The sequence below is a fragment of the Micromonospora sp. DT81.3 genome (assembly GCF_049847225.1).
Taxonomy (GTDB): Bacteria; Actinomycetota; Actinomycetes; order Actinomycetales; family Microbacteriaceae; genus Microbacterium.
Map to the genome: position 1 here is coordinate 1 of NZ_JBNCNY010000002.1, position 113,082 is coordinate 113,082.

General features: G+C 69.3%; 112 protein-coding genes and 2 pseudogenes (1 of these 114 only partly in view). 29 read left to right on the forward strand and 85 right to left on the reverse strand.

What is annotated here, in order from left to right:
* The 13 genes from ACPW96_RS04170 to ACPW96_RS04230 form a co-directional block, all read right to left on the reverse strand.
* On the reverse strand, positions 1-308 hold a 308-nt coding region (locus ACPW96_RS04170), incomplete at its 3' end, for an IS110 family transposase (RefSeq protein ID WP_425882143.1).
* 162 nt (positions 309-470) lie between these two features.
* A complete protein-coding gene (locus ACPW96_RS04175) occupies positions 471-824 on the reverse strand; it encodes an RNA polymerase-binding protein RbpA (protein ID WP_425818056.1) in 354 nt (117 codons plus the stop codon).
* Complete coding sequence (gene secG / locus ACPW96_RS04180; RefSeq protein WP_425882144.1) at positions 824-1,072, reverse strand: preprotein translocase subunit SecG; 249 nt, start codon at positions 1,070-1,072, stop codon at positions 824-826. Before secG ends, ACPW96_RS04175 begins: the two co-directional genes overlap by 1 nt.
* 149 nt (positions 1,073-1,221) lie before the next feature.
* Positions 1,222-2,037 (reverse strand): triose-phosphate isomerase, encoded by an 816-nt coding sequence (tpiA, locus tag ACPW96_RS04185; RefSeq protein WP_425818052.1) that lies wholly within the window; start codon positions 2,035-2,037, stop codon positions 1,222-1,224.
* Positions 2,025-3,242: a phosphoglycerate kinase gene (locus tag ACPW96_RS04190; RefSeq protein WP_425882145.1), complete on the reverse strand. Its 1,218-nt coding sequence runs from the start codon at positions 3,240-3,242 to the stop codon at positions 2,025-2,027. Before ACPW96_RS04190 ends, tpiA begins: the two co-directional genes overlap by 13 nt.
* Positions 3,243-3,251: 9 nt before the next feature.
* Positions 3,252-4,262 carry a type I glyceraldehyde-3-phosphate dehydrogenase gene (gap, locus tag ACPW96_RS04195; RefSeq protein WP_425818047.1) on the reverse strand — a complete coding sequence of 337 codons (1,011 nt, stop codon included), beginning with the start codon at positions 4,260-4,262 and terminating at the stop codon, positions 3,252-3,254.
* Positions 4,263-4,363: 101 nt separating this feature from the next.
* Positions 4,364-4,990 (reverse strand): superoxide dismutase, encoded by a 627-nt coding sequence (locus tag ACPW96_RS04200; protein ID WP_425818045.1) that lies wholly within the window; start codon positions 4,988-4,990, stop codon positions 4,364-4,366.
* Positions 4,991-5,141: 151 nt separating this feature from the next.
* The gene (whiA, locus tag ACPW96_RS04205; protein WP_425818043.1) at positions 5,142-6,122 is read right to left on the reverse strand and encodes a DNA-binding protein WhiA; all 981 of its coding nucleotides are present in this window, start codon (positions 6,120-6,122) and stop codon (positions 5,142-5,144) included.
* Between the two features lie 114 nt (positions 6,123-6,236).
* Complete coding sequence (gene rapZ, locus ACPW96_RS04210) at positions 6,237-7,118, reverse strand: RNase adapter RapZ (RefSeq protein WP_425818041.1); 882 nt, start codon at positions 7,116-7,118, stop codon at positions 6,237-6,239.
* A 54-nt stretch (positions 7,119-7,172) separates the two neighbouring features.
* Positions 7,173-9,086 carry an excinuclease ABC subunit UvrC gene (uvrC, locus tag ACPW96_RS04215; protein ID WP_425882146.1) on the reverse strand — a complete coding sequence of 638 codons (1,914 nt, stop codon included), beginning with the start codon at positions 9,084-9,086 and terminating at the stop codon, positions 7,173-7,175.
* A gap of 2 nt (positions 9,087-9,088) precedes the next feature.
* Entirely contained in the window at positions 9,089-11,977 is a 2,889-nt protein-coding gene (uvrA, locus tag ACPW96_RS04220) for an excinuclease ABC subunit UvrA (RefSeq protein ID WP_425818037.1), read from the reverse strand.
* Positions 11,978-12,115: 138 nt separating this feature from the next.
* Positions 12,116-14,512, reverse strand: a complete 2,397-nt coding sequence (locus ACPW96_RS04225; protein ID WP_425882147.1) for a 5'-nucleotidase C-terminal domain-containing protein — start codon at positions 14,510-14,512, stop codon at positions 12,116-12,118.
* Between the two features lie 128 nt (positions 14,513-14,640).
* Positions 14,641-15,096, reverse strand: coding sequence for a MarR family winged helix-turn-helix transcriptional regulator (locus tag ACPW96_RS04230; protein ID WP_425818619.1), 456 nt, complete (start codon positions 15,094-15,096; stop codon positions 14,641-14,643).
* A gap of 45 nt (positions 15,097-15,141) precedes the next feature.
* Here ACPW96_RS04230 and ACPW96_RS04235 point away from each other — a divergent pair, with 45 nt between their 5' ends.
* On the forward strand, positions 15,142-15,381 hold the full coding sequence (locus tag ACPW96_RS04235; protein WP_425818033.1) for a hypothetical protein: 240 nt from the start codon (positions 15,142-15,144) through the stop codon (positions 15,379-15,381).
* 18 nt (positions 15,382-15,399) lie between these two features.
* Here ACPW96_RS04235 and uvrB read toward each other — a convergent pair whose 3' ends face one another.
* The 3 genes from uvrB to coaE form a co-directional block, all read right to left on the reverse strand.
* Positions 15,400-17,481: an excinuclease ABC subunit UvrB gene (gene uvrB, locus ACPW96_RS04240; RefSeq protein ID WP_425818031.1), complete on the reverse strand. Its 2,082-nt coding sequence runs from the start codon at positions 17,479-17,481 to the stop codon at positions 15,400-15,402.
* A gap of 64 nt (positions 17,482-17,545) precedes the next feature.
* The gene (locus ACPW96_RS04245; RefSeq protein ID WP_425882148.1) at positions 17,546-18,199 is read right to left on the reverse strand and encodes a hypothetical protein; all 654 of its coding nucleotides are present in this window, start codon (positions 18,197-18,199) and stop codon (positions 17,546-17,548) included.
* Positions 18,200-18,254: 55 nt separating this feature from the next.
* Positions 18,255-18,863: a dephospho-CoA kinase gene (coaE, locus tag ACPW96_RS04250; protein WP_425882149.1), complete on the reverse strand. Its 609-nt coding sequence runs from the start codon at positions 18,861-18,863 to the stop codon at positions 18,255-18,257.
* Positions 18,864-19,043: 180 nt separating this feature from the next.
* Here coaE and ACPW96_RS04255 point away from each other — a divergent pair, with 180 nt between their 5' ends.
* From ACPW96_RS04255 to ACPW96_RS04265, 3 genes are read left to right on the forward strand one after another with little or no spacing between them, the layout of a single operon-like run.
* Positions 19,044-19,187 (forward strand): hypothetical protein, encoded by a 144-nt coding sequence (locus tag ACPW96_RS04255; protein WP_425818025.1) that lies wholly within the window; start codon positions 19,044-19,046, stop codon positions 19,185-19,187.
* A complete protein-coding gene (locus ACPW96_RS04260; protein ID WP_425882150.1) occupies positions 19,184-19,444 on the forward strand; it encodes a hypothetical protein in 261 nt (86 codons plus the stop codon). The genes ACPW96_RS04255 and ACPW96_RS04260 overlap by 4 nt, the downstream gene beginning before the upstream one ends.
* Positions 19,445-19,453: 9 nt before the next feature.
* Positions 19,454-20,323 carry a response regulator transcription factor gene (locus ACPW96_RS04265; protein WP_425818021.1) on the forward strand — a complete coding sequence of 290 codons (870 nt, stop codon included), beginning with the start codon at positions 19,454-19,456 and terminating at the stop codon, positions 20,321-20,323.
* Between the two features lie 7 nt (positions 20,324-20,330).
* On the opposite strand, the gene ACPW96_RS04270 is transcribed toward ACPW96_RS04265, so the two are convergent.
* The 6 genes from ACPW96_RS04270 to rpsA form a co-directional block, all read right to left on the reverse strand.
* The gene (locus ACPW96_RS04270) at positions 20,331-21,488 is read right to left on the reverse strand and encodes a hypothetical protein (RefSeq protein ID WP_425818019.1); all 1,158 of its coding nucleotides are present in this window, start codon (positions 21,486-21,488) and stop codon (positions 20,331-20,333) included.
* Positions 21,488-23,143, reverse strand: a complete 1,656-nt coding sequence (locus ACPW96_RS04275) for a sensor histidine kinase (RefSeq protein WP_425882151.1) — start codon at positions 23,141-23,143, stop codon at positions 21,488-21,490. Before ACPW96_RS04275 ends, ACPW96_RS04270 begins: the two co-directional genes overlap by 1 nt.
* Before the next feature lie 26 nt (positions 23,144-23,169).
* Entirely contained in the window at positions 23,170-23,940 is a 771-nt protein-coding gene (locus ACPW96_RS04280) for a hypothetical protein (protein ID WP_425882152.1), read from the reverse strand.
* Between the two features lie 75 nt (positions 23,941-24,015).
* Entirely contained in the window at positions 24,016-24,564 is a 549-nt protein-coding gene (locus ACPW96_RS04285; protein ID WP_425882153.1) for a hypothetical protein, read from the reverse strand.
* 101 nt (positions 24,565-24,665) lie between these two features.
* Positions 24,666-25,580, reverse strand: coding sequence for an NAD-dependent epimerase/dehydratase family protein (locus tag ACPW96_RS04290; protein ID WP_425882154.1), 915 nt, complete (start codon positions 25,578-25,580; stop codon positions 24,666-24,668).
* A gap of 168 nt (positions 25,581-25,748) precedes the next feature.
* Positions 25,749-27,215 carry a 30S ribosomal protein S1 gene (gene rpsA, locus ACPW96_RS04295; RefSeq protein ID WP_425882155.1) on the reverse strand — a complete coding sequence of 489 codons (1,467 nt, stop codon included), beginning with the start codon at positions 27,213-27,215 and terminating at the stop codon, positions 25,749-25,751.
* 376 nt (positions 27,216-27,591) lie between these two features.
* Between rpsA and ACPW96_RS04300 the strand changes: the two genes are divergently transcribed.
* Positions 27,592-27,897, forward strand: coding sequence for an NIPSNAP family protein (locus tag ACPW96_RS04300; RefSeq protein ID WP_425882156.1), 306 nt, complete (start codon positions 27,592-27,594; stop codon positions 27,895-27,897).
* A gap of 486 nt (positions 27,898-28,383) precedes the next feature.
* On the opposite strand, the gene ACPW96_RS04305 is transcribed toward ACPW96_RS04300, so the two are convergent.
* The 3 genes and pseudogenes from ACPW96_RS04305 to ACPW96_RS04315 all read right to left on the reverse strand — a co-directional run bounded on the left by ACPW96_RS04305 (position 28,384) and on the right by ACPW96_RS04315 (position 29,651).
* Positions 28,384-28,863, reverse strand: a complete 480-nt coding sequence (locus ACPW96_RS04305; RefSeq protein ID WP_425882157.1) for a hypothetical protein — start codon at positions 28,861-28,863, stop codon at positions 28,384-28,386.
* Positions 28,821-29,360: pseudogene (locus tag ACPW96_RS04310) on the reverse strand (DUF222 domain-containing protein); the annotation flags it as partial. The pseudogene ACPW96_RS04310 and the gene ACPW96_RS04305, both read right to left, overlap by 43 nt.
* Before the next feature lie 18 nt (positions 29,361-29,378).
* Positions 29,379-29,651: a hypothetical protein gene (locus ACPW96_RS04315; protein ID WP_425882158.1), complete on the reverse strand. Its 273-nt coding sequence runs from the start codon at positions 29,649-29,651 to the stop codon at positions 29,379-29,381.
* Positions 29,652-29,848: 197 nt separating this feature from the next.
* Here ACPW96_RS04315 and ACPW96_RS04320 point away from each other — a divergent pair, with 197 nt between their 5' ends.
* Positions 29,849-30,070, forward strand: coding sequence for a DUF2945 domain-containing protein (locus ACPW96_RS04320; protein ID WP_425818001.1), 222 nt, complete (start codon positions 29,849-29,851; stop codon positions 30,068-30,070).
* Positions 30,071-30,113: 43 nt separating this feature from the next.
* Here the strand turns inward: ACPW96_RS04320 and ACPW96_RS04325 are convergent, their stop codons facing one another.
* Genes ACPW96_RS04325 through mmuM form a run of 3 tightly spaced genes read right to left on the reverse strand, consistent with a single transcriptional unit; the run spans position 30,114 to position 32,082 of the window.
* Positions 30,114-30,479: a TraR/DksA family transcriptional regulator gene (locus ACPW96_RS04325; protein WP_425882159.1), complete on the reverse strand. Its 366-nt coding sequence runs from the start codon at positions 30,477-30,479 to the stop codon at positions 30,114-30,116.
* Between the two features lie 7 nt (positions 30,480-30,486).
* Positions 30,487-31,131, reverse strand: coding sequence for an NAD(P)H-binding protein (locus ACPW96_RS04330; protein ID WP_425882160.1), 645 nt, complete (start codon positions 31,129-31,131; stop codon positions 30,487-30,489).
* 36 nt (positions 31,132-31,167) lie between these two features.
* Positions 31,168-32,082: a homocysteine S-methyltransferase gene (gene mmuM / locus ACPW96_RS04335; protein ID WP_425817995.1), complete on the reverse strand. Its 915-nt coding sequence runs from the start codon at positions 32,080-32,082 to the stop codon at positions 31,168-31,170.
* Between the two features lie 90 nt (positions 32,083-32,172).
* Here mmuM and ACPW96_RS04340 point away from each other — a divergent pair, with 90 nt between their 5' ends.
* Positions 32,173-32,583: a VOC family protein gene (locus tag ACPW96_RS04340; protein WP_425817993.1), complete on the forward strand. Its 411-nt coding sequence runs from the start codon at positions 32,173-32,175 to the stop codon at positions 32,581-32,583.
* A gap of 12 nt (positions 32,584-32,595) precedes the next feature.
* Here the strand turns inward: ACPW96_RS04340 and ACPW96_RS04345 are convergent, their stop codons facing one another.
* From ACPW96_RS04345 to ACPW96_RS04355, 3 genes and pseudogenes are all read right to left on the reverse strand, one after another.
* Entirely contained in the window at positions 32,596-33,696 is a 1,101-nt protein-coding gene (locus tag ACPW96_RS04345) for an NAD(P)-binding domain-containing protein (RefSeq protein ID WP_425817991.1), read from the reverse strand.
* Positions 33,697-33,736: 40 nt separating this feature from the next.
* Complete coding sequence (locus ACPW96_RS04350) at positions 33,737-34,045, reverse strand: YchJ family protein (protein ID WP_425882583.1); 309 nt, start codon at positions 34,043-34,045, stop codon at positions 33,737-33,739.
* Between the two features lie 6 nt (positions 34,046-34,051).
* A pseudogene (locus tag ACPW96_RS04355) lies at positions 34,052-34,147 on the reverse strand (SEC-C metal-binding domain-containing protein); the annotation flags it as partial.
* A 32-nt stretch (positions 34,148-34,179) separates the two neighbouring features.
* Between ACPW96_RS04355 and ACPW96_RS04360 the strand changes: the two are divergent.
* Together ACPW96_RS04360 and ACPW96_RS04365 are read left to right on the forward strand one after the other, a co-directional pair.
* Entirely contained in the window at positions 34,180-34,959 is a 780-nt protein-coding gene (locus ACPW96_RS04360) for an SDR family NAD(P)-dependent oxidoreductase (RefSeq protein WP_425882161.1), read from the forward strand.
* A gap of 57 nt (positions 34,960-35,016) precedes the next feature.
* The gene (locus tag ACPW96_RS04365; RefSeq protein ID WP_425882162.1) at positions 35,017-35,619 is read left to right on the forward strand and encodes a dihydrofolate reductase family protein; all 603 of its coding nucleotides are present in this window, start codon (positions 35,017-35,019) and stop codon (positions 35,617-35,619) included.
* Between the two features lie 51 nt (positions 35,620-35,670).
* Here ACPW96_RS04365 and ACPW96_RS04370 read toward each other — a convergent pair whose 3' ends face one another.
* Positions 35,671-35,970 carry a putative quinol monooxygenase gene (locus ACPW96_RS04370; protein ID WP_425882163.1) on the reverse strand — a complete coding sequence of 100 codons (300 nt, stop codon included), beginning with the start codon at positions 35,968-35,970 and terminating at the stop codon, positions 35,671-35,673.
* 215 nt (positions 35,971-36,185) lie between these two features.
* Between ACPW96_RS04370 and ACPW96_RS04375 the strand changes: the two genes are divergently transcribed.
* Both ACPW96_RS04375 and ACPW96_RS04380 read left to right on the forward strand, forming a co-directional pair.
* Entirely contained in the window at positions 36,186-36,542 is a 357-nt protein-coding gene (locus tag ACPW96_RS04375; protein ID WP_425882164.1) for a hypothetical protein, read from the forward strand.
* Between the two features lie 57 nt (positions 36,543-36,599).
* Complete coding sequence (locus ACPW96_RS04380; RefSeq protein WP_425882165.1) at positions 36,600-37,520, forward strand: 5'-3' exonuclease; 921 nt, start codon at positions 36,600-36,602, stop codon at positions 37,518-37,520.
* 48 nt (positions 37,521-37,568) lie between these two features.
* On the opposite strand, the gene ACPW96_RS04385 is transcribed toward ACPW96_RS04380, so the two are convergent.
* From ACPW96_RS04385 to trpD, 5 genes are all read right to left on the reverse strand, one after another.
* Positions 37,569-38,891, reverse strand: coding sequence for a CynX/NimT family MFS transporter (locus tag ACPW96_RS04385; RefSeq protein ID WP_425817979.1), 1,323 nt, complete (start codon positions 38,889-38,891; stop codon positions 37,569-37,571).
* 9 nt (positions 38,892-38,900) lie between these two features.
* On the reverse strand, positions 38,901-39,428 hold the full coding sequence (locus ACPW96_RS04390; RefSeq protein WP_425882166.1) for a ClbS/DfsB family four-helix bundle protein: 528 nt from the start codon (positions 39,426-39,428) through the stop codon (positions 38,901-38,903).
* A complete protein-coding gene (locus ACPW96_RS04395; protein ID WP_425882167.1) occupies positions 39,425-40,429 on the reverse strand; it encodes a PHP domain-containing protein in 1,005 nt (334 codons plus the stop codon). Before ACPW96_RS04395 ends, ACPW96_RS04390 begins: the two co-directional genes overlap by 4 nt.
* A gap of 8 nt (positions 40,430-40,437) precedes the next feature.
* On the reverse strand, positions 40,438-40,950 hold the full coding sequence (locus ACPW96_RS04400) for an aromatic ring-opening dioxygenase LigA (protein ID WP_425882168.1): 513 nt from the start codon (positions 40,948-40,950) through the stop codon (positions 40,438-40,440).
* 80 nt (positions 40,951-41,030) lie between these two features.
* A complete protein-coding gene (gene trpD, locus ACPW96_RS04405) occupies positions 41,031-42,095 on the reverse strand; it encodes an anthranilate phosphoribosyltransferase (RefSeq protein WP_425817971.1) in 1,065 nt (354 codons plus the stop codon).
* Between the two features lie 177 nt (positions 42,096-42,272).
* Here trpD and ACPW96_RS04410 point away from each other — a divergent pair, with 177 nt between their 5' ends.
* From ACPW96_RS04410 to ACPW96_RS04430, 5 genes are all read left to right on the forward strand, one after another.
* Positions 42,273-42,911 (forward strand): cytochrome c oxidase subunit 3, encoded by a 639-nt coding sequence (locus ACPW96_RS04410; protein ID WP_425817969.1) that lies wholly within the window; start codon positions 42,273-42,275, stop codon positions 42,909-42,911.
* Positions 42,912-42,932: 21 nt separating this feature from the next.
* Entirely contained in the window at positions 42,933-43,736 is an 804-nt protein-coding gene (locus tag ACPW96_RS04415; protein WP_425817966.1) for a c-type cytochrome, read from the forward strand.
* Positions 43,737-43,776: 40 nt separating this feature from the next.
* Positions 43,777-44,835 carry a Rieske 2Fe-2S domain-containing protein gene (locus ACPW96_RS04420; protein WP_425817964.1) on the forward strand — a complete coding sequence of 353 codons (1,059 nt, stop codon included), beginning with the start codon at positions 43,777-43,779 and terminating at the stop codon, positions 44,833-44,835.
* Positions 44,832-46,652: a cytochrome b gene (locus ACPW96_RS04425; protein ID WP_425817962.1), complete on the forward strand. Its 1,821-nt coding sequence runs from the start codon at positions 44,832-44,834 to the stop codon at positions 46,650-46,652. The genes ACPW96_RS04420 and ACPW96_RS04425 overlap by 4 nt, the downstream gene beginning before the upstream one ends.
* 137 nt (positions 46,653-46,789) lie before the next feature.
* The gene (locus tag ACPW96_RS04430) at positions 46,790-47,311 is read left to right on the forward strand and encodes a rhodanese-like domain-containing protein (protein WP_425882169.1); all 522 of its coding nucleotides are present in this window, start codon (positions 46,790-46,792) and stop codon (positions 47,309-47,311) included.
* On the opposite strand, the gene ACPW96_RS04435 is transcribed toward ACPW96_RS04430, so the two are convergent.
* The 6 genes from ACPW96_RS04435 to ACPW96_RS04460 form a co-directional block, all read right to left on the reverse strand.
* The gene (locus ACPW96_RS04435) at positions 47,308-48,207 is read right to left on the reverse strand and encodes a PP2C family protein-serine/threonine phosphatase (protein WP_425882584.1); all 900 of its coding nucleotides are present in this window, start codon (positions 48,205-48,207) and stop codon (positions 47,308-47,310) included. The genes ACPW96_RS04430 and ACPW96_RS04435 overlap by 4 nt on opposite strands.
* A complete protein-coding gene (locus ACPW96_RS04440; RefSeq protein WP_425817958.1) occupies positions 48,120-48,554 on the reverse strand; it encodes a cytochrome c oxidase subunit 4 in 435 nt (144 codons plus the stop codon). Before ACPW96_RS04440 ends, ACPW96_RS04435 begins: the two co-directional genes overlap by 88 nt.
* A gap of 1 nt (position 48,555) precedes the next feature.
* A complete protein-coding gene (gene ctaD, locus ACPW96_RS04445; protein WP_425882585.1) occupies positions 48,556-50,268 on the reverse strand; it encodes a cytochrome c oxidase subunit I in 1,713 nt (570 codons plus the stop codon).
* Between the two features lie 53 nt (positions 50,269-50,321).
* Positions 50,322-51,224, reverse strand: coding sequence for a cytochrome c oxidase subunit II (gene coxB, locus ACPW96_RS04450; protein WP_425817954.1), 903 nt, complete (start codon positions 51,222-51,224; stop codon positions 50,322-50,324).
* A 156-nt stretch (positions 51,225-51,380) separates the two neighbouring features.
* Complete coding sequence (erpA, locus tag ACPW96_RS04455; protein WP_425817952.1) at positions 51,381-51,746, reverse strand: iron-sulfur cluster insertion protein ErpA; 366 nt, start codon at positions 51,744-51,746, stop codon at positions 51,381-51,383.
* Between the two features lie 73 nt (positions 51,747-51,819).
* A complete protein-coding gene (locus tag ACPW96_RS04460) occupies positions 51,820-53,238 on the reverse strand; it encodes a dipeptidase (protein ID WP_425882170.1) in 1,419 nt (472 codons plus the stop codon).
* Positions 53,239-53,285: 47 nt separating this feature from the next.
* Between ACPW96_RS04460 and ACPW96_RS04465 the strand changes: the two genes are divergently transcribed.
* Positions 53,286-53,852: a DUF3043 domain-containing protein gene (locus ACPW96_RS04465; RefSeq protein ID WP_425882171.1), complete on the forward strand. Its 567-nt coding sequence runs from the start codon at positions 53,286-53,288 to the stop codon at positions 53,850-53,852.
* A 206-nt stretch (positions 53,853-54,058) separates the two neighbouring features.
* Here the strand turns inward: ACPW96_RS04465 and ACPW96_RS04470 are convergent, their stop codons facing one another.
* From ACPW96_RS04470 to ACPW96_RS04500, 7 genes are all read right to left on the reverse strand, one after another.
* Positions 54,059-55,093, reverse strand: a complete 1,035-nt coding sequence (locus ACPW96_RS04470) for a quinone-dependent dihydroorotate dehydrogenase (protein ID WP_425882172.1) — start codon at positions 55,091-55,093, stop codon at positions 54,059-54,061.
* A 237-nt stretch (positions 55,094-55,330) separates the two neighbouring features.
* A complete protein-coding gene (gene nrdR, locus ACPW96_RS04475) occupies positions 55,331-55,780 on the reverse strand; it encodes a transcriptional regulator NrdR (RefSeq protein WP_425817944.1) in 450 nt (149 codons plus the stop codon).
* 90 nt (positions 55,781-55,870) lie between these two features.
* Positions 55,871-57,175 (reverse strand): histidinol dehydrogenase, encoded by a 1,305-nt coding sequence (gene hisD / locus ACPW96_RS04480; RefSeq protein ID WP_425817942.1) that lies wholly within the window; start codon positions 57,173-57,175, stop codon positions 55,871-55,873.
* A gap of 1 nt (position 57,176) precedes the next feature.
* The gene (locus tag ACPW96_RS04485) at positions 57,177-58,286 is read right to left on the reverse strand and encodes a hypothetical protein (protein ID WP_425882173.1); all 1,110 of its coding nucleotides are present in this window, start codon (positions 58,284-58,286) and stop codon (positions 57,177-57,179) included.
* A 67-nt stretch (positions 58,287-58,353) separates the two neighbouring features.
* On the reverse strand, positions 58,354-61,866 hold the full coding sequence (gene dnaE / locus ACPW96_RS04490; protein WP_425882174.1) for a DNA polymerase III subunit alpha: 3,513 nt from the start codon (positions 61,864-61,866) through the stop codon (positions 58,354-58,356).
* 185 nt (positions 61,867-62,051) lie between these two features.
* Complete coding sequence (locus tag ACPW96_RS04495; RefSeq protein WP_425882175.1) at positions 62,052-63,176, reverse strand: hypothetical protein; 1,125 nt, start codon at positions 63,174-63,176, stop codon at positions 62,052-62,054.
* On the reverse strand, positions 63,151-63,756 hold the full coding sequence (locus ACPW96_RS04500) for an RNA polymerase sigma factor (RefSeq protein ID WP_425817934.1): 606 nt from the start codon (positions 63,754-63,756) through the stop codon (positions 63,151-63,153). Before ACPW96_RS04500 ends, ACPW96_RS04495 begins: the two co-directional genes overlap by 26 nt.
* A 95-nt stretch (positions 63,757-63,851) precedes the next feature.
* Between ACPW96_RS04500 and ACPW96_RS04505 the strand changes: the two genes are divergently transcribed.
* A complete protein-coding gene (locus tag ACPW96_RS04505) occupies positions 63,852-64,331 on the forward strand; it encodes an NUDIX hydrolase (RefSeq protein WP_425817932.1) in 480 nt (159 codons plus the stop codon).
* Between the two features lie 4 nt (positions 64,332-64,335).
* Here ACPW96_RS04505 and ACPW96_RS04510 read toward each other — a convergent pair whose 3' ends face one another.
* The 20 genes from ACPW96_RS04510 to ACPW96_RS04605 all read right to left on the reverse strand — a co-directional run bounded on the left by ACPW96_RS04510 (position 64,336) and on the right by ACPW96_RS04605 (position 83,797).
* On the reverse strand, positions 64,336-64,908 hold the full coding sequence (locus ACPW96_RS04510) for a GNAT family N-acetyltransferase (RefSeq protein WP_425882176.1): 573 nt from the start codon (positions 64,906-64,908) through the stop codon (positions 64,336-64,338).
* Between the two features lie 65 nt (positions 64,909-64,973).
* On the reverse strand, positions 64,974-65,933 hold the full coding sequence (locus tag ACPW96_RS04515; protein ID WP_425882177.1) for an RluA family pseudouridine synthase: 960 nt from the start codon (positions 65,931-65,933) through the stop codon (positions 64,974-64,976).
* Positions 65,896-66,483: a signal peptidase II gene (lspA, locus tag ACPW96_RS04520; RefSeq protein WP_425882178.1), complete on the reverse strand. Its 588-nt coding sequence runs from the start codon at positions 66,481-66,483 to the stop codon at positions 65,896-65,898. The genes ACPW96_RS04515 and lspA overlap by 38 nt, the downstream gene beginning before the upstream one ends.
* Before the next feature lie 9 nt (positions 66,484-66,492).
* A complete protein-coding gene (locus ACPW96_RS04525) occupies positions 66,493-67,086 on the reverse strand; it encodes a DivIVA domain-containing protein (protein ID WP_425817924.1) in 594 nt (197 codons plus the stop codon).
* 111 nt (positions 67,087-67,197) lie between these two features.
* Complete coding sequence (locus ACPW96_RS04530; protein ID WP_425817922.1) at positions 67,198-67,491, reverse strand: YggT family protein; 294 nt, start codon at positions 67,489-67,491, stop codon at positions 67,198-67,200.
* A 9-nt stretch (positions 67,492-67,500) separates the two neighbouring features.
* Positions 67,501-67,992: a cell division protein SepF gene (locus ACPW96_RS04535; protein WP_425882179.1), complete on the reverse strand. Its 492-nt coding sequence runs from the start codon at positions 67,990-67,992 to the stop codon at positions 67,501-67,503.
* 5 nt (positions 67,993-67,997) lie between these two features.
* Positions 67,998-68,723: a YggS family pyridoxal phosphate-dependent enzyme gene (locus tag ACPW96_RS04540; protein ID WP_425817920.1), complete on the reverse strand. Its 726-nt coding sequence runs from the start codon at positions 68,721-68,723 to the stop codon at positions 67,998-68,000.
* An 8-nt stretch (positions 68,724-68,731) separates the two neighbouring features.
* On the reverse strand, positions 68,732-69,889 hold the full coding sequence (gene ftsZ / locus ACPW96_RS04545) for a cell division protein FtsZ (protein WP_425817918.1): 1,158 nt from the start codon (positions 69,887-69,889) through the stop codon (positions 68,732-68,734).
* A 171-nt stretch (positions 69,890-70,060) separates the two neighbouring features.
* Complete coding sequence (locus ACPW96_RS04550) at positions 70,061-71,287, reverse strand: FtsQ-type POTRA domain-containing protein (protein WP_425882180.1); 1,227 nt, start codon at positions 71,285-71,287, stop codon at positions 70,061-70,063.
* A 2-nt stretch (positions 71,288-71,289) separates the two neighbouring features.
* On the reverse strand, positions 71,290-72,723 hold the full coding sequence (gene murC, locus ACPW96_RS04555) for a UDP-N-acetylmuramate--L-alanine ligase (RefSeq protein WP_425882181.1): 1,434 nt from the start codon (positions 72,721-72,723) through the stop codon (positions 71,290-71,292).
* Between the two features lie 154 nt (positions 72,724-72,877).
* Positions 72,878-73,951 carry a UDP-N-acetylglucosamine--N-acetylmuramyl-(pentapeptide) pyrophosphoryl-undecaprenol N-acetylglucosamine transferase gene (locus ACPW96_RS04560; RefSeq protein ID WP_425817912.1) on the reverse strand — a complete coding sequence of 358 codons (1,074 nt, stop codon included), beginning with the start codon at positions 73,949-73,951 and terminating at the stop codon, positions 72,878-72,880.
* Positions 73,948-75,282 carry a putative lipid II flippase FtsW gene (gene ftsW / locus ACPW96_RS04565; RefSeq protein ID WP_425882182.1) on the reverse strand — a complete coding sequence of 445 codons (1,335 nt, stop codon included), beginning with the start codon at positions 75,280-75,282 and terminating at the stop codon, positions 73,948-73,950. The genes ACPW96_RS04560 and ftsW overlap by 4 nt, the downstream gene beginning before the upstream one ends.
* A complete protein-coding gene (gene murD / locus ACPW96_RS04570; protein ID WP_425817908.1) occupies positions 75,194-76,786 on the reverse strand; it encodes a UDP-N-acetylmuramoyl-L-alanine--D-glutamate ligase in 1,593 nt (530 codons plus the stop codon). The genes ftsW and murD overlap by 89 nt, the downstream gene beginning before the upstream one ends.
* Complete coding sequence (gene mraY / locus ACPW96_RS04575; protein WP_425817906.1) at positions 76,783-77,892, reverse strand: phospho-N-acetylmuramoyl-pentapeptide-transferase; 1,110 nt, start codon at positions 77,890-77,892, stop codon at positions 76,783-76,785. Before mraY ends, murD begins: the two co-directional genes overlap by 4 nt.
* Positions 77,889-79,301 (reverse strand): UDP-N-acetylmuramoyl-tripeptide--D-alanyl-D-alanine ligase, encoded by a 1,413-nt coding sequence (locus ACPW96_RS04580; RefSeq protein ID WP_425882183.1) that lies wholly within the window; start codon positions 79,299-79,301, stop codon positions 77,889-77,891. Before ACPW96_RS04580 ends, mraY begins: the two co-directional genes overlap by 4 nt.
* 40 nt (positions 79,302-79,341) lie before the next feature.
* A complete protein-coding gene (locus tag ACPW96_RS04585) occupies positions 79,342-81,132 on the reverse strand; it encodes a peptidoglycan D,D-transpeptidase FtsI family protein (RefSeq protein WP_425882184.1) in 1,791 nt (596 codons plus the stop codon).
* A 4-nt stretch (positions 81,133-81,136) separates the two neighbouring features.
* Entirely contained in the window at positions 81,137-81,727 is a 591-nt protein-coding gene (locus ACPW96_RS04590; RefSeq protein ID WP_425882185.1) for a hypothetical protein, read from the reverse strand.
* On the reverse strand, positions 81,724-82,677 hold the full coding sequence (gene rsmH / locus ACPW96_RS04595; RefSeq protein ID WP_425882186.1) for a 16S rRNA (cytosine(1402)-N(4))-methyltransferase RsmH: 954 nt from the start codon (positions 82,675-82,677) through the stop codon (positions 81,724-81,726). Before rsmH ends, ACPW96_RS04590 begins: the two co-directional genes overlap by 4 nt.
* A 103-nt stretch (positions 82,678-82,780) precedes the next feature.
* Positions 82,781-83,212 carry a division/cell wall cluster transcriptional repressor MraZ gene (gene mraZ, locus ACPW96_RS04600; protein WP_425817896.1) on the reverse strand — a complete coding sequence of 144 codons (432 nt, stop codon included), beginning with the start codon at positions 83,210-83,212 and terminating at the stop codon, positions 82,781-82,783.
* A gap of 207 nt (positions 83,213-83,419) precedes the next feature.
* Positions 83,420-83,797 (reverse strand): DUF3040 domain-containing protein, encoded by a 378-nt coding sequence (locus ACPW96_RS04605; RefSeq protein WP_425817894.1) that lies wholly within the window; start codon positions 83,795-83,797, stop codon positions 83,420-83,422.
* Positions 83,798-83,862: 65 nt separating this feature from the next.
* Between ACPW96_RS04605 and ACPW96_RS04610 the strand changes: the two genes are divergently transcribed.
* Entirely contained in the window at positions 83,863-84,957 is a 1,095-nt protein-coding gene (locus ACPW96_RS04610) for a polyprenyl synthetase family protein (RefSeq protein ID WP_425882187.1), read from the forward strand.
* A gap of 15 nt (positions 84,958-84,972) precedes the next feature.
* Here the strand turns inward: ACPW96_RS04610 and ACPW96_RS04615 are convergent, their stop codons facing one another.
* A complete protein-coding gene (locus ACPW96_RS04615; RefSeq protein WP_425817890.1) occupies positions 84,973-85,323 on the reverse strand; it encodes an Rv2175c family DNA-binding protein in 351 nt (116 codons plus the stop codon).
* A gap of 235 nt (positions 85,324-85,558) precedes the next feature.
* Between ACPW96_RS04615 and ACPW96_RS04620 the strand changes: the two genes are divergently transcribed.
* Together ACPW96_RS04620 and pknB are read left to right on the forward strand one after the other, a co-directional pair.
* Positions 85,559-86,788, forward strand: coding sequence for a LysM peptidoglycan-binding domain-containing protein (locus ACPW96_RS04620; RefSeq protein WP_425882188.1), 1,230 nt, complete (start codon positions 85,559-85,561; stop codon positions 86,786-86,788).
* Between the two features lie 70 nt (positions 86,789-86,858).
* Positions 86,859-88,802, forward strand: coding sequence for a Stk1 family PASTA domain-containing Ser/Thr kinase (pknB, locus tag ACPW96_RS04625; protein ID WP_425817886.1), 1,944 nt, complete (start codon positions 86,859-86,861; stop codon positions 88,800-88,802).
* 13 nt (positions 88,803-88,815) lie between these two features.
* On the opposite strand, the gene ACPW96_RS04630 is transcribed toward pknB, so the two are convergent.
* The 3 genes from ACPW96_RS04630 to ACPW96_RS04640 form a co-directional block, all read right to left on the reverse strand.
* The gene (locus tag ACPW96_RS04630; RefSeq protein WP_425817884.1) at positions 88,816-90,165 is read right to left on the reverse strand and encodes a class II 3-deoxy-7-phosphoheptulonate synthase; all 1,350 of its coding nucleotides are present in this window, start codon (positions 90,163-90,165) and stop codon (positions 88,816-88,818) included.
* An 82-nt stretch (positions 90,166-90,247) separates the two neighbouring features.
* Positions 90,248-90,994 (reverse strand): lysophospholipid acyltransferase family protein, encoded by a 747-nt coding sequence (locus tag ACPW96_RS04635; protein WP_425882189.1) that lies wholly within the window; start codon positions 90,992-90,994, stop codon positions 90,248-90,250.
* A 17-nt stretch (positions 90,995-91,011) separates the two neighbouring features.
* On the reverse strand, positions 91,012-91,947 hold the full coding sequence (locus ACPW96_RS04640) for an ROK family glucokinase (RefSeq protein WP_425817880.1): 936 nt from the start codon (positions 91,945-91,947) through the stop codon (positions 91,012-91,014).
* 150 nt (positions 91,948-92,097) lie between these two features.
* On the opposite strand from ACPW96_RS04640, the gene ACPW96_RS04645 reads away from it, so the two are divergent.
* On the forward strand, positions 92,098-93,924 hold the full coding sequence (locus ACPW96_RS04645; RefSeq protein ID WP_425882190.1) for an AMP-dependent synthetase/ligase: 1,827 nt from the start codon (positions 92,098-92,100) through the stop codon (positions 93,922-93,924).
* A gap of 603 nt (positions 93,925-94,527) precedes the next feature.
* Here ACPW96_RS04645 and def read toward each other — a convergent pair.
* From def to ACPW96_RS04660, 3 genes are all read right to left on the reverse strand, one after another.
* Positions 94,528-95,019, reverse strand: coding sequence for a peptide deformylase (def, locus tag ACPW96_RS04650; protein ID WP_425817876.1), 492 nt, complete (start codon positions 95,017-95,019; stop codon positions 94,528-94,530).
* 3 nt (positions 95,020-95,022) lie between these two features.
* Positions 95,023-96,618: an AAA family ATPase gene (locus tag ACPW96_RS04655; RefSeq protein ID WP_425882191.1), complete on the reverse strand. Its 1,596-nt coding sequence runs from the start codon at positions 96,616-96,618 to the stop codon at positions 95,023-95,025.
* Between the two features lie 77 nt (positions 96,619-96,695).
* A complete protein-coding gene (locus ACPW96_RS04660; RefSeq protein ID WP_425882192.1) occupies positions 96,696-100,103 on the reverse strand; it encodes a pyruvate carboxylase in 3,408 nt (1,135 codons plus the stop codon).
* A gap of 94 nt (positions 100,104-100,197) precedes the next feature.
* Here ACPW96_RS04660 and ACPW96_RS04665 point away from each other — a divergent pair, with 94 nt between their 5' ends.
* On the forward strand, positions 100,198-101,031 hold the full coding sequence (locus tag ACPW96_RS04665) for a ParA family protein (RefSeq protein WP_425817870.1): 834 nt from the start codon (positions 100,198-100,200) through the stop codon (positions 101,029-101,031).
* Here ACPW96_RS04665 and ACPW96_RS04670 read toward each other — a convergent pair.
* The 3 genes from ACPW96_RS04670 to ACPW96_RS04680 form a co-directional block, all read right to left on the reverse strand.
* Positions 101,028-101,501 (reverse strand): MerR family transcriptional regulator, encoded by a 474-nt coding sequence (locus ACPW96_RS04670; RefSeq protein ID WP_425882586.1) that lies wholly within the window; start codon positions 101,499-101,501, stop codon positions 101,028-101,030. The two genes, ACPW96_RS04665 and ACPW96_RS04670, sit on opposite strands and share 4 nt — an antisense overlap.
* Before the next feature lie 190 nt (positions 101,502-101,691).
* The gene (locus tag ACPW96_RS04675; RefSeq protein WP_425882193.1) at positions 101,692-102,324 is read right to left on the reverse strand and encodes a MerR family transcriptional regulator; all 633 of its coding nucleotides are present in this window, start codon (positions 102,322-102,324) and stop codon (positions 101,692-101,694) included.
* 59 nt (positions 102,325-102,383) lie between these two features.
* The gene (locus ACPW96_RS04680) at positions 102,384-102,773 is read right to left on the reverse strand and encodes an FHA domain-containing protein (protein WP_425882587.1); all 390 of its coding nucleotides are present in this window, start codon (positions 102,771-102,773) and stop codon (positions 102,384-102,386) included.
* Positions 102,774-103,059: 286 nt separating this feature from the next.
* Here ACPW96_RS04680 and ACPW96_RS04685 point away from each other — a divergent pair, with 286 nt between their 5' ends.
* A complete protein-coding gene (locus tag ACPW96_RS04685) occupies positions 103,060-103,407 on the forward strand; it encodes a hypothetical protein (protein WP_425817864.1) in 348 nt (115 codons plus the stop codon).
* A gap of 142 nt (positions 103,408-103,549) precedes the next feature.
* Here ACPW96_RS04685 and ACPW96_RS04690 read toward each other — a convergent pair whose 3' ends face one another.
* Positions 103,550-103,966 carry a hypothetical protein gene (locus ACPW96_RS04690; protein ID WP_425882194.1) on the reverse strand — a complete coding sequence of 139 codons (417 nt, stop codon included), beginning with the start codon at positions 103,964-103,966 and terminating at the stop codon, positions 103,550-103,552.
* A 172-nt stretch (positions 103,967-104,138) separates the two neighbouring features.
* Here ACPW96_RS04690 and ACPW96_RS04695 point away from each other — a divergent pair, with 172 nt between their 5' ends.
* Together ACPW96_RS04695 and lpdA are read left to right on the forward strand one after the other, a co-directional pair.
* Positions 104,139-104,882: a copper resistance protein CopC gene (locus ACPW96_RS04695; RefSeq protein WP_425882195.1), complete on the forward strand. Its 744-nt coding sequence runs from the start codon at positions 104,139-104,141 to the stop codon at positions 104,880-104,882.
* Positions 104,883-104,891: 9 nt separating this feature from the next.
* Positions 104,892-106,289, forward strand: coding sequence for a dihydrolipoyl dehydrogenase (lpdA, locus tag ACPW96_RS04700; RefSeq protein WP_425882196.1), 1,398 nt, complete (start codon positions 104,892-104,894; stop codon positions 106,287-106,289).
* Between the two features lie 260 nt (positions 106,290-106,549).
* Here lpdA and ACPW96_RS04705 read toward each other — a convergent pair whose 3' ends face one another.
* The 3 genes from ACPW96_RS04705 to ACPW96_RS04715 are packed head-to-tail and all read right to left on the reverse strand — an operon-like array spanning position 106,550 to position 107,907.
* Positions 106,550-107,047: a PaaI family thioesterase gene (locus ACPW96_RS04705; RefSeq protein WP_425882197.1), complete on the reverse strand. Its 498-nt coding sequence runs from the start codon at positions 107,045-107,047 to the stop codon at positions 106,550-106,552.
* An 18-nt stretch (positions 107,048-107,065) separates the two neighbouring features.
* Positions 107,066-107,674 carry a CYTH domain-containing protein gene (locus ACPW96_RS04710; RefSeq protein WP_425882198.1) on the reverse strand — a complete coding sequence of 203 codons (609 nt, stop codon included), beginning with the start codon at positions 107,672-107,674 and terminating at the stop codon, positions 107,066-107,068.
* A gap of 14 nt (positions 107,675-107,688) precedes the next feature.
* Positions 107,689-107,907, reverse strand: coding sequence for a response regulator (locus ACPW96_RS04715; RefSeq protein WP_425817852.1), 219 nt, complete (start codon positions 107,905-107,907; stop codon positions 107,689-107,691).
* Positions 107,908-107,991: 84 nt separating this feature from the next.
* Between ACPW96_RS04715 and glgP the strand changes: the two genes are divergently transcribed.
* Genes glgP through ACPW96_RS04730 form a run of 3 tightly spaced genes read left to right on the forward strand, consistent with a single transcriptional unit; the run spans position 107,992 to position 112,095 of the window.
* On the forward strand, positions 107,992-110,556 hold the full coding sequence (glgP, locus tag ACPW96_RS04720; protein WP_425882199.1) for an alpha-glucan family phosphorylase: 2,565 nt from the start codon (positions 107,992-107,994) through the stop codon (positions 110,554-110,556).
* Positions 110,553-111,284, forward strand: a complete 732-nt coding sequence (locus ACPW96_RS04725) for a glutamine amidotransferase (RefSeq protein WP_425882200.1) — start codon at positions 110,553-110,555, stop codon at positions 111,282-111,284. The genes glgP and ACPW96_RS04725 overlap by 4 nt, the downstream gene beginning before the upstream one ends.
* 34 nt (positions 111,285-111,318) lie before the next feature.
* Positions 111,319-112,095 (forward strand): isocitrate lyase/PEP mutase family protein, encoded by a 777-nt coding sequence (locus tag ACPW96_RS04730; protein ID WP_425882201.1) that lies wholly within the window; start codon positions 111,319-111,321, stop codon positions 112,093-112,095.
* On the opposite strand, the gene ACPW96_RS04735 is transcribed toward ACPW96_RS04730, so the two are convergent.
* On the reverse strand, positions 112,088-113,082 hold the 3' portion of the coding sequence (locus ACPW96_RS04735) for a YhjD/YihY/BrkB family envelope integrity protein (protein WP_425882202.1). 43 nt of this gene lie beyond the right edge of the window; the window shows 995 of its 1,038 coding nt (coding positions 44-1,038); its start codon lies off the right edge, out of view; its stop codon occupies positions 112,088-112,090. The genes ACPW96_RS04730 and ACPW96_RS04735 overlap by 8 nt on opposite strands.

The following is a 113,082-nucleotide window of genomic DNA, read 5'->3' on the forward strand; positions in this document are numbered from 1 at the left end:
GCCAGATGCACCGCGTCCTTCGCGTCGGTCTTCACCCGATCCCCGGATGGGCGCTGCAGTTTCGATGGCGCCGCCACCACACACCGCACCCCCGCGCCGGTGAGGGCGCGATACAACCCGAACCCGGTCGGCCCGGCCTCGTAGGCGACCGCGACCGGACCCGGCAATGTCCGCACCCAGTCGAGGGTTCGGTGATACCCCGGTGGCAGCTTCTTCTGGAACAGCTCGCCTGTCGCTCCATCGATCGCCGCTGCCGCAACGGATCGGGCGTGCACATCCAGCCCAACACTCGTACGCTCAGTGAACACGGGGCCTCCCACAACTGTCGGATAGGCCGGGCGGACCACCTCCACCCGGTAACCCACGAGTTTTGTGAGCGAGGCCCCGTCCCGCGACCCCCTCACCCGAAGAGGGCCACTACATACCGTCTAGCCCTTCGACAGGCTCAGGGACCGGTCTGCGGGCGCGGCTCAGAGACCGCGGCGTTCGCGCAGCTGGCTCAACGCGTCGTCGAGGAGCGTCTCGGCTTCCTCTTCGGTGCGCCGCTCCTTCACATACGCGAGGTGCGTCTTGTAGGGCTCGGTCTTCGCGAGAGCCGGAGGGTTCTCCTTGTCGCGACCGGCCGGCAGTCCCGACTGCGGGCAGTCGATGATGTCGGGGATCTCTTCCTCCGGCACGTTCGCCGAGAAGTGCCGCACGGTCTCGTTGCCGAGGGCATCCCAGTACGAGATCGCGATGCGATCCGCGTGGAAGCCGTGGTCCTGCTCGCCCATCGGGCCCGCTCCCACACGGGTGCCGCGGATCGCGTTGCCGCCACTGGCCATCAGAGTGCCGAGAACTTCGTGATGAGGCCGAGGGCGACGATGGAGATGAACCACGCCAGCGCCAGCACGATCGTGAATCGGTTGAGGTTGCGCTCCGCCAGGCCCGACGATCCGAGGGCCGACGTCATCCCGCCGCCGAACATGTCTGAGAGCCCGCCACCGCGGCCCTTGTGCAGGAGTATCAGCAGGGTCAGCAGCAGGCTGGTGATGCCCAGCAGCACCTGCAGAACGAACTCGAGAATCAGCACGGAACAGTTCCTACTTTCGGGGACCGCTTTCGCGGGGGCCGGGGGGCGCGGCTGCCCAGAGCCACACAAACGTCAAGTATACGACGGAAGCGACGGGGCCGCAGGCGCTCGATCAGCGAGCCGGAGCAGCGCTGACGAGCGCCTGCCGCTCAGACGCCGACGTGCTTCTGATAGCGGATGATGGCGGCGAACTCGTCGACGAGGATGCTGGCGCCACCCACGAGGGCGCCATCGACATCCGGCTCGCGCATGAAGCTGGCGATGTTCGACGACTTCACCGAGCCACCGTAGAGCACACGGGTCTTCGCCGCGGCATCCTCCCCCAGCTTCTCGGCCACGACAGCGCGCAGCTTCGAGCAGACCTCCTGCGCCTGGTCAGGGGTCGCCGCCTGGCCCGATCCGATCGCCCACACGGGTTCGTAGGCGACGACGATGTCGGCGCCCGCCGCCACGCCATCGAGCGCGACCTGCAGCTGGCCGACCGGCACGGCGCTCGCACCGAAACGCTCGAGGTCCTCGCTCGTCTCGCCGACGCAGATGACCGGAACGAGGCCGTGCTTCAGCGCCGCCTTCGTCTTCGCCGCCACGACGTCGTCGGTCTCGTCGTGGTACTGGCGGCGCTCCGAGTGCCCGATGATCACGTAACGGCAGTCCAGCTTCTTCAGGAACTGGCCCGAGATCTCACCGGTGTAGGCGCCGGAGTCGTGCACCGAGAGATCCTGCGCGCCGAGGGCGAAGGGGATCTTGTCGGCGTCGACGAGCGTCTGCACGCTGCGGAGGTCGGTGAAGGGCGGGAAGACCGCGACCTCGACGCTGCCGTTCTCGTGCTTCGCGTCCTTCAGCGCCCAGTGCAGCTTCTGCGTGAACGCGACCGCCTGCAGGTGGTCGAGGTTCATCTTCCAGTTGCCGGCGAGGAGCGGCGTGCGCCCTCCGCCGGGTGTGCCGCCATCGTTCACTGCGACCATCCGAGGACCTCCAGTCCGGGGAGCTTCTTGCCCTCGAGGAATTCCAGGCTGGCTCCGCCGCCCGTCGAGATGTGACCGAACTGGTCGTCTGAGAATCCGAGCTGCCGGACGGCCGCGGCGGAGTCGCCGCCGCCGACCACGCTGAGGCCGTCCACCTCGGTGAGCGCCTGGGCGACCGTCTTGGTGCCGGCAGCGAACGGTGCGAGCTCGAACACGCCCATCGGGCCGTTCCAGAACACCGTGCGGCTGTCGCGGATGACTTCGGCGAACCGCGCAGCCGTGTCGGGACCGATGTCGAGGCCCAGCCCGGATGCGCCGAAAGGCGTCTCCTCGATGGCGTCCGCCGGCGTCACGACGTGCTCCGCATCCGCGCCGAACTTCGACGCGACCACCACGTCCGTGGGAAGTACGAGCTCCACCCCGGATTCCTTGGCCCTGCGGACGTACTCGCGCACCGTGTCGAGCTGGTCTGCCTCGAGCAGGCTCGAGCCGACCTTGTGCCCCTCTGCGGCGAGGAAGGTGAACAGCATCCCGCCCCCGACCAGCAGCCGGTCGACACGAGGCAGCAGGTGCGAGATGACGCCCAGCTTGTCGCTCACCTTCGACCCGCCGAGCACGACCGTGTACGGCCGCTCCGGGTTCTCGGTGAGGCGATCAAGCACGTCGAGCTCTGCCGCGATCAGCAGACCGCCCGCCGACGGCAGCAGCTCGGCGAGGTCGTAGACGCTGGCCTGCTTGCGGTGCACGACGCCGAACCCGTCGGACACCATGGCATCGCCGAGGTCGGCCAGCTGCTCGGCGAACGCGCGGCGCTCCCCGTCATCCTTCGCCGTCTCCCCCGCGTTGAACCGCAGGTTCTCGAGAACCGTGACGTCACCGTCCTCGAGCGCCGCCACGGCCTCGTGGGCGGATTCATCCACCGTGTCGAGGGCGAAGGCGACCGGCTTGCCGAGCAGCTCCGAGAGCCGCTGGGCGACGGGCGCGAGGCTGTACTTCGCATCCGGCGCCCCGTCGGGGCGGCCGAGGTGCGAGCACACGATCACGCGGGCACCCTGGTTGATGAGGGCGTTGAGCGTAGGCAGCGACGCCCGCACGCGGCCATCGTCCGTGATCACGCCGTCCTTCAGGGGGACGTTGAGATCACAGCGGACGAGAACTCGCTTGCCGGCGAGCGAACCCAGTGAATCGAGGGTGCGCAAAGGCATGGATGCGACCTAGAGACGCTCGGCGACGTACTCGGTCAGGTCGACGAGGCGGTTCGAGTAGCCCCACTCGTTGTCGTACCACCCGGAGACCTTGACCAGGTTGCCGCTGACGTTGGTCAGCTCCGAGTCGAAGATCGAGGAGTGGGGGTTGAGCTGGATGTCGCTCGAGACGATCGGGTCCTCGGTGTACTGCAGGTAGCCGGCGAGGCGTCCCTCGGTGGCGGCGGCCTTGTAGGCGGCATTGACCTGCTCGACCGTGAGGCCCTCGGTGGGCGTGACGATCGTGAGGTCGACGATGGAGCCGGTGGGAACAGGCACACGATACGAGGAGCCGCTCAGCTTGCCGTTGAGCTCGGGCAGCACGTGCCCGATCGCCTTGGCGGCACCCGTCGACGCGGGAACGATGTTGATGGCGGCGGCGCGGGCGCGACGCAGATCGGAGTGCGGGCCGTCCTGCAGGTTCTGGTCAGCGGTGTACGCGTGCGCCGTCATCATGAAGCCGCGCTCGATGCCGAAGGCGTCGTTGAAGACCTGCGCGAGCGGCGCGAGGCAGTTCGTGGTGCACGAGGCGTTCGAGATGATGACGTGGTTCTCGGGGTCGTACGTCTCCTCGTTCACGCCCATGACGATCGTCGCGTCGTCGCCCGTGGCCGGTGCCGAGATGAGCACCTTCTTTGCGCCGCCGGCGATGTGCTTCTTGGCGTCCTCAGCCTTGGTGAACCGGCCGGTCGACTCGATGACGATGTCGACGCCGAGCTCGCCCCAGGGCAGGTTGGCGGGGTCGCGCTCCTCGAAGACGCGGATGCGCTTGTCTCCCACCGTGATCGAGTCGCCATCGTAGGAGACGTCCTGCGCCAGCGGACCGCCGACGGAGTCGTACTTGAGCAGGTGAGCCAGCGACTTGTTGTCGGTGAGGTCGTTCACCGCCACGATCTCGAGGTCCGCACCCTGCGCGAGAGCCGCGCGAAGGTAGTTTCGTCCGATGCGGCCGAAGCCGTTGATTCCGATCTTGACAGACACGGATGTCTCCTGTTTCGTCGTGCGCGAAGCGCGGTTGTTGCGATTTCAGACGGTGGACAACGGCGTCCCGGGCGGATGTCCACCCGGGACGGCCGCACTCGCTATGACAGTACCAGCAGCCCCGAGCCCTGCTCCCGGGCCACGGAGAAGCGCTGCTGAACGTTCTCCCAGTTGGCGATGTTCCAGAAGGCCTTGACGTAGTCGGCGCGCACGTTCTTGTAGTCCAGGTAGTACGCGTGCTCCCAGACGTCGAGCAGAAGAAGGGGCACGGTGCCGGGTGCGTGCTGCGACTGCTGGTCGAAGAACTGCTGGATGATCAGGTTCTCACCGATCGAGTCCCAGAACAGGCCCGCCCAGCCGGAGCCCTGCACGCCGAGGGCGGCGGCCGTGAAGTGCGCCGCGAACGCGTCGAACGAGCCGAAGTGGTCGTCGATGGCCGACTGCAGCTCGCCGGTCGGCTTGTCGCCGCCGTCCGGCGACAGGTTGGTCCAGAAGATCGAGTGGTTGACGTGCCCGCCGAGGTTGAACGCGAGGTCCTTCTCGAGCTTGTTGACGTTGGCGAAGTTGCCGGTGGAGCGGGCCTCGGCCAGCTGCTCGAGCGCCGTGTTGGCGCCCGTCACATACGTCTGGTGGTGCTTGTCGTGGTGCAGCTGCATGATCGTGCCGCTGATGTGCGGCTCGAGCGCCGCGTAGTCGTAGGGGAGCTCCGGGAGCGTGTAACTGGCCATTGTCGCTTCTTCCTATCCGCGCCGGGGTGGGCGCTTGTCGGGGGGCTCGGCACCGCGGAAACGCGGGCGAGCGGACTCCCTCATCCTAGTGAGCGACAAGGCGCGGGACAGGGGGTTGCTTCCCCGGATGACGGTGCTCAACTTCCCTGCGTCAGGCGTCTTCGAGTCCGGCCGGCACGGCGGCATCGGTCCCGGGGATGCCCTCCTGCTCGGCGCGCTTGTCGGCCATCGCCAGCAGCCGGCGGATGCGTCCTGCGACGGCGTCCTTGGTCAGCGGCGGATCGGCGTGGTGCCCGAGCTCGTCGAGGCTCGAATCCCGGTGTGCGAGGCGAAGCGCCCCCGCCTCCGCGAGGTGCTCCGGCACCTCGTCGCCGAGGATCTCGAGCGCGCGCTCGACGCGTGCGCACGCGGCTACCGCCGCCTGAGCCGAGCGGCGGAGGTTCGCGTCATCGAAGTTCACCAGGCGGTTGACTCCCGCACGCACCTCGCGGCGCTGACGCAGCTGGTCCCACTCCGTCGCGGTGCGCTCGGCGCCCATGGCGGACAGCATCGCGCGGATCGCCTCGCCGTCGCGCACGACCACCCGGGGCACGCCGCGTACCTCGCGGGCCTTGGCAGACACCCCGATCCGGTGCGCGGCGCCGACCAGGGCCATCGCGGCCTCGGGCGCCGGGCAGGTGATCTCGAGCGCCGCGGAGCGGCCGGGTTCGCTCAGGCTGCCGCTGGCGAGGAACGCACCGCGCCAGATGGCCGCCAGGTCGGGCCGCGAGCCGGTCGTCAGCTTGTTGGGCAGGCCGCGAACGGGTCGGCGGCGGGCGTCGAGCAGGCCGGTCTGCCTGGCGAGCGTCTCACCGCCTTCGATGACACGGACGGCGTAGTGGCTGCCGTTCCGGGCGCCGGAGCCCTGCACGTGCACGATCTCGGGGCGCACCCCGTAGATCTCGACGAGGTCGCGGGCGACGCGACGCGCCAGCGGCTCGGTGTCGACCTCGGCCTCGACCGCCACGCGTCCGGCGATGGAGTGCAGGCCTCCGGAGAACCGGAGGATGGAGGTCAGCTCGGCCACGCGCACCGTCGCCCTGGCGTCGCGGACGGCGATCAGTTCGCCCTTCACGTCGGCGGTCAGTGCCACGGGACTCCTTCTGCTCGGGGGGAAGCGTTCCTGCTCAGGCAAGTCGTGCGCCGCGTCGGGGCACGATGCGGCTTCCGAGCGACGCAAACGCCCAGCCTACCGCTGACTCCGCTCCTACTCGCGTCCCAGATCTCGATGTTTGACGCGCACGGCGAGCCCGGGGATCGCTCGCAGCCTGCCGGCGAGCTCGATCGAGGTCGCCACGGAGCGGTGCTTGCCGCCCGTGCAGCCGATGGCCACGGTCGAATGGCGCTTGTTCTCGCGCTGGTAGCCCGCGATGACGGGCGTGAGCGAAGCGGCGTACGCGTCGATGAACTCCGAGGCACCCTCCTGGGCGAGCACGTACTCACGCACGGCCTCGTCCTCTCCGTTCAGCGCGCGCAGGTCCTCGTTCCAGAACGGATTCGGCAGGAATCGCATATCGGCGACCATGTCGGCATCCGGCGGCAGCCCGTACTTGAACCCGAAGCTCATCACCGTGAGGATGTGCCGCGCGGCCCCTTCGGCCGAGAAGAGCTCGGCCACCTGGGTCGCCAGCTGGTGGATGTTGTGACCGGACGTGTCGATGATCACATCGGCGCTCTCGCGCACCGACGCCAGGCGTTCGCGTTCGAGGCGGATGCCGTCGAGGATCGTGCCGTCGCCCTGAAGCGGATGCGGGCGGCGCACCGCCTCGAAGCGGCGCACGAGCACCGCATCCGAGGCGTCGAGGAACACCAGCCGCAGGTGGCTCCCGTCTCGCAGGCTTCGCATCACCTCGGGGAGCTGGGTGAAGAGATCCCCGCCTCGTACGTCGACGACGGCGGCCACCCGCGGGAGCGCTCCGCCGACTCGGTCGGCGAGGTCGAGCAGGGGTCGCAGCATCTGCGGCGGGAGGTTGTCGACGACGTACCACTCGAGGTCCTCGAGGGCGTTGGCCACGGTCGATCGACCGGCCCCCGACATGCCCGTGACGATCAGCACTTCTCCCATACCGTCACGTGTCGCGTCCGACATCGCTTCCCCCGTCCGCCCCTCCCAGCCTACCGAGCCGAGAAGGAGCGAGCCGGCCTACGGTGTCGCGAGGTGCGAGTGGATGGACGCCGCGAGCTTGGGACCGACGCCCGGCAGCTGCGCGATCTCCTCAGGCGTCGCCGCCTTCAGCGCGGTGACCGAGCCGAAGTGGCGGAGCAGCGCCTTGATGCGGGCCTCGCCCAACCCCGGGATCTCGGTGAGGACGCTCGTGATGTCCCGCTTGCGGCGGCGGCGCTGGTGCGAGATCGCGAAGCGGTGCGCCTCGTCGCGCAGTCTTTGCAGCAGGTAGAGCGCCTCACTCGTGCGGGGCAGGATGACGGGGTACTCGTCCCCCGGCATCCACACCTCCTCCAGGCGCTTGGCGATGCCGCAGAGGGCGATCTCGTCGTGCCCGGTATCGGCGAGGGCGCGCGCGGCGGCCTCGACCTGCGGACGACCGCCGTCGACGACGAGCAGCTGCGGCGGGTAGGCGAAGCGCGGACGCTTGCGGGTTGTCGCGACGGGCTCGTCGCCGGTGACGTCGGGAACCGGCTCCTCGGCCTCCTCCGGACGGTCGAGGTAGGCGAGGCGGCGGGTCAGCACCTGGTGGATCGAGTCCGTGTCATCCGTCGTCTCGGGGATCGAGAACGACCGGTACTGGTCCTTGCGGGGCAGTCCGTCCTCGAACACCACCATGGACGCCACGACGTTCGTCCCACCGAGATGGGAGACGTCGTAGCACTCGATGCGCAGCGGCGCCTCGGCGAGGCCGAGCGCCTCCTGCAGGTCGGTGAGGGCCTGCGTGCGGGCGACGTAGTCGCTGGTGCGCCGCGTCTTGTGCAGCATCAGCGCCTGCTGCGCGTTGAGGGTGGCCGTGCGCATGAGCTCGGCCTTCTGCCCTCGCTGCGCAACCTGGATCGTGACGGGCCGCTCCCGCCGCAGCCGGAGCCATTCCTCGAGCTCGGTGGCGTCGTCCGGCAGGGCCGGCACCAGCACGCGCCGCGGGATGTCGGTGGCCGCCGCGTCACCGTAGGCGCGCTGCAGCACTTGGTCGACCAGGTCGCCGCCCTCGATGTCGAGCTCCTTGTCGATGGTCGTCGCGCGTACACCGCGCACCCGGCCGCCGCGGATCACGAAGTGCTGCACCGCCGCCGAGAGCTCGTCTTCTGCGATGCCGAACAGATCGGCGTCGACATCCTCCCCCAGCACGAGTGCGCTCCGGGAGAGCACCGCGTCGATCGCCACCAGCCGGTCGCGGTACACGGCAGCGGATTCGTAGTCCATCGCCGCGGCGGCCGCCCGCATCTTGGCGGTCAGGTCCTTCTTGAACCGCTCATCGCCTCCGGACATGAAGGCGACGAAGTCGTCGACGATCGCCCGGTGCTCCTCGATCGTGGCGCGCCCGGAGCATGGCCCGCCGCAGCGCCCGATCTGACCGGGAAAGCAGGGGCGTCCCGTCTGCATCGCCTTCTTGTAGCTCGAGTCGCTGCACGTGCGGATCGGGAAGACCTTGATCATCTGATCGATGGTGTCGTGCACCGCCCAGACCTTCGGGTAGGGGCCGAAGTACTTGGCTCCGGGGATGCGGCGGTTGCGGGTCACGATGACGCGAGGGGCCTCATCGGCGAGCGTGATGGCCATGAAGGGGTACGACTTGTCGTCGCGGTAGCGGACGTTGAACGGCGGATCGAACTCCTTGATCCACATGTACTCGAGCTGCAGCGAGTCGACGTCGCTGGCGACGACGGTCCACTCGACCGATGCCGCGGTCGTCACCATGCGGCGGGTGCGCTCGTGCAGTGTGTGCGGCGGTGCGAAGTAGTTCGACAGGCGAGCGCGCAGGTTCTTCGCCTTGCCGACGTAGAGCACACGACCTGCCGCGTCACGGAAGCGGTAGACGCCGGGATTGGTGGGGATCTCGCCTGCTTTGGGGCGGTAGGACAGCTGTGACAGGCGCTCGGTGGTGACCACGCTCAGCCGGCCTTGCGGCGCGGAGCGGGTGCGTCGAGCACCTCCGCGAGGAACTCGCCGGTGAAGCTTCCCTCGGCCTGAGCCACCTTCTCCGGGGTGCCGGTCGCGATGATCTCGCCGCCGCCGGAGCCGCCCTCGGGCCCGAGGTCGATGATCCAGTCCGATGACTTGATCACGTCGAGGTTGTGCTCGATGACGATGACCGTGTTCCCCTTGTCGACGAGACCATTCAGCACCTCGAGCAGCTTGCGAACGTCCTCGAAGTGCAGACCGGTGGTCGGCTCGTCGAGCACGTAGATGCTGCGCCCGTTGCTCCGGCGCTGCAGCTCGGTCGCGAGCTTGACGCGTTGCGCCTCACCGCCGGAGAGCGTCGTCGCGGACTGTCCGAGTCGCACGTAGCCGAGGCCGACGTCGACGAGGGTGCGCAGGAAGCGGTGGATCGCCTGGATCGGCTCGAAGAACTCCGCCGCCTCGGCGATCGGCATCTCGAGGACTTCGGCGATGTTCTTGCCCTTGTAGTGCACAGCGAGGGTGTCCCGGTTGTACCGCTTGCCGTGGCACACCTCGCAGTCGACGTAGACGTCGGGCAGGAAGTTCATCTCGATCTTGATCGTGCCGTCGCCCGAGCAGGCCTCGCACCGGCCGCCCTTGACGTTGAAGCTGAAGCGGCCGGGCTGGTAGCCCCGCACCTTCGCCTCGGGCGTCTCGCTGAAGAGCGTGCGGATGCGGTCGAAGACCCCCGTGTAGGTGGCCGGGTTCGACCGTGGCGTTCGGCCGATCGGAGCCTGGTCGACGTGCACGACCTTGTCGAGGTTGTCGAGTCCGGTGACCCGCGTGTGCTTGCCTGCGACGCGCCGTGCGCCGTTGAGCCTGGTGGCGAGAACCTCGTACAGGATGCCGTTGACAAGCGTCGACTTGCCCGAGCCGCTGACGCCCGTGACCGCCGTGAGCACGCCGAGCGGGAAGTCGGCGGTGACGTTCTTGAGGTTGTTCTCGCGCGCGCCGACGACGGAGATCATCCGCGACCGGTCGATGCGGCGGCGCTTCTTCGGGGTCGGGATCTCGCGGCGGCCGGAGAGGTAGTCGCCGGTCAGGGACTTCGGCTCGGCGATCAGCGCCTCATACGGACCGGAGTGCACCACCGCGCCGCCGTTCACGCCCGCGCCGGGGCCGATGTCGACGACCCAGTCCGCCGCGTGGATCGTCTCTTCGTCGTGCTCCACCACGATCAGCGTGTTCCCGAGGTCGCGGAGGGTGACGAGCGTCTCGATCAGCCGGCGGTTGTCGCGCTGATGCAGACCGATCGACGGCTCGTCGAGCACGTAGAGCACGCCGGTGAGTCCGGAGCCGATCTGGGTCGCCAGGCGGATGCGCTGCGCCTCACCGCCGGAGAGCGTCGCCGCGTGGCGGCTGAGGCTCAGGTAGTTGAGCCCGACCTGGATGAGGAAGTCGAGCCGTACGCGGATCTCGCGCAGGACCTGCGCCGCGATCGTAGCCTCGCGATCGGTCAGCTGCAGCTGCGCGAAGTAGTTGCGCGCTTCGCCGAGGCTGAGTCTGGATGCCTCGGCGATGGAGTGCCCGTGCACCATCACCGCGAGCACCTCGGGCTTGAGGCGGTCGCCGTTGCACACGGGACACGGCACCTCACGCAGGTAGTCCGACCAGCGCACGCGCTGCGTGTCGGTCTCGGCCTGCAGGTACTGCCGCTCGATATAGGGGACGACGCCTTCGAAGCCCGAGGCGTAGCGCATCTCGCGCCCGTAGCGGTTCTTCCAGCGCACGGTGACCTTGTAGTCCTCGCCCCGCAGCACCGCGTCCTGGACCTCCTCGCGCAGGTCCCTCCACGGTGTGTCGAGCGAGAAGTCGAGGTCGCGCGCGAGGCCCTCGAGCAGTCGCTCGTAGTACTGGAAGAGACCCTTGCCCTGGGTGGTCCATGGGATCAGCACGCCCTCGCGGATGGAGAGAGCGTCGTCGCCGAGCATGAGGTCGACGTCCACCGACATCCGTGTGCCCAGACCCGAGCACGCGGGGCATGCCCCGAAGGGGGCGTTGAACGAAAACGTGCGTGGCTCGATCTCGGTGAGCTGCAGCGGGTGGCCGTTCGGGCATGCCAGCTTCTCCGAGAAGCTCTGCCAGGCGGCATCCCCTTCCTCATCGACGAAATTCACCTGCATGACTCCCCCGGCCAGCCCGAGGGCGGTCTCGACGGAGTCCGTGACGCGACTGAGGATGTCGTCGCTGGCCACCAGGCGGTCGACCACGACCGCGATGTCGTGCTTGTAGCTCTTCTTCAGCACCGGCGGTTCGGCGAGCTGGATGAGCTCGCCGTCCACGATCGCCCGGGAATAGCCCTTCGCACCGAGCTCGCGGAAGAGGTCGACGAACTCGCCCTTCTTCTGGCTGACGATGGGCGCCACGATCTGGTACCGCGTGCGCGTCGGCAGCTCCATCAGCTGGTCGGCGATCTGCTGGACGGTCTGCCGCTGAATGATCTCGCCGCACTCCGGGCAGTGCGGCACGCCGATGCGCGCCCAGAGCAGGCGCATGTAGTCGTAGATCTCCGTGATCGTGCCGACGGTCGATCGCGGATTGCGGTTCGTCGACTTCTGATCGATGGACACGGCAGGGCTGAGGCCCTCGATGAAATCCACATCCGGCCGATCCACCTGGCCGAGGAACTGCCGGGCGTAGGCGCTGAGCGATTCCACGTAGCGGCGCTGGCCCTCGGCGAAGATCGTGTCGAACGCAAGGCTCGACTTTCCGGAACCGCTCAGACCGGTGAAGACCACCAGCGAATCACGGGGGATGTCGATGTCGACGTTCTTCAGATTGTGGACGCGGGCACCGCGAACACTGAGTTTTCCGGAGCTGGCGACGGGGACGATGGGCACCCATCAAGTGTAGGCGGGGCCTCCGACATCGAGCCCGGGAAGCGTTCGCGGAGGGCGAAGGTCCCGCATGAGGGGACGACGGATGCCGCGGGGCCTCTGCCCCGCGGCATCCGTTCGCCGTCCTCGCTCAGCCGCGCGTCACCATACGACCAGCGGCACCCTCGGTGCCTGCGACCCCTTCACGAGGTCGCTGCCCTCGTACTCGGCCCACAGCAGGTGCAGCCCCCGGTTGAGCGTCGGCAGCGTGATCGTGACCCGCCCGTTGTCGGCCTCGGTCAGGGTCACCGTCGCGATCTCCTTCCAGCGGTCATGGATCGTGACGACACCCGTCGGCACCGCATCGCTTTCTGCGGCGACCCGCACGGTGTACTCCACGGCGGTCCCCTTCTTGGCGACCACCTTGCTCGGCCAGGCCAGCGTGTACGAGTCCGCCTTCTCGAATACCTCGATCGGCACGATGATCGAGGTGCCGGTGGCCGCGCCCGTGAGCAGGAGCTGAGCAGGGCCCGCCGGGACGTCCGCGGGCAGCTGCACCGAGACGGACGTCGTGCCGTAGTTGTCGTACAGCTCGGTTCCGATCGTGTTGTCGAGCGGGAACGCTCCGAGCACCTCATCGCCCAGCGAAACGACGACTTCCGTGTCCTTGACGTCGGTCGGGTTCGTCATCGTCCAGGACCTGACAACGAAGTCCACCGTCGATCCGGGCGCGTACGCGGCGGGTGCGGCATCCGGGAAGGCGACCTCCACGGCGTGCTGCTCGTAGTCGACGGGGAGCGGCGTCGTCGAGGCGAAGGTGTCCAGGTAGTCCACCATCGCGGCGAGGTCGACCTTGCCCGTGTCGCGCTTGCCCGCTCCGGCGACGAACCCGCCGAAGTTGTCACCGCCGCTGGCGAGGAACGAGTTCACGGTCACCGAGTAGGTCCCGCCGAGGTCGATCGGCTGATCGTTGAGCCACATCCCCGTCACGGTGCCCTGCGGCGCCTGGTAGGGGGTGAGTGACTCATCCACCGCGGGCGTCGCCGGGTTGTCGATCGGGACCTCGGTCACGATCTCCTGCGTGTACGTGTACTCGAAGCCCTCCGATACCCCGAGACGAAGGAACGGACGCGTCGGCACCACGTTGAACGCGTCGCGCTGCCACTGCTGCTCGAGCGCGGTCTTGATCTGCTCGCCCGTGAGCTGCATGTTCACCAGCGTGTTGGCGAACGGCTGCACCAGGGCTGCGTCCTCGTACGTGACGGTGCGCGGGAACGCTCCGTTGCCCGGATCGCTGCCGACCATGTCGGCTCGCATCCCGCCGGGGTTCATGAACGCGATCTCGGCGGCACCGGATTCCGGCTGTTCGGTCGCCCACTGATGAACCTCCGCGACGAGGTTCCCGAGAGTCGACTCTCCTCCGCGGTAGTCGGTCAGCCCATCGCCGAGCCTTGCGCGGTTGAAGGCACCGCCGATCTCGCCGAGGGGAACCGCGCCGAGCACGTCCCCGTCGGTCTCCGCCTTCTTCACGAGCGCCGCGACGGCTGGGTCGGCCGGGTAGGCCGGGGTGGTGACGAGCGGGAGGAGCGCCTGCGACTTCGCCGACACGTCTCCGCTGGCGCCGTCGACGGTGTAGACGAGCTGGTTGAGGTTCGTCCCGTACTGGCCGGCTGAGACGACCGGGCGGTCCGTGACGGCGCGACTCTCATCGACCCACGCCTGAACAGGGAAGGAGCAGTTGTAGGCGAGGTGAGTGTGGCCCGACACGATCGCGTCGACGTCCGGCGAAACGTTGTTGATGATGCCGGCCCAGGTGCCGGAGTCGTCCATCGTGGTGCAGTCCGTCGACGGAGCCCCTTCGTGCACGAGCATCACGACGAGGTCGGCTCCTTCGGCGACGAGCGCGGCGGCCTCCGTGTTGACGGACTCGACGATGGGGTCGACCCGGATGTCGGCGATCCCGGCGGGGCTGACGAGTGCGGGAAGCTCTTCGGTCACAGCGCCGACGAAGCCGACCTGGACGTCGCCGAACTCTTTGATCCAGGTGGCGGGCACCGCGTCGTCACCGGTCGCGCGCACCTTGAGGTTCGCGGCGATGTACTGCCACTGCGCGCCGCCGTAGGGGTTGCTCACCGGGTCATACGGTGCCATCACGCGGTCGACGAGGTCGGAGTAGCCCTGGTCGAGCTCGTGGTTTCCGACCGCTGACACCTCGAGGCCTGCAGCGTTGAGTGCGTCGATCGTCGGCTTGTCCTGCTGGATGAACGAATCGAAGGTCGAGGCCCCGATGAGGTCGCCCGCCGCCGCGAAGACCGTGTTCGGGTTTGCGGCGCGCAGCTGCTGCACGGCGCCGGCGAGCACTGCTGCGCCTGCCTGCGCTCCGTCAGCGGCGAGCCGGCCGTGGAAGTCATTGGTGGCGAGGATCTGCACCTCGGTCGGCGCAGCATAGGCGGGGGCGGCGGCGAGTGTGCTCGCGCCGAGCGCCGCGATCGTGACGGCTGTCAGGGCGGCGAACCGCCGTCGGGTGGGCGTGTGGCCGGGATATGACCGAGCTCGCATGTGTGGGTTCCTCTTCGTGACCGGCGGGTTGGGGTCGCGGCATGCCGGTTGGAACCGACTCACCGTTTCCGAGCCTAGGAACTTCCTGAGAATTCGCAAGCATTCCCGGCAAGCAGTTCACGCAATCGTCAGGAAATGGATGAGGCGGCGTGCGTTCGGGTGCGTCCGCCGGAGAACGGAGCAAGCCCGTCGCGAAGCGCCGAGAGCTCCGCCACGTCCATCCCGGTGCGCGCCATGATCTGGCGCGGCACCTCGAGTGCTCGGGTGCGCAGCGCGCGCCCTTCCTCCGTGAGGGCGATGTCGAGGACGCGCTCGTCGTCGGCGCGACGTGATCGCACCACGCGGCCCTGGGCCTCGAGCCTCTTGACGAGGGGTGACAGCGTGGCGGGCTCCATCGCCAGCTCATCCGCCAGCTCGCCCAGCGACCGCGGGGACTGCTCCCACAGTGCGAGCATCACGAGATACTGCGGGTGCGTCAGGCCGAGCGGCTCGAGGACCGGCCGGTAGAGCGACACGACGTTGCGTGCCGCGGTGACGAGCGCGAAGCAGAGCTGATTCTCCAGCGCCAGGAGGTCGTCCGTCATCATGACCGCATCCTATCGCGCACAAATGTTTAGTACACTAAGCATATGACCAAGGACGAGAAGCAGCCGTTGCGCACACGGGTTCGGGCGGCGGGCGGCTGGTACCTGTGGGCCAACGCGAAGCTCATCCGCATGGCGGGTCCTGCCGCGGTGGGTCCCTATGAGACCACGCCCCCGCCCACCGTGGCCGAGCGGGCCGAACGATCCTGTCCCCTCTGCGGGGCGCGCATGACGGAGCACACCTTCGACCGCTCGGGTCCGAAACCCCTCATGCACTGCCCCTGAGCAGTCACCGCCCAGGGGTCAGGCGTGCCCGGCCTTCTCCATCTGCCGCAGGTCGCGTTTCATGTCCTGGACCTCGTCCCGAAGCCGGGCTGCGAGCTCGAACTTCAATTCCGCCGCGGCCGCGAGCATCTGCCCGCTGAGGTCGGCGATCGTCGCCTCCAGCTGGTCGGCCCCTTCGGCCGCGATACCGGTGCGCCGGAGCCCGGGTGTCGGGGACTTGCCCTTGCCCGACTTCAGCTTCGCCGAGGTGCGCTTCGACAGCATCTCGGCCGTGTCGGCGCCCTCACGCGCGAGCACCTCGGTGATGTCGGCGATGCGCTTGCGGAGCGGCGTCGGATCGATCCCGTTCTCGAGGTTGTACGCGATCTGCTTGTCGCGGCGCCGATCGGTCTCCTCGATCGCCGCCTTCATCGAGTCGGTCACCTTGTCGGCGTACATGTGCACTTCACCGGACACGTTTCGCGCGGCGCGGCCGATCGTCTGGATCAGCGACGTTCCGCTCCGGAGGAAGCCCTCCTTGTCGGCATCCAGGATGGACACGAGCGACACCTCCGGCAGGTCGAGGCCTTCTCGGAGGAGGTTGATGCCGACGAGCACGTCGTAGACACCGGCGCGCAGCTCGGTCAGCAGCTCGACGCGCCGAAGGGTGTCGACATCCGAGTGCAGATACCGCACCCGCACGCCGTGCTCACCCAGGAAGTCGGTGAGCTCCTCCGCCATCTTCTTGGTGAGCGTCGTCACGAGCACCCGCTCGTCCTGCGCTGCGCGCTTGCGGATCTCCTCGAGGAGGTCGTCGATCTGGCCCTTCGACGGCTTGACCACGATCTGAGGATCGACGAGGCCGGTCGGTCGGATGATCTGCTCGACCACCCCGTCGGCGATGCCCATCTCGTAGCGGCCGGGCGTTGCCGACAGGTAGACGGTCTGGCCGACGCGGTTCTTGAACTCGTCCCACCGCAGCGGCCGATTGTCCATCGCACTCGGGAGCCGGAAGCCGTGCTCCACCAGGGTGCGCTTGCGCGAGGCATCCCCCTCGTACATCGCCCCGATCTGCGGCACCGTCGCGTGGGACTCGTCGATGACCACCAGGAAGTCGTCGGGGAAGAAGTCGAGCAGGCAGTGCGGCGCCTCGCCCGGCAGGCGCCCGTCGATGTGCCGTGAGTAGTTCTCGATGCCGGAGCAGAACCCGAGCTGCTGCATCATCTCGAGGTCGAAGGAGGTGCGCATGCGCAGCCGCTGGGCCTCGAGCAGCTTGCCCTGGCTCTCGAGCTCCTTGAGACGCTGCTCGAGCTCGGTCTCGATCGTGCCGATGGCGCGCTGCATCTTGTCGGTGCCCGCGACGTAGTGCGACGCCGGGAAGATCGGCACGGAATCCATGCGCTGGACGACGTCTCCGGTGAGGGGATGCAGCATGTAGAGCGCCTCGATCTCGTCGCCGAAGAGCTCTATGCGGATCGCGTACTCCTCGTAGACCGGGATGATCTCGATGGTGTCGCCCCGGACGCGGAAATTGCCGCGCGAGAAGTCGACGTCGTTGCGGTTGTACTGCATCGAGATGAACCGCCGGATGAGCGCGTCGCGGTCGTACTGCTCCCCCACCTGCAGCGCGACCATCGCCCGCAGGTACTCCTCCGGGGCACCGAGGCCGTAGATGCACGAGACGGTCGAGACCACGACGACGTCGCGCCGGCTCAGCAGCGAGTTGGTCGTCGAGTGCCGCAGGCGCTCGACCTCGGCGTTGACCGAGGAGTCCTTCTCGATGAAGGTGTCGGTCTGCGGAACGTAGGCCTCGGGCTGGTAATAGTCGTAGTAGGACACGAAGTACTCGACGGCGTTGTGGGGCATCAGTTCGCGGAACTCGTTCGCCAGCTGGGCCGCCAGGGTCTTGTTGTGCGCGAGCACGAGCGTCGGGCGCTGGACCTGCTCGATCAGCCACGCCGTCGTGGCGGACTTTCCGGTTCCGGTCGCGCCGAGCAGGACGACATCCGTCTCCCCGGCGTTGATGCGCTGCGCGAGGTCGGCGATCGCCTGGGGCTGATCCCCGCTCGGGACGTATTCGCTGACGACCTCGAACGGCCGGACGCTGCGCGTAGTCTGCATGATTCCAGCCTAGGCGGGGCCTCCGACACGCGGGCCGGGGTTCGCCCGGGGCGCACGGCGGGGACTATCCGAAGCCGCCGCCGCCGTCGAACCCGCCGCCGAAGCCACCTCCGAAGTCGAATCCGCCGCCCCCCAAGCCGCCGCTGTCCATACCGCCGCCGCCGTCGATCCCGCCGCCGCCGCCGTCGAAGCCGCCGCCCACGCCGCCACCGCCGTCCACACCGCCGCCCGCCATGTCGCCGACCCAGTCGGGTTCGCCGGCGAGTCCGAGCGAACCGGCGCCGACGGTGAAGTACGAGGTCACGGCCGAGCTGAGGAGGAAGTTATACGCCACCAGCGCCATCAGGCCGTTCTGAGTCAAGAACTCGGGGGCTGCGAGCTGGGTCGTGGTCCTCGCCGGCTCGCGCTCCTGCTCCGTTCCGGATGCCGACTCGGCCGACTGCGCCCGCCGCTCTTCCGCGCGGCGCACCAGGCGCGCCAGCAGCTCCGGCTCCGCCGCCTGCTTCTGCTCCTCCTCGGACATGAAGGGCCGCAGCTGTTCGAACATCTCCTGCCGGCGGGCGAGCGGAACGTCCCGGAACGCCGACTCGTGAGCCCGCTCTATGACCGAGGGGGGAAGCGTGTTGAGCAGGTAGAGGTAGCGAGACATCCGCTCTTCATCGGACAGCGCCTCGTACGGCGCCTTCTTCCTGCGCCGGAACCGGTCGAAAACGCCCACGTCGCACCTCCGTCGTCCCTGCCCAGGATACCGGCCCTTCCGACATCCGACCAGGTCAGCCCGAGCGCCCCGGCCGCAGACGCTCCCACAGCTCATCCACCTGCTGCGCGGTGCTCTCGAGGGTTCCGGTGGTGTCGATGACGACGTCCGCGATCTCCAGGCGCTTCTCGTCCGGCACCTGCGAGGCGATGCGCGCGCGGGCGGATGCCGAGTCCATCCCGCGCTCTTGGACGAGCCGCGCCTGCCGCACGTCGGCGGACGCGTGCGCCACGACGATCAGATCCCACCGGTCATCGACCCGCGCTTCGACCAGAAGCGGCACGTCGTACACGACGACCGCGTCCGCATCCTTCGCGAGCGCCTCGTCGAAGCGGCGCTGGGACTCCCGGCGGACGGCGGGGTGCACGATGGCATTCAGCCGGCGCAGCGCGTCCGGGTCGCCGAAGACCATGGCGCCGAGGGCGGCGCGATCGAGCGAACCATCGCCCGCGATGAGCGTCGGCCCGAACTCCGCGGCGATCGCATCGAGCACGAACGACCCCGGTCGCTGCACATCACGGACGATGGCGTCGGCGTCGACGACCACCGCGCCGTGCTCTGCGAGCCGTCGCGCGATGGTCGATTTTCCGGACGCGATGCCGCCGGTGAGTGCGATGAGGGGCATGCACCGAGCATGCCACGGGCAAAGGCAAAGGAGCCCCTGAGGATCGCCTGAGCGGCGGTTGAGCGATGACTGAGCACACGCACGTATCGTGTGATCGCCGCGCCCTCACCCGTGGGGCGGTCGCCCAGCCGTGCCGGATCCCCCGGATCCCGTGCGCGGAACAACAGAAGGACACCAGAGATGCGCAACCTGCGTCCCGTCGCCGCCGACGCCCTCTGGATCGTCTCGCTGCAGATCGCGTTCGCCGCGGTCAGGGCCGTCGACTGGTGGGAAGACGGCCCCGCGTGCGCACGCGGGCGGCACCCAGCAGGGGATCGTCCGTGACGGGCGTCGACAAGGAATCCTCCGGCGCGCGGGGCCGCATGCCCGGGCGCGATGTGTGGATGCCGGCGGCGCAGCGGGGCGGTCGGGGGACCGCCCCGCTGCGCGTGGGGACGCCGGCGGTGGTGTTGCCGCGGTTCACCGGGTTCCCCGGTCGCCGGGGCATCGGCGCCGTCGGCAGAGCGGCCGTCGTGGGAGGAGCGTTCCTGGGGGTGGGCTCCTCCCCGGCGGCCGCGTCACCTGCGGTGTCGGGCGGATAGGACGCGGGTATGCCGGGGGAAGCATTCAAGAGGGTCTTCCGCGATATCATCGCGGATGTCTCTGTAGCTCCGATCGGAGTGCTGGATGATCCGGGAGGTCCATCCATGCAGTACCCGCGTGTGGCCGTGATCATCGAGGACGAGCCCGACATCCGCTCGCTCCTGGCGGACGTGCTGGAGCAGGCGGGTTTCGTGGTGCACACCGCCGGTTCCGGACTCGACGGCATCGAACTGGTCCGCCGGCACGATCCCATCGTCACGACCCTCGACGTCAGCATGCCGGGGATGGACGGATTCGAGACGGCCAAGCGCATCCGCGCCTTCAGCCACACGTACCTCATCATGCTCACCGCGCGTGCGGACGAGATCGACACGCTGCAGGGCCTGCAATCCGGCGCCGACGACTACGTCACCAAGCCCTTCCGACCGCGGGAGCTGCGTGCGCGCATCGAAGCCATGCTCCGCCGGCCGCGGGCGATGGATGTCTCCGGTGCGGAGAACGGAGCGGCCTCCGCGCCGGCGGCCTCCCCCGCATCGGCTGAGCCGGCCGCGGCGGGATGGCTCGAGCATCGCGGTCTGCGTCTGCACCCGGGGCGGCGCCTGGTCACCGTGGACGGAGGGGATGTCGAGCTGACGCGCAGCGAGTTCGACATCGTGGGAGACCTCCTGGACGCTCGCGGGCGGGTCGTCAGCAAGGCCGAACTCGCGCTTCTGCTGCGGGGCGACCGCGGCACCGGTTCCGGCTTCGTCAGCGAACACGACGCGCGGGCGATCGAGGTGCATGTCGCGAACCTCAGGCGCAAGCTCGGCGAGTCACCGGCCCGCCCGCGCTGGATCGAGACGGTGCGCGGCGTCGGCTATCGGCTCACGGCAGGCTGAGCCGAGCTCACCCGGCCACGATCACGCCGGCGTCGTCGCTGTCGGATGCGCGGGCGGAGGCATCTCTCGCCGCGTCGACCAGCTTTCCCGGGTCGTACCCCACCGTGTCGGTCAGCGCGACGCCCACCCCGAGCACCGGGACGACGCTCGTGCCCAGTGCCGCAAGGGCCTCGGACATTCCGGCACTCACCCGCGTCGCCATGCGGCGGGCATCCGCCTGGGACGTCGGGTGCACGCCGATCGCCACGCCCCCTTCGCCGTCATCGCCGACGAACGCGCTCGTCGGCGCGAAGCGCACGGCGGACGCGCGCCAGGCCCGCTGCACCTGCTGGGCCTCGGCCGAGCCGAACGCCGTCGAGAGTTGGGCGAGGTCGTCCAGCCGGGTCGAGATGACGCCCATCAGCTCCCCGTTGCGCCGGGCGTGCGCGGTGCGATCGGCGAGCACCCGCTGGAACGCGTCGGACAGCAGCACCCCATCGCGCGCCATGCCCAGTACCGTCGTCTGGGGGCGCCCCGGCAGCTGGGCCTTTCCGGCGCGCAGCACCGACGTCGTCACGACGGCCACGATGGTGAGCGTCACGGTGAGCAGGCTCGTGACGATCGTGTTGAACCAGCGCTCGAACAGCCAGCTCTCCGGTCCGAAGGCGATGAAGACGAAAGAGCGGACGATGTAATACGCCGCTTGGAGTCCTAGCACGAGTGCGAGACCGGCGGCGTTGCGGTTGCGCCCCATCTCCCCCGTGACCGTCTCCACCGTCCCCGCCACGGCGAAGGCCGCTATCCCCACGAACATCACGATCGCCCCGGCCCAATCGCCGCCATCCGGACCGTCGATCACGACGGCGATCGAGGCCGCGAGCGACGCGGCGCCCACCACCAGCGACGGCACCATCATCGGCCGCTCGTTGAACCGCCGGGATCCGAGCCAGAGCAGTCCCGTGCCGGCGACGAACGATCCATTTCCGACCGCGACCGCCCACCAGGTGCGGGGAGACACCCCCCACACCAGGTACGCGACGGTCGTCAGCATCCCGGCGAGGAAGGCGAGCGCCCAGACACGGCCCGCGCCCTCGTCCTTGCGCAGCAGCGTCTCGATCACGAAGACCGCTCCCGCCACCATCAGCACCAGGGCGGTCATCACGGATACGGTGAACGGCTGCAGCATCAGGCTTCTCCTCCTGGTGCGCGTCTCGGCAGACGCGCGATGAATGTCGAACCGTCCCCCGGTGTGCTCTGCACGGTGATCTCGCCCCCGTGCGACCGCACGATGTCGCGACTGATACTCAGCCCGAGCCCGCTCCCGTACGTCGAGGTGTTGCGCACGGCATCGGAGCGGAAGAACCGCTCGAAGAGGCGCGGCACCTCCTCCGGCGAGATGCCAGGGCCGTCGTCGCGCACCGCGAGCCAGGCGTGGTCGACATCGCTCGTGACTCCGACGGCGACGCTGCCGCCATCGCGGCCGTACTTGACGGCGTTCGAGAGCAGGTTGTCGACCACCTGGCGCACCCGGTGCGGATCGATGTACGCGGTCGTCGGCTCGATTCCGGAGGCGTCGATCGCGATGCGCCGCTCGGCGGCACGCGGGGCGGCCGCTTCGACGGCGGCACGCACGACCGCGTCCAGCGACTCCTCGCTCTGGTGCACCGACAGCTCCACGCCGGCGCGGGGGTCGGCAGAGGCGGTCAGGATGTCGGCCACGATGTCGAGCAGGCGGGTCGCGTTGCGTTCGGCGATTCCGAGCTGCCTCCGCGCCGACGGGGAGAGGTCCTCGCCGTCCAGCACGAGTTCGATGTAGCCGAGGATCGAGGTCAGCGGCGTGCGCAGCTCGTGGGACACCGAGGCGACGAGGTCATCCCGCGCCCGGAGCGCGGTCACCTCCGCAGTGACGTCGCGTGAGACGACCAGGCCCCCGACATCCTTCCCCTCCGCGTCGTGCAGCCGCCGGGAGGTGATGCCCAGGGCGCGGCGGCGCTCGCCGGGAGCGCCGTACCAGACCAGCTCGCTCTCGAACGCCTCTCCCCTGCGTGCGCGGGCGAGCGGCTCGCTCTGCGGATCGATGGGCGAGATGCCGTCCGAGGAGTACACCGCCCGGCGTGACGACGCCGCGGTCTGTCCTCGCGGCGCGGCCGCCTGTTGAAGGCGGGCGTGAGCTTCGTTGGTCACCGAGAGCGATCCGTCGGCAGCGATGCGGATGACGCCGAAGTCCACGGCATCCAGCACCTCGGTCACGGCGTCCTCCTGGCGCTGCACCCGCTCCACCGTGCGGGCGAGCAGACGCGCCTGCTTGTCGAGGAGCGAGCGCTGGGCCGTGGCGCGCCGCGAGCTGAGGTAGGCCGTGGTCGAGACCGCGACGATGGTCAGCGGAATCAGGAACGCAGCGGGACCGAACGCCTCATCCGGGTCGGTGCCCACGATGATCCAGTAGATGGCGCTGATGGAGACGCTCCCGAAGGCAAGGCCGGGAAGCCCGAAGGAGCCGGCGAGCCAGGTGGCAGGGAACACCCAGAGGAGCGCGAACCCCGATGTCGGACTCGCCTCGCGGAGGATGATGATCGCAATGATGTCGGCGATCGGCAGCAGCGCACCCCAGAGGGGCGAAAACCTGTTCCACGGCACCGCGAGGGCCAGGCCCGAGATCAGGAAGACGAGCACCAGCCCCGCCAGAAGCAGACCGAGGTCGGCGGGCGGGCCCGTCAGCAGGACCAGCAGCGCGGCGACGAGCACCACGGCGCCCAGCAGAAGCTGGTTCAGCGCGTTAGAGCGCTCCAGCGTGCGGTCGCCGCGGGGCCCGGTGCGCCACCGCGTCGAATCCGCCGCCATGAGGGCGACGCTATCGCGGGGTGCGGCTAGAAGCCGTCGAACCCGCCGAAGTCCATTCCGCCGGCGTCGAAGCCACCGCCATCGAATCCGCCACCGTCGAATCCGCCGCCGTCGAAGCCACCTCCGTCGGCGCTGCCGGCGTCCGCGCTGCCCGCGTCGGCTCCCGCGTCACCCGACGCGTCGGCGCCCGCATCGCCGGAACCGTCTGCCCCGGCATCCGCGGAGCCGTCTTCATAGCCCTGGTCGTACATCGACGGGCCCATGAACGAGCTCACGATCGCCGAGCCGATCACGTAACCCGCGACCGTGCCGAGCAGCGAACCGCCCACCATCGAGCCGAAGCCCGGGCCGGATCGGCCGGTGCCCTGGGTGTTACCCAGGGTGCGCTCCATGAAGCCCGGGTTCATATACTCCGCGCGGGTCGCCGCGCGGGCGAGCGCCTGAGGATCGGTGCTGCGCGGCTGCTCGAACGGGGAGAGCCCGGTCGAGAGATCGGCGAGCACCTGCTGCCGCTGCTGCTCCGTGAGCCTGCCGAAGGCCTCGGCGTGCACCTGCTCGATCGTCTCCGGCGGAGCCGTGCGGAGCAGATAGCGGTAGCGCTCGATCGCCAGCTCGTCCTCGGTGCGGGGGGTGCCGCCGCCCTCAGCCGGCGCGCCCGCCGGCGGTCCCGCCGGCGGTGGCGTCATGCCTGGGCGACCCGTGCTGACAGGAGCGGCGTAGGGGTCCTGCCCGTACTGCGGCACGGGCGGCTGCTGCCGCGGCTGCTCGGTTCCGAACAGGCGATCCAGGAAACCCATGACGTCCTCCGTACTCTCGTGGGCTCACCAGGGTAGGGGCGCTGCCTTCGAGGATGCTGGAAATGACGCACACTTCTAACCGCGCAGTGCGAGCGCCTCGGCGCACCACCGGGCGTAGACATCCCACGGGTCCTCGATCCCGCCCCCGAGCACGGCGATGTGCGCGCGGATCGCGTCCGAGAGGCGGAACCATTCCGTCGTCCCGAAGCGCTCTGCGGCGAACTGCACGTGCCGACGGTGCTCGAGCCGCCTGTCCCCGCGCTCGAGGGCGAGAAGATCGTTGTGCCAGATCGCCGCGAACCGCTGCCGAGGGTTGGCGGTCGTGCCGATCTTCACCCGATCGGCGTATCGCAGATAGTACACGACGTCCACTCGGGGCAGCGGAAGTTCAGCGTCGACGACCTCTCCGTAGCGCCACTCGCACACGGCGCACACCCACCCGGACGGGTACCGTCGTCCGAGGGTCGAGCCGCACAGCCGGCACGCTGCGGGCAGCACGTCCACGACGCCGTACTCCCGCTCGGCCCAGTCGCCGGCAACCGCGAGGTGCCGCTCGCAGAGCGGAACCGGGGCGTCGGCCGGCACGGGTCCGGCGCAGTTCCCCACCGAGCATGCCTGCGCCATGCGACCGTCCCTTCACTCGAGCAGTCCGGCCGCTGCGATCGGTCTCGCCGGAACCCGGCGCTTTCGTCGCATGGTACGCGTGGCCTCCCCCAATCGGGGAGTCAACTCGCGGCGACACCTTCCCGCATCGATGGATAGCGCGGCCGCCAGCCCAGGCGAGTGGCAGCGCGCTCGTTGGAGACGCGCATCGAAATGCCGCCGAAGAGGGATGCCGCGTAGGGTGCCGCCGTCCCCAGGAGCCACCGCGGAACGATGAGCGGTGCGGGAGCGCCCTTCGCGGCCGCCACCTGCTCGATCAGGTCCCGGAACGTCGCCGGAGTGTCATCGACGATGTTGTAGACGGAGCCCGGGTCGCCCCGCTCGAGCGCCGCGAGGGTCGCGGTCGCGGCATCCGCATGGTGGACGAACGGAATCTCGCCGCCGTCTCGGACGACCGGCAGCATGCGGCGTCGCAGCATCCCCGCCATCTGATCGATGTCGGCGCCGTAGAACAGGCCATAGCGCAGGGCGATGCCGTGGATGCCCTGCGCGGTCGTCACCTGCTTCTCTGTCGACAGCATCGCCGCGAGGTGCTCGTCGAACGCGTTGCCATATGGAACGGCGAAGGGGTCGTCCTCGGTCAGCGGCCGCGTCCCGTGATCGCGATAGCCATAGCCGAAAACGATCGACTGGGTCACGAAGCGTGTCGCCCCCGTCGCGCGAGCGGCATCGAGCAGGTGCGCGGTGCCGTCGATGCGCAGGGCGTTCGTGGCCCGCATATCACCGTGACTCGTCGGCGGCTTCTTCAGCGCGGTCATCTCATGGATGACGGCATCGAAGCTCTCCCCGTCGACCGAGTCGAGCAGCGCTCGTCTGTCCATGACGTCGACGAGCAGTGGCGTCGCACCGAGCCGGCGCACCCGCTCGGCGCCGCCCTCGGATCGGCCGATGCCGACGACTTCGTGGCCCGCCCCGACGAGCTCTCGCACGAGCGGGCCGCCGAACGTACCTGTTGCGCCCGCCAGGAGTACCCGCATCTCGAATCCCCCAGACCCCTCCACTTGCCCTTGCAGCCGATGTTACGAGTCCGTGGCGCATCGCGCACCGGGTTTCGTACGAACCCGAGAGGGTTGTGTACGCACGCGAAAGGGCCGCCACCCGGAGGTGACGGCCCTTTGGTTCAGCGGGTGCTGCGGGAGTGGACGCTACGCGTTTCCGCCCGAGAGCTTCTCGCGGAGCGCGGCCAGAGCCTCGTCATCCGCGAGCGTGCCGGCGCCGTTCGAGTCGCTCGAGAAGGACGAGCCCGCAGAGCTGGACTCGACCGGGGCGAACCCGGCTGCCTCGGCCTCGAGGGTCTTGGCGACAGCAGCCTTGTGCTGCTCCCAGCGACCCTGGGCAGCGGCGTACTCCTGCTCCCACTGCTCGCGCTCGGCGTCGGAGCCTTCCTTCCACGCCTGAGTCTCGACGTCGAAGCCCTCGGGGTACTTGTACTCGCCGTTCTCGTCGTACTCGGTGACCATGCCGTACAGGGCCGGGTCGAACTCGGTGCCGTTGGGGTCGACCGACTCGTTCGCCTGCTTGAGCGAGAGCGAGATGCGGCGACGCTCGAGGTCGATGTCGATGACCTTGACGAACACCTCTTCGCCGACCGACACGACCTGCTCGGCGAGCTCGACGTGCTTGCCGGAGAGCTCCGAGATGTGCACGAGGCCCTCGATGCCGTCCGCAACGCGGACGAACGCGCCGAACGGGACGAGCTTCGTGACCTTGCCCGGGGTGACCTGCCCGATGGCGTGGGTGCGGGCGAAGACCTGCCACGGGTCCTCCTGCGTCGCCTTGAGCGAGAGCGACACGCGCTCACGATCGAGGTCGACCTCGAGGATCTCGACGGTGACTTCCTGACCGACCTCGACGACCTCTGAGGCGTGCTCGATGTGCTTCCACGAGAGCTCGGAGACGTGCACGAGGCCGTCCACGCCGCCCAGGTCGACGAACGCACCGAAGTTGACGATCGAGGACACGACACCCTTGCGGACCTGACCCTTGTGCAGGTTGTTCAGGAACGTGGTGCGCGACTCCGACTGCGTCTGCTCGAGCAGCGCGCGACGGCTGAGGACGACGTTGTTGCGGTTCTTGTCGAGCTCGAGGATCTTGGCCTCGATCTCCTGGCCGAGGTACGGCGTGAGGTCGCGGACGCGGCGCAGCTCGATGAGCGAGGCCGGGAGGAAGCCGCGGAGACCGATGTCGACGATGAGGCCGCCCTTGACGACCTCGATGACCGAACCGGTGACGACTCCGTCGTTCTCCTTGATCTTCTCCACGTCGCCCCATGCGCGCTCGTACTGTGCGCGCTTCTTCGACAGGATCAGACGGCCTTCCTTGTCCTCCTTCTGGAGAACGAGGGCCTCGACGGCGTCGCCGACCTTGACGACCTCATTGGGGTCGACGTCGTGCTTGATGGAGAGCTCGCGCGAGGGGATGACGCCCTCGGTCTTGTACCCGACGTCGAGGAGGACCTCGTCGCGGTCGATCTTCACGACGGTTCCTTCGATGAGGTCGCCGTCGTTGAAGAACTTGAGGGTCAGTTCGACCGCAGCCAGGAAGTCCTCAGCAGATCCGATGTCATTGATGGCGACCTGCTTGGTGGCCGGGGCGGTCGTGGCGATAGTCATGTAGTGGGTTGTCCTTGTTGGGTTGGATATCGGGCCACGGTCGGCGCCCGCACGCCAGGGCGAACGGATGCTTCGAACCGAAGCGAGTGGATTTGGATTGCGAGTGTCGCGGGCGCACGGCAATGAAGCCATACGCATGACACTTCAGGGTATCAGAACGCGTCGGTGGGCCGCATTATGCCCGAGCCGCATTACGGCTCGGATAGAGTCATGCCCGCGATGGATGAGGGGTCGCCGGGACCCGCTTGTCGGAGCCATGGGCGGCGTTCTCGTTCTCGATCTGCACGAGGATGACGTTGCCGCCTAGGTCGCGAGCGCGGGTTCCGGCTCCAGATCGCATTCCCGCACACCCACTGACATCAGAATCGAGCAACCCGTGATCACGGTGCACCTCCGGTATGAGATCGATGCCGACAAGCTGAGCGACTTCGAGGAGTACGGCAGGCTGTGGATCCGTCTCGTGAACCGCCTGGGCGGCCAGCACCACGGGTACTTCCTGCCCAGCGAAGGTGACAGCGACGAGGCGTTCGCGCTGTTCACGTTCCCGTCGCTCGCGGAGTACGAGCAGTACCGCCTGCGCGCCGCAACCGACCCCGAGTGCATGGAGGCGTATCGCTTCGCCGCCGAGACACGCTGCATCCGTCGCTACGAGCGTCGTTTCGTCTCTCCTCTCTTCGAGTGAGTTCGTCTCTCTTCGACTGAGTTCGTCTCTCCTCTCTTCGAGTGAATTCATCTCTCCTCTCGTCGAGTGAGTTCGTCTCTCCTCTCTTCGAGTGAGTTCGTCTCTCCTCTCTTCGAGTGAATTCATCTCTCCTCTCGTCGAGTGAATTCGTCTCTCCTCTCGTCGAGTGAGGTCGTCTCTCGTCGAGTGAGTTCAACCGACCGCGCGCCGTGGACGTAGGAACTCGCGCTTGACTTCAAGGAGGCTCCAGCTTGAGGCCTCGAGCCTTCCCGCGTGGGATCTGGAGCTCTCGCCCCCTCGAAGCCTGAGCTGATTCGCCCTCGACACCAACGGAGCTCGCCCAGGGAGACGGGGCGATTCCCTTGATCGACGTCTAGAACGGCGGTGGGTCGCTGCTCGCAGTGAAGCGGAGGACGGGTTCCGGGGTGTCGGTGTAGGTGCGTCCTGTGGGACTGGTCCATTCCAGGACCCCGCCGGAGCGTTGTTTCACGGTCCACGGGGTGGCGTGCTTGAGCGTGTGATGTCGCTTGCAGAGGTGGGCGAGGTTGGCGTCGGAGGTTGCGCCGCCGTGGGCGGCGTCGTGGGTGTGATCCAGGTCGCACCGGTGGGCGGCATCCGGCATCCGGGAAACCGGCAGTGCTCATCGCGCACGCGGAGCAGCCGTTTCAGGTCTTCCCCGGGCCGGTAGCGGTCAACGGCGAGGACGGCCCCGGTGACCGGGTGTGTCATGACGCGTTCCCATCCGGGACATCCGCCCGCCAGGCTTCGCGCCGTCTCCGGATCGATCGGACCCGACCCGGCTAGCACAGCCGGCTCTGACCCGTGGCCGGTGAGGGCGAGCACCGGGACCGTGACCTGAACTCTCGCTCGGATCGCGCCGAGGTCGATTCCGGCATCCGGGTCATCGACCGACGGAGTGCCGGTCAGCAGCATGTCGGCGAGGATGTCCGCTCGAAGCTGATCCATGGTGCGCACATCCGCTGCGTGCCCCCCTCGTCCGCTCGGACGGATCCATCCGAGCCAACCGGACGATCCGATGCTTCGAGCGGAGTGTCCGCCCCGGCTGTTGACGTTCGTGCCTCTTTGACCGTCTGGGCTTGTTGGGTGATCCGGTCGAAGATCCCGTGGATCAGCACGGATGGCTGAAGCAGGATCAGTTCTCCCATTCCGTCGGGCAGGTCGCTCATCCGAACGGTTCGTTCGGCGCGGGCGTCGGCGTGCCGCGCTTCGAGGGTGCGCGGCTGAGCCCGGTTGGCGAGCAGCTTCGCGATCGGACCGAGCCGGCCGGGGGTTCCCACGTATGCCCGCCGCAGCACCTCGTCCTCGAAACCGGCGCTCGCATCCGCGTCGTCGATGCCGAACCCTGCCTGCACGATCACCGATACGTGGGCTCGGGAGATCCGCCCTTCCCCCCATGCGGTCAACGTCTGAGGGAAGCTCTCCACCAGCAGGGTTGCGTCGTTGAGCTGTCGCTGGACGGATCAGTCGCTCGTGCGTACGGCAGCGGCCAACTCGGCCGCAATCGAGCGCAGGGGCATCTCACGATCTCTCGACGCAAGCGACGTGACGCGGGACATCTGCTCCGCACCGAGGGCCGCGGCCGCGGCGAGCGCACGCGTCTCGAAGGCCTGGAACGCCGCGATCCCGGCTCGGGCGTCGACGATCGTCCTGACCAGGGTTTCGAGGATCGCGGCTTCCGCCGCTTCCAGCGAAACCGGGTCGGGAGGCGGGCCGGGGTTGTCATTCGAAGACATGTTCTGATCTTGGCATCGGGTTCCGACATTTGCAGGCGCTTCGTTTCGCTTCGTCTCGCTTGGCTCCGCAGCGACCCGGGGCCGCCGGTGCGCCACCACCGCCCGACCGCTACCCGCCCGATGGAGCGCGCGTCAAGCCGCTTCCGCCCGTTGGCACGCGCGGGGATCATCGGAGCGACAGATGATCAGGAGGAACGATGGCGAAATCCGCAAAGCTCGCGAAGGGTGATCGTGTGAGCTGGAACACCTCTCAGGGCCGCACCCGGGGCGAGATCACGGCCGTGCGCACGAAGGACTTCGAGTTCGCAGGGCAGCACTTCACGGCATCCGAGGACGATCCCGCCTACATCATCCGATCGGAGAAGAGCGGCAGCGAAGCGGCGCACAAGCGGTCAGCGCTGCGCAAGCTCTCCAAGTAACGGGCACCCGGCAACGGGCCAGCACAACTCCGCACCGGCCCGGCTACCGCCGCTCGACCACCTCGGCGCATGCCACGCACGTCCTCGTCATCGGCCGTGCCCGCAGTCGGGCCTCCGGGATATCCCGACCGCATTCGGCGCAGCGGCCGTAGGTTCCCGACTGCTGGCGAAGCAGGGCCGCATCGATCTCGGCGAGTTCGTGCTCGGTGTCGGCTCGGAGCGCCTCCAGCATCGCCCATTCGCCGGACAGCGTCGATCCTTCCGGGTCGTGCTCGTCGTCGGCCGTCCCGTCGCCCCGCGCGCTCAGCAGATCGCGTCCGTCCTCCGAGTTGCGAAGCAACGTGCGCTCCGCAGCCTCACGGCGCTCACGCAGAAGCGCTGCGAACCCGCTCAGAGTCGCATCGTCCACCCGGCGGTCACCTCTCCAGCGCCTCGGCGATGGGCACCTCCCCCTTGTTGAATCGGATCGTACGACCCACCGACGACGGAGAGGCCAACGCCGCGGCGACGACGGCCGCGACATCCGCCCTGCTCACCGCGCCCGATTCGCTGGCGTCCGGGTCGATGAGACCGGTCGGGTCGTGCAGCGTCAAGGCGCTGGGGGCGACGATCGTCCAGTCGAGGCCACTCGCGCGCAGCTGCTCGTCGGCGGCCGCCTTGGCTTCGGCATACGCGTAGAAGCCGTTCCCCTCGGGCACGCCATGATCCAACCGCGCGCCGAAGTACGACACCATCACGTACCGGCGCACCCCCGCAGCGAGCGCGGCATCCATCGAGCGGATCGCGGCATCCCGATCGACGGCGTAGGTGCGCGCCGCCGTTCCGCCTCCGGCACCCGCAGACCACACGATCGCGTCGTGACCGTCGAAGAGCGCGGCCATGCCCGAGACATCGAGCGACTCGACGTCCGCGACCAGGGGCACAGCTCCCGTCGCGGCGACCTCGTCCGAGTGCTCGGGATTGCGGATGACGCTCGTCACGTCGTCGCCGCGCGCGACCAGCAGCGGCGCGAGCAGGAGCGCCACCTTGCCGTGGCCGCCGATGATGAGGATGCGTGACATGGGAATCCCTTCGCTCGCCTCCACGCTACGCGCCGATCAGCGCCGCGGGGCGGCGGAGACGGCATGCGCCACCTCGGAGATCTGATCCGGGCCTACCCGGCAGCATCCGCCGACGAGGCGGGCGCCGCCGACCACCCACTCCCCCGCCGACTGCGAGATGCGGCCGGCTTCGCCCGACCAGCGGCGCTCGTCCGCGTTCCAGCGTTCACCGCTGTTGGGGTAGGCGACGCCGGGCTTGCCCGTGCCCGCACGGAGCAGGGCGAGGGCGCCTCCGACCTCGGATACGTCGCAGCAGTTGACGCCGACGGCGATGACCTCAGGAGTGGCCCCGGCGATGGCCGCGGCTTCCGCCAGCGACTCGCCCGAGCGCAGCGCGCCGTCGGCGACCGTCACGCTGATCCACGCGGGGACCCCGATCCCCTCGAGCTCGAGGCAGACGGCCTCCAGCTCGGCGAGCGATGGAAGCGTCTCGACCGCCAGGGCATCGGGCGCGGCGGCGGCGAGGGCCCGGATGCGGGGGCGATGCCACAGGCGCAGCTGGTCGACATCCAGTCCGTAGTCGCCGGTGTACTCGCTGCCGTCCGCCAGCGAGGCCCCGTACGGCCCGACGGATGCCGCGACCCAGGCCTCATCGGCGGAGAGGCCGGCCTCCTCCCGCGCCTCGCGCGCGAGCCGCACGCTCGAGGCCAGCAGGGCGTCCACCGCAGCGCTGCCGAGTCCTTCTGCGGCGAGCGCCTCGTAGCTCACCTGGTACGAAGACGTGATGGCGACCCTGGCGCCGGCGGCGAAGTACTCGACGTGCGCCCGGCGGAGCTCCGTCGGCGCTTCCAGCAGCAGACGAGCCGACCACAGCGACGACGACAGGTCATGGCCCTGTGCCTCGAGCAGCGTGCCGAGACCCCCGTCGAGCACGATCGGGCCGGCCGCGAGGGCATCGGTGAAGGCTGTCACGCCGTCAGTCTAGGCAGGGGACGGATGCCCCCGCCGAGCACCCGCGGTGTCGGTGGCCAGCGGCAGAATCGGGCACAGAAGGGAGCTTCCATGCTCAGAGGACTCACGACCATCACCTACTCCGCCGACGACGTCGAGGCCGCAGCCGACTGGTATCAGAAGGTGCTCGGCATCGAGCCGTACTTCCGGAAGGAGTTCGGGGGCGCGACGGCCTACGTGGAGTTCCGCATCGGCGACTACTCGCACGAGCTCGGCCTCCTCGACCGGCGCTACGTCGGGCCCACACCCAGCGAGCAGGGCGGGACGGTCGCCTACTGGGCGGTCGACGATGTACACGCCGCCTACGAGCGCCTGCTCGAGTTGGGCGCCACCCCGCACGTGCCGGTCACGGAACAGGGCCCGGGATTCGTCACCGGATCGGTCTACGATCCCTTCGGAAACGTGCTCGGGGTGATGTTCAACCAGCACTACCTCGACGTCCTGAGTGAGCGGACGAGCTGACGCGGCCACCGCTCAGGCCGCGACCGCCTGCCGCTCCGCCACGATGGCGGCGACCGCGGCCCGTCCCGCGCGATTCGCCCCGATCGTCGACTGTGACGGGCCGTAGCCGATCAGGTGCAGCCGAGGCTCGTCGATCGCCATGGTCCCGTCGACGCGGATGCCACCCGCCGGGGTGCGCAGTCCGAGCGGGGCCAGGTGGTCGAGGGCGGGGCGGAATCCCGTCGCCCACAGGATCACGTCGGCCGCCAGGAACGAGCCGTCCGGCATCCGCACGCCGTCGGGCTCGATGGCGGTGAACATCGGATGCCGCACCAGCACGCCCCGCTCCTGGGCTGCCCGCGCCCATGGGGTCCAGTGCATGCCGGTCACCGAGATCACGCTGCCCGGCGGCAGGCCCTGGCGCACCCGCTCCTCGACGCCTGCGAGCGCTGCGATCCGCGCCGGGATGTCGAAGTCCTCCTCGACCCACTGCGGCTCTCGTCGCGTCATCCAGAGAGTCTCCGCCACCCGGGAGATCTCATCGAGGAGCTGCAGCGCGGAAACGCCGGCGCCCACGATGATCACCCGCTTGCCCGCGAACTCCTCGGCCGACACGTAGTCGGCCGTGTGGAGCTGCCGACCCTGGAACAGGTCCCGGCCCGGGTAGTGGGGCCAGAACGGGCGGGACCACGTGCCGGTGGCATTGACGACGTGCCGAGCGGACCATGCCCCGTTCTCCGTCTCGATCCGCAGACGCTCTCCGTCCCCGGTGCGTCGCACCGCGCGCACCTTCACGGGCCGCCGGACCGCGAGATCGAACCGCCGCTCGTACTCGTCGAAGTACGACGGAAGGATGTCGCGGCTCGGGGCGCGCGGATCCGCGGGCGGCACCTCGAAGCCCGGCAGCTCGTGGATGCCGTTCACCGTGCCCATCCGCAGCGATTCCCAGCGGTGCTGCCACGCTCCGCCGGGCGTGGCGTCGGCGTCGAGCACCACGAAAGTCCCTGAACCGACCGCCCGGTCCACCGGTGTGAAGCCGCGCCGCCGCAGGTGGTACGCCGCGGAGAGGCCCGCCTGCCCCGCACCGATGACGACGACGTCGACATCACGCGGGACTGCGGGAGATTCATCCACGTGAATGAGAACCGCCCGCACCCCTCGCGCATTCCGCCGGTCAGTCCTCGGCGTCGAGGTAGAACCAGCGCCCCGCTCGCCTGGCGAAGCGGCTGCGCTCCTGCTGCACGCCCTGGCCCTCGGGGTCGCGGTAGTGCGCCCGGAACTCCACGACCGCCCGATCGCCGTCATCCACGACGTCCACCATCTCCAGCCCCGTCCATCGGATGCCCGGGTGCAGCTCCACCGTGTCCGGCCGAGTGGATCCGTGCCAGGTGTCCCAAAGGTAGACGGCATCGCCGACCACGAAGGCCGAGTAGCGGGCGCGCATCAGCCGCTCCGCGCTCGGGGCCGGCGCACCGGCGTGCAGGGTGCGACAGCACGCGCCGAAGGCATCCCCGCTGCCACACGGGCATCGCGCCGAGGAGGAGACGGCTGGGAAGGTCCCGCGAGCGGCCTGACCGAACGACATGACCCGATTCTGCCGCGCCTAGGGTGAAAACCATGACCATGACCTATCGCGGCACGACCGCCCTCATCACCGGCGCGAGCTCCGGCCTCGGCGTGGAGTTCGCCACCCGCTTCGCCGAGCGCGGCGCGGATGTGGTGCTGGTCGCGCGCCGCGAGGACCGTCTGCGGCAGCTGGCGATGGCGCTCGAGCGCGACCACAAGGTCGGCGCCACTGTCGTCCCTCTCGACCTCACGACACCGGATGCGGTGCAGGCCGTGCGCGCTGCACTGGCCGGCCGCGGCATCCACACCCTCATCAACAACGCGGGATTCGGCATGCGCGGGGCGTTCGTGAACGAGGATCCGGCGCGCGTCGAGTCACTGCTGCAGCTGAATGTGCTGGCGCTGACGCGGCTCACTCGCGAGTTCCTTCCCGATCTCATCCGCAGGGGGGAAGGCGCGCTGGTCAACATCGCCAGCACTGCGGCCTACCAGCCGCTGCCCAACATGGCGATCTACGGCGCCTCGAAGGCCTACGTCCTGAGCTTCACCGAGGCCATCGCGTACGAGACGCGTGAATCCGGCCTCAGCGTGCTGGCCCTCAGTCCGGGCGCGACGAGCACCGAGTTCTTCGAGGTCGTCGGCTCGGAGGACGCCGCCGTCGGGAGATTCCAGAGTTCCGAACAGGTCGTGGCAACAGCCCTGAAGGCGCTCGACCGCTCGCACACCCCGCCCAGCATCGTGTCGGGCGTGAGGAACGGAATCCTCGCGAAGGCGGCGGGCATCGTGCCCCGTCGCCTCAGCCTCGCCGCAACGGGCCGGCTCCTCACCTGATCGCGACACCCCGCGCATCCTCTGGCGCACGGCATCGCTCGGCATGAAAATGGAGCAATGACGGTCACGTGCGACCTGTCGCTGTCGATGGACGGCTATTCGACCGGCTACGACCAGCGGGCCGAGGCCCCGTTCGGCGATGGCGTCGGCGAGGTGCTGCATGAGTGGATGTTCGAGCACGGCCGAGAGAGCGCCGACGAAGTCGCCGCGATCCTCGACGCCGGCGCATACATCATGGGCCGCAACATGTTCGGTCCGGTCCGCGGTGAATGGAAGGGCGACTGGCGCGGGTGGTGGGGGGACGAACCGCCGTATCACGCGCCCGTCTACGTCCTGACGCACTTCGCCCGGGAACCTCTCGAGATGGAGGGCGGGACGATATTCCACTTCATCACGGATGGGCCGGAGAAGGCGATGGATGCCGCACGAGCGGCCGCCGGTGAGCGCAGCGTCGCGATCGCCGGCGGCGCCTCCACCATCAACGAGTTCCTGCGGGCCGGGCTGATCGACGAGCTCCGCCTGCATTTCGCGCCTCTCGTGGTCGGCCTCGGCGGTCACGGCATCGTGCGGCTCTTCGACGGCGTCGAGCGGTCGAAGTGGGTCGTCGCATCCGCCCGTTCCACGCCCCACGTGAGCCACGTCACCTACCGTCGCCGCTAGCGGCCGATGGCCCGCCCACCCTTCCGGCTTCCGCTCACCGTCGGCGCGCCGCTATCTCAGCGGCGACCCCACCACGTCGAATCGCGTTCCTCCCATCTCGCCCGAGAGAAGTGGCATCGCCTCCGCGATCGCCGCCTTCACCTCGGAGAGCTCCAGCGAGGCTCGATGCGCCTCGGCCGATCGCCACAGTTCCGCGACGAACACCGTGTCGGGCTGTTCGTCGTTTACGCCGACCTCGTAGAGCAGGCATCCGATCTCGGCCATGGCGGGGTTGCGGCGCGTGAGGATGGCGACGACCTCGTCGCGCTTGCCGGGGAGCGTGCCGAGGTGGCCGATGTTCGCGAACGTCATGCGGGAAGTGTGGCACGACCCCCCGACAAGGCTCGCGCGTGGGTCGGCTACCCTGAGGACGATGGATATCGACGACCCGAAGCGCCCCTCGTCCACCCGCATCCTGGTCTGGGTGCTCGCGGGAGGGGTGGGCATCTATCTTCTGGCGTCGGGCATCATCGGGATCGTCTCGGGAAACTGACCCGCACCCCTGACCACCGCCGTAGGCTTTCGCCATGCCGGGGCCACGAGCGAAGCGCAGGGGCCGCACGCCGACGCCGCCACCGCCCGAGCGCACGCCGCACGTCGCGACGCTCGTCGTGGGTGATGCCGTCACCAAGCTCGATGCCCTCGCGATCGTCGCGTTGACGCTCGACGCGGCGGTTGAGAACGCGGGCACGGCCCGACCGTTCATGCGGCTCTCTCCCAGCGCCTGGGCCGAGATCGAGATCCCCAAGTTCGGCGAGCCGCCCCCACTGGCGATCGACGTGTACTCCTCGTCCGGGCTGGCCGACGCTCGAGGCCAGGCACTCGCGCTCGCCGCGGCGCTTGCGAGCAGCACCGCCTGGGCGGTGACTCCCCGCTTCGTCTGAACAGACGCGCGGCACGCCCCCCGAAAGCCCGTCGCACCCCCGTGGCAGGATGAGCACGTGACCGACCGCCTCATGCTCCTCGACACCGCATCGCTGTACTTCCGTGCCTTCTACGGCGTGCCCGACACCGTCAAGGCGGCGGACGGCACCCCGGTCAACGCGGTGCGGGGGCTGCTCGATATCATCACGCGGCTCGTCACCACCTACGAGCCCACCCACCTCATCGCCTGCTGGGACGACGACTGGCGGCCCCAGTGGCGGGTCGACCTCATCCCCACCTACAAGTCGCATCGGGTGGCCGAGGTCGTCGTCGGCGGGCCGGACGTCGAGGAGACTCCCGACCCGCTCGAGGTGCAGATCCCCACCATCCGTGCTGTGCTCGAGGCCCTTCGGATCCCGATCGTCGGCCGCGCTCACCACGAGGCCGACGACATCATCGGCAGCCTCGCGTCGCAGGCCACGCTGCCGGTCGACATCGTCACCGGCGATCGGGATCTCTTCCAGCTGGTGGATGACGCGCGCCAGGTGCGCGTGATCTATACCGCCCGCGGCATGAGCAACCTGGAACTCGTCACCGAGGCGGTCGTCGTCGGCAAGTACGGCGTGCTGCCGAGCCAGTACGCCGACTTCGCCACCCTCCGCGGAGACGCATCGGACGGACTGCCCGGCGTGGCGGGGATCGGCGAGAAGACCGCCGCCACGCTCTTGGCGACGCACGGCGACCTGCCCGGCATCATCGCCGCCGCGGCAGCGGGTGAGGGGATGTCGGCCGGCCTCCAGTCGAAGATCGTCGGCGCCGCGGGGTACCTCGAGGTCGCCCCGACTGTCGTGGCGGTGGTGCGCGATCTCGACCTCGGGGAGATCGACTCCCGGATCACGCGTCCGGATGACACGGCCAGGGCGCAGCTGGGCGCGCTGGCGGAGTCGCACAACCTTGCGTCGCCGGTCGAGCGCGTGCTTGCCGCGCTCACCCGCTGAGACTGAGCTGGCTGAAGGAACTCAGCGCCGCTGTAGCCCGAGAGCCTGTCACGTCGTCGCTCGTCGCGCCGCGGCCAAGGCGGACAGCAGGAGCACGGTGTAGGCGACGGCGACGCCGGCCATGATCATCAGCGGCGCACTCCAGCCGCCGGTGGCCTCGTGCACGGCGCCCAGCAGCGGTGCCCCGAGGGCGCCGATCCCGTATCCCCCGCCCTGCACCAGGGCCGACATGCCGGCGGCTTCGGCGTCGCTTCGTGCGACCCCGACCAGCAGTGTGAAGATCACGACGAACCCGCCGGCGTGCGCCATCGCCCCGAACGCGACCCAGATCACGAAGGCGTCCGGCGCCAGCAGCAGCCCGACGCTGAGCGCGAGCCAGCAGAAGCAGACGACCGCTGCGGGCACCACCGGCGGTGCGAAGCGCGCGAGGATCGGCACCAGGAACGCGCCGACGATGCCCATGCCCTGGAAGATGGAGGCCAGCGCCCCCGCAGCCGCCTGCCCGACGCCGAGCGTGTCGGCGACAAGCGTCGGCAGCCACGTCGACATTCCGTAGTAGCCGAACGTCTGCGCCCCGAACGCGCCCACGAGCAGCCACACCACCGGCCTGCGCAGCATCGTCCGCTCGTGTCGGGCTCCGCGTTCCTTCCGACCTCCGCGCATCCCCAGGGCCGGCATCGGGCCCGTCAGAGAGGCGGCATCGAGGGGGCCGGTGCCTGTCGACACCCGACGAGCCGCTGGGTCGTGCTGTTCTCCGGAGTCGCGCGATCCCCAGCCACGGCCCGCGCGCTTCTCGCGCCCCAGATGGACGCCCCAGAGCACCGCACCGGCCAGGGTGACGGCACCCCAGAGCAGCAGCGCCATGTTCCATCCGACGACCGATGCGAGTGGAACGGTGGCAAGTGAGGTGAGCAGCGACCCTGCGTTGAGGGTTGCCGTGTACGCCGCGGTGACCAGCGAGACCCGCTCGGGTGCGACATCCCGCCGGATGATGACCGGGATGACGACGTTGCCGATCGTGATGGAGGCCCCGATGACGAGCGATCCCGCGAGCATCCAGCCGAAGCCCGGCACGGCTCGCACCAGCGTGCCGAGAAGCACTCCAGACAGCGACAGCATGAGGGCGATCTCGGCGCCGGCCCGGCGGATGACGAGGGCGGCGAGCGGCGTCAGCAGCGCGAACATGAGCACCGGCACCGAGGTCAGCAACCCCGCGGTCGCCGCGTTGACGCCGAGATCGTGCTCGATGTCGGCGAGAACCGGTGTCGGCGCCACGATCGGGCCCCGGAGGCTGAGGGCGGCCACCAGCACGCCCGCGATGACGAGCCACGGGACGGCCCCGCGCGCGTGCGGCGCGGGGAGAGAGGTCACCCTCGAAGTCTAGGCACCCGGCCCTTCGCGGCCCGTCTCGGCACGGAGCCCCCGGTCGATGGCATCGCGCGCCCACGCGTAGTGGTTTCCCCCGCACTCGAGGCAGAACTCGCCGAGGTCCGACCCGCGAGTCCACGGGTACGCCTCGGCGTTGAAGAGCTCCTCGTCGTCATGCGCGGCAACCAGAAGCTGCAGCCGGGCGTGCGAATCCTCGAGCAGAGATGCGACCTCCTCGACGTCGGCGTCCGCCCACCGGTCCCGCAGCGCCACGTTCAGGTCGTCCAGTTCGCCCCAGCTGTACCCCTCGGCGGGAATCGCGGGCGAGCCGCCGATCATGCCGTCGGCGTACCACTGCCCGAGCAGCAGGTGCCAGGCGTGCAGGTGGGCGAGCACGTCCCGCACGCTGCGGTCGCGCCCCTCCCCGGCGAAGCGGTCATCGATCCGCCCCTCGCCGCGCAGCCGGTCGACCACCCCTCTCAGCAGCACGTATTCGTCCTCGTTCCGGCGCAGCAGCGCATCGCGCCCGTCCGTCGTCACGGCCGCACACCATCGCCGTGCGCCCACGCCAGCAGGCGATCGAGCGGCCACGTGGTGACGATTCGATCCGCGGGGACTCCAGCCCGCTCCGCCCGCTCGGCGCCGTAGTCGATTAGCGACAGCTGACCCGGCGCGTGGGCATCCGAGTCGATCGAGAAAAGGCATCCGATCTCCAGCGCGAGCGCGATCAGCTCGTCCGGCGGATCCTGGCGCTCGGGACGGGAATTGATCTCGACGGCGACGCCGTTCGCCGCGCAGGCCTCGAACACCGCGCGCGCGTCGAACGTGGACTGCGGCCTCGTGCCGCGGGCACCTTCGACCAGCCGGCCGGTGACGTGCCCCAGAACGTCGACGTGCGGATCAGACACCGCCGCCACGAGCCGGCGGGTCATCGGGCCGGACTCCATGCGCAGCTGGGAATGCGCCGACGCGACGACGATGTTCAGGCGGTCCAGGAGAGCCGGCTCCTGGTCGAGCGCGCCTTCCTCGAGGATGTCGACCTCGATGCCGGAGAGCAGGGTGAAGCCGTCGCCGGAGAGCCCCGCCACGACGTCGAGCTGTTCGCGCAGCCGCTCGGGCGAGAGTCCGTTGGCCACGCGCAGCCGGGGCGAGTGGTCGGTCAGGGCTAGGTACTCGTGGCCGAGCCTGCGCGCGCTGTCCGCCATGAGCTCGATGGTCGTCGTACCGTCGGACCAGTCGCTGTGCGAGTGCAGGTCGCCGCGCAGCGTGCCGCGGAGCTCGCTCCGGCCGGCGACACCCACCCGCTCGCGCAGGTCGACGAGGTAGTCGGGCACCCTGCCTTCCAGCGCCTGACGGATGACGGCGTAGGTCGAGTCGCCGATGCCCTTCGTGCGCCGCAGCCGGTCGGGGTCCTCGATCACGTCCGGGGGCAGGGACGCGACGGCGTCGGCCGCCGTACGGAACGCTTTCGACTTGTAGCGGGATGATCGCTCGCGCTCCAGCAGATAGGCGATCTCGTTGAGGGCGTCGATCGGATGCATGGATCCGGCTAGACGCCGACGACGGACGAGCGCTTCACGACCACGGGCGCATCCGCGAGCCGCCTGAGTGCCCAGCCGAGGAGGATGAACAGGATGCCGACGCCGATGGCGAAGGCGGCGACGCCGAACGACACCACCGACGTGAACAGGGATGCGCGAAGGAACGAGGCATTCATCATCGTGTCCCGAATGGGGTCGTCCTGCGCCAGTCGCGCATACGTGTGCCCGCCGGATGCCTCCATCGCGTGCCGCTGGATGATGTCGGCCTGCACATATGCGGTCATCGGACCCTGCACCATCTGGCCCTGGAACGCCATGGCGTCATCCGGGATCGTGATGTTCTCGGCGCGCAGCTGCGTCGAGACGGCCACCCATACGATGATGCCGACGACGACGAGCGCGATCCCGCCCAGCATGCCGAGCACGCCGATCACCTTCACCGGTCCGAGGCTGCGGGTGGGCGCCTGCACCGTGTCGGCGGTCGCCGCCGGCACCGCGCCGGGACTTCGGGTTTCCGACATCGCACCTCCTGAGGATCGGCCTGAACGTCTCTCACGCTAGCGCCGTGCGCCGACGTCGCGCCAGGGCAGCGGCTGCCGCTTCAGGCCGCCGCGAAGGACCGGGTCGCCTCGACCCACGACGAGAGCTTCGATTCGGCCGAGCCGTCGTCGATGGCAGCGGCCGCGGCATCCATGCCCTCCGCAAGGCGCTCCAGGATCGGCCTGTTCACCTGCGCGGCGTCCTGCGAGAGCCGGAAGGCGACGATCCCGGCCGCCGTGTTCAGCAGGACGATGTCGCGGACCGGACCGGACTCCCCCGCGAGCACACGCCGCACGACGTCCGCGTTGTGCGCCGGGGCGCCGCCTCGGAGCGCGTCGATGTCGGAGAACGGGATGCCCAGATCGCGCGGGTCGATGTCGTGCTCGTGCACGTCGCCGCGGCTGACCTCCCACATCCTGCTGTGTCCCGTCGTCGTCAGCTCGTCCAGACCGTCGTCACCGCGGAAGACGAGGGCCGTGGCACCGCGCGTGCGGAAGACCCCCGTGATGAGGGGCACGCGGTCGAGGTGCGCGACCCCCACGGCGTTCGCCTCGGCGCGCGCGGGGTTGCAGAGCGGTCCGAGGAAGTTGAAGACGGTCGGCACGCCCAGCTCGGCCCTCGTCGGGCCGGCATGCCGGAACCCCGGGTGGAAGGCGGAGGCGAAGGCGAACGTGATGCCCGTGCGGTCGAGGGTCTCCGCCACCTGCTGGGGCGAGAGCGACAGGTCGATGCCGAGGGCCGCCAGCACGTCGGAGGACCCGGATGACGAGCTGGCCGCGCGGTTGCCGTGCTTGACGACCGGCACACCGGCCGCTGCGGCGACGATCGCCGACATCGTGGACACGTTCACGGTGCCGAAACGGTCGCCCCCCGTGCCGACGATGTCCAGGACGTTGGGGTCCACCGGCAGCGGAAGAGCCGCCTCGAGGATCGCGTCGCGGAAGCCAACGATCTCATCGACCGTCTCTCCCTTCGCGCGCAGCGCGACGAGGAACCCGGCCAGCTGAGACGGGGTGGCTTCCCCCGCCATCACCCGTCGCATCGCCCACGTCGACTCCCAGACGCTGAGGTCCTCCCGCCGAAGGAGGGATGCCAGGAGATCGGGCCACGTGAGCTGCTCAGCCATGCCTGCGATCCTATCCAGGCATTCCGTCGGCCTCAGCGCACCGCCGGTCCCCCGCGCCGGCTTCGGATGCCCAGCCACTTCACGGGGGTCTCCGAGCTTATCCATATAGTTCGCCGTCGAGAGATCGGGCCAAAACGATACCCCCGTTTGCGAACCCGCGGCTCTGTATCGGCCATAATGGGGAACGTGACGACCTCAGCGACCTATGCCCCTGTGGCACGACAGATCAAGCGGCCCGACCCGGTCGCCGTCGGCACGATCGTGTGGCTCGGCAGTGAAGTCATGTTCTTCGCGGGTCTCTTCGCGATCTACTTCACGCTGCGCAGCACGTCTCCGGAGCTGTGGGCGCAGGAGACCCAGCTGCTGAACATCCCCTACGCCACGGTGAACACCATCATCCTCGTGCTCTCATCCGTGACGTGCCAGATGGGCGTCTTCGCCGCGGAGCGGTTCCAGCCGTATTCGACGCGCAAGCGCGGCTGGCTCGGCTGGGGCATGGTGGAGTGGTTCTTCCTCACCTTCGCGCTCGGCGCCGTCTTCGTGTCGGGCCAGGTCTGGGAGTACGCCCAGCTGGTCGCCGAGGGCATGCCGATCAGCGCCAACTCCTACGCATCGGCCTTCTATCTGACGACGGGCTTCCACGCCCTGCACGTGACAGGCGGCCTGCTCGCCTTCCTGCTCGTCATCGGCCGCGCCTACGCGGTCAAGAACTTCCGGCACAAGGAGGCGACGACCGCGATCGTCGTTTCGTACTACTGGCACTTCGTCGACGTGGTGTGGATCGCGCTGTTCCTCGTCATCTACTTCCTGAAATAGAGAGCGGAGCGGATCCCCCACATGGCACGAGAGAAGAAGCGGCACTCCAACGGACGCCGCAGCCCCCTCGCCGCAGCCGCACTGATCGGCATCGGACTGCTGCTGACCGGCGGCGCCTATGCCGGAGCGACGGCCGCCGTGGCCGCATCCTCCGACCAGCAGAGCGCCGCGAGCACCCTGACCGTCGAGGACGGCAAGAAGCTGTTCCAGGCCAACTGCGCGACGTGCCACGGCCTCGACCTCCAGGGCACGGAGAACGGCCCGTCGCTCTATGGTGCCGGTGCGCTCTCGGTCGAGTTCCAGGTCTCGACGGGGCGGATGCCGCTGGAGCGCCAGTCGCCGCAGGCGCCGGAGAAGCCGCCGCAGTTCACCGAGGAGCAGTCGCTCGCGATGGCGAACTACGTGCAGTCGGTCGCCCCCGGTCCCGGCTTCCCGGATGAGGAGATCATCGACGGCGACGGCGATGTCGCCCGAGGCGCCGAGCTCTTCCGCATCAACTGCGCGATGTGCCACAACGTGGCGGCCGCGGGCGGTGCCCTCACAGAAGGAAAGTACGCGCCGGCTCTGACCGACACGAGCGCGCTGCACATGTACGCGGCCATGGCCACGGGCCCGCAGAACATGCCCGTGTTCAACGACCTGACCCTGACCGCCGAGGACAAGCGCGACATCATCTCGTCGCTGCTCTGGCTGCAGGACAACCCATCGCCGGGCGGGTTCAACCTCGGCGCGCTGGGGCCGGTCTCGGAAGGCCTCTTCGCCTGGATCTTCGGCATCGGCGCGCTCGTCGCGCTGACCGTCTGGATCACGGCCAAGTCCAACTGACGACGCATTCATTTCACGAAGAGGACGCACGAGGAGAGCAATGGCACACGAGGACGAGGCGCAGCTCGACAGGGCGTACAAGCCCTCGGCGGGTCTGGTAGTCGCGACCCCCGACCCCGTGGAGAACCCCGGGCTGCCGGCGCATCGTGCGCGGGTGACCGACCAGGATCCGCGGGCGATGAAGAACGCCGTTCGCACGGTCTACACGCTCTTCTACATCTCGGTCGCCGCCAGCATCTGGGCCATCGCCGCCTACATGATCTTCCCGATCGAAAGCGGGCAGGTCCTTGCGATCCGCGACAACAACCTGTTCATCGGGCTCGGCATCGGCCTCGCGCTCCTGGCCATCGGCATCGCCGGCATCCACTGGTCCAAGGCCATCATGTCCGACAAGGAGCACGTGGAATACCGCCACCCCACGCGGGGTCGGGATTCGACGCGAGCTGCCGCCGTCCAGGCGTTCGCGGACGCCAATGAGGAATCAGGATTCGGCCGCCGCACGGTGATCCGCAATTCGCTCATCGCCGCTCTGGCCGCGTCGGTCCTGCCCGGGATCACCCTGTTCCGCGGACTCGCTCCGCAGAACGAGGACCCGGTAGAGCTCCTCAAAGTCACGATGTGGACCGAGGGCATGCGCCTGGCGCACGACCCCGAGGGCACTCCGATCCGCGCCGCGGACCTCACGCTCGGCTCCGCCGTGCACGTCATCCCCGAGTCCCTGGCCGAACTGAGCCACGAGGAGGGCTACCTCGAGGCCAAGGCGAAGGCCATCGTGCTGCTCATGCGCCTGCTCCCCGAAGACCTCAACGAAACGCCCGAACGGGCCGGCTGGTCGTACGACGGAATCGTGGCCTACTCCAAGGTCTGCACCCACGTCGGATGTCCCGTCGCGCTCTACGAACAGCAGACGCATCACCTGCTGTGCCCCTGCCACCAGTCGCAGTTCGACGTGGCGAACCACGCGGCCGTGATCTTCGGACCGGCCGCCCGACCCCTGCCGCAGCTTCCGATCACCGTGGACGACGAGGGATACCTCATCGCCCAGAGTGACTTCCACGAACCCGTCGGCCCCAGCTTCTGGGAGCGTGAGCGAAATTGAGTACCACACAGGTGACCGCTGAACCGGTCGTCGTCCCCGAGCGCGAAAAGCCGCTCGGCGGCCGCTTCGTCGGTGCCGCATCGAACTACATCGACGAGCGGACGAGCCTCTCCGGGTTCGTCAAGGAGCTCGGCCGCAAGATCTTCCCCGACCACTGGTCGTTCATGCTGGGAGAGATCGCCCTCTGGAGCTTCGTCGTGGTGCTCCTCTCGGGCACCTTCCTGACCTTCTTCTTCCAGGCGTCGATGGTCGAGACGCACTACACCGGCAACTTCGCACCGATGCGAGGCGTCGAGATGTCCGCGGCCCTCCAGTCCTCGCTCGCGATCTCGTTCGACGTGCGAGGCGGGCTTCTGGTCCGCCAGATCCACCACTGGGCGGCGCTGGTGTTCATAGCCGGCATCGGCGTGCACATGCTCCGCGTGTTCTTCACCGGAGCGTTCCGCAAGCCGCGCGAGCTCAACTGGGTGATCGGCTTCATCCTCTTCATCCTGGCGATGGCCGAGGGGTTCACGGGCTACTCGCTCCCCGACGACCTGCTTTCCGGCAACGGCCTGCGCATCATCGACGGGATGGTCAAGGGCATCCCCGTCGTCGGCACGTGGGTGTCGTTCCTCTTCTTCGGAGGTGAGTTCCCGGGCAGTGAGATCGTGGGCCGCCTCTACACGCTGCACATCCTGCTGCTGCCCGCGCTCGTCGTGGCCCTCGTGGGCCTTCACCTCATGCTCATGGTGATCAACAAGCACACCCAGTTCGCGGGCCCCGGTCGCACGAATCAGAACGTCGTCGGCTACCCGATGATGCCCATCTACATGACCAAGATGGGTGGATTCCTGTTCATCACGTTCGGCGTGATCGTGCTCATCGCATCGCTGTTCACGATCAACCCGATCTGGAACTACGGACCATACGACCCTTCCCCCGTCTCGGCCGGAACGCAGCCCGACTGGTACATCGGCTTCGCCGATGGCGGACTGCGCCTCGTGCCTCCCCATCTCGAGTCGGTGATCCTCGGCTACACCTTCTCGTGGAACATCCTGCTTCCGCTCGGTGTCATCGGCGTCTTCATCGTGCTCGTGATGGTCTACCCCTTCCTGGAGGCGTGGGTCACGGGCGACAAGCGAGAGCACCACATCGCGCAGCGCCCCCGCAATGCGGCCACGCGCACGGCGATCGGCGCCGCCGGTGTGACGTTCTACGCGGTGCTGTGGGCCGCCGCCTCATCGGACATCATCGCGACGCACTTCTGGGTCACGATGGAAGGCGTGATCCACACGCTGCAGGCTCTGCTGATCATCGGTCCGGTGATCGCCTACTTCGTGACGAAGCGCATCTGCATCGCCCTGCAGCGCAAGGACCGCGAGATCGCGCTGCACGGCTTCGAGTCCGGCCGGATCGTCCGCCTCCCCGGCGGCGAGTACATCGAGGTGCACCAGCCCGTCGACGCCTACGAGCGCTGGCGCCTGGTGGATGTGGAGAGCTACGAGCCGCTCATCGTCCGCCCGAACGCCCAGGGCCGCATCCCGTGGTACGAGAACATCCGAGCGTCCCTGTCGCGCTGGTTCTTCGAGGACCGGCTCGCCCCGGTCTCCGCGGCGGAGCTCGAGGCCGCGGTCGCGCACCAGCACCACTCGCTCGATCACATCGCAACGGAAGAGGCGGGCGAGATCCAGGCGGCCCACGAGCGCGCCGGGCTCCCCGACGCCGTCGCGCAGGAGGAGGTCAAGGTCACCGAGACCGGAAACCGGCCCTCGAACGTGATGGTGTCCGATGGTGGCGGCGATGACCGCAAGGCCAAGAGGGACAAGAAGCCCTAGCCGGGCGAAAGCAGGACACCGGATGCCCCGGCCCCCGTCACGCGGCGGCCGGGGCATCCGTCGTTCTGGCGGAAATCGCGCGATCACTGACCGACGCGCTGTCGAGGCCCGGACGCGCCGTTCGTAGGCTGAGGAGTATGACTTCCACACTCCCATACGTCGACCCATCCGAGCGCGGCCCGGCCTCCCCGACCACCGGCCCCACCACCCAGCCGGCGGAGACGACACGAGCCGCCGAGGCGGCGGAGTTCTTCCGCCGCCGGCTGCGCTTCGAGACGGATGCCTCGGACGTGTACGCCGCCCAGCGAGCCGGTGAGGAGTTCGTCCTGCTCGACTCCCGCAGCGCCGAAGCGTGGGCTCAGGGCCACGCCGCCGGCGCGATCCACATGCCCACGCGGGAGATCGCAGACCGCGCACCGGGCGAGTTGCGAGCCGGCGTTCCCGTCGTCGTGTACTGCTGGAGCCCCGGGTGCAACGGCGGCGTGAAGGCGGCGCTGGAGCTCAGCCTCCTGGGGTTCGAGGCGAAGGAGATGATCGGCGGCTTCGAGTACTGGGCTCGTGAGGGCTATCCGGTCGAAGACGGGTCGGGTATCCACCGCCGCGCGGTCGACCCCCTGACGGGCACCCTGAGCGGCTCAGCGGCGTCCTGCGCCTGCTAGGCGAGTTCTTCCTGGAACAGCTCGCCGGCCGCCCCGGCGAACGCCACAGAGCCGCGCGCGCTGTTCGGCCGCCGGTCGTCTTGGAGGGGCGAACGCGCCACGACATCGGCGACGACCGCGGTCACGTTGTCTCTGCTGCCCGTGTCCAGCGCGCCGTGGACGAGCGCCTGCGCCGCCTGTTCGGGATGCCCCCACCGCAGAATGGCCGCGATCTCGTTCTCCGGAAGGTAGTCCGAGACGCCGTCGCTGCACAGCATCCACCGCTCCCCCGCCGTGGCGGCGTGCCGGCTCACCGTCAGACGCGCGGCGTCGGTCGGAGCGCCGCCGAATGACGCGGTGACGAGGTTCCGCCGGGGGTGATGGGCCGCGTCATCCGCGGTGACCAGCCCGGCGTCGACGAGGTCCTGCACGTACGAGTCGTCCCTGGTGCACCGTGTCAGATCGCCGTCCCGCAGCAGATACGCCCGGGAGTCGCCGACGTGCGCCACGAGCAGCTCGTCGCCGTGCAGGAAGATGCCCGTGAAGGTGGTGGCCATGCCGTCAAGAGCGTCGTCGTGCCGCGTGAGGGCGCCGATGTCCCAGTTGGCCATGTCCAGGCGCCGTCGCACCTCTTCGCCGTCGTGAAGGCGCAGGCGGCCGCCGGCGACGAAGCGATGCACCAGAACCGCCGAGGCGACGTCACCGGCCGGGCCACCGCCCACGCCGTCGGCGACGCCGACGGCGGACGGAGCGATGAACGCCGAGTCCTGATTGGACCGGCGGTATCGTCCCGTGTCGGAGACGACCGCCGCCTCGAAGCTGAGCGATATCAGCGTGCGAAGTATCCGCGGTAGTACTCGTACACCCAGCCCACGATTGCGACGAGGAAGATGGCGAAGCCGATCGGCAGGAGCCAGGTCCCCACGGCGAGGCCGGTCATGGCCACCCCGGCGGCGAAGGCGAGCACGATGGGCCACCACGACCACGGGCTGAACTCGCCGAGTTCCGGGTCACCGTCGTCGATGTCCGCGGTCAGGTTGTCTTCGGGGAGCTCACCGCCCTGCGCCTTGTGAACCCGACCGAGGTAGAACGCGACGAGCACGGCCATCAACGCCGCGAAGAAGAGCGCAACGGTGCCGACCCACTCGATCTGGTTGACGAGCGGCGCCTCGGGCTGCACCAGGATGTTCCACACCGTGTAGACGGCCCCGACGAGCCCGAAGAACCCGGCGAGAAGCCACCAGAGGTTGGTATTGGAGCGCACGCTACTTCACCCTCTCCTGGTCGAGATCCACAACCGGAGCATCGGGGGCGTCCTTCGCGGGTCCGACGCCGACGGGCAGGCCCGCTTCCGGGTGGTTGAGGTCGAACGCGGGGCGCTCGCTGCGGATGCGCGGGATCGAGGTGAAGTTGTGCCGCGGCGGAGGGCACGACGTCGCCCACTCGAGCGACGCGCCATAGCCCCAGGGGTCGTTCACCGTGACCCGAGGCGCCTTGCGGGCCGTCAGCCACACGTTGAGCAGGAACGGCAGCATGGACAGGCCGAGGAGCATCGCGCCGACAGTGGAGACCTGGTTGCCCCACGTGAACCCGTCCTGGTCGGAGTAGTCGGCGTACCGACGCGGCATGCCGTCCACCCCCAGCCAGTGCTGGATCAGGAAGGTCATGTGGAACCCGATGAACAGCATCCAGAAGTGCACCACCGCCAGGCGCTCGTTCAGCATCCGCCCCGTCCACTTCGGCCACCAGAAGTAGAAGCCGGCGAACATCGCGAACACCACCGTGCCGAACACGACATAGTGGAAGTGCGCGACCACGAAGTACGAGTCGGAGAGGTGGAAGTCGAGCGGCGGCGACGCCAGGATGATACCGGTCAGTCCGCCGAACACGAACGAGATCAGGAAGCCGAGAGCGAAGAGCATCGGGGATTCGAAGGTCACCGATCCCCGCCACATGGTGCCGATCCAGTTGAAGATCTTCACCCCGGTGGGCACCGCGATCAGCATGGTCATCAGGGCGAAGAACGGCAGCAGCACGGCTCCGGTGACGTACATGTGGTGCGCCCAGACCGCCACCGACAGCGCTGCGATCGCGATCGTGGCGTAGACGAGGGTCTTGTACCCGAAGATCGGCTTCCGGGAGAACACCGGCAGCACCTCGGAGATGATGCCGAAGAACGGCAGCGCGATGATGTACACCTCGGGGTGCCCGAAGAACCAGAACAGGTGCTGCCACAGCAGCACACCACCGTTCAGCGGGTCGTAGATGTGTGCTCCCAGCACCCGGTCCGCGGCGGCGGCGAGGATGGCGGCCGCGAGCACCGGGAACGCCATCAGCACGAGCAGGCTCGTGACCAGCGTGTTCCAGGAGAAGATCGGCATCCGCCACATCGTCATGCCCGGGGCCCGCATCGTGATGATCGTCGTGACGAAGTTCACCGCACCGAGGATCGTGCCGAAACCGCTCATGCCGAGGCCGAGCATCCACAGATTGCCGCCGACACCTGGCGAGAAGGTCTGACTCGCCAACGGCTGGTACGCGAACCATCCGAAGGATGCCGCTCCATCCGGAGACAGGAAGCCGGAGACCGCGATGGTCGAGCCGAACAGGAACAGCCAGAACGCGAAGGCGTTCAGCCGGGGGAACGCGACGTCCGGTGCGCCCAGCTGGAGCGGAAGGATGGCGTTGGCGAAGCCGGCGAACAGCGGCGTCGCGAACATCAGCAGCATGATCGTGCCGTGCATCGTGAACAGCTGGTTGTACTGGTCCTTCGTCGGCACCACCTGCATGCCGGGGGCGAAGAGCTCGGCGCGGATGATCAGCGCCATGACGCCGCCGAGCATGAAGAACAGCACCGACGCGATCAGGTACATGTACCCGATCGTCTTGTGGTCAGTGGAGGTGATCCACTTGACGACGATGTTGCCCTTCTGCTCAACGCGTGAGGCGCTGAGGAGAGCCGCCTGCCGCGGAGGCATGGTCGTCGGGCGCACGGGCGCGCCTTCCTGCAGCGGAAGAGTCGTCGCCATGATCAGTCATCCTCCAGTTGGTCTTCGGACTCGGCGCCGGTGCCGGGATAGTTGCCCAGACGGTCGTACTCGTCGTTGATCGAGCCCGTGTTGCCCTCTTCGCGCAGCGTGTCGAGGTAGTCCTCGTACTCGCCCTCGCTGACGACCTCGACGTTGAAGAGCATGGCCGAGTGGTACTCGCCGCACAGTTCGGCGCACTTCCCGGCGTACGTGCCCTCGCGGGTCGGCGTGAACGACCAGTAGTTGTCGCGCCCGATGTACATGTCCTTCTTGTAGAGGAAGTCGATGATCCAGAAGGAGTGGATGACGTCGCGGGACTGCAGCAGGATCTTCACCGACTTGTCGACGGGAAGCACGAGCGTCGGGAGCTCGGCCTGGTCGATCTTGCCGTTGGCGTCCGGCACGGCCTGGACGCCCTGCGTCCAGACGGCGTCGGAGCCGTCTTCCTCTTCGCCGTTGTACTGGAAGTCCCACGCCCACTGCTTGCCGATCGCGATGATCGACACATCGGGGTCTTCGTACTGCGTCTCGAGGATCGTCTGGTCGCGCGCAGTGAAAGCGAAGAAGCCCAGCACGAGGATGAGCGGCACGACGGTGTAGAAGATCTCGATGGGCATGTTGTAGCGCAGCTGCACCGGCAGGCCGACCTGACCCCTGCGCCGACGGTAGGCGATCATCGCCCACAGCATCAGGCCCCACGTCACCGCCCCCACGATCAGCAGCACGATCCACGAGTTGACCCACAGGCCCGACACCATCTCGGTGCGGTTCGTGGCCGGCTGTCCGCTCTCCTCGAAACCGGGAAGGTAGCCGTTGAGCTCCTGCGTCGTGCACCCTGCGAGGGCGATGGCCGCAGCGATCCCGACGGGGATGGCGGCCCAGCGGAGGCGACGTTTCGGGGGCACAATGCACCTTTCGGGACGCGGATGGGACTCTCGCAAGTCTAGGGCAACCTCACACCGGATTCGGGCCAGGCGCCCAGGTTCCGGAGCTGCTGGAGCCGTCATCGAGAGGGCCCCGCGAGCCTCTGGAAGCGCTCGGGGACCGGGGTGCGGCATCCGTCAGTGGAAGCTGTCGCCGCAGGCGCAGCTGCCGGCCGCGTTGGGGTTGTCGATCGTGAAGCCCTGCTCCGAGATCGTGTCCTTGAAGTCGATCGCCGCACCGTCGAGGTAGGGGACGCTCATGTTGTCGACGATGACCTCGACGCCATCGAAGTCGACCGTCTCATCGCCATCCAGGTACCGCTCGTCGAAGTACAGCTGGTAGATCAGGCCGGAGCATCCGCCGGGCTGGACGGCGACGCGAAGACGGAGGTCGTCGCGGCCCTCCTGCTCGAGCAGGCTCTTCACCTTGGCGGCCGCCGCGTCGGTGAGGCTGACGCCGTGAGCGCGCGTGGTCTCGTCGACGGCAAGGGTCGTGTCGGTCATGACTCTCCTCGGGGTCCGGGCCACGGTGCGGCCGTTCATCTGATTCTACCGCGCGCCTTCGGCGCCCGGCGCTCTACGGCGCGGTTCGCGCGTTGAGGCGCGCGAGCAGCAGCGCCTCGGTGAGCACGGCGTGCCGGAACGTGTCGAGGTGCAGCGACTCGTTGGGGCTGTGCGCCCGCGAGTGCGGGTCCTCCACCCCGGTGACCAGGATCTGGGCGCCGGGGAACTCGCGGACCAGGTCGGCGATGAACGGGATCGATCCGCCGACGCCGACATCCACCGGATCCACCCCGTAGCCATCGCGCATCGCGTCGTGCGCGGCATCCACCGCCCACCCGCTGGTGTCGACGAGGAAGCCGTCCCCGCAGTCCACGTCGCTGAAGGTGAGTTCGGCTCCGAACGGGGCATGCGCGCGCAGGTGCGCCTCGAGCGCCGCGTACGCCTGCTCCGCATCCTGACCAGGCGCCACGCGGGCGCTGACCACCACGGAGATCTGGGGAGCGAGAGTGTTGGATGCCGCCGCCACAGTGGTGTGGTCGATGCCGGTGACGGTGATCGAGGGCTTGTTCCAGATGCGGCTGAGGATCGTCCCCGTGCCGATCGGGCTCACGCCGGGGAGCAGGCCGGCCTCGTCGCGGAGGGTCTGCTCGGTGTACTCGGGGGTCTCCGCGTCCCGCGTCGTCATGCCTTCGACCGCCACCGCCGCTTCGTCGTCCCACAGCGTGGCGAGAAGCTTGATCGTCGCGAGCATGGCATCCGGCACCGCTCCCCCGAACATCCCGGAGTGCGACGCGTGGTCGAGCGTGCGGACAGTGAGAGTGAAGCGCGCGTTGCCTCGAAGGGTGACGGTCAGGGCCGGCGTCTCGGAATCCCAGTTGCCCGAGTCGGCGACCACGATGACATCGGAGCGGAGCGCGTCGCGGTTGTCTGCGAGGAACTGCCCGAACGAGCGGGACCCGTACTCCTCTTCGCCCTCGATGAACATCGCGATGCCGAGGTCGAGGTCATCCCCCGCGACTTCCCGGATCGCTCGCAGCGATGCGATGTGCGCCATGATGCCGGCCTTGTCATCCGCGGCGCCGCGGCCGTAGAGGCGGCCCCCCCGAACGGTCGGCTCGAACGGCGGCGACTCCCACAGCGCGTCGTCCCCGGTCGGCTGGACGTCGTGGTGCGCATAGAGCAGCACGGTCGGGCGGCCGTTCCGCGCCGCCCGGGTCGCGAGCACCGCCGGCCGGCCCCGTTCATCCGTGCCGGGGATCGCGGCGTCGAGCACCCGGACGCTGTCGAAGACGCCGGTGCCCTCCGCGAGGGCCGCGACCGCCTCGGCGCTCCGGCTCACATGGCTCTGCTCGAAGGCGGGCCACGCGATGGACGGGATGCGCACCAGCGCACCCAGATCGGCGAGCGCGGTCGGGATGCCGGCGGTCGCCGCTTCGCGCACCGCATCCTCGATCGCGGGTTGAGCGTTCTCTGAGTGCTGCACTGAAGTCATGCGAGTAATCTTAAGGGGCTTCCCTATCGAGACTCAGAGGTTCCGCCGTGGCCAAGACACCAGCTGCCGTCCCCGCAGACGAGTACGCCGACACGAGTGGCGGCGGCAAGGGCCGCGCGACGCCGACCCGTGCCGAGCAGGAGGCCGCGCGAAAGCGCCCCCTCGTCGCCGACACCAAGGAGGCGAAGGCGCGAGCACGCGCAGAGCTGGCCGCGTCCCGTGACAAGGCGCGCCTGGGCATGGCCGCCGGCGACGAGCGGTACCTGCCCGCGCGCGACAAGGGCCCGCAGCGCAAGTACGTGCGTGACTTCGTGGACTCCGGGTGGCACCTCGGCGAGTTCGTCATGCCGATGATGGTGCTCGTGATCATCGCCACGTTCATCCCGGTGGCGTTCTTCCAGTACTGGTCCTTCGTCGGCCTCTGGATCTTCATCCTCTTCGTCGTCGGCGACATGATCATCCTGTCGATGCGGGTCAAGAAGAAGATCGGCGACAAGTTCGGCGCCGATCGGCGCGAGAAGGGGCTCGGCTGGTACGCCGCCATGCGGTCGATGCAGATGCGCTTCATGCGCCTCCCGAAGCCCCAGGTCAAGCGCGGCCAGCACCCCGCGTAGGCGGCGCCTGCTCTTGCCGCGGCGCGCGTGACCCCTCACTCGACGCACACTGCGGGTGCAAGGGGGTGACACCCGCACATAGCGACCAGCGAGCACACGCCTGTCGCTCACTCGACGCAAGTTGCGGCTACGCGGGTGCCGCGGGCAACACCCTCACTTAGCGACGAGCGAGCGAGAGCAGCCGCCGACCGCCGCGAGGGCGGGCGTCAGCGCGCGATGGATGCCGCTGCGAGCCCGCGGTTGATCTGCCGCGCCCAGAGCGGTCCCCGGTACAGGAACGCTGTGTAGCCCTGCACGAGGGTGGCCCCGGCATCCAGGCGCTCTCGCACGTCGGCCGCCGTCTCCACCCCTCCGACCGAGATGACGCAGAAGTCCTCGGAAACCGCCGCGCGGACGATCCGCAGCACCTCGAGCGCCCGTCCCCTCAGCGGAGCTCCGGAGAGCCCTCCCGCACCGGCGGCCGCCACGACGTCCGGATCGGTCAGCAGGCCCTCGCGGGAGATCGTGGTGTTCGTCGCGATGAGTCCGGCGAGGCCGAGCTGCACGGCGAGGCGGGCGATGGCTTCGACCTCCTCGTCCGGGAGGTCCGGCGCGATCTTGACCAGCATCGGCGTGGAGCCGGCGGCGTCCCGGACCGCCTCGAGCAGCGGGGCGAGCGTCTCAACGGCCTGCAGACCCCGCAGTCCCGGCGTGTTCGGCGAGGACACGTTGACGGCGAGGTAGTCCGCGAGCGGGGCCAGCAGCCGGGCGCTGCGGACGTAGTCGGCGGTCGCATCCTCGACATCCACCACCCGGCTCTTGCCGATGTTGACGCCGACGATCGTGCGCGGGCGACGGCGTCGCAGTCTCCGCAGGCGCGGCGCGGCCGCCTCGGCGCCCAGGTTGTTGAACCCCATGCGGTTGATGACGGCGCGGTCCTGCACGAGCCGGAAGAGGCGTGGCCGGGGGTTCCCCTCCTGCGCGATCGCCGTGACGGTGCCGACCTCGACATGACCGAAACCCAGGGCGCCCAGTCCCCGAACGCCGAGCACGTTCTTGTCGAAGCCCGCGGCCACGCCGAACGGCGAGTCGAAGGTCAGCCCGAGCGCGGAGGTCGTCAGCGAGGGCGAGGGCTTCGCCAGCGCGCGCGTGATCGGCGCGAAGGGCCACACGCCGAGCACCCGGATCACCGCCATGCCCGCATGGTGGGCGAACTCCGGGTCCAGGCGGGACAGAACGGTGCGGAAGAAGAAGGGATACATCAAATCCAGGCTACCGGCGCCACCAGCCGGCACCGGCTCCGGCACCGGTTGCGGCACCGGCTCCAGCACCGCCTCGGTCAGCCTCCACGGCCGGGCACACGCTCATCGACCGGGCATGCCCCGGTCAGTGAGGAGCCCTGCCCCAGCGGGCACATTCCCACCCGAATGGGCGCGCCGCGGACGCGCGCAGGCTACCCGCTCGAACGGAACATGCCCGGTCCATGCATCCGGGACCGCTCAGGCGTGGTCGGCGCGCAGGTCCCGGATCGACGCCTCGAAGTCCTCGAGCGACTCGAAGGCCTGGTAGACGCTCGCGAACCGGAGGTAGGCGACCTCGTCGAGCTCGCGGAGGGGCCCGAGGATCGCAAGCCCGATCTCGTTCGTGTCGACCTGCGAGGATCCGGTCTGGCGCACCGCCTCTTCGACCTTCTGGGCGAGGACGGCGAGATCGGCCTCGGTGACCGGCCGCCCCTGACAGGCCTTTCGCACGCCCGACATGACCTTCTCGCGGCTGAACGGCTCGATGACGCCGGAGCGCTTGATGACGTTGAGATGCGCCGTCTCGATGGTCGAGAATCGCCCACCGCACTCCGGGCACTGCCGGCGGCGGCGGATCGAGAGACCGTCATCGCTCGTGCGGGAGTCGATGACACGCGAGTCGGGATGGCGGCAGAAGGGGCAGTGCATGGCCAGGACAGACTACGCCATCCGCCTTTGCGAGAGACGGCGTCGTCGCCCGCATCGCCTCCACCGCGGGGCGCGGCCCTCGCCTGTCGACTACTCGGCGAATCGGGCCGCCACGGCCTCCCCGTGCGCGGGGAGGGCCTCCGCCTCGGCGAGGGCGACGATGCCGTCGCTGACCTGACGAAGCGCCTCGCGGTCGTACTCGATGACCTGTTGCGGGCGCAGGAAGGTGAAGGCCCCGAGCCCGGAGGCGTATCGCGCCTGTCCGCCGGTCGGCAGCACGTGGTTGCTGCCGGCGAGGTAGTCGCCGAGGCTGACGGGCGAATCCCGGCCGACGAAGACGGCACCCGCATTGACGTAGGCGGATGCGGAGGCCGCGGCATCCCGGATGTGCAGCTCGAGGTGCTCCGGCGCATAGGCGTTGCTGAACGCGGCGGCGGCCTCGAGGTCGTCGACGAGCACGATCGCGGACTGCGGACCCGCAAGGGCGACACCCACGCGCTCGCTGTGGCGAGTGGATGCCGCGAACAGCTCGACCTCCTCGGCCACGAGCCCCGCGAGCCGGGGCGATGTCGTCACGAGCACGGCGGACGCCTGTTCGTCGTGCTCCGCCTGGCTCACGAGGTCGACGGCGACGAGGCGCGCATCCGCCGAATCGTCCGCGACGATCAGGATCTCGGTCGCGCCCGCCTCGGAGTCCGTTCCGACGACGCCCGCGACCGCGCGCTTCGCCGCGGCGACGAAGTTGTTACCAGGACCGCTCACCACATCCACCGGTTCGAGACCGAGCGATGCCACCCCGTGCGCGAGCGCGCCGATCGCGCCAGCACCGCCCATGGCGTAGACCTCGTCCACACCGAGCAGCCCGGCGGCGGCGAGGATCGTCGGGTGCACGCGTCCGTCGTCGGAGCGCTGAGCGGGCGACGCGAGCGCGACACTCGACACCCCGGCGACCTGCGCGGGCACGACGTTCATCACGACGCTCGAGGGGTACACCGCCTTGCCGCCCGGAACGTAGACCCCGACCCGCGAGACCGGCTGCCAGCGCTGGGTTACGGATGCGCCGGGCGCGAGCTGTGTCGTGGATGCCGCCGGCACCTGCGCCGCGGAGGCGACGCGCACCCGCCGGATGGCCTCGTCGAGCGCTGCGCGCACCGCGGGTTCGAGCCCGGCGACCGCTTCGTCGATGTGATCCTGGGGTACGCGCAAGGCGTGGCCGGTCACCCCGTCGAATCGCTCGGCCTGCTCGCGCAGCGACTCCTCGCCACGGATCCGCACGTCCTCGACGATCTCGGAGGCCGTGGCGACCGCGGTCGCGCGTGCCGCCGTCGCCCTCGGCACGGCGGCGAGAAGTTCCGCGGTCGAGAGTGTGCGACCGCGGAGATCGATGGTCCTCATGTCAGCCGCGTGTCACACCGGACACGTCGTGCAGGTAGCCGATGCGGCCGTCGTCGTGCCGCACGACGAAGGTCTCGCCGCGGTCCTCGATGACGAGAGCCCAGGCGGTCGGTCCGATCCGGAAGATCGGGATGTCCCGCTCGTCGACGACGTCGCGCTCCTCGGGCACGAGGGCCCAGAATGCCTGGTTCGACGGGGCGGCCGCGGAGGCGTGCGCCTGCTGCTGGTCGAAGGCGCGCGTGTGGGTGGAGTCCTCGCTCGCAACCGGCTCGGCGGCCGAGAAGACGGGCGAGTCCGTCCCGTAGCCGCCCGTTGTGCCTGAGGCGCCGCCGGTCGCGCCGGTCGCGACCGCGGTGCCCGTGACGGCGTGTGCCCCGGTGTCACCCTGTGCGGACTGCTCGAAGGGGACGGCCACGACGCGGTCACCGTCCGTCGGGGTGCGGTAGCCCTCGGGTGCCGCCGCCACTGCATCGCCCTCGACCGCCTCGGGCCGCGCCTGAGGCTCCGGCTCCGGCTCCGGACGCACCGGGCGGGGACGGGGCACAACCTTGCGGACGGGGCGCGCGTTGCGGTGCGCGACGACCTCGGGACGCCCGCGGAAGTCTTCGCTGAGCGGCTCGATGAAGGGAGCGAACACCGTGAGCACGACGAGCGCGAACATGAGGGCGAGCTCGACCCACACGACCCAGCCGCGGAGCCACGGACCACCGTCCACGACGAAGGCGATCGTCTCCCAGAGCAGCTGCAGCCACAGCACGGCCGCGACCGAGAACGCGACGGAGGCGAACTGGTCGATGCCCAGCGAGCCGACTCGGCGGATGCCCTGGGGCGAGAAACGCCGGAGCACGAGAAGGAAGACGGCGACGGTCGGCACGCCGATCGTCAGGATCCAGAGGATGCCGGAGGTCCAGACGGATTCGAAGCGCACGGTGCTCAAGGAGAAGAACGACACGATGAAGGCGAGGGCCCACGCGACGAGGATCGCCAGCTCCCGGATCGTGAAGGGCCCCACGCCGTACTGCGCGGACGAATCCTCCACCTCTGCGATCGGGGTCTCCGAACCATCGGCGGTGCGTCCTGCGTCCTCATCCGTCACGATCTTCCCTTCCATCGAGCTCGTCTTGCGTCCCCGATACTACTCGGCGCTTCTCGGCGCCCCGAGGGGGCTCGCCTGTTCTTCAGCCGAGGCAGTTCGGGCCGAGCAGTGATTTGAGGTCACCGAACAGGTCGGCCGTGACGCGAACCGGATGCGGCAGCTCGAACAGCTTCGCGGTTCCGCCCTTGTGCAGCTTGATGGAGACCTCGGTGGTGCCTTCGTGGCGGTGCAGCACGGCCGCCAGCTCGAGCATGGCCGGCTCGGTCGCGCGGTGCTCGGCGATGACCAGCGTGAGCGGGCCGGAGGCATCCATCGACCCGATGTCCGGGGTGAAGGCGGACTGGGCGTGCAGATTCATGCCGTCGTCGCGCCGAGAGACGCGTCCCCGCACCACCAGGATGGCGTCGGACTGCAGGAGCGGCTGGAACTCGACGTAGGTCTTCCCCATGAACATGACCGTGATCTCGCCGTTGAAGTCCTCGACCGTGATCATGCCGTACGGGTTGCCGCTCGATTTGGCCACCCGGTGCTGCACGCTGGTGATCAGGCCGGCGATCGTGACCTGATCGCCGTCCTGCAGGTCGTCGGAGGTCAGCAGGTCGTGGATCGACGTCGACGCGTGCTTCGCCAACGGCACCTCGAGCCCCGCCAGCGGGTGATCCGAGACGTAGAGGCCGAGCATCTCGCGCTCGAACGCGAGCTTGTCCTTCTTCGTCCACTCGGGTCGATCCGGCACCTTCGTCGTCTGCGTGGGCTCGTCCCAGAGGCTGTCGAAATCGAAGCCGACCTCGCCATTGGCCTCGCGGCGCTTGTCGAGCACCGCCTGCTCGGTGGCATCCTCGTGGATCTCCATGAGCGCGCGCCGTGTGGCACCGAGGGAGTCGAACGCTCCCGCCTTGATCAGCGACTCCACCGTGCGCTTGTTCGCGACATGCGTCGGCACCTTGGTGAGGAAATCGTGGAACGACACGAAGCCGTCGTCGCCGCGCGAGGCGACGATTCCCTCGACGACGTTGGAGCCGACGTTGCGGACGGCTCCGAGACCGAACCGGATGTCGTCGCCGACGGCGGCGAAGTACTTGATCGACTGCGCGACATCCGGCGGGAGCACCCTGATGCCCATGCGGCGGCACTCGTTGAGATAGACGGCGAGCTTGTCCTTCGCGTCGCCGACGCTGGTCAGCAGCGCCGCCATGTACTCGGCCGGGTAGTGCGCCTTCAGGTAGGCCGTCCAGTAGGCGATGAGGCCGTAGGCGGCCGTGTGCGCCTTGTTGAAGGCGTAGTCCGCGAACGACTCGAGCACCTTCCAGAGCGCCTCCTGCGCCTGCGGGCTGTAGCCGTTGGTCGTCATGCCGCCGAAGAAGTCGGCCTGCTGCTTGTCGAGCTCGGACTTCTTCTTCTTGCCCATGGCGCGACGCAGGATGTCCGCCTGGCCGAGCGTGAAGCCGGCGAGCTTCTGCGCCGCCGCCATCACCTGCTCCTGGTAGACGATGAGGCCGTACGTCGTGTCGAGCACGTCCGACAGCGGCTCGGCGAGCTCGGGGTGGATCGGCTCGATCTCCTGCAGCCCGTTCTTGCGCAGCGCGTAGTTCGTGTGCGAGTTCACGCCCATGGGCCCCGGGCGGTACAGGGCGAGGACGGCCGAGATGTCCTCGAAGTTGTCGGGCTTCATCAGGCGCAGGAGGCTGCGCATCGGCCCGCCGTCGAGCTGGAAGACCCCGAGCGTGTCGCCCCGGGCGAGAAGCTCGTACGACGCGGCGTCATCGAGCGCGAGGTCTTCGAGCACGAGCTCTTCGTCGCGGTTGGCACGGATGTTGTCGAGGGCGTCATCGATGATCGTGAGGTTGCGGAGCCCCAGGAAGTCCATCTTGATCAGGCCGAGCGACTCGCACGCGGGGTAGTCGAACTGCGTGACGATCTGGCCGTCCTGCTCGCGCTTCATGATCGGGATGATGTCGATCAGGGGTTCGCTCGACATGATCACACCGGCGGCGTGGACGCCCCACTGGCGCTTCAGGTTCTCGAGGCCGACGGCCGTGTCGAAGACCGTCTTCGCCTCGGGATCCGTGTCGATCAGCGCCCGGAACTCGCTGGCCTCCTTGTACCGCGGATGCTGCGGATCGAACATTCCCTCCAGCGGCATGTCCTTGCCCATCACGGCCGGGGGCATCGCCTTCGTCAGCCGCTCCCCCATGCCGAACGGGAAGCCGAGCACCCGGCTCGCGTCTTTCAGCGCCTGCTTCGCCTTGATCGTGCCGTAGGTGACGATCTGCGCGACGCGCTCGTCGCCGTACTTCTCCGTGACGTACTGGATGACCTCGCCGCGGCGACGGTCATCGAAGTCGATGTCGAAGTCGGGCATCGAGACGCGGTCCGGGTTGAGGAACCGCTCGAACAGCAGTCCGTGCTGCAGGGGGTCGAGGTCGGTGATCCGCATGGCGTAGGCCGCCATCGAGCCTGCGCCCGATCCGCGGCCGGGTCCGACCCGGATGCCGTTCTCCTTCGCCCAGTTGATGAAGTCCGCGACGACGAGGAAGTAGCCGGGGAAGCCCATCTGCACGATCACGTCGGTCTCGAAGTCGGCTCGCTCGCGCGCCGCGGTCGGGATGCCGGCGGGATACCGCGCGTGCAGGCCGCGCTCGACCTCCTTGACGAACCAGCTCTGCTCCGTCTCGCCGGCCGGGACCGGATAGCGGGGCATGTAGTTCGCGCTGGTGTCGAAGCGGATGTCGACGCGCTCGGCGATCGCGAGGGTGTTGTCACAGGCCTCGGGGTTGTCGCGGAAGATGTGGCGCATCTGCGCAGGGGTCTTGAGGTAGAACTCCTCCCCCTCGAACTTGAAGCGCTTGGGGTCATCGAGCGTCGAGCCCGACTGGACGCACAGCAGCGCCGCGTGGCTCTTCGCGTCATGCTGGTGCGTGTAGTGCAGGTCGTTCGTCGCGACGAGCGGAAGGTCGAGCTCCTTCGCGAGGCGCATCAGGTCGTTCATCGTGCGGCGCTCGATGTCGATGCCGTGGTCCATGACCTCGGCGTAGAAATTGTCCTTGCCGAAGATGTCGCGGAACTCCGCGGCGGCGGCCTTTGCCGCGTCGTACTGACCGAGCCGTAGGCGGGTCTGCACCTCGCCGCCGACGCAGCCGGTCGTGGCGATGACGCCCTTCGAGTAGGTCTGCAGCAGCTCGCGGTCGAGCCGTGGCTTGAAGTAGTAGCCCTCGAGCGACGCGTACGACGACATCCGGAAGAGGTTGTGCAGGCCCTCGTTGCTCTCGGCGAGCAGGGTCATATGGGTGTAGGCGCCGGAGCCCGAGACGTCGTCGTCGTTCTGGTCGGGGCTGCCCCAGCGCACGCGGGCCTTGTCGGCCCGGTGCGTGCCGGGGGTGACGTAGGCCTCCATGCCGATGATCGGCTTGATGCCCGTGTCGGTCGCGGTCTTGTAGAAGTCGAAGGCGCCGAACGTGTTGCCGTGGTCTGTCACGGCGATCGCCGGCATGCCCTGCTTCGAGGCCTCTTCGATCAGCGGCTTGACCCGTGCCGCCCCGTCGAGCATCGAGTACTCGCTGTGCACGTGCAGGTGAACGAAGGAGTCGGATGCCACGGATCGAGTCTACGGTCGAGGTCCGACGACCCGCCCCAGCGCACGCCGCGGCCGCCGCCCGGAGTCGTGCACAACGGCGGGGATTCTTGGCGACACGCCGGGTGGGGGCATCCACCACCGGCGTGTCGAGGAGAATCCCCGCCGTTGTGCGCCCGCGACCCGGGACGCGAGCGCAGGGATGACCGCTAGGGCGCGGAGTCTACCACGGTGATCGTCGTCGTCATCCGGTGCCCGGGCACCGACTCGGGCACGATCCCTGGTCCTGGCAGCCACGTGCTCGTGCTCTCCGCGACAAGCCCCGTACGGGTGTCGATGGTCATGGTGCCCATCCGCGGTTCGTAGGAGTCGTAGTGGAAGGCGATCGTGGTGAGATCGCCGTCGACCGACTGGATCTCGACCCCCGGTGCGAGCGCGAGTGCGCGGAACATCGCGGCGCGCAAGTCGGGCGGGGCGGCATTGAGCTCGAGATCCTGAGTGAGCACGGTCACGACGCCCTCGTCCAGGTCCTGGACGTTGCCGGCGCTCAGCCGCGCCCGATTCCAGTCGATGAGCGCCTGGGGATCGCGGGGCATCTGTGCGAAGTACGCATCCGACCCGTACGTCGGATAGGTCTCATCGCCCGGGTCGCCGAGGCCGCCCTGGTAGCGGTTCACGATGACCTCCTTGAGAGTCATCCCCAGCCAGTCCGCGGCGAGGGGCTCGGCGTCCGTCCCGTAGAGCGACAGGAGCTGCTTCTCGGGCTGGAACACCCTCACCCATTCGCCTGAGCGATCGGCGGGGATAAAGGTCGAGTAGGTCCCGGCCACCACCCAGGCCGCCGTCGCGCTCTCGCGGGATGCGTTGTAGGGCGAGTTGGGGGCATCGGCGGCATAGAGGACGAGCTGCTCCGTGCGGTGATCGATGCGCAGGTACCCGTCGTCGGCGATCGCGGACCCGGCGGAGGTCGTGGCCAGCGCGGCGGCCCCTTCGAGCACGGAGGCGGCCGTCACCGGTGGCATCGTCGGCGCCGGGGTGGGCGTCGTCGTCGGCTCGGGCTCGGGCTCGGTCGTGACCGTCACGTCCGGGGCGGCCGGTGGCGGTGTGACCGCCTCGACCACCGCGGCGGGTGGTGCGGAGAGGGCGATGGCGACCGCCGTCGTCGCGGCTCCCGCTGCCACGAGTCCGCCGATCCCGATCCACAGCCGGGCGCGTCTGCGCGGCGCCGGGTCCGGCAGCAGACCGCGTCGCACCTTCTGAAGCGCGGAGGCCAGCTGCTCTTCCGTGAGCTCGGCGTCTGCGCCGATCTCACGCACGCGATCCAAGGCGTCCATTGGCTTCCTCCTCCTTGGTCCATGGTTGACGGTGATCCGGCTTGATGTCCGGCGGCGACAGCTTGCGGCGGACCCGATTCAGTCGGGAGCGCACCGTGCCGACGGGGATCCCCTGAGCCACCGCGATCTGCTCATAGGTGAGATCGCCCCAGGCGTAGAGCAGCAGAGTGTCGCGGTCGCGCGCCGTGAGGGCCGCGATCCGGGGGGCGAGCGCCCGAAGAGCCGCCGCGGCATCCGTTCGCTTCACGAGCGCGTCGATGGCGCCGTCGGACCACGTCTCGGCGCCTCCCGCGGAGGCCTCGAATGCCCTCCACTGCGCCGCCTCCTTGCCCCGGTGTTTTCCGATGAGCCGGGTCGCGATGCCCAGCAGCCACGGCTTCGCGGAGTCCCACGAGGGGTCGAAATCACGCCGTCGGCGGAAGGCGACCAGGAACGTCTCGCTCAGGATGTCCTGGGCGGCGTCGGACCCGACTCGCCGTGCGGCGAACGCGCCGATGACCTTCGCGTGTCGCTCGAAGAGCTCGGCGAAGGCGGACGGGACATCGATCGACCGTCGTATGATCTCGCTGTCTGCGCTCACGTTAAGGATTGCCGATTTCGGCGCATCCGGTTCACATTCTGCATCGTCCCACGCTCGCGCGCCGGGCACGAGATGCCTCCTCGTAGGCTTGCCTCATGGCGACCCCTGACTTCGTTCTCGAGCTGCGCCGCTCCATCGGCACCGCTCCCCTCCCCCTGGTGGGCGTCACCGCGGTGGTGTTCCGCGACGAGAAGGTGCTGCTCGGACGGCGCGCCGACAACGGGCACCTGGAGTGCGTGTCCGGCATCGTCGACCCCGGCGAGCAGCCGGCGGATGCGGCCGTGCGTGAATGCGTGGAGGAAGCGGGGGTCGACGTGCGCGTGACCCGCCTGGCGCTCGTGCGCGCGCTCCCCCGCATGACCTACCCGAACGGCGATCAGGTGGACTATCTCGATCTCGTGTTCCGGTGCGAATGGGTGGCGGGCGATCCGCATCCGGCCGATGGCGAGCTCACCGAGGTGTCGTGGCGCGGGCTCGAGGAGTTGGGCGACACGACCCCCGAGCATGTGCGCAACATCGCGCTCGCGCTCGCCGAGGACGACCCGGCCCGGTTCGACGGCGGCCGTCCGCGCTGAGCGGTCAGCGCAGATCCAGGCGCATCACCACGCGCGGTATGCCTCCGGACACCGAATCCGTATCGGCTGCCTTTTCGAACCCCGCCTTCTCGAACATCGACCTCGTGCCGACGTAGGCCATCGTCTGGTCGACTTTTCTGCCCTGGTTGTCTACCGGGTAGCCCTCGATCACGGGGGCGCCGTTCGCCTTCGCGAACTGCACGGCTCCTTCGATGAGGGCGTGGGAGATCCCCTGCCCTCGATGACCCGGACGTGTCCGGATGCACCACAGCGACCATGCCTCGAGGTCGTCCACGTGCGGGATCTTGCGGTTGCGCGCGAAGGTCGTGTTCGCCCGCGGCGCCACGGCCGCCCACCCGACGACCTCGTCGCCGTCGTACGCCAGCACTCCCGGCGCGGGCGTCTCGGCGCACAGCGCACGAACGAACTCCCCGCGCTGCGGACCGCGCAGCTCCCCGTTCAGCTTCGCGGGGATGCGGTAGCTCAGGCACCAGCAGACGTTCGACTCGGGGTTCTTCGGCCCCACCATCGCCTTCACGTCGTCGAAGACCGTCGCGGGCCGCACCGTGATCGTCATGCGGTCCAGGATGCCGCGCCCCACCGACACCCGGCAACGCCGGATCCCGATCGACTGCCGCGCGCTCAGTCGGCGCGCAGCACCTCGAGCGCGTGCGCGAGATCCGCCGGGTACGGCGATGAGAACGTGACCCGGTCGCCGGTCGCCGGATGGTCGAAGGAGAGCTGGCGGGCGTGCAGCCATTGCCGCGTCAGTCCCAGTCGCGCGGCGAGGATCGGGTCGCCGCCATAGAGGGGGTCGCCCACGCAGGGATGCCGATGGGCCGCCATGTGCACCCGGATCTGGTGGGTTCGCCCCGTCTCGAGGTGGATCTCCAGCAGGGCGGCGCCCCGGAACGCCTCGAGGGTCTCGTAGTGGGTCACGGAGTCCTTGCCGGTCGGTGTGACCGCGAACTTCCACGAGTGGGTCGGATGCCGGCCGATGGGCGCATCGATCGTCCCGGCGAGCGGGTCCGGATGCCCCTGCACGACGGCGTGGTAGATCTTCTCCACCTCGCGCTCCTTGAAGGCCCGTTTCAACACGGTGTACGCACGCTCCGTCTTGGCCACGACCATGAGGCCGCTCGTGCCCACATCGAGGCGATGCACGACGCCCTGGCGCTCGGCGGCACCGGTCGTCGCGATGCGGAATCCGGCGCCGGCGAGGGCACCGAGGACGGTCGGTCCCTCCCAGCCGACGGAGGGGTGCGCCGCGACCCCGCTCGGCTTGTCGACCACCACGATCTCGTCGTCGTCGTAGACGATGCCGAGGTCATCCACCACCACGGGGACGATGGTCGGCTCGTCGCGGGCCCGCCACGACACCTCGAGCCACGCTCCCGCGTGCAGCCGGTCGGATTTTCCCAGCACCCCGCCGTCCAGGACGACGCCGCCGGCCTCGGCGACCTCCGCCGCGAACGTCCGCGAGAATCCGAGCATCTTCGCGAGTCCGGCGTCGACGCGCACTCCGTCCAGCCCATCGGGGACGGGCATGCTCCTCGTCTCCACGTCAGGCCTTCGAGGGTTCGTCCGTGCCGGCCGGGGCATCGCCCGCGGCATCCGGTTCGCTCTCGGCCGCGCGCTCGCGACGCTCGCGCGTGCCGTCGAGGCGGATGCCGAACAGGACGAGCAGCGCCACGGCGATCATGCACGTGACGATGAAGATGTCGGCGATGTTGTAGATCGCGGGCATCATCCACGGAGTGGAGATGAAGTCGACGACGTGGCCGACGGCGAAGCCCGGGGTGCGGAGCAGACGATCGGTCAGATTGCCCAGCACACCGCCCAGCAGCAGCCCGAGCACGACGGCCCAGAGCCTCGAGTGCACGCGCGTGATGAGCCACACGATCCCCACCGCCACCGCGGCGAGGGCGATGGTGAAGATCCAGGTGACCCCTTCGCCGAGCGAGAAGGCGGCGCCGGGGTTTCGAACCAGGTAGAAGACGAGGAATTCGCCGATCACCGGCACCGGTTCCTCCGGCGGCAGGTTCTCGATGGCGAGGTACTTGGTGAACTGATCGGCGGCCAGCACCAGCGCCGCGAGGATCGCGATGATGGTGCCGGCCGCCGCCGTTCTCAGGGGGGCTCGGCGGGTCAAAGGCCCGGCCTAGAGGCCGATGGCAGAGACCGGAGTCGAACCCGACGAGGCCGCCGTGGTCTCGAGGTCGCGGAGCTTGCCTTCGATGTAGCTGCGCAGCTGTGCGCGGTAGTCGCGCTCGAACTGGCGGAGCTCGGTGATGCGGGACTCGAGCACACCGCGCTCGCGTTCGAGGCTGTCGAGCTGCTCGCGCTGCTTCTGCTCCGCCTCGGAGAGGATGCGGGCGGCCTCGGACTGCGCGTCCGAGATGAGCTGATCGCGCTGGGCCTTGCCCTCGGCGACGTGCTCGTCGTGCAGCCGCTGGGCGAGCTCGATGATGCCGGCACTGGCGGCGACGGGAGGCGTGCCATCGGCGACACGGGGCGTCTCGGCGACGGGCTCGGGCTTGGCCTCTTCGTCGGGAGCCGCGGCGACGGGCTGGGGGGTCTCGCCCGACTCGTACTGGGCGAGCTTGGCCTTCAGCTCTTCGTTCTCCGCGATCGTCTTGCGCCATTCGACGACGATCTCGTCCAGAAAGTCGTCGACCTCGTCCGGGTCGAAGCCCTCTTTGAACCGGACGTGCTGGAACTGTTTGGTGACGACGTCATCTGGGGTCAATGCCATGGTGGCTCCTCTTTCGATGAGTTCGGGACGCTGGCCAGAGTCAGGCAGTTTCTCGCCAGGACGGCAACGCTCTAGCAAGCATAGTCGGCGGTCGCGGAGCGTGTCGAAGGGTCAGCCGGCGAGCGATCTGGTGACCGCGAGCAGGATGAAACACAGCAGCATCGTCAGCGCGAAGGCGAAGTCGATGGCGATGGCGCCGACCCGCAGCGGGGGGATGAAACGACGGAAGAACTTGATCGGCGGGTCGGTGATCGTGTAGATCACTTCGGCGATGACGAGGAATCCGCCCTTCGGGCGCCACTCCCTGTTGAAGATCGGGATGTACTCGAGGATCAGCCGTCCGAACAGCACGAAGATGTAGAGCAGCAGCAGCGCGTTGAGGATCCCGAAGACGAGCTGGAGCACACCCCTACCCTACGGTGCGAACGAGGCGGACTCGGCATCCGCCTGCGCGATCGCACCGTCACCCGAGACCGCCACGTTCTCCGGCGACAGCAGGAAGACCTTGCTGGTGACGCGTTCGATGCGTCCGTACAGGCCCAGCGACAGCCCGCTTGCGAAGTCGATCAGGCGGCGAGCATCGGCATCGCTCATCTGCGACAGGTTGATGATCACGGGGATGCCCTCGCGGAAGTTCTCAGCGATCACCTGCGCGTCGCGATACTGCTTCGGGTGCACGGTGAGGATCTCGCTGACGGCGCCCACGATCGGCTGGCGCACCACGGCGGGGCGGCGCAGCGGAGTGACGGGCGCCTTGGCCTCGACGTCGCGCGAGCTCTCGCGAGTACCACGCGCAGCCGGCTGAGGCGCCTCTTCGTAGGCTTCCTCCTCATCGGCGAGGCCCAGGTACACCATGGTCTTCTTGAGCGGGTTCGACATCGCATCCTCCGTGTTGCTCGTCTTCATTGAGATTAACCCCGTGCCGGTCGTGGGCCCGTGATTGCGGACCCGATCCTTAGGTGTGTCGCACCGAACGCGATCGCGTCGGCGAAATCGGCTGTCATTCCCGCCGAGATCCAGGTGGCCTGCGGCACGATCGACCGCACGCGGTCGGCGTATCCGCGCAGTCGCTCGAACGCCGCCGGTGCAGGTTCGTCGAGCGGCGCCACGCCCATCACGCCGCGCAGCGCGAGGGTGTCGCAGCCGGCGACGTGCTCGGCCAGAGACTCGATCTCGGCGGGTGCGACGCCTCCGCGGTCCGCGTCGTCCGTGAGGTTCACCTGAAGCAGCACATCGAGGGTCGGTCCCCCCTCCGCCGCCGCATCGAGGGCGTCGGCGAGGCGTGCTCGATCGAGGGAGTGCACCGCGGTCGCCGCCTTCCGGATCGATCGTGCCTTGTTCGTCTGCGCCTGGCCGATGAAGTGCCAGCGGATGCCGTGCAGCGCACCGACCTCCGCTGCCTTCGCCGTGAACTCCTGCTGCCGGTTCTCCCCGAAGTCGCGCACCCCGAGGGCGTGGAGCTCGCGCACCAGCTCCGCCGGGTGGAACTTCGAGACCACGATCCGGGTCAGCTCGCCGGGATCCCGGCCCACCGCCCGGGCCGCCTCGGCGATCCGTGCGTCGACACCTGCGAGCCGCTCTTCGAGCTCGCCGGTGCGCCGCGCTTCGAGGCTGCGTGGCTCCTCAGCCTCATCCACGTGTCCCGCTACTTCAGGAAGTCGGGGATGTCGAGGTCGTCGTCACCGAAGGCCGAGTCGTAGCTGCTGGTCTCCGGCAGCACCGGGGACGAAGAGGCGGCACCGACCGAGACCTTCTCGCGCACCTCGCTCCGCACCTCGGCGACCTCCTCAACGGGCGCGGGCAGCGCCGGCGCAGGACGGGTGGCCGCGAGCGGAGCGTCGAGCCGCACGGTGGGCTCGCCGCTGTCGAAGCCGGCCGCGATGACCGTCACCCGCACCTCGTCGCCGAGGGTGTCGTCGATCACCGTTCCGAAGATGATGTTCGCCTCGGGGTGCGCCGCCTCCTTTACGAGCTGCGCCGCGTCGTTGATCTCGAAGATGCCGAGGTTGGACCCGCCCTGGATCGAGAGCAGCACGCCATGGGCGCCCTCGATGCTCGCCTCGAGCAGGGGCGATTCGACGGCGAGCTCCGCCGCCTTTATCGCCCTGTCGGCGCCACGAGCGGACCCGATGCCCATGAGCGCCGATCCGGCACCCTGCATGACCGACTTCACGTCGGCGAAGTCCAGGTTGATGAGACCGGGCGTGGTGATGAGGTCGGTGATGCCCTGCACACCGGCGAGCAGCACCTGGTCGGCCGTGGCGAACGCCTCGATCATCGAGATGCCGCGATCGCTGATCTCGAGGAGGCGGTCGTTCGGGACGACGATGAGGGTGTCGACCTCTTCCTTCAGCTTGCTGACGCCCGCGTCGGCCTGGCTCTGACGGCGGCGTCCCTCAAAGGAGAACGGGCGCGTCACGACACCGATGGTCAGGGCGCCGATCGACTTCGCGATGCGGGCGACCACCGGAGCTCCGCCGGTGCCCGTGCCACCGCCTTCGCCGGCCGTCACGAACACCATGTCGGCGCCGGCGAGAGCCTCCTCGATCTCCTCCGCGTGGTCCTCGGCGGCTCGACGCCCGACCTCGGGGTCGGCGCCCGCGCCCAGCCCGCGTGTGAGCTCGCGGCCGACGTCGAGCTTGACGTCGGCGTCGCTCATCAGCAGCGCCTGCGCGTCGGTGTTGATGGCGATGAACTCGACGCCGCGGAGGCCGAGTTCGATCATGCGGTTCACGGCGTTGACGCCGCCGCCGCCGACGCCGACGACCTTGATCACCGCGAGATAGTTCTGGTTCTGGCTCATGCCGGCCTCCGTCTGTCCTGAACCTGGTTCAAAACCTTCAACCTCTACTAGAGGTGTAAAGAATTGCTCGGTATGCAATTCCTAAGACAGACGCTAAGCGGATGCCTCGCCATGGCCGGGAACACGGCGGGCGTGTCGCACATTCTGGAGCGGAATGTCGTGTGGCGCTCGTCAGCGCACGACGACGGCCGTGGGGGAGGACACGTCGTAGACACTGACATCGGCCGGGGGGCGGGCCGCCATCGTGGTCTGCAGCACGACGGACTTCATCGCCGACTCCTCGGCGCTGCCCCAGACGACCTGCGTGTCGGTGCCTCCGAGCGTCAGAGTGACGTCGTCCGGCGACGTGGCCGCCACCGCGGTGACCTGCCCGCGGATCTGGGCGGGAAGCGAGCGCATGACCAGCCCGACCGCCGAGAACGCGTCGGATTTCACTCCGCCGCGCGCGGTGATCAGCGGCCGGCCCGCGGGGGCCGCGGCGGTCGTGGAGAGGGCGACGCCCGCGGCATCCACCACGGTGAAGCCGGCCGCGGACGCCACTGCTCCGATCGGCGTGCGCTCCACGACGCGCACGACGAGGTCGTGCGGGGGACGGGCTTCCAGCGTGTACGTCTCGATGAGGGGGAACGCGAGCAGCGCTGCTTTCACCGCGCTGGCATCGACGAGGGGCAGCGGCGTGCCGACCTCGTCGGCGAGCGCCGCCTCGACGGCCGCAGTGTCGAGCTGCTCGGCCCCGAGGATACGGATCCGCTCGACCGCGAAGAGGGGACTGTAGGCCGCGCCGAGCGATCCGAGCACCAGCAGGAGCAGGGATGCCGCGGCCCCGATCCAGACGGCACGCCGGCGGCGTGCGCGCACGGTGAAGCGGCGCACCTCGGCGCGCAGCGCCTTGCGTCTGGCCCGGCTGGCGCGCCAGACGTCACGGAGCCGCACCTGATCGGGTTCCGGGTCGGGCGTGGCGCTCGGCGACGCTCCGGGGCGCGCCGGCGTCTCGGTGGTGACCGAAGGCTCGCTCGGGGCACCGGGCGAGGACACCGTTCCCGCCGGCACCACTGTCTGCATCGGCGGCACTGTGCCCGTCGCCCCCGCGGGTTCCGTCGCCACCACGGCCGCAGACCTCACCACAGCTGCGGAACCCACCACCGGAATCGGTTCGGTACGCGCGGTGGGGTCGTGCACCACCACGGGTGCGGAGACACGGTCGGGATCGGCCACGGGCAGGGGCTCATCGACCCCGGTCGCGTCCGTGACCGGATTCGGCTCGATGACCGGGAGCGGCTCGAAGGCCTCGTTCCGCGCCCGGACCGCGACGGATCCGGTCGCCTCTCTCGACGGCGCTCCCGCCGCCGGCTCCGGCGCCTTTCGCGCCGGGACCGGAAGAGGCGTCGGCCGCCGCATCCCTAGTCCCCCGTACCGCGCGATGCCGAAGCCCGAGTCACGGGCGCCGTGCGCTCGAGGGCCCCCAGCACCTGCGGGATGATCTGGTAGACGTTGCCGCAGCCGAGCGTGATGACGTAGTCGCCGTCGCGGGCGACCGCCGCGGTGTAGTCGGCCGCATCCTGCCAGTCCGACACGAAATGCACGTGGGCCGGGTCGGCGAAGGCACCGGAGACGAGTTCGCCCGTCACGCCGGGTATGGGGTCTTCCCGGGCGCCGTAGACGTCGAGCACGATCGTGTGATCGGCGTGCGACTCGAGCACCTCGGCGAACTCGCGGAACATGTGCTGCGTGCGGGAATAGGTGTGCGGCTGGTGCACGGCGATGATGCGCCCGTCCCCCACGACCGTTCGTGCCGCCGCGAGCGCCGCCGCGACCTCGGTGGGGTGGTGCGCATAGTCGTCGAAGACGCTGACCCCCCGCTCGACTCCGTGCAGCTCGAAGCGGCGCACCGTGCCCTCGAAGCCCTCCACCGCGCGGACGGCGGGCGCCAGGTCGTAGCCGAGCGTTCTCAGGACCGCCACGGCGCCGGCCGCGTTGATGGCGTTGTGCGCGCCGGGAATCGCGAGGCGAGCGGCGACCGACTCGCCGTCGTGCGTGATCGTGAAGGCGACCGGTCCGTCCGTTCGGATGTCGGTGACGCGCACCTGCGCCCGTTCCGCCTCGCCGAAGGTCAGGACCTGCTGGTGGGACAGCCCTTCCGCGACGCGTACGGCGCCCGGGTCATCCGCCGAGATGACCACGGCCTCGCGTGCCTTGTCGGCGAACCGCGCGAAGGCGTCGTCGAAGGCCTCCGCCGAGCCGTAGTGGTCGAGGTGGTCGGCGTCGATGTTGGTGACGAGCGCCACCGAGGTGTCATAGAGCAGGAATGTGCCGTCCGATTCGTCGGCCTCGACGACGAAGAGGTCATCGGCCCCGGTGCCGCTCGATGCGCCGAGCTGCGCGATGACTCCGCCGTTCACGAAGTTCGGGTCGGCCCCGAGCGCCCGGAGAGCCGTGACGATCATTCCCGTGGAGGTGGTCTTGCCGTGCGCCCCGGCGACCGACACGAGCCGGCGCCCGCCGATGAGCCAGTACAGGGCCTGCGAACGGTGGATGACGGGCATCCCCCGCTGCTTGGCCGTGACGAACTCCGGATTCTGGGGCCAGATGGCGCCCGTGTGGATCACCGTGTCGGCGTCGCCGAGGTGTGCGGCATCGTGCCCGACGTAGACCGTGGCGCCCCGCTGCTCGAGGTCGCGCAGCGCTGCGCTGTCGGCGCGGTCGGATCCGGAGACCGGGATGCCGGCGGCGAGGAACATGCGGGCGAGGCCGCTCATGCCCGATCCGCCGATGCCGATGAAGTGCGCGGCGCCGATGTGCTCGGGGATGGGAAGGCTCAAATCGGGTGAGATCATGACGGGTCAATCCTAAGTTGGCCTCCGGGGAAGGCCCTCCCGGCGCGCCCGAGCGGCGTCTGCTCCCCGCCCTGGCCCGGCTCAGTCGTCGCAATATGCGGGTGCGCAGGCCCATCACTCGCAGTTGGCGCCGAGTGAGCGGTGGAGGCCGGGATCAGCGCGCGAGTGCCTCGTCGACCATCGCGATCACGTTCTCGGTGCCGGTGCGGGTGCCGATGGATGCCGCGGCCGCGGCCATCGCGTCGATCCGGCCGCGATCGGTCAGCAGTGGAATGACATCGCTGCGCACCCGATCGGCCGTGAACCCGGCGTCCTCCAGAAGGACTGCCGCGCCGGCCTCGATCGCCGAGCGCGCGTTCAGCCGCTGCTCGCCGTTGCCGACCGCATAGGGGACGTAGATGGCCGGGATGCCGAGAGCGCTGATCTCGCTGACCGTCGCCGCTCCCGCTCGCGAGACGATCGCATCCGCGGCGGCGAAGGCCAGGTCCATCCGGTCGACGTAGCGCCGCATCGCGTAGCCGGGGACGCCGGGGTCCTCGAGCGTCGCTCGCTCACCCGTGACGTGGATGAGCTGCCATCCGGCCGCCAGGATGTCGCGCCACGAGCCCGCGAGGGCCTCGTTCAGGCGCTGCGCGCCGAGCGACCCGCCGAAGACCAGCAGGGTGGGACGCCCGGCATCCAGCCCGAAGAACGCGGCCGCCTCGGACCGCATCCCCCGGCGATCGAGCTCGACGACCTCGCGGCGGAGCGGCATCCCGACGACGCGCGCGCCGCGCAGCGGCGTCCCCTCGAACGCCACGCCGATACCGGCGGCCCGCCGCGCGCCCAGGACGTTCGCGAGCCCCGGCCGCGCGTTCGCCTCGTGCACCACGACGGGCACGCGCTCGCGGCGCGCGGCCACATAGGCCGGTGCCGACGCGTAGCCGCCGAAACCCACCACGACGTCCACCCCGCGCTCGCGGATGATCGTGCGCACCTGAGAGATCGCACGGCGGAAGCGCGTGGGAAACGCGGCGGCGGCACGGTCGGGCCTCCGGGGGAACGGAACCTTGTCGACGAACACCAGCTCAAAGCCGCGTTCGGGTACGAGGCGCGCCTCCAGACCCTCTCTCGTTCCGAGCACGAGCACGTCCGCGGAGGCATCCCGCGCGCGCAGGCCATCGGCCACGGCGAGCAGCGGGTTGACGTGGCCGGCGGTTCCCCCGCCGGCCAGAAGGTAAGTCGTCACGCCGGAATCTTCGCACGCCTCGCGGATCGCGGCGGACGCGTGGCCCGCGCGCGACCCGCCGTCCGGACCGGGAGCGAGCGGGCGAACGAGAGCAGCACGCCGCAGGCGATCAGCACCGACATCAGGGCGGTGCCGCCCTGCGACATGAACGGCAGCGGGACGCCCAGCACGGGGAACACCCGCAGCACGACCCCGATGTTGATGAGCGCCTGGCTGAGGATCCAGACCGTGATGGCACCGGAGACGATCCGGACGAAGGGGTCGTCCGTCTTGCGGATCACGTGGAAGGCCCCCACGGCGAAGAGGGCGAACAGCGCGAGCACCACGGCGCAGCCGATGAGCCCGAGCTCCTCGCCGACGATCGCGAAGATGTAGTCGCTCTGCGCCTCGGGGAGCCAGTCGAACTTCTCCTTGGAGTTGCCGAGGCCGAGGCCGAAGACGCCACCACCCGCGAGGCCCCAGATGCCGTGCAGCGGCTGGTAGCAGTCGTTGTAGTAGTCGGCGAGGCAGTTCGGGTTGAGGAAGCTGAGGAACCGCCGCACGCGGTCGGGGCTGGTCACGGCGAAGTAGGCGACGGCCGCGGCCGCACCGAGCAGCGGAAGGATGAAGATGCGCAGCTTGACGCCGGAGAAGAACAGCGCACCGAGCACCAGGAGCACCAGGATCATCACGGTGCCGAGGTCGTCACCGGCCATGACCGACCCGATCACGAGCACGGCCACGGGTACGAGCGGGATGAACACGTGCCGCCAGAGCCCCAGCAGCGTCTGCTTGCGGAACAGCACGTACCCCACCCACAGGGCGAGACCGAGCTTCAGGAACTCGGAGGGCTGAGCCTGGACTCCCGCTATGACGATCCAGTTGCGGTTTCCGGCGTTCTCGAAGCCCAGCGGAGTGAACACGAGCAGCTGGAACACCACCGTCGCGAAGAGCGCCGGCCAGGCGATCCGCTTCCAGAAGCTGATCGGGAACCGGCTGGCGATGAACATCAGCGGCACGCCAATCAGTGCGAATACGGATTGGCGGATGACGGCATCGTAGGGGCCGGCTCCGGATGCGGTGGACGTCGCCGACGTCGCCGAGAGCACCATCACGAGCCCGAACCCGGTGAGCATCAGTGCCGTCGAGGCGATCAGCAGGAACTCGCTGGGCACCGGCGCGAAGACCCGGCCGAGCGACACGCGCGCCGCGAGGCCGCGCTTGGGCGCGGAGTCCGGGAGCGGCGCGGGGCGGGAGCGGGGCCTATCGGCCGGCTTCGGGGCCTTCGAGGTGCTCGTCGCCGGAGCCTTCGCCCTCGGGGTACTCGTCGCCGGGGTCTGCGTCGTCGCCACGTGCAGTCCCTCTCTCGATCCAGTCCCGCACGGCCCCGGCGAACCGGCGGCCGCGGTCGCCGTAGTCGGTGAACTGGTCGAACGATGCGGCGGCGGGGGCCAGCAGTACAACGTCCCCGTCGTGCACGATCGCCGCCGCCAGTTCGACGACACGGGCCATGACGTCTCCAGTCTCATCGTGGTCGACCTCGAAGAGGGGAACCGCGGGCGCGTGTCGCGCGAACGCCGCGACCACTTCGGCCCGGTCCACCCCGATCACGATCGCCGCCTTGCTCGCCGCCCCCCGCCGCGCGACCAGATCGCCGATGTCGACACCCTTCAGCTGTCCCCCGACGACCCAGATGGCGCCGGGGAAGGCCGCCAGCGAGGAAGCAGCGGCATGGGGGTTCGTCGCCTTGGAGTCATCCACCCAGACCACACCGGCGGCCGCGGCGACGACCTCGATGCGGTGCGGGTCGAGCCGGAATCCGTCCAGGGCGTCGCGTATCGCGGCCGGCTCCACACCGAGCGCCCGCGCGAGGGCGCTCGCCGCGAGCACGTTCGCGACCATGTGGGGCGCGGCAAGTCCACGGGCGGCGAGGTCCGCGACGGTGGTGAGCTCCAGCGCCGACGTGCGGCGCTCCTCGAGGAACGCGCGGTCGACGAGGATGCCGTCCACGACGCCCAGGTCGCTCGGCCCCGGTACCCCGAGGTCGAACCCGATCGCCCGGGCGCCCTCGGTGACCTCGGCGTCCTCCACCATCGCCTGAGTGGCGATGTCCGCCTTGTTGTAGACGCACGCGACGCGGGTGTTCCGGTAGACCACGGCCTTGGCATCGCGGTAGGCGTCGAATGATCCGTGCCAGAGCAGGTGGTCATCGGCGAGGTTGAGGCACACGCTGGCGTGGGGCGAGAGCTGGCCGGCGGGCTCGGAGAGCCCGAGGTACCAGAGCTGGTGGCTTGAGAGCTCCACCACCAGGGCGTCGAAGCCGGCCGGGTCCCGGACAGCGTCGAGCACGGGGACGCCGATGTTGCCGCACGGCGCCGCGCGCATGCCCCCCGCGACCATCATCGATGCGGCGAGCCGGGTGGTCGTCGTCTTGCCGTTGGTGCCCGTGACGAGCACCCACGCCGCGGACGAGCCGTCGGGGCGGAGGACCTTGTCCCGCACCCGCCACGCCAGTTCGACGTCGCCCCACAGCGGCACGCCGGTGCGGAGGGCCCACGCGATGACGGGATGCGCGGGGGCGAAGCCCGGGGAGGCGATGACGACATCCGGTCGCTGCGCCGTGAGCGCGCCGGGCACGTCATCCAGCGGACCCTCCCAGAGCGCGGCGCCGATCACCGGCAGCAGCCGCGCGTACTCCTCGTCGGCGCGCTCGGTGACCACGAGCACGTCCGCACCGAGCTCCACCAGTGTGTCCGCGACCGAGAAGCCGGTGACCGAGAGTCCGAGCACGACGACCCGCAGCCCGTGCCAGTCCGCGTGCCAGCTCGTGAGCGAGTCCAGGCGGGATGGGCTCATGTGCGCGAGAGCCACTCGACGTAGAAGAGCCCGATGCCCGACACCGCCAGCATCCCGGCGATGATCCACATCCGCACGACGATCGTGATCTCGGGCCAGCCCCGCATCTCGAGGTGATGGTGGAGCGGGCTCATCAGGAAGAGCCGCTTGCCGCGGGTGAGCTTGAAGTACAGCCGCTGCAGGATGACGGAGCCCGGCGCGATGACGAAGACGCCGGCGACGAGCACGGCGAGCAGCTCGGTGCGGGTCAGAATCGCCATCGCGGCGATCACCCCGCCGATCGACATGGATCCGACATCCCCCATGAAGACGTTCGCCTTCGGCGCGTTCCACCACAGGAAGCCGATGAGGGCGCCGATGAACGCGGCCGACACGATCGCGAGGTCGAAGGGGTCCCGCGTGTTGTAGCAGGCGGGCTGCAGCGCCGGAGCGAGCCCCTCGCCCGTGCACACCTGCTGGAACTGCCAGAACGCGATGAGGCTGTAGGCGCCGACGACGAAGATGCCGGCTCCGGCCGCGAGGCCGTCGAGCCCGTCGGTGACGTTCACGCTGTTCGAGAACGCGACGCCGATGAACGTGATCCAGAGCAGGTAGAGGATCCACCCGAGCACCAGGCCGACGGCGAAGAACGACAGCGCCGGCACGTCACGGAAGATGGACACGTACGGAGAGGCCGGCGCCTCCCCGGCGCTGTTGCGGAAACCCAGGGCGAGGATGCCGAACGGGACGGCCACGAGAACCTGGCCGAGGATCTTCCGCCAGCCCGACAGCCCCAGGCTTCGCTGACTCCGGACCTTCATGAAGTCGTCGATGAAGCCGACGATGCCGAAGCCCACCATCATCCACACGACGAGCCAGCCGGAGACGGTCGGTGGATTGTTCCCCATGTAGCCGCCGACCAGATAGCCGACGAGCGTTCCCACGATGAAGATGGTGCCGCCCATGGTGGGGGTGCCGCGCTTCTCGCCGTGGCTCGGGTTCTCGATGGCTTCGGGGGTGCGGATGACCTGCCCCCAGCCCCACTTGCGGAACAGACGAAGGAAGACGGGCGTGAGGAAAAGCGTGAACGAGAGGGAGATCGCCGCCGCCATCAGGAGTGATCTCACGAGAACAAGTCTCCCAGACGATCGCCCAGGTGCCGCAGGCCCGCCGAGTTGGAGGACTTGACCAGCACCCGGTCGCCGTCCCGCAGCTCACCGCGCAGGTACTCGAACGCGGCATCCGCATCGGGGAAGAACACGGCCTCGCCGTCCCACGATCCCTGAGCGACGGCCTCCAGGAACATGCGGCGGGCGTCGCCTCCGACGACGACGATGCGCCGGATGCCGAGCCGCACGGCGAGCAGTCCGATGCGGTCGTGCTCGTCCTCGGCGTACTCCCCGAGCTCGCTCATGGCGCCGAGCACCGCCACCGACCGCTCGCCGGGACCGGTGATCTGCGCGAGGGTGCGAAGGGCCGCCGCCATCGAGTCCGGGCTGGCGTTGTAGGCGTCGTTGATGATCCGGACCCGCTCGGAACCCAGCGGCTGCATACGCCAGCGCTCGGCGATCTCCACCGTCTCCAGCCGGGCGACGCAGTCCTCGAGTGTGACGCCGAGGGCGGTGGCGGCGGCGATCGCCGCGAGGGCGTTCATCACGTGATGAGCGCCGAGCACCCGAAGGCGCAGGGGCGCGGATGCCCCGTCCGCCGTGACGGTGAGCACCGTGCCGCGCGCGGTGACGTCGATGTCGTCGGCGCGCACGTCAGCGGATTCCCCGCGTCCGAACCAGCGGACCGCGAGGCCCCGTTCGCTGGCGGCCGCGGCCATCGATGCCACTCTTGCGTCGTCCACGTTGAGCACGGCGAGCCCGCCGGGCCGGACCGCCTCCACGAGCTCCTGCTTGGCCTTCACGGTGGCCTCGATACCGCCGAAGCCGCCGGCGTGGGCCATGCCGACCATGAGCACGACACCGACGTCGGGCGTCACCAGACCCGCCAGCCGCGCGATCTCGCCCGGAGCGCTGGCGCCGAACTCGCTCACCAGGAAGCGCGTCGATGCGGTCACCCGCAGCATGGTGAGCGGCGCCCCGACCTCGTTGTTGAATGAGGCGATCGGAGCGACGGTCTCGCCCTCGCCCGAGAGGATGCGGGCGAGCAGATTCTTCGTCGTCGTCTTGCCGTTGGATCCGGTGATGCCGACGACCCGCAGGTGCCCGCTCGCGCGCACCCGGGCGACGACCTCTTCTGCGAGGGCGGCGAGTGCCGCCACGACATCGGGTACGACGATCTGCGAGACGTCATCGTCAACGTGCCGCTCGACGAGCGCCAGCGCCGCACCCGCCGCCACCGCCTTGCCGACGAACAGGTGGCCGTCGGTCTCGGCGCCCGGCTTCGCCACGAAGATTCCGCCGGGGGCGATGTTGCGGGAGTCGGTGTCGACGACGCCGGAGATCACCGTGCCGGGTTCGTCGCCACTCGCCGGGTGCAGCCGCCCACCCGTCACCCGGGCGATCTCGGCCAGCGTCATCGCGATCATGGGGGCGATCCTCCGGACGTGCGCGGGCGGACGCCGCGGGTCACTTGTACTTGGGAAGAAGTTCGGGCTCTGCGCTCGAGGACGGCATCACGCGATACGTCTTGAGAACCTGGGTCATGGCCTTCTGGAACGCGGGCGCGGTGGCCGCAGACGAGGTTACCTTAGTCGGCTCGTCGAGGGTGACCATCACCACGTACGCGGGGTCGTCTGCGGGCGCGAAGCCGACCATCGACGTGTAGTACACGCCGGACTTGTAGCCCCTGGTGACGGGATCGTACTTCTGCGCCGTCCCCGTCTTGGTCGCGATGCGGTAGCCGGGCACGGCGATCGACTCGGCCAGACCGCCCTGCACGGCGACGTTCTCGATCATCAGCGACGTCGTCTTCGCCGTGGTCTCGCTGATGATGCGCTCGGGGCCGGGGAGCTCAGGCTTCACGAGGGTTCCGTCGGCCTGTGTGCACCCCTCGACCATCGTGAGCGGCATCCGCACCCCGCCGTTCGCGATGGTCTGGTACGCGCTCGCGACCTGCGGCACGGTCACCGTGAACGCCTGGCCGAAGGTGGTCGTGTACAGCGTCTGGTTGTCCCACTCGGAGACGGGGTGCAGCTCTCCTGCTTCCTCCCCCAGGAAGCCGATGTCGGTCGTCCTGCCGACACCGAACCGTTCGAGCCAGTCGTGCCGCACCTCGGGCGACACCATGCTGCCGAACTTCGACAGGGCGACGTTGGAGGAGTCGATGAGCGCCCCGGTGAGCGTGTAGGTCAGCGCGGGGTGAGAAAAGTGATCGTTGATGCGGGCGCCGTTGGGGAACGACTCCGAACTCGAGGCCGTGACCGTCGTCAGCGGCGTGGCCGCACCCTCTTCGAGCAGCGTCGCCGCGGTGATCGCCTTGAATGTGGACCCGGGTTCGAAGTACGTCGTGAAGATGCGACTGCCACGGTCATCGGGGACGGAGGCGTCGACGTTGTTGGGGTCGACCGAGGGGTACTCGGCCGCGGCGCGCACCTTGCCCGTGGCGACCTCGACGACGAACGCCGTGCCGAACTGCGCGGCCTGGTTCTGCACCTCCTCCGCGATCATCTGCTGCAGGTACCACTGCAGGTCGCGGTTGATCGTGAGCTGCAGCGTGCCGCCGTCTGTAGCCGGCTCGGTCTTCAGCGTTCCCGGGATGACGACCCCGTCCTTGCCCACCGAGTAGGACTCGTGCCCGTCCTCGGTCGTGAGGCAGCCGTCCTGGGTCAGCTCGAGGCCGGCGAGGGCGTCGCCGTCCGTGCCGACGAAGCCCACCAGGTTGCCCCCGACGGCGCCGTCGGGGTACGTGCGGGCAGGGTGCGGCGCGAAGGAGAGGAAAGGCACCTCGAGGTCGGCCAGTGCGCGGAACTGCTCGGTGCTGAGCCCGCGGATCAGGAGCGCCCACTGAGAGTTGGGGTTGTCGGCCCGCGCGTCGGCGACGATCTTCCGCACGTCTTCGGCGGTCTGCCCGGTGATCGCGGCGATCTCGGCGGACGTCTGCTCCCAGGGAACCTCGACCTCTGTGCCGTCCGCCGCCTTGCGCTCGACCGGCCCCACGTTCGAGGGGTCGAGCTGACCGTCGTAGAGCAGGATGCTGCCGGCCAGAACGTCTCCGGTCTCGTCGACGATCGGGCCTCGCGTGCCGTACAGCGTGCGCGATGCGCCGAGACTCATGCGCACGGAGTCGGCGACATGGTCGTCGGCGTTCACCACCTGGATGTCGACCAGGCGCACCACGAAGGCGATCAGGATCGCGAGCACGACTCCGAGGGCTACGACCGTGCGGCGGCGAGGGCTTCTCGTGGCTCTGGTGCTCATGACCTCACCGGGTGCTCGGGGTCGGCAGACCCTCGGTCAATGGTTGGGGAAGGGTCCCGTCCGGCAGCAGCTCCGTCTCGACGGGCGCGCCCTGGATCGTGGCGTCGGGCGCCGTGATGAGCGGCGTGTCGGCGACGAGTGCGTTCGCGACCTCGCTGCGGCCGACGGCATCCACGGTCGAGGTGGGGGCGGCCACCTCGCTCGTCCCGATGATCGCGCCGTCACTGAGCCGGAGGTAGGTGGGCGCGGCGTTGATGACCATGCCGAGCGCCGCGGCGTTCGCCGCCAGATACTGCGGCGAGCTGAGGCCGGCGACATCGTCGTAGAGCGCCTGCTTCTGATAGGTCAGATCGCGCACCTGGGTGTTCAGCTGGGCGATCTCGTACGAGGCCTGCGTCGTACCGATCGACAGCGCCATCTGCGCGGCTCCGATGGCGATCGCTCCCGCGACGGCGACGATCGCGTATGCCAGACGAGGGCGCTTGCGCCGTGGTGCGAGCGCGTCGACGGCGCGCAGCCGTCGCGCCGGTGCGGGACGTGGCGAGACGGAGGGGAGGCGTTCCGGGCTCGAGGTGGATGCGGTGGCGGCACTCATGCGGCATCCCTCACTCTCTCGGCGGCCCGCAGTCGCACGGGAGTGGCGCGCGGATTGCGCGCGCGCTCCTCTTCGTCGGCGAGCTCGGCGCCCTTGACCAGCAGCCGGAAGCGTGGGGCGTGCTCCGGCAGCTCGATGGGAAGCCCGGACGGAGCGGTGGACGCCGTGGCCGCCGACAGCGCCCGCTTCACGATGCGATCCTCGAGGGACTGATACGAGAGCACGACGATGCGTCCCCCGACCGGCAGCACCGCGAGCGCCGCGGGGATCGCGCGTTCCACCGCCGCGAGCTCGGCGTTCACCTCGATGCGCAGCGCCTGGAACACCCGCTTCGCCGGATGACCGGCGCGCTGGGCGGCGGCCGGGGTCGCTGCGACGAGGATTTCGACGAGCCGGCCGGAGCGCTCGATCGGCGCCTCCCGCCGTGCGGCGATGATGAATCGGGCGTAGCGCGCAGACAGCTTCTCCTCGCCGTACCGCTCGAAGATCGCGCGCAGCTGCCCCTCGCTGTAGGTGGCGAGGACGTCGGCCGCCGTGGGTCCGGTCGTCTGGTCCATCCGCATGTCCAGCGGGGCGTCTTGCGAGTACGCGAACCCGCGGTCGGCGACATCCAGCTGCAGCGAAGAGACGCCGAGGTCGAACAGCACGGCATCCGCCTTCTCGAACCCGGCGGAGTCCACCGCCTCGACGATCCCGTCGTAGACGGTGTGCACGAGGGTGACGCGGTCGCCGAAGGGTGCGAGCCGCTCGCCCGCGATGCGGAGGGCGTCGCGGTCGCGGTCGAGCCCGATGAGGTGGATGCCGGGGAAGCGCTCGAGGAAGGCCTCGGAGTGACCGCCCATGCCGAGCGTGGCGTCGACGAGCACGGCGCCGTCGTGCGAGAGGGCCGGCGCGAGCAGTTCGATGCAGCGCTCGAGGAGGACCGGTGTGTGGATGTCGCGGAGGTTCATGATGTCGGGGTCCGATCCCCCGATCCTGATCCCCCTCCGCTCTCAGACCTGGCGCCGGGGAAGTGGCGTCAGGGCGGAGCGGCTGGAGATCACGAACGGGGGCCTAGAAGAGACCCGGAATCACCTCCTGCTCCATCTCGCTGTACGTGGACTCGTTGCCCGCCAGGTAGTCGTTCCAGGCGTCGGCGTTCCAGATCTCGGCGTGCGCCCCGACGCCGGTGACGACGAGGTCCTTCTCCAGACCGGCATACGCGCGAAGGGGCGCCGGGATCGTGATGCGGTTCTGGCTGTCGGGCATCTCGGCGCTCGCTCCGGACAGGAACATGCGCAGGAAGTCGCGCGCCTGCTTGTTGCTGAGCGGTGCCTGCCGGATGCGCTCGTGCACCGCCTCGAACTCCGTCGAACTGAAGACGTAAAGACAGCGCTCCTGCCCACGGGTGACGACGATGCCGCCGGCGAGATCTTCCCGGAACTTCGCGGGGAGGATGACGCGACCTTTGTCGTCGAGCTTGGGGGTGTGAGTTCCCAGCAGCATCGGCCATCACCCCCCTCTTTCCGGCCCACCCTCGAGGTTTGCTCCACTTTACTCCACTTCACTCCACTCGTCTATGGTAACGGCGGCGCGCGGGCGCAGACAGGCTCCGCGAACCGCAGGATCACGGCGCCGATCGGGGTGGAGGAAATCCGCGCGCGCACAAAAAAACGCACCGACCCGGAGGTCGGTGCGTTCGGAAGCCTGGGTTTAGCGGTCGCCGCCCTGGCGACGATCCCAGCGGTCGTTCATCCGGTCCATGAAGGAGGTGGACGTTCGGCTCGGCGTCGAGGCGCGTGCCCCGGTCGATCGCGCGCTGTCGGTCGCCGCGCCGCGCATGGGGGTCACTGCGAGGATGACTCCGCCGAGCATCAGCACGAAGCCGACGACGCCGACCCAGATGAGCTGCGTGGACACGCCGACGACGAGAGCGCCGAGGCCCGCGAGCACGAGGATCGTGCCGTAGACGATGTTGCGATAGCTGAGCGAGCGCGCACCGGTCGGAGCGCTGACGACATCCGCGTCGTTGCGCAGCAGGTGCCGCTCCATCTCGTCGAGCAGACGCTGCTCCTGTTCGGAGAGTGGCATTCGTCCCCCTTGATTTCCACCTAGGCGTCAAGTCTACGCGCCGCCAGGATTACTAGGCTAGGCCCGTGTCAGCCTCTCCGCACCCGATCGAAGCGGTTTCTCAGCGTCTGGAAAGGTTCGTGCAGGAAATGCGGGTCGAATCGGCCGAGATGGGGCCGGAGGCGGCTGCTCTGGTCGATGCGGGAGCGGCAGCTCTGACCGGTGGCAAGCGGCTCCGGGCGCGGTTCTGCTTCGCCGGGTGGCGCGCCGTCTCGTCGGCGCGGGGAGCGGATCCGGCCCCGAGTGACGCGGTCGTCTCTGCCGGGGCCGCACTCGAGATCTTCCATGCCGCCGCGCTCGTGCACGACGACGTGATCGACAACTCCGACACCCGCCGCGGCGGACCCGCCGCGCACCGCGCGCTCGAGGCGCTGCACCGCGACGCGGGATGGGCGGGGAACGCCGGATCCTTCGGTCGCTCCGCCGCCATCCTCCTCGGCGACCTTCTCGTCGCATGGAGCGATGACCTCTTCGAGCAGGGCCTGGAGAGCATGGATGCCGCGACCGCTGCGGCGGCGCGGCGCCAGTACGCGCTGATGCGGCGCGACGTCACCATCGGCCAGTTCCTCGACATCGCCGAGGAGTCCGCGTTCGTGACAGAGCCGGATGACCGGCACGCCGAGCGCGCGCTGCGGGTGGCATCCCTCAAGTCGGCCCGCTACAGCGTCCAGCAGCCGCTGCTGATCGGCGCATCGCTGGCCGCAGCAGATCCCGCACAGCTCGAAGCGCTGCGCGCCTTCGGCCACCCCGTCGGCCTCGCCTTCCAGCTGAGGGACGACGTGCTCGGCGTGTTCGGCGACGAGAGCGTCACCGGGAAGCCATCAGGCGACGACCTGCGGGAGGGGAAGCGCACCGTGCTCGTCGCGCTCACGCGCGAGGGACTTCCGACATCCGCCCGCCGAGTCGTCGACGAGCTCATCGGCGATCCCACGCTGGACAGCGAACAGATCGCGTCGCTTCAGCGCACGATCATCGACACCGGCGCACTGGATCGCGTCGAGGAGCTCATCTCCTCTTACGCGCACGAGGCCGATCGCGCGCTGTCGGGCGCTCGGCTGGACAACGCCGCCGTCGGCGAGCTGCGTGACCTGGCGCGGGCGGCGACGGCTCGCACGTCCTAGCCGCGCCGGGAAGGGTCAGGCGAGCGACTGGGCGACGCGGCGGACTTCGCTCTTGCGCCCCGCGAGGAGCGCTTCGATGGGAGCGAGACCGATGGAGTCGTCCGGGCTGAGCAGCCAGTCGATGATCTCGTCGTCGGTGAAGCCGGCATCGTGCAACACGAAGATCGTGCCGCGCAGCGAGGAGAGGGGCTCGCCGTCGACGAGGAACACCGAGGGCACCTTGAAGGTTCCGTCGCGGCGGGAGCCGACGAGCATGTTCTCGTCGAAGAGGCGGCGGACGCGCCCCGGTGACTCGCCGGTGACGGCGACGAGATCGGGCAGGGTCAGCCAGTCGGTCGGATAGGTCGGCGTGGAATCTCCGGGCACGCATCCAGTGTGCCACCACGCCGCGTCTGCGCGCACGGACGTTTCCGTCGGGTTGCGTCGGCGGCGGTTCGCGTGCGTCAGGGGCCTGCTTAACTTCTGTCACACCAGTAACTCTGCATACCAAACGTTGACACCGCATAACATCCGTGACACGGTTCGAAGGTCGAAACGGGGGGAAACCTTGAGACGCAACACACAAACGCGGCCCCGCGGGGGTCCCTACGCACGGATGGCGGTGCCCGCCGCGATCGTCGGCTCCATCGCGCTCTCACTGGGGGCCACACCCGCGGCCGGGGTGGAACGCGAGGTGCGCGCCCCAGGGGTGCCCGGCGCCCTGCCGAAGGCCTTCGCGATGCGGCCGGGGGCCGTCCCGCAGCTTCGTCCCCACGCGGTCGAGGCCCCCGGTTCCCATGTCGTCGTGTCAGGAGACAGCGTCTTCGCGATCGCCCAGCGCTTCGGGCTGCGAACAGCCGACGTGCTCGCGTGGAACGGGCTCTCCTCGTCGAGCGTCATCCACCCCGGACAGGTACTCGTCCTCTCGGGCACCACGGTCGCCGCCCCGGCTGCACCGACACCTCCCGCAACGATGGTCGCTCCCCCGCCGACGGCTCCCGTTGCTCCGGCCGGAAGCCATACTGTGGCGGCGGGTGACACGATCAGCGGGATCGCCAAGAAGTACGGCACCACTGTGCCCGCGGTGCTCGCGGCCAACGGGCTGGACGCCTCGTCCATCATCTATCCGGGTCAGACCATCGCGATCTCGGGTGCGCCGGCATCCGCGCCGCCCGAGCCCGCGGCCCCGCCGGCCGCCCCCGCCGCCCCGCCGGCCGCCGCGTCCACGCACACCGTCGGTGCAGGCGACACCATCAGCGGTATCGCGAACAAGTACGGCACGACGACCCAGGCGGTGCTCGATGCGAACGGACTCACCCGCTCATCGATCATCTACCCGGGCGAGGTCCTCACGCTTCCGGGGGCGATGACGCTCGCCGTCGCCACCGCCCCGGCCCCGGCTCCGGCCCCTGCCCCGGCGGGACCGCCGCCTCAGCAATCCGCCGTGCTCGACGCCGAACAGGTCGCCAACGCGCACCTCATCATCGGCATCGGCCGCCAGCTCGGGGTGTCCCAGCGAGGCATCGCGATCGCGCTCGCAACGGCGATGGTCGAATCGTCGATGCGCAACCTCGACTGGGGCGACCGCGATTCGCTGGGACTCTTCCAGCAGCGCCCAAGCGCCGGCTGGGGCACAGAGGCCCAGGTGTCGGATGCCACGCGCGCCACGCAGGCGTTCTACGGAGGCAGCGGAGACCCCAACGGCCACCTCACGCGCGGGCTGCTCGACATCCCGGGCTGGGAGAGCATGCCCTTCACTGAGGCGGCTCAGGCGGTTCAGATCTCGGCGTACCCCGACCGGTACGGCGGCTGGGAAGCGGCGGCCCACCAGTGGCTCGCCGCGCTGGGCTGAACGCCCGGCGGCCCCCGTGCGGGGTGAGCCGCTGCGGGGTCGGAGGCCCGGGCCTCCGTAGACTTTCCCCGTGAGCACGAGCCAGCAAGCCGACCCGCTGATCGGGCGGCTTGTCGACGGCAGGTACCGCGTGCGCGCCCGCATCGCCCGTGGCGGCATGGCCACCGTATACGTCGCCACCGACCTTCGGCTCGAGCGACGGATCGCCCTGAAGGTCATGCACGGGCACCTCAGCGACGATGCCGTCTTCCAGAGCCGGTTCATCCAGGAGGCACGGGCGGCCGCGCGCCTGGCCGACCCGAACGTCGTCAATGTCTTCGATCAGGGGCAGGACGGCGACATGGCCTATCTGGTCATGGAGTACCTGCCGGGGATCACCCTGCGCGAACTGATGCGCGAGCAGCGCCGACTCACGATCACCCAGACGATCACGATCATGGATGCCGTGCTCTCGGGCCTCGCCGCGGCGCACCGCGCGGGCATCGTGCACCGCGATGTGAAGCCCGAGAACGTGCTGCTGGCCGAGGACGGCCGCATCAAGATCGGCGATTTCGGGCTCGCCAGGGCGACGACCGCGAACACCGCGACCGGCCAGCAGCTGCTCGGGACGATCGCCTACCTCGCGCCCGAGCTGGTCACCCGCGGTATGGCGGATGCCCGCAGCGACATCTACGCCCTCGGCATCATGCTCTACGAGATGCTCGTCGGCGAGCAGCCCTACAAGGGCGAGCAGCCGATGCAGATCGCCTACCAGCACGCGACGGATTCCGTGCCGCGACCGAGCGTCAGGAACCCCTCCGTGCCCGAGCCGCTGGACGAGCTCGTCCTCTGGGCGACCGAGAAGTCCCCCGATGAACGGCCCAACGACGCCCAGCAGATGCTCGACCGGCTGCGGGAAATCGAGCGCGAGCTCGGGGTGACCCCGATCGTGTCGCGCACGGCCGTCACCACCGGCATCCCGACCCTCGACGACGGTGCCACCGGCGACGTCACGAAGGTGCTGCCCGCCAGCGTCACGGGGCCCGCGGCGACCGTGGGCGATGCCGACAACGCCACGCTCCTGCGCCGGCGCACGAAGAAGCGCAGCAGGCGAGGCGGCTGGATCGTCGCCATCGTGCTGCTGCTCGCGGCGCTCGCCGGGGGCATCGGCTGGTGGCTCGGATCCGGCCCCGGCTCGCTCGCGGTGGTTCCGGATGTCACGGGCCAGGCGTTCGCGGACGCGCAGGCTCGCCTCGCCGAAGACTCCCTCGTGGCGGTCGAAGGGTCCGCCTACAGCCTCGATGTCCAACCGGGCCTCGCGGTCACGACGGACCCGGAGCCGGGCGCCCGCGTCGACAAAGGCGCGAGTGTGACGGTGCTGATCTCCCAGGGTCCGCAGCCCCAGACGGTGCCCGCACTCGGGGGCGCCACGGCAGAGGACGCCCGCGCCGCGCTTCAGGGCATCAACCTGACCCTCGCCGAACCCGAAGTGGAGCTCTTCACGGATGCCGCGTCCGGCACCGTCATCGCGATCTCGGTCGCACCGCGAGCCGGTGGCGACCCCGTCGACTGCACGCAGGGCTGCGACGCGTTCGAGGGCGACACCGCGAGCTTGTCGGTCTCGGCGGGGCCGCTCCCCGACGTCTACGGGGAGAGCGTCGAGGCGGCGACCGGGATCCTCGCCGAGAAGGAGCTCTCCGTCGCCGGAACGCGAGAGGAGTTCCGCGACGACCTCGACGCCGGCCTGGTGGTCTACATCGTCGAGCGCGACGGTGGCGGAAGCTTCAGTCCGGGCGACAGCGTCACCCTCGCCGTATCGAAGGGCCCCGAACCGGTCGCGGTCCCAGACGTGGTCGGCATGACGCGCGACGAGGCCAAGGCCGCCCTCACGGCTGAGGGGTTCGCGTTCGAATACAACACTCTGTGGGACGTGATCCTCGACGCCGCCACGGAGGTCGAGGCCCAGGACCCGGAAGCCGGTGACCTCGTCCGGCGCGGCAGCACGATATCCCTGCGCATCAGGGGCTCGTTCTGATCAGCTGCACGAGCTAGAGCTTCTCGAGCTCCTCGGCAACGAGGAACGCCAGCTCGAGGCTCTGCATATGGTTCAGGCGCGGGTCGCACAGGGACTCGTACCGCGTCGCGAGCGTCTTCTCGTCGATCATCTCGGAGCCGCCGAGGCACTCGGTGACGTCGTCCCCCGTGAGTTCGACGTGGATGCCGCCGGGGAAGGTGCCGACGGCGCGATGCGCCTCGAAGAAGCCCCGCACCTCGTCGACGACATCGTCGAAGCGCCGCGTCTTGTAGCCGGTGGGGGTCGTGATGCCGTTTCCGTGCATCGGGTCGGTCACCCACAGCGGGGTGGCGCCCGAGTCGCGCACCGCTTCGAGCAGCGGCGGGAGCGCATCGCGGATCTTGCCCGCGCCCATGCGCGTGATGAAGGTCAGCCGGCCGGGCTCGCGGTCGGGATCGAGCTTGTCGATCAGCTCGAGGGCGGTCGACGGCGAGGTCGAGGGGCCGAGCTTCACGCCGATCGGGTTGCGGATCTTCGAGAAGTAGTCGACGTGCGCGCCATCCAGGTCCCGCGTGCGCTCCCCGATCCAGACGAAGTGCGCCGAGGTGTTGTACGGCGTGCCGGTGCGCGAGTCGATGCGCGTCATCGGACGCTCGTAGTCCATCAACAGGCCTTCGTGGCCCGTGTAGAACTCGACCCCGCGCAGCTCGTCGAAGTTGGCGCCGGCGGCCTCCATGAACTTGATCGCGCGGTCGATCTCGCCGGCGAGTCGCTCGTACGCCTGGTTCGCGGGGTTCTCCGCGAAGCCCTTGTTCCAGCTGTGCACCTCGCGCAGGTCGGCGAAGCCACCCTGGGTGAACGCGCGGATGAGGTTGATCGTCGACGCGGCCGTGTGGTAGCCCTTGAGCAGGCGAGCCGGATCCGGACGGCGGGACGCCTCCGTGAAGTCGAACCCGTTGACGATGTCGCCGCGGTAGGCCGGAAGGGTGACGTCTCCCCGCGTCTCGGTGTCGGACGAGCGGGGCTTGGCGAACTGCCCGGCCATGCGCCCCATCTTCACCACCGGCATGGAGGCGCCGTAGGTCAGCACGACCGCCATCTGCAGGACCGTCTTGATTCGGTTGCGGATCTGCTCGGCCGTCGCGCCGGCGAACGTCTCGGCGCAGTCGCCGCCCTGCAGCAGGAAGGCGCGGCCGGAGGCCGCACGGGCCAGACGGTCACGCAGGATGTCGACCTCGCCGGCGAACACGAGGGGCGGAAGGGTCGCGATCTCGGCAGACACCGCGGCGACGGCGTCCACATCCGACCACTGCGGCTGCTGTTTGATGGGCAGCGAGCGCCACGCGTCGAGTTCGTGGGGGCCGGCGTCCATCTGCTGAAGCATCCGATCAGCTTATCGCGGCCTCATCCACGCCCAGGCCGCGTGACGGCGCCGCTGCCGGGTGCGGGCGACGGCGCGTGCGGTCTCACGCGGGCGGCGCCGCCGCGTCCTGTGCCCGTGGAATGGCCGTGACCTTCGCGCGGGGAGCCACCGCGTCCTGCGGCCGGGCGGTTGCGACGCGGTTCTTGACGGCCGACGCGTAGACATCCTCGTACTTCTGCTCGCCGAGCTGCTGCAGCGCGACCATGATCTCGTCGGTCACCGAGCGCAGTATGTAGCGGTCGCCTTCCATGCCTTCGAAGCGGGAGAAGTCGAGGGGTTCGCCGATGACGATCCCAACGCGCCCGACACGCGGCAGGCGCCGGCCGATCGGCATCACGGCGTCCGTGTCGACCATCACGACCGGCACGACGGGCACGTGCGCCTCGAGCGCCATGCGGGCGATGCCGGTGCGGCCGCGGTACAGCGTGCCGTCGGGGCTGCGCGTGCCCTCGGGATAGATGCCGAGCAGGTCCCCGCGGCCGAGCACCCGCAGTCCGGTGTTCAGCGATGCCTCGGATGCCTTGCCGCCCGAGCGGTCGATCGGCAGCTGTCCGCTGGCCTTCATGAAGATGCGGGTCGCCCAGCCCTTCAGGCCCTTGCCGGTGAAGTAATCGCTCTTGGCGAGGAAGGACATCCGGCGGTCGATCATCAGGGGCAGGAAGACCGAGTCGATGAAGGACAGGTGATTGCTGGCCAGGATCGCGGCGCCTTCGGCGGGGATGTGACGCGGCCCGACGATCCACGGGCGGAAGATCGCCTTGACGATCGGCCCGATCACGATGTACTTCATGACCCAGTAGAACACCGCTACGCCGCCGTCCTGGCGAGGTCGGCGACGCCGATCACACCGGCGTCGTTCACGAGCTGGGCGATCTTGAACTCCGCGTGCGGGCGCTGGTCGTAGGCGGGCACGGATGCCGTGTAGGCGGCCCGCATCGGGGCCAGGAGAGCCTCGCCGAGCTGGGCCACTCCCCCGCCGATCACGAACAGCTCGGGGTCGATGGTCGCCTGGAACCCGCCGCACGTCTCCCCGAGCGCGGTGGCCACGGTCGCCAGCGCCTCCAGCGCCCCGGGATCGCCGGCCGTCACGAGGCGCGAGATCGTTGCGCCCGAGATGGACCCGTGCTCCGCCCGCGCGGCGGCCAGCGCTGCGCCGGTGCCACCGGCATCCGCCACCGCGTTCGCCGCCCGCTGCAGGGCGCGACCGGAGGCGTACATCTCGATGCATCCGCTCTGCCCGCAGCCGCACGCGAGCCCTCCCCGCTCGAATCGCACGTGGCCGAGTTCAGCCGCCGCGCCGTAGCCGCCGCGGTAGAGCTCCCCGTTGGCGATGATCGCCCCGCCGACGCCGGTGCCCATCGTGAGCATCACCATGTCGTGCACGCCGCGGCCGGCACCGAACCGGTACTCCGCCCATCCGGCCGCATTGGCGTCGTTCTCGATCGCGACGTCGATCCCGACCCGCGCCTCGAGGCGCTCCTTCAGCGGCTCGTTCCGCCACGCGATATTGGGCGCGTGATAGACGAGCGATCGGTCGCGGTCGATGAACCCGGCGGCGGCGACGCCGACGTGCGCCACATCGTGTGCGGCGCGGAGTCGTTCGATCATGCCGACAACGGCATCTTCGAGTGATCGCGGCTCCAGGGGAGTGTCCACGCGCTCCATGGCGACGACGGACCCCTGCTCATCCACCACTCCCCCAGCGATCTTCGTTCCGCCGATGTCGATTCCGACCGTGAGCACCGATATCCCTCCCGCACGGCGCGCTGGCGCGCGCGGCGCCTTGCAGTCTAGCGTCGCCCGTAATTCCACACCCCCGGGTGGCGAGGGGGCCGTTGCCATAGACTCCAAGGGGAGATTCACCCGTTCACTTCCGGTACCAAAGGAGCTGCCGTGGTTCAGTTCGAAGTTCCCGCCGTCGTCCCCGCAGACGCACAGGCGAATGTCACCGACCTCCTGGTCGACCGTGTGAAGAAGACGCCCGACATGGCCCTCTTCGCCGTCCCCGAGGGCGCGGGCTGGCGCGACATCACGGCCAAGGAGTTCCACCGCCAGGTGGTCGGCCTCGCCAAGGGCTTCATCGCCGCAGGCATCCAGCCGGGCGACAAGGTCGGCTTCGTCGCCCGCACGACGTACGAGTGGACCCTGGTCGATTTCGGCCTCTTCTTCGCCGGTGCCGTGATGGTCCCGATCTACGAGACCAGCTCTCCCGCGCAGATTCAGTGGAACATGTCCGACTCGGGCGCCATCGCCATCATCCTGGAGTCGGCCGACCACTTCGCCCGCTTCGACGAGGTTCGAGGCGACCTCCCGCTCGTCCGCGACGTGTGGCAGCTGCATCTGGGGGCGATCGAATCGCTCACCGAGCTCGGCAAGGATGTCGCCGACGACGAGGTTGAGCGCCGCCGCAACATCGCCGACGGCGCCGACATCGCGACGCTCATCTACACCTCGGGCTCGACCGGCCGCCCCAAGGGGTGCGTGCTGACGCACAGCAACTTCGTCGAGCTCTGCCGCAACTCCGCCGTCGCGCTCAACGAAGTGCTCACCGTCCCCGGCTCCTCGACGCTGCTGTTCATCACGACGGCGCACATCTTCGCCCGGTTCATCTCGATCCTCGACATCCACGCCGGCGTCAAGACCGGGCACCAGCCAGACACCAAGCAGCTGCTGCCGGCCCTCGGCTCCTTCAAGCCGACGTTCCTGCTGGCGGTGCCTCGTGTCTTCGAGAAGGTCTACAACTCGTCGGAGCAGAAGGCGGAGGCCGGCGGCAAGGGCAAGATCTTCCGCTCCGCCGCGCACGTCGCCGTCGAGCACTCGCGCCTGCTGCAGGACGGGAAGAAGATCCCCCTGCTGATGAAGCTGCAGTTCACGCTGTTCGACCGGCTGGTGTACAGCAAGCTGCGCGCCGCGATGGGCGGCCGGGTGCAGTACGCCGTCTCCGGATCCGCTCCCCTCGGGCCGCGTCTCGGGCACTTCTTCCACAGCCTGGGCATCACGATCCTCGAGGGCTACGGCCTCACTGAGACGACCGCCCCCGCAACCGTGAACCTCGCAACGAAGTCCAAGATCGGCACCGTCGGACCTGCCCTCCCCGGCGTCGGCGTGCGAATCGCGGATGACGGCGAGATCGAGGTGCGCGGGATCAACGTCTTCAAGGAGTACTGGCGCAATCCCGAGGCCACCGCGGCGACGTTCGACGGCGACTGGTTTAAGACGGGAGACATCGGCGTCTTCGACGAAGAGGGGTTCCTCACGGTCACAGGTCGCAAGAAGGAGATCATCGTCACGGCGGCGGGCAAGAACGTCGCACCGGCCGCGCTCGAGGATCCGATCCGCGCCAACCCGATCGTGAGTCAGGTGGTCGTGGTGGGCGACCAGAAGCCGTTCATCTCGGCGCTGATCACCCTCGACTCCGAGATGCTGCCGACGTGGCTCGCCAACAACGAGCTGCCCGCCGACATGTCCCTGGAGGACGCCGCGAAGAACGACAAGGTGCGCGCGGAGGTGCAGAAGGCGATCGACATCGCGAACAAGCACGTGTCGCGGGCGGAGTCGATCCGCAAGTTCAAGATCCTCTCCACCGAGTGGACGGAGGCCAGCGGCCACCTGACGCCGAAGATGTCGATCAAGCGCAACGTCATCATGGAGGACTTCGCGTCCGAGGTCGACGCCCTGTACAACGAGCCGGTCACGACGACGAACGTGCCGCTGGGCTGAACCGGCCCTCACCGATTCGGCGGATCTGATGCGGCCCGGTGTGATCGGGCGGTAGGCTCGAGGAAAGGCCCCGAGGCGCGATGCGCTCGGGGCCTTTCTCGTGGGTCGGCGCTCCATGAAGTCGGCGACCGACTGCGCCGCGCTCAGACCTGGCGTTCACCTCATCCCTGGTAGCCCGGCGCGCATGTTCTCTGATCGGCTGTTCAAGTCTGCGCGAACCCAGACGCAGACTTGAGTACCCCATCGGCCCTCAGGGGACGCCGCCGTGGTGCTCCCCCGGGATCCGGGCCGGCGTGCCTGCACAACGGCTGATGCTTTGGACGACACGCCGAGTCCGGCGCATCCGCTCGGCGTGTCGGAGCCCGAGATCCGCCGTTGTGCTCGGCATCGGAGCGAGCTGCGGACGCAGGCTTTTCGGCCCGCCGTGAGACCTGCTCAAGTCTGCGCGAATCCAGATGCAGACTTGAGCAGCCGAATCGCCGACAGCGGAGCCTCCGCGACACGCCGGGCGGGAAGCGCCGACGGCGCGCCCAGGCGAGCCACGCGACACACGCCCGGTCCGACCGACCGTAGGGGCGCCAACCCCCGAACAGCAAACGCGCCTCAGAACCAGGCGCTCTCCCGCACCTCGCGCATCGCGACGCGGCGCGTTTCCGGCGCAAGGCGCTCGAGGTAGAGCGTGCCGTCGAGGTGGTCCGTCTCGTGCTGCAGCGCCTGAGCCATGAGGCCCTCGCCCTCGAGCACGATCGGCTCTCCGTCGAGATCGATTCCTTCGACGCGCGCATACGGGTGTCGCAGGGCATCGTGCCAGAGGCCGGGGACCGAGAGGCATCCCTCCCCGACGGGCTCCGGCTCGCCACGAAGCTCGACGATCCGGGGATTGAGGACGTACCCGATGTCGCCGTCGATGTTGTAGCTGAAGGCGCGCAGCGCCACGCCGATCTGCGGTGCCGCGACACCGGCACGGCCAGGAGGTTCTACCGTGTCCACGAGGTCGCGCACCAGCGCCCGGATGCCGTCGTCGATGCGCTCGATCGGCGCGCTGGGCGCGCGCAGCACGGGATCGCCGAAGAGGCGGATGGATCTGACCGCCATGGATCAGGCGGCTGCGGCGGGCTGGCCGCGGAGTCCCTCGACGACCTTGGCCGCGAGGGAGCGTGCGGCGAGGCGCGTCGCCGGCTGCAGGTCGCGGAACGAGATCGCACTTCCGGCGGCGATGAGCGGGTCGTACGGGATGCGCACGACATCCCGCACGCGGCTCTCGAAGTGCCGCTGCACCTCGTCGAGTCGCACGACCGGTGCGCCGGGCGATGCCTGGTTGAGCACCACGACGGCGTTGCGCACCTGCTCGATGTACCCGTTGGCCTCGAGCCACGTCAGCGTCTCGGACGCCAGGCGCGCTTCGTCGATGCTGAGCCCGGCGACAATCACGAGCTGATCGGCGAGGTCGAGCGTCGCACCCATCACGGAGTGCACGATGCCCGTGCCGGTATCGGTCAGCACGATCGAGTAGTAGTGCGCGGCGACCTGCGCGACCTCACGGTAGTCCACGTCGCTGAAGGCCTCGGAGACGTGCGGGTCGGTGTCGGACGCAAGGATGTCGAGGCGCGTCTCGTCGCGGGCAACGATGTTGGAGATGTCGTTGTAGCCGAAGATCTGCGAGCGGGCGCGCACGAGATCGCGCACGGTCTTGCCGCTCGGCCGCGCGATGCGGTCGGCGAGGGTGCCACGGTCGGGGTTTGCGTCGACGGCGATGATGCGGTCATCCCGGGCATCGGCGAGGGCCATGCCCAGCAGGGTCGTGACCGTGGTCTTGCCGACGCCGCCCTTGCGCGAGAGCACAGGGACGAAGCGAGCACCCCCCACGAGCGGCTCCGCGATCCGTGTCGTCAGAATCTTGCGGTCCCGGGCCCGCTTGCTGTCGCCGAGATTGATCCGGCGGCCTGACAGGGCGTACAGCAAGTGACGCCAGACGCCCTCGGGCTCGGGCTGCACCAGCTCCTTGTGCTCGAGAAGGCGGTCGGCGGTGAGCAGATCCGGCGTCTCGCGGCCGGCCGCGTTCAGGTCGCCCAGTCGCTTGGACGCGAGCGTGATGTCATGGCGAAGCAGGGGCCGCACGACCTCCTGGCGCGACTGCTCTCGAACGGCGGGCGCGGGTGCGGGCGTCGACCCCACGGGCTGCGCGGCAACGGGCGCCTGGGCGATGGGGACCGGTGCGTCCTTCTCTTCGTCCACTGTCTCCTCGATCTCGGACTCGATGGGCTGGGGTTCGACGGTAACCGACCCGGCGGCCTGCCAGCCAGACCCCTCGAACTGCGGACTGGGCGGTGCTGCGATCTCGGCGGCCGAGTCGGGCAGCGGTGCGTCGCTCGGGAGCTCGATCACGATGTCGGCGGTGTGGATGTCCTCGTGCGGCTCTCGAGCGATCTCGAGGTGTTCGCTCGCGACCTCGCCGCCGTCCGCCTCGCCACCCTCGACATCGCCGTGGAACACCTCGGCGCCGTCCTCCAGGGAGCTGACGGACTCTCCGACGACGTAACCGTCGTCGACGGTCTCGTCGTCGGCGTACTCGTCGTCATCATGCTGCACGGGAAGCGATACGTCGACGTGCGACGTCGACGCGCCGAGGATGTCGATCCCCGTCGTGTCGAGGCCGCCGGTGTCGCCGAGGACACCGTTGACTTCATCGTCCATCGGCTCAGGATTGTTGCGATCGGGCATCACGAGGTCCCTCCCCAGGACTCCGGCGAGTGTGTCTCGCCGGGTCAAGGCTAATGCGAGGGGCGGATGACGACCAAAAGGTCGCCGGCGTCCACCTGCTGCGTCGCCCCGAGGGCGAGCCGCTCGACCACACCGGGGACGGGTGCCGTGATGGCCGCTTCCATCTTCATCGCCTCGATCGACGCGACCGGCTGCCCGGCCACGACGACGTCGCCCACGTCGACCTTGAGCGTCACGACGCCCGAGAACGGCGCGGCCACCTGACCGGGTTTGGAGGTGTCCGCCTTCTCCGCCTCCCGCACGTCGACCTGGATGCTCCGGTCCCGCACGAAGACGGGTCGCAGCTGTCCGTTCAGCGTGGTCATGACCGTGCGCATGCCCTTATCGTCGGCCGCGCCGATCGCCTCGAGCCCGACGAAGAGTCGCACCCCGCGCTCGATCTCGACGACGTGCTCCGTCCCCTCGGCGAGCCCGTACAGATAGTCCACGGTGTCGAGCACGGACAGATCGCCGAAGGCTTCCCGTACCGCCTCGTAGCTCTTCGTGGGGGCCGGGAAGAGCAGCCGGTTGAGCGTACCGCGCCGCGATGCGGCGTCGCCGGCGAGCCCGGCGGTGTCGGCATCCGTGAGCGGCGTGACGCCGATCTTCACGTCGCGCCCGGCGAGCACCTTGGTGCGGAACGGCTCGGGCCATCCGCCGGGCAGGTCACCGAGTTCACCGGCCATGAAGCCGACCACGGAGTCCGGCACGTCGTACTTCTCGGGGTTCGCCTCGAAGTCGGCCGGATCGGCCTTGACCGCCGCGAGATGCAGCGCGAGGTCGCCGACGACCTTGGAGGAGGGCGTCACCTTGGGCACGCGCCCGAGGATGCGGTCGGCGGCGGCGTACATGTCCTCGATCAGCTCGAAGTCCTCCGACAGCCCGAGCGCGATCGCCTGCTGCCGCAGGTTCGAGAGCTGGCCACCGGGGATCTCGTGCCGGTAGACCCGGCCCGTCGGACCCGGCAGGCCCGACTCGAAGGGGCGGTACAGGTGCCGCACGGCCTCCCAGTACGGCTCGAGGTCAGACACCGCGTCGAGGTCGAGGCCCGTGTCGCGCTCGGTGTGCGAGAGGGCGGCCACGAGCGACGACAGCGACGGCTGGCTGGTGGTGCCCGACATCGGCGCGGCCGCCGCGTCGACGGCATCCGCCCCCGCCGCCGAAGCCGCGAGCAGGGTCGCGAGCTGGCCGCCCGGGGTGTCATGCGTGTGCACGTGCACCGGAACGTCGAACCGGTCGCGGAACGCCGAGACGAGGGCGGATGCCGCGGCCGGCCGCAGCAGGCCGGCCATGTCCTTGATCGCCAGCACGTGGGCGCCGGCATCGATGATCTGCTCGCCCAGACGCAGGTAGTAGTCCAGCGTGTACAGGTTCTCGGCGGGATTCAGCAGGTCGCCGGTATAGCAGACAGCGACCTCGGCGACCGCGGTGCCCGTCTCGAGCACCGCATCGATCGCGGGTCGCATCTGGGACACGTCGTTGAGCGCATCGAACACACGGAAGATGTCGACACCGGTGGCGGCGGCCTCGCGCACGAAGGCGTCGGTGACCTCGGTCGGATAAGGGGTGTAGCCGACGGTGTTGCGGCCGCGCAGCAGCATCTGGATCGCGATGTTGGGGAGCGCTCCGCGGAGCTTCTCCAGGCGCTCCCACGGGTCCTCCCCCAGGAACCGCAGGGCTACGTCGTAGGTGGCGCCACCCCATGCCTCGACCGACAGCAGCTGCGGAGTCATCCGCGCCACGTGCGGAGCGACGGCGAGCAGGTCCTTGGTGCGCACGCGCGTCGCGAGCAGGGACTGATGCGCGTCGCGGAACGTCGTGTCGGTGACGGCCAGCGCCTTCTGGGCACGGAGATCCGCCGCGAAGCCGGTGGGGCCGAGCTCGAGCAGCCGCTGGCGCGAGCCGGCGGGAGGCGGCGTCTGCAGGTCCACCTTCGGCAGCTTGATGCGCGGGTCGACATGCAGCGGGTTCTCGCCGTTCGGCTTGTTGACCGTGACATCCACCAGCCAGTTCAGCATCCGCGTGCCGCGGTCCTTGGACTCGCGGCCCTTCAGCAGCTGCGGGCGTTCGTCGATGAAGGAGGTGCTGACATCGCCCGCGATGAACGACGGGTCATCCAGGACGGCCTGGAGGAAGGGGATGTTGGTGGATACCCCGCGGATGCGGAACTCGGCCAGCGCGCGGCGCGCGCGGGCGACAGCGGCGGGGAAGTCGCGCGCCCGGCAGGTCAGCTTGGCGAGCATCGAGTCGAAGTGCGGGCTGACCTGCGATCCGGCGGCCGTGGTGCCGCCGTCGAGGCGGATGCCCGCGCCGCCCGGAGAGCGATACGTGGTGATCTTGCCGGTGTCGGGCCGGAAGCCCTGCGTCGGGTCCTCGGTCGTGATGCGGCACTGCAGGGCCGCGCCCCGCAGCCGGATCTCATCCTGCGCGAGGCCGAGTTCGCTCAGCGTCTGCCCCGCGGCGATGCGCATCTGCGACTGCACGAGGTCGACGTCCGTGACCTCTTCGGTGACCGTGTGCTCCACCTGGATGCGCGGGTTCATCTCGATGAAGACGACCTCGCCGGTGCGCTCCCCCGCTGTCTCCAGCAGGAACTCGACGGTGCCGGCGTTCTCGTAGCCGATGGACTCGGCGAAGGCGACGGCATAGCGGTGCAGGTCCTGGCGCACACCGTCGTCGAGGTTCGGCGCGGGCGCGATCTCGATGACCTTCTGGTGCCGGCGCTGAACGGAGCAGTCGCGCTCGAAGAGGTGCACCGTGTGCCCGGTCTTGTCGGCGAGGATCTGCACCTCGACGTGCCGCGGGCGCACGACGGCCTGCTCGAGGAACATGCGGGCGTCGCCGAACGCGCTCGCCGCCTCCCGCATCGCCTCGGCCAGCGCGGGGGCCAGCTCACCCTTGGATTCCACGCGCCGCATCCCGCGACCTCCGCCTCCGGCGACCGCCTTCGCGAAGATCGGAAAGCCGATGTCGTCCGCCCGGGCGACGAGCGCGTCGATGTCGTCCGAGGCCTCCGTCGAGCGCAGCACCGGGACTCCGGCCGAGATGGCATGGTGCTTCGCCGTGACCTTGTTGCCGGCCATCTCCAGCACGGATGCCGGTGGTCCGATGAACGCGATGCCGTTGGCGGCGGCCTTCTCGGCCAGCTCGGGGTTCTCGGAGAGGAACCCGTAACCGGGGTAGATCGCGTCCGCGCCGGACTCCTTGGCGACGCGCACGATCTCGTCGACGTCGAGGTACGCCCGAACGGGATGCCCCTTCTCGCCGATCTGATACGCCTCGTCGGCCTTCAGCCGGTGCAGCGAGTTGCGGTCCTCGTAGGGGAACACGGCGACGGTCCGCGCCCCCAGCTCGAAGGCCGCGCGGAACGCCCGGATCGCGATCTCTCCACGATTGGCGACAAGGATCTTGCGGAACATGCACACCTCTTGAGGCTCGGCGCGAGTCGTCTTCGTTCTCGGCGGGGCGGGGCTGAGTGTGCTCTCAGCCTAGGGGACGGTAACGTGGTCTTTTGTGCACGTACTCAGCGTCAGCTCCCTCAAGGGAGGCGTCGGCAAGACGACGGTGACCCTGGGCCTCGCATCAGCGGCTTTCGCCCGTGGGGTCCGGACGCTCGTCGTCGACCTCGACCCCCAGTCGGACGTCTCCACGGGCATGGACATCCAGGTTGCCGGCCGCCTGAACGTCGCCGACGTGCTGGCGAACCCCAAGGACAAGATCGTCAAGCAGGCGATCACCTCGAGCGGCTGGGCCAAGGTGCACCCCGGCACGATCGACGTCATGATCGGCAGCCCGTCGGCGATCAACTTCGACGGCCCGCACCCGAGCGTGCGCGACGTGTGGAAGCTCGAGGAGGCCCTCGCCACCGTCGAGGCCGACTACGACCTCGTTCTCGTGGACTGCGCCCCGTCGCTGAACGCCCTCACCCGCACGGCCTGGGCCGCAAGCGATCGCGTGATCGTCGTGACCGAGCCCGGACTGTTCTCCGTCGCCGCCGCCGACCGCGCGCTGCGCGCCATCGAAGAGATCCGCCGTGGGCTCTCCCCCCGCCTGCAGCCGCTCGGGGTCGTGGTCAACCGCGTTCGCCCCCAGTCGATCGAGCACCAGTTCCGCATCAAGGAGCTTCGGGACATGTTCGGCCCGCTGGTTCTGTCGCCCCAGCTGCCGGAGCGCACGTCGCTCCAGCAGGCGCAGGGCGCGGCGAAGCCGCTGCACATCTGGCCCGGCGACTCCGCGCAGGAGCTCGCGGCCGACTTCGACGCGCTGCTCGACCGCGTCATGCGCACCGGCCGCATCCCTGTCCCCGCCGAGATCGGCGGCCGTACCGGCCCGCCGGCGCTGTACTAGGCCGTACGCGCCGCGCGACGAGCGGAGAGCTCGTCCACCGACTCGGGTGCCTGCGCGTCGAAGTCGACGAGCGTCGACTCGACCTCCCGCAGCACCTTCCCGACGGCGATGCCGAACACGCCCTGACCGCGGCTCACCAGGTCGATGACCTCGTCGTTCGACGTGCAGAGATACACGGACGCACCGTCGCTCATGAGCGTGGTCCCCGCAAGATCACGGATGCCCGCGGCGCGCAGCTGATCGACGGCCGTGCGGATCTGCTGCAGGGAGATTCCCGTATCCAGCAGCCGCTTGACGAGTTTCAGCACGAGGATGTCGCGGAAGCCGTACAGCCGCTGCGACCCGGAGCCCTTGGCCCCTCGCACCGTCGGCTCGACCAGCTCGGTGCGGGCCCAGTAGTCCAGCTGCCGGTATGTGATGCCGGCGGCGCGCGCCGCCACCGCACCGCGGTAGCCCACCTCGTCGTCCATGTCGGGCAGTCCGTCGGTGAAGAGGAGATCTGCGGCGAACTGAGGTTCGCCGGCTAGTTCGCCAGCTTTCATGCTCGCGTCCTCCTCATCGGGTCGGGGTAGGTTCCACGCTAGATGAGCGACAACCACTGGGCAACGACATCCGCCCGGCGCGTTGGGCGTGTCGCGCAAGACGATCGAAATCCGGTCCCTAGGACACGATACGCCCGAGGGCGTTCTTCACGAAGATCGCCCGCACATCGTCGAGGCGATGTGCGAGTTCCGGGGCGAGCTCGCTCGCCTTGGCGCGGGAGCCGGCATCCGTTCGTCGCAGCAGCGCCGACAGCGCCGACTCGATCAGCGCCACCTCCCGCTCGGCGCTCTGGCGCATTCCCCGCAGGTGCCGCGGCTCGATGCCGTGGCGGTCGAGGGCGACGAGCGCGCGCAGCAGCGACACCGCCTGCTCGTCGTACGACTCCGCGGCCGTCAGCACGCCGGTGCTGATCGCGTCGTTGAGAAGCTGAGGCGCCGCACCGGATGCCGCGAGCAGGTCCTCGCGGCGATACCGCCGCGCCGCGGGGACGATGGACGGCGGTGCCAGCGAGGCCGGCGTGGCCGGCTCACGACCCGCATCGACGTCGGCGAGGTAGTCGCGGATGACGCTGAGCGGCAGGTAGTGGTCGCGCTGCAGGGTGAGCGCCAGCCGCAGCCGGTCGAGGTCGCCGAGCGAGAACTTGCGATACCCGGACTCCGTGCGCGAAGGCGTGATGATGCCCTGCACTTCGAGGAAGCGGAGCTTGGATGTCGTCAGCTGCGGGAACTCCGGCGTCAGGCGTGCGAGCACTTGACCGATGCTGAGAAGCCCCGCGGACGATGAACGTGCGCGGGCGGAAGCGGCCGGCATCAGCCGTCCGCGGCCTGAGTCAGGTCAGCGGGCGACGAGAAGAAGTTGAGGCGGAACTTGCCGATGCGCACTTCGGCACCGTTGGTGAGCACCCCACGATCGGCACGTTCGCCGTTCACGTAGGTGCCGTTCAGCGATCGCTGATCGATGATCTCGAACGTGTCACCCGTGCGGGTGATCTCCGCGTGGCGTCGCGAGACGGTGACGTCGTCGAAGAAGATGTCGGCCTCGGGATGCCGGCCGACGGTCGTCACGTCCGTGTCGAGCAGGTAGCGGGCACCCGCCGTGGGTCCCGAACGAACGAGCAGGAGGGCGGACCGGGCCGGCAGAGCTGTGATCGCCTCGATCTCCGTCGTGGTCAGCTCGCTGCCGAACGGCACGAACGACAGATCGGAATCATGGCCGAACGTCTGGGTGGTGTCGCTCGAACCAGCACGCGAGTCCCCGGGGACGTCGGATTCGCGCTTGATGTCCCGCGACTCGGGACGGTACTCCGCATCTGACACGCTCAGCCTCCTATCCAGCCCAGCCTATCCGATGGGGCTCCGCCGGACACCCGGCGGATGCCGGAAAACGGGGCCACGACTATGTTTCGTCGTGTGTCAGCGCGAGTGCTGCGGGGCCCGATTCCGCATACTGTGGCGGAAATCGACGCTATCGCGAAAGGACCCTCCCGTGTCTAGCCCTCTCCACCCGATTCCCGCCCTCCAGGTGCGTGAGCGTGTGGAATGCATGTGCGAGCACGGCGGAGACTGCACGGCGTTCGCGCCGGGTCACGGCATCCACCTGATCCAGGCGCGCCTCGCGTCGGCGACGCCGACCGAGTGGGTCGATGCGATCGTCGAACGCGTGCACGCGGAAGCCGGAGTGGTGCACCTGCGCACGCTCGACGGCGAAGAGATCGCCCTGTGGAACGGCGCGGGCGCGGCACGCGCGGTCTCGGGCGGCACACCGGTCTCGCTGCACGACCGCTACCACGTGCTCGCCGTCGGGACCGCGCGCTTCAACGTGCTGCGCGGCTGACGCCCAGCCGGTCGCCGAGCCCGTCGGGGCGCCGACCCTTCGACAAGCTCAGGGACCGGCGCGGTTCTTCAGGGACCGGCGCGGTTCTTCAGGGACCGGCGCGGTTCTTCAGGGACCGGCGCGGTTCTTCAGGGACCGGTGGCTACGCCATCGCGCTCATCGAGTTCTTCATGGCCATGCAGGCATCCATGCACGCCTGGCACGCCTGAGCGCACATCCGGCAGACGTCGCTCATCTCGGCGTGCTTCATGCACTCGTCCATGCACGTCTTGCACATGGCCATGCAGGCGTCGAGCATCGCCATCATGCTCGCCATGTCCATGCCCATCGGGCGCATCATCGCGCGCATCATCGTGTTGGACATGTCGGCGCAGTTCATGCACATGGCGGCGCAGGACATCATCGAGCCGTCCATCTGCTGAGCCGAGCACACCGTACACGCCTGCTCGCAGGCCGAGCAGGCGTCCATACAGGCCTGCATGACGGCCATGTCCATGTTCTCCATGCCGGCCATCGGCATCATGCCCTTGGACATCATGCCCATCATCATCGAGTCCATGTTCGCTCCTCCGATTGTTCCCCGGAGCGGCTTCCCCGCTCCTGATCGGCAGGTTACTCCGCGGCTCCCGCCGCGTCACCACCTCATCGCGATGCTCAGCCCGAATTCACAAGGTCGTCACACGGGTCGGGCCCGGCGGGCGGGGAACGGCCCGCGGACTAGGCTCGACGGGATGTCTGCACACACCGAATCCCTCGTCCGCAGGCCGCTTCGCGGCATCCGTTCTCTGGCCCTCGCCGGGATGCTGGCCCTCGGTGGGGCGCTCCTCTTCGCCTCGCCCGCGTTCGCCCACGACGAGCTCGTCTCCTCCGATCCTGCCGCCGGCTCCGTGCTGACCGAGGCGCCGGCCGCTGTCCTGCTCACCTTCAGCGCGGAGCTCACGACGGGAGAAGGCGCGACCGAGGTGCAGGTGCTGGATGCTGCGGGCACGGTCGTCAATGACGGCGACGCGCTGACCGAGGGAACGACGGTCACGCAGCCGCTCTTCCCGGACCTCGAGAACGGTGCGTACCGTGTGCTCTGGAAGGTCGTCTCGGGAGACGGGCACCCCATATCGGCGGAGTTCGCGTTCACCGTCGAGGCGGCGCAGCCCGTCCCCACCGCGACGCCGTCGGAGAGCGCGACCCCGTCGGCTGAGCCGAGCGAGGAGGCGACAACCGCCCCCGCGGTGACAGAAACCCCCCTGCCGGTAGAAGAGGCCGATTCGTCCGCAACCCTTCCGTGGGTGCTGTTCGGCATCGTGGGCGCCGCGATCCTCGGAGGGGTCGTCTATCTGCTCGTTTCGCGGTCCAGGCGCCGGCGCGATACCGAGGCGATCCGGGCATCGCAGGCCGCGTCGCTGACCCCGTCCTCCCCAGCCGCCGGCCCGGGTTCGGCCTCCGGCGAACCCGAATCCGCGCCCGACACCGACCGATAGGCTGAGAGCATGCCTCACTACGACGTCGTCATTCTCGGCGCTGGCCCCGGCGGGTACGTCGCGGCCGTTCGCAGCGCCCAACTCGGCCTCTCCGTCGCGATCATCGAAGAGAAGTACTGGGGCGGTGTCTGTCTCAACGTGGGGTGCATCCCCTCCAAGGCCCTGCTCAAGAACGCCGAGCTCGCGCACACGTTCGCGCACAAGGCGAAGCTCTTCGGCATCTCGGGCGAGGCGACCTTCGACTACGGCGCCGCGTTCGATCGCAGCCGCGTGGTCGCAGACGGACGCGTCAAGGGCATCCACTTCCTGATGAAGAAGAACAAGGTCACCGAGTACGACGGCCGCGGGACGTTCACCGACGCGAACACGATCCAGGTCGCCAGGTCCGACGGCTCGTCCGAGACCGTCACGTTCGACAACGCGATCATCGCGACCGGTTCGTACGTGCGCCTGCTGCCCGGGGTCACGCTGAGCGAGAACGTCGTGACGTACGAAGAGCAGATCATGGAGCGCGAGCTGCCCGGCTCGATCGTCATCGTCGGCGCCGGCGCCATCGGCATGGAGTTCGGCTACGTGATGACGAACTACGGCGTCAAGGTGACGATCATCGAGTTCCTCGACCGGGCGCTGCCGAACGAAGACCCGGATGTCTCCAAGGAGATCGCCAAGCAGTACAAGAACTACGGCGTCGACATCCTCGTCTCCACCAAGGTCGAGACGGTCGTCGACAACGGCGGTTCGGTGACGGTCACTTACACGGCTAAGGACGGGTCGAAGGGCTCGATCGACGCCGACAAGGTCATGATGTCGATCGGCTTCGCTCCGCGGGTCGAGGGCTTCGGCCTCGAAGCGACCGGCGTGAAGCTCACGGACCGGGGCGCGATCGCGATCGATGACTACATGCGCACCAACGTTCCGCACATCTACGCGATCGGCGACGTGACCGCGAAGCTGCAGCTCGCCCACGTGGCGGAGGCGCAGGGGGTGGTCGCCGCCGAGACGATCGGCAAGGCCGAGACCATGCCGCTCGGCGACTACCGCATGATGCCCCGCGCCACGTTCTGCTCCCCGCAGGTGGCCTCGTTCGGCCTCACGGAGCAGCAGGCCAAGGACGAGGGCCACGAGATCAAGGTCGCGACGTTCCCGTTCATGGCCAACGGCAAGGCGCACGGTCTGGGCGAGCCGGTGGGCTTCGTCAAGGTGATCGCGGATGCCGAGCACCTCGAGCTGCTCGGCGCCCACATGATCGGACCGGACGTCTCCGAACTGCTGCCGGAGCTGACGCTGGCCCAGAAGTGGGACCTGACGGCGTTGGAGCTGGCCAGAAACGTGCACACCCACCCGACGCTCTCGGAGGCTCTGCAGGAGACCTTCCACGGCCTCGCGGGGCACATGATCAACTTCTGACAGAGCGGCCGGGCGAGGCGGACGGTTCCTCTGCCCGCTCGCGTCTCACGGTCTCGCGCGAAGTGCCGCCGGCTCTCAGGTTCGGCCCCGGACCTGAGGCCGTGACCGCGCCCGCCGCCGCACCGCGACCCCTGGTGCCGCACGCCGGGCATCCCTAGACTCTGCGGAGCGCCCGCTCCGCGGGAGCTACCATCGCCGCCCCGACCGAAGCCGGGGGCGGCGTTGGTGTCTGGGACCGGCGCACACATCCCAGCGGGCGCTCAGCCCTTGATCACCATCAGGGAACTCGTCGCCGTCGCGAGCGGCCGACCAGCGGCATCCTCGATCACGCCCTCGGCGAAGATCACGCGCTGGCCGCCCTTCACCACCCTGCCGGTGGCGCGGATAACGCCCGAGGTCGAGGTGATCGGCCGAAGGTACGAGACGTTGAGGTCGATCGACGTGTAGCCGACGCCCTTCGGCAGCGTCGTCTGCGCCGCACATCCGACGACCGTGTCGAGCAGCGTGCAGGCAAGCCCGCCGTGCACCATGCCCAGCGGGTTGTCGTGGTACTCCCCCGGCTCGCACTCGAAGACCGCCTCGCCGGGCTCCGCAGACACGATCCAGAAGTTCATCAGCCGCGAGATCGGCGGCGGCGGGTACGTCCCCGCGAGCAGCTCCCGCAGATACGCGAGGCCATCGAGATCGCGGGATGCCGCGAGCGGCGGCTTGGGATCATCCCACGTGATCGAGCGAGAGCGTGCTGCGTCCGGGGCCATGCTCACACACTAGGGCGGTCAGCGTCCCAGGGCCCGGGCGAGCTTCGAGGCGGATGCCGCGTCTCGCGCGCCGGCGGCGCGCACCGCGCGCTCCACCGCGGCGAAGAACCCATCCACGTCGACCGGCGCCGCCGAGCTCAGCTCGATCTCCCACTCACGCCACGTGCGCACGGTCCCCGCGCGCAGATCGGTCGCATGCACGTGATCGTCCGCGAACTCGGCCACCACCCCGCCGTCGGCCGCGCGCAGCGCGTAAGCCGTTCGCGCGTTCTCGATGCGGGCGAGGGGCTCCAGCGGGGCCGTTGAGTAACCCTGAACCGCCTCGAGAACGTCCGCCGGGAGGTCGGCGGTCTCGGCGAGCGGCCAGTGCAACTCGGTGCGGCCGCCGTCGATAAGCGCGCCCTTCAGGTGCCACCCGGCATCCGGGCCGCCCGTCCGCCGGCGCAGGGCGACCCCCGCGCGAGCGAGCGCCAGATCGTCCGTGTCGAAGTACGCCGCATCGAGCGGGCGCGTCTCGGCCTCGCCGACCGAGTCGACGCCCGGCAGCGCGGACCAGTCCGGCAGAGGCGTGTCATCGTCGACGTCGTACTTGCGCTCCACCTCGAGGGAGCTGGTCGGCTCGGTCATGGCGTCACGTACTGTCAGTCGTCGCTGTTGGGTCCGATTTCATCGGTGGCCTCGACGAACCAGAACTCCGCCTCGGAGGGACCGTCACTGCCGCCCGTGTGCGCGAGAGCTCCCTCTCGTCGGTAGACGATCTGCCCTTCGCCGTAGGGGACGATCAGAGAGTCGAGCTCGGGCGACTCGAGGGGCAGCAGCTGCCCGTCGAGAGGCCCACCGTGAAGACGTGCGATGGCCATGTCTTCCACAGTAGACCCGGCCTTCGACCCGCGCTTGTACCCACCCGGTCTGGAAGCGTTTGCACGTCGCCTAGAATCAGCCGAATGAAGGCCATCCGCACGTTCACCGTCCGCCCGGTGCTCGCCGACTCGCTCGCCGCCCTCGACACGCTCGCCGCCAACTGGCGATGGTCCTGGAGCCGAGCGACGCATGCACTGTTCGAGACCATGGATCCGAAGCTCTGGGCAGAGGTCGGCGCCAACCCCGCCCGCATGCTCGGCGCACTGGGACAGACGAGGCTCGACGAGCTCGCGGCCGACGAGTCCTTCGTCGCGCGCGTGCGCGAAGAGTCCGAGCGCCTCAACGCCTACCTCACGGGTGACCGCTGGTTCCAGAACCTCGAGGGGCCGAAGCCCGCGCACATCGCCTACTTCTCCCCCGAGTTCGGCGTGGACGGCTCGCTTCCCCAGTACTCCGGCGGCCTCGGCATCCTGGCCGGCGATCACCTGAAGAGCTCGTCCGACCTCGGGGTTCCGCTCACGGGCGTCGGCCTCTTCTACCGGGCGGGCTACTTCCGTCAGTCGATCGGCGAAGACGGCTGGCAGCGTGAGAGTTACCCCCTCCTCGACCCCTACGGCCTCGGTCTGACCCTGCTGCGCGACGCCGACGGCTCGCCGGTCGAGATCTCGCTCACGCTTCCGCACGACCGGCAGCTGCACGCGCGCGTGTGGGTCGCGGACATCGGCCGCATCCCGCTGCTGCTCCTCGATTCCGAGACGCCCTCGAACACCGAGGAGATGCGCCGCGTCACCGACCGCCTCTACGGCGGAGGCGGCGAGCACCGCCTCTTGCAGGAGCTGCTGCTCGGCGTCGGCGGCGTGCGCGCGGTGCGCGCGTTCTGCCGGGTCACAGGGCGCCCGGCGCCCGATGTGTACCACACGAACGAAGGACACGCCGGCTTCCAGGGCCTCGAGCGGATGTCGGAGCTCATCACCCTCGACGGCCTCGCGTTCGACGAGGCACTCGCCCAGGTGCGCGCCTCCACCGTCTTCACGACGCACACTCCGGTGCCCGCCGGCATCGACCGCTTCCCGCGCGACCTGATCCGCGACTACCTGCAGAGCGGGCTGTTCGCGAGGATCGATCCGGAGCGCGCGCTCGCCCTCGGCCTCGAGGACTACGCCGGCGGTGACGGCTCGGTCTTCAACATGGCGGTGCTCGGCCTGCATCTCGGGCAGCACGCCAACGGCGTCTCCCTGCTGCACGGCGCCGTCAGCCGGGGAATGTTCGGCCAGCTCTGGCCAGGTATCGACACCGAGGAGGTGCCGATCACCTCGATCACGAACGGCGTGCACGCGCCGACGTGGGTGCACCCCGCGCTCAAGGGCGTGAGCGAGCGGGCGTTCGGCGATGCGCACTCCGACAGGCACGACTGGCGGGATGCTGCTCGGGTGTCCGACGAGGAGCTCTGGGGCGTCCGCTCACAGATGAAGAACGAGCTCGTCGGGGAGGCGCGCCGTCGTGTCGCGGCATCCGCGATGCAGGCCAGCGGACGCGACACCGCGCCCGCGTGGATCGAGGACCTGCTCGACCCGACGATCCTCACCATCGGGTTCGCTCGCCGCGTGCCGACGTACAAGCGCCTGACGCTCATGCTGCGGGACCCCGAGCGCCTGACCCGTCTGCTCACCGACCCCGAGCGCCCCGTGCAGATCCTGATCGGCGGCAAGTCGCATCCGGCCGACGACTCGGGCAAGATCCTCATCCAGCAGCTCGTCAAGTTCAGCCGCGACCCCAAGGTGCGCGGACGCATCGTCTTCCTGCCCGACTACGACATCACCCTCGCGAAGACGCTCTACCCGGGGTGCGACGTGTGGCTGAACAACCCGCTCCGTCCCCTCGAGGCCTGCGGAACGTCGGGCATGAAGGCGGCCCTGAACGGCGTGCTCAACCTGTCGATCCTCGATGGCTGGTGGGACGAGTGGTACGACGGCAAGAACGGCTGGGCGATCCCGACGGCCGACAACGCCTCGAATGATGAGGAGCGCGACGACGCCGAGGCCTCAGCGCTGTACGACCTCATCGAGCATCAGCTCGTGCCGACGTTCTACGAACGGGATGGCGGCATCCCGCGCCGCTGGCTCGAGATGGTGCGTCACACGATGACGGACCTCGGGCAGAAGGCGACGAGTGACCGGATGGTGCGCGACTACGTCACGCGCCTCTACGTGCCTGCCGCCCAGCACGACGCCGCGCTGCGCGCCGACGGCTTCACCGAGGCGCGTGAGCTCGCCGCGTTCGTCAACCGCGTCAAGGCGGCGTGGCCCAAGGTGCACGTCGCGAACGTGGACAGCTCCGGCATCCCGCAGCAGGCGCAGGCCGGCGACCGCATGGAGGTGCGGGCGTACGTCGCGCTCGACGGGCTGTCCACGGGGGATGTCGCTGTGGAGCTGGCCTACGGACGCACCGACGAGAACGACAAGCTCGCGAGCGATCACGCCGTCATGCGACTGGATGCCGCGGGCCCGGCCGACGGCGGCATCACCACGTTCACGGGCGCGCTGCCCCTGACGGTCACGGGCACGTTCGGCTACACGGTGCGCGTGATTCCGACGCATCCGCAGCTCGTCTCCCCCGTCGAGCTGGGCCTGGTCACCTACGCCTCGTGAAGCCGTTCGTCCTGCTCTCGACGCGTGCAGAAGACGGCCCGGCGGATGAGGAGTACGCGCTCTTCCTCCGCTTCTCGGGACTGGCCGAGCGCGACCTGATCCGGGTTCGCCTGGAGTCCGGACCGATGCCGCACTTCGACCTCGACGCACTGTCGGGCATCATGGTCGGCGGCGGACCGTTCAACGCATCCGATCCCGCGGAGAAGAAGTCGGCCATCCAGCACCGCGTAGAGGGCGAGTTCGCGACGCTTCTGGATGACGTGGTCGCGCGCGATTTCCCGTTCCTCGGCGCCTGCTACGGGGTGGGCACGCTCGGCGTGCATCAGCGCGCCACGATCGATCGCACGTACTCGGAGCCGATCAGCGTCGTACCGGTGACGCTGACCGATCCGGGCCGTCGCGACCCCCTGCTCGATGGGATGCCGGATACCTTCGAGGCATTCGTCGGACACAAGGAGGCGATCTCGAGTCTGCCGCCCTCGGCGATGCTGCTCGCGTCATCCCCTTCCTGCCCGGTGCAGATGTTCCGCGTGCGGGAGAACGTGTACGCGACGCAGTTCCACCCCGAGCTGGATGTCGACGGCATCACCACGCGCATCCACGCCTACTCCGGCTACGGGTACTTCGCGCCGGACGAGCTCGACCTCACGCTCGCGGCCGTCCGACGCGCCCCGGTGGCCCACACGGGCCGCATCCTCGAGAACTTCGTCGCGCGTTACGCCCGCTGACCGCCGTCCGTCCGCGCACCCCTAGCCTGGAACGATGACTGACACCGCCGACAAGGCCCGCACGTTCGCCGCCCTGCACTCCGCTGCCGAGATCCTCAGACTCGTGAACGTGTGGGATGCCGTGAGCGCGAAGGTCATCGCCGACCTGCCGGGAACCCGTGCCCTCGCGACCGCCGGACACTCCATCGCCGCCAGCCACGGGTACCCCGATGGCGAGCAGATCCCGCTCGACCTCATGATCGCGGCGATCGCCCGCATCACGGCGGCCACCGAGCTCCCGGTGAGCGCCGACCTCGACTCCGGCTACGGCGACGCGGGTGAGACGACCCGCCGTGCGATCGGCGCCGGAGCGGTCGGCGCCAACGTCGAGGACGCGATGAAGCCGCTGGCCGATTCGGTCGCCGCGGTCCGCGCGGTGATCGCGGCGGGCGAGGCCGAGGGCGTGCCGTTCGTGCTGAACGCCCGCACAGACGCCCTGATCAAGGGCGGCAAGCGCCCCCTCGAGGAGTCGATCGCCGACGCGATCGAGCGAGGGCGTGCCTACCTCGCCGAGGGGGCGACCACGGTCTTCGTGCCCGGACTGCTGACCGCTGACACGACGCGCCGGCTTGTCGACGGGATCGGCGACCGCAAGATCAGCGTCATCGGCGTCCCCGGAAACCTCGCGGCGGCGCAGTACGAAGCCCTCGGCGTCGCGCGCATCTCCTATGGTCCGCTTCCGCAGCGCGTCGCGCTGACGGCGCTCAAGCGCGTCGCGCTCGACCTGATGGCGGACGGCGTGATCCCGGCCGACACCGAGGCACTCAACTAACAGCAGCCGTCCCGGAACGCTCCTTGGCCTCGTCGCGTCGGGCGGCCTCGAGCTCGGTCGCCGCCACCATCACCCCGATCTCGGCGCGACGCACCCGCCGCTGCGCGAAGGTCGACGCGCCGAAGCGCGCCTTCACGCGGTCGGTCTGCTCCTCCACCCCGGTCACGATGTAGGCGCCGGCGATCAGGATCACCTGCGACGACAGGTTGAGCCACAGCAGCAGAGCGATGAGCGACGCGAACGTCGTGAGCAGGGGGTTGTTGGCGGCGCCCGCGACGAACAGGTTCGAGAGCTGCTGCAGCGCGCTCAGGCCGGCCGCGCCCAGCAGCGCGCCGGGCCACAGCGTCCTGGCGGAGGGCCGCAGCCCCGAGAGCCACCGGAACATCAGGGCGATCACGACCGCGTCGAGGACGAACACGACGACGACCGAGAGGCCGGTCACGGCCAGCCCTGCGACGGGGTCCTGCGCCGAGATGCCGATCCAGCCACGCACGACCCCGAGCAGGGAGCTTCCCAGGTAGGTGGCACCGGCCGCCGCAGCCAGCAGGCCGCCGAGCAGGATCGCGAGCACGAGGTTGCGCAGGATCACCCAGACCCAGAAGATGTCGTCGGTGAGACGGTCGGCGAGGGTGCGCAGCGCGACGCGCAGCGAGCCGATGGCACCGATCGCGGCGCCCACCAGACCGATGAACGACAGGATGCCGGCGAGGTTGATCGCCTCAGGCGCCTTGATGGACTCCGGATCAATCAGCCCGTCCTCTCCGAGGAGGCCGGGGATCGCCGCGTTCACCCCGTCGATCAGGGCCTCCCACGCGACGGGATTGTCCGACAGCCAGAGGGCAGCGATCGAGAATCCGAGCAGCACACCGGCGAAGACCGAGAACAGGGTGCGGTACGTGATGCTGTCGGCCAGCATGGGGCCTCGGCGCTCGATGTAGAGCAGGATCGCCCGAACGGGCTTGAGGGTGAGGGCCCACGCGGTGAGTC

Coding starts and splice junctions, on each gene's coding strand:
- ACPW96_RS04175 (WP_425818056.1), bottom strand. CDS start 824: ATGGCCAGTGGCGGCAACGCGATCCGCGGCACCCGTGTGGGAGCGGGC.
- tpiA (WP_425818052.1), bottom strand. CDS start 2,037: ATGGTCGCAGTGAACGATGGCGGCACACCCGGCGGAGGGCGCACGCCG.
- ACPW96_RS04190 (WP_425882145.1), bottom strand. CDS start 3,242: ATGCCTTTGCGCACCCTCGATTCACTGGGTTCGCTCGCCGGCAAGCGA.
- ACPW96_RS04200 (WP_425818045.1), bottom strand. CDS start 4,990: ATGGCCAGTTACACGCTCCCGGAGCTCCCCTACGACTACGCGGCGCTC.
- rapZ (WP_425818041.1), bottom strand. CDS start 7,118: ATGTCGGACGCGACACGTGACGGTATGGGAGAAGTGCTGATCGTCACG.
- ACPW96_RS04225 (WP_425882147.1), bottom strand. CDS start 14,512: ATGCGAGCTCGGTCATATCCCGGCCACACGCCCACCCGACGGCGGTTC.
- ACPW96_RS04230 (WP_425818619.1), bottom strand. CDS start 15,096: ATGACGGACGACCTCCTGGCGCTGGAGAATCAGCTCTGCTTCGCGCTC.
- ACPW96_RS04235 (WP_425818033.1), top strand. CDS start 15,142: ATGACCAAGGACGAGAAGCAGCCGTTGCGCACACGGGTTCGGGCGGCG.
- uvrB (WP_425818031.1), bottom strand. CDS start 17,481: ATGCAGACTACGCGCAGCGTCCGGCCGTTCGAGGTCGTCAGCGAATAC.
- coaE (WP_425882149.1), bottom strand. CDS start 18,863: ATGCCCCTCATCGCACTCACCGGCGGCATCGCGTCCGGAAAATCGACC.
- ACPW96_RS04255 (WP_425818025.1), top strand. CDS start 19,044: ATGCGCAACCTGCGTCCCGTCGCCGCCGACGCCCTCTGGATCGTCTCG.
- ACPW96_RS04265 (WP_425818021.1), top strand. CDS start 19,454: ATGCCGGGGGAAGCATTCAAGAGGGTCTTCCGCGATATCATCGCGGAT.
- ACPW96_RS04270 (WP_425818019.1), bottom strand. CDS start 21,488: ATGCTGCAGCCGTTCACCGTATCCGTGATGACCGCCCTGGTGCTGATG.
- ACPW96_RS04275 (WP_425882151.1), bottom strand. CDS start 23,143: ATGGCGGCGGATTCGACGCGGTGGCGCACCGGGCCCCGCGGCGACCGC.
- ACPW96_RS04280 (WP_425882152.1), bottom strand. CDS start 23,940: ATGGGTTTCCTGGATCGCCTGTTCGGAACCGAGCAGCCGCGGCAGCAG.
- ACPW96_RS04285 (WP_425882153.1), bottom strand. CDS start 24,564: ATGGCGCAGGCATGCTCGGTGGGGAACTGCGCCGGACCCGTGCCGGCC.
- ACPW96_RS04290 (WP_425882154.1), bottom strand. CDS start 25,580: ATGCGGGTACTCCTGGCGGGCGCAACAGGTACGTTCGGCGGCCCGCTC.
- rpsA (WP_425882155.1), bottom strand. CDS start 27,215: ATGACTATCGCCACGACCGCCCCGGCCACCAAGCAGGTCGCCATCAAT.
- ACPW96_RS04305 (WP_425882157.1), bottom strand. CDS start 28,863: ATGGATCAGCTTCGAGCGGACATCCTCGCCGACATGCTGCTGACCGGC.
- ACPW96_RS04315 (WP_425882158.1), bottom strand. CDS start 29,651: ATGTCTTCGAATGACAACCCCGGCCCGCCTCCCGACCCGGTTTCGCTG.
- ACPW96_RS04320 (WP_425818001.1), top strand. CDS start 29,849: ATGGCGAAATCCGCAAAGCTCGCGAAGGGTGATCGTGTGAGCTGGAAC.
- ACPW96_RS04330 (WP_425882160.1), bottom strand. CDS start 31,131: ATGTCACGCATCCTCATCATCGGCGGCCACGGCAAGGTGGCGCTCCTG.
- ACPW96_RS04340 (WP_425817993.1), top strand. CDS start 32,173: ATGCTCAGAGGACTCACGACCATCACCTACTCCGCCGACGACGTCGAG.
- ACPW96_RS04360 (WP_425882161.1), top strand. CDS start 34,180: ATGACCATGACCTATCGCGGCACGACCGCCCTCATCACCGGCGCGAGC.
- ACPW96_RS04365 (WP_425882162.1), top strand. CDS start 35,017: ATGACGGTCACGTGCGACCTGTCGCTGTCGATGGACGGCTATTCGACC.
- ACPW96_RS04370 (WP_425882163.1), bottom strand. CDS start 35,970: ATGACGTTCGCGAACATCGGCCACCTCGGCACGCTCCCCGGCAAGCGC.
- ACPW96_RS04375 (WP_425882164.1), top strand. CDS start 36,186: ATGCCGGGGCCACGAGCGAAGCGCAGGGGCCGCACGCCGACGCCGCCA.
- ACPW96_RS04395 (WP_425882167.1), bottom strand. CDS start 40,429: ATGCATCCGATCGACGCCCTCAACGAGATCGCCTATCTGCTGGAGCGC.
- ACPW96_RS04400 (WP_425882168.1), bottom strand. CDS start 40,950: ATGTCGGAAACCCGAAGTCCCGGCGCGGTGCCGGCGGCGACCGCCGAC.
- trpD (WP_425817971.1), bottom strand. CDS start 42,095: ATGGCTGAGCAGCTCACGTGGCCCGATCTCCTGGCATCCCTCCTTCGG.
- ACPW96_RS04410 (WP_425817969.1), top strand. CDS start 42,273: ATGGGGAACGTGACGACCTCAGCGACCTATGCCCCTGTGGCACGACAG.
- ACPW96_RS04415 (WP_425817966.1), top strand. CDS start 42,933: ATGGCACGAGAGAAGAAGCGGCACTCCAACGGACGCCGCAGCCCCCTC.
- ACPW96_RS04420 (WP_425817964.1), top strand. CDS start 43,777: ATGGCACACGAGGACGAGGCGCAGCTCGACAGGGCGTACAAGCCCTCG.
- ACPW96_RS04430 (WP_425882169.1), top strand. CDS start 46,790: ATGACTTCCACACTCCCATACGTCGACCCATCCGAGCGCGGCCCGGCC.
- ctaD (WP_425882585.1), bottom strand. CDS start 50,268: ATGCCTCCGCGGCAGGCGGCTCTCCTCAGCGCCTCACGCGTTGAGCAG.
- erpA (WP_425817952.1), bottom strand. CDS start 51,746: ATGACCGACACGACCCTTGCCGTCGACGAGACCACGCGCGCTCACGGC.
- ACPW96_RS04460 (WP_425882170.1), bottom strand. CDS start 53,238: ATGACTTCAGTGCAGCACTCAGAGAACGCTCAACCCGCGATCGAGGAT.
- ACPW96_RS04470 (WP_425882172.1), bottom strand. CDS start 55,093: ATGTATCCCTTCTTCTTCCGCACCGTTCTGTCCCGCCTGGACCCGGAG.
- nrdR (WP_425817944.1), bottom strand. CDS start 55,780: ATGCACTGCCCCTTCTGCCGCCATCCCGACTCGCGTGTCATCGACTCC.
- hisD (WP_425817942.1), bottom strand. CDS start 57,175: ATGAGGACCATCGATCTCCGCGGTCGCACACTCTCGACCGCGGAACTT.
- ACPW96_RS04485 (WP_425882173.1), bottom strand. CDS start 58,286: ATGGAAGGGAAGATCGTGACGGATGAGGACGCAGGACGCACCGCCGAT.
- ACPW96_RS04495 (WP_425882175.1), bottom strand. CDS start 63,176: ATGGACGCCTTGGATCGCGTGCGTGAGATCGGCGCAGACGCCGAGCTC.
- ACPW96_RS04505 (WP_425817932.1), top strand. CDS start 63,852: ATGGCGACCCCTGACTTCGTTCTCGAGCTGCGCCGCTCCATCGGCACC.
- ACPW96_RS04510 (WP_425882176.1), bottom strand. CDS start 64,908: ATGACGATCACGGTGCGGCCCGCGACGGTCTTCGACGACGTGAAGGCG.
- ACPW96_RS04515 (WP_425882177.1), bottom strand. CDS start 65,933: ATGCCCCGGCCGGCACGGACGAACCCTCGAAGGCCTGACGTGGAGACG.
- ACPW96_RS04525 (WP_425817924.1), bottom strand. CDS start 67,086: ATGGCATTGACCCCAGATGACGTCGTCACCAAACAGTTCCAGCACGTC.
- ACPW96_RS04535 (WP_425882179.1), bottom strand. CDS start 67,992: ATGAAGACGAGCAACACGGAGGATGCGATGTCGAACCCGCTCAAGAAG.
- ftsZ (WP_425817918.1), bottom strand. CDS start 69,889: ATGAGCCAGAACCAGAACTATCTCGCGGTGATCAAGGTCGTCGGCGTC.
- ACPW96_RS04550 (WP_425882180.1), bottom strand. CDS start 71,287: ATGCGGCGGCCGACGCCTCTTCCGGTCCCGGCGCGAAAGGCGCCGGAG.
- murC (WP_425882181.1), bottom strand. CDS start 72,723: ATGATCTCACCCGATTTGAGCCTTCCCATCCCCGAGCACATCGGCGCC.
- murD (WP_425817908.1), bottom strand. CDS start 76,786: ATGAGCCCATCCCGCCTGGACTCGCTCACGAGCTGGCACGCGGACTGG.
- ACPW96_RS04580 (WP_425882183.1), bottom strand. CDS start 79,301: ATGATCGCGATGACGCTGGCCGAGATCGCCCGGGTGACGGGTGGGCGG.
- ACPW96_RS04585 (WP_425882184.1), bottom strand. CDS start 81,132: ATGAGCACCAGAGCCACGAGAAGCCCTCGCCGCCGCACGGTCGTAGCC.
- ACPW96_RS04590 (WP_425882185.1), bottom strand. CDS start 81,727: ATGAGTGCCGCCACCGCATCCACCTCGAGCCCGGAACGCCTCCCCTCC.
- rsmH (WP_425882186.1), bottom strand. CDS start 82,677: ATGAACCTCCGCGACATCCACACACCGGTCCTCCTCGAGCGCTGCATC.
- mraZ (WP_425817896.1), bottom strand. CDS start 83,212: ATGCTGCTGGGAACTCACACCCCCAAGCTCGACGACAAAGGTCGCGTC.
- ACPW96_RS04605 (WP_425817894.1), bottom strand. CDS start 83,797: ATGCCACTCTCCGAACAGGAGCAGCGTCTGCTCGACGAGATGGAGCGG.
- ACPW96_RS04630 (WP_425817884.1), bottom strand. CDS start 90,165: ATGCTTCAGCAGATGGACGCCGGCCCCCACGAACTCGACGCGTGGCGC.
- ACPW96_RS04635 (WP_425882189.1), bottom strand. CDS start 90,994: ATGAAGTACATCGTGATCGGGCCGATCGTCAAGGCGATCTTCCGCCCG.
- def (WP_425817876.1), bottom strand. CDS start 95,019: ATGGCGGTCAGATCCATCCGCCTCTTCGGCGATCCCGTGCTGCGCGCG.
- ACPW96_RS04655 (WP_425882191.1), bottom strand. CDS start 96,618: ATGGACGATGAAGTCAACGGTGTCCTCGGCGACACCGGCGGCCTCGAC.
- ACPW96_RS04660 (WP_425882192.1), bottom strand. CDS start 100,103: ATGTTCCGCAAGATCCTTGTCGCCAATCGTGGAGAGATCGCGATCCGG.
- ACPW96_RS04670 (WP_425882586.1), bottom strand. CDS start 101,501: ATGGACGACGAGGTGGGCTACCGCGGTGCGGTGGCGGCGCGCGCCGCC.
- ACPW96_RS04690 (WP_425882194.1), bottom strand. CDS start 103,966: ATGGACTCGATGATGATGGGCATGATGTCCAAGGGCATGATGCCGATG.
- ACPW96_RS04695 (WP_425882195.1), top strand. CDS start 104,139: ATGTCTGCACACACCGAATCCCTCGTCCGCAGGCCGCTTCGCGGCATC.
- lpdA (WP_425882196.1), top strand. CDS start 104,892: ATGCCTCACTACGACGTCGTCATTCTCGGCGCTGGCCCCGGCGGGTAC.
- ACPW96_RS04705 (WP_425882197.1), bottom strand. CDS start 107,047: ATGGCCCCGGACGCAGCACGCTCTCGCTCGATCACGTGGGATGATCCC.
- ACPW96_RS04710 (WP_425882198.1), bottom strand. CDS start 107,674: ATGACCGAGCCGACCAGCTCCCTCGAGGTGGAGCGCAAGTACGACGTC.
- ACPW96_RS04715 (WP_425817852.1), bottom strand. CDS start 107,907: ATGGCCATCGCACGTCTTCACGGTGGGCCTCTCGACGGGCAGCTGCTG.
- glgP (WP_425882199.1), top strand. CDS start 107,992: ATGAAGGCCATCCGCACGTTCACCGTCCGCCCGGTGCTCGCCGACTCG.
- ACPW96_RS04730 (WP_425882201.1), top strand. CDS start 111,319: ATGACTGACACCGCCGACAAGGCCCGCACGTTCGCCGCCCTGCACTCC.